Raw genomic sequence first — 108697 nt, forward strand, 5'->3', positions numbered from 1 at the left:
GTCAACGGCACCCTCGTCCCCGAAGCCGGCGCCCTCCTGCAGAACCTCCTCTCCGCCCACACCAACCCCGCCCGCCATGTCACCTTCACCGAAACCGGCGACCGCGACGACGACGGCGGCGCGGACGCGGATGGCGGGGGCGGGTTCTTCGACGGGATCGACACCGAGACCCGCAACGACACGGACCCGTGGGGACCGGACGAGATCATCCACGACCCCCGCACCCCCGGACAGAAACGCCACGACGCGTTCTTCGCGATGATCCAGGCCGCCGCACGCGCCGCGGAGACCCCCACCCTCGGCGGCGCCGCCCCCACCGTCATGATCCACATCACCGCCGACGACCTCACCACCACCAACACCGGCGACGGCGTGCATGACACCGCGGCGCACGGCACGGGTTCCGCGTTCGCCCGCCCGCGGCACGGCATCGCGCACCTCGACGGGGTCGACGCGCCCGTCCCCGCGACCGTGGCCCGCCGGATCGGATGCACCGGCGACATCCTCCGCGCCGTGTTCAGTCCCGAAGGACGCATCCTCGAGCTGCGCAGCATCCAACGCTGCTTCACCCCCACCCAGCGCAAAGCGATCGTCGCCCGCGACGGAGGCTGCATCATCCCCGGCTGCACCATCCCCGCCGCCTGGTGCGAGATCCACCACGTCCAAGACCACGCCCGAGGCGGACCCACCGAAACCGACAACGGCGTCCTGCTCTGCTGGTGGCACCACCACCACCTCGACACCTCCGGCTGGAACATCCACATGCACCACGGCGTGCCCTACATCGCCGCCCCCAACTGGATCGACCGACACCACCGCCACCGACCAGCACCCACCTCCCGCACCAGACTCCACGCCAAACTCACCCAACACCTCAGATGCTGACAACCGCGGGTTCCGCAGTGAACCGCGCACCATGACCACTGCTCGACCGCGCCGCCATCTACTCGCAGAGCCACAGAGGCAGGCGCACCATGAAGAGCTCCGACAGTCGAGTCACCATCCGGCTGTTCGGATCGACCGTCTGGGCCGCGGACAGGTACGCCATCGCGAGCGGTCGCTGCCCGCCCGCCCAGTGCAACCAGGCGAGCACGCAGAAGATCGGCACAACGAACAGAGCTGGCGCCAATGCTGCGGTCAGGCGCAGCACCTGGATGCCTCGGCGCACGCGAGCGATGTCGATGGCGCGCCGAACCTCACCGCGAAGCGCCCTTGCGAGTGGCGCGAACGTCGGCGGCGGCTGGGGCAGGACGACGTCGCCGTCAGCGTCGAGTCCTACTCGCTCGAGGCACGCCGTCAGCTCGGCGAAGCGCGGAACGTTCGCGTCCGCCATCGCCATGCCGAAGGCGACCTGCAGAGCAACCGCGAACGTGACGCCCGGAACGAGAGTGAGAAACAGCAGCTGCCCGTGCTGCTCCGGACCGATCTCGGGGCCATCCTCATCGAGCATCGTCTCGACGAGCGCCACGAGAGCCGCGAAGACGCGCTCATTCGTCGGCACGTCGAGCTGATCCTCCCGGATGTGCTTCTGCGCCACCGTGAGACAGAGGGTCGGAAGATCGTCGAACAGGCCAGTGATCTCCTCGAGCACGATGTCGCGCTCCTCCTCGTCGACGTCCGGAAGATGGAGGGGAGGTCGGTCGGGCAGGAACCCGGAGGTGCTGAGCGCGCTCATCCCCTCATCGTGAAGCGGCGAACGACCCCGTCACCGCGCCGAGGGACGGTCCGAGGACGACGCGCGGGCGGACAAGACCCTGTGCACGCGGCGAGAGGATTGTCACATGAGCTACGAGGTCGACGAGACGGTCTTCGAGTACACGGCCCGCCGAGTTCGACTCGCCGCGAACGCGCAGTTCGATGCGCTCGTCGACGCGTTCGAGGCCGCGGTGCCTTCCCTGTCCGAGGCGGATGCCCGTGCGCACCTCTCCGGCGACTGGTCGGCATTCATCCGCGGGCTGGAGTGGGAGTCGCCGAGCGGCTTCGTGCGTCTTGCGACGTCTCGCCCGAGCGATCTCCTGCAGCACGCGGGAAGCACGACGCGGAGCGTCGTCTGGACGATCGCGCACCACGGCATCGCCGCGCGACTGCACCGTCTCGACCCCGGCGCGATCCTCTCCGCGCACGTGCGCGTCGAGGCGCACACGACCGCGCAGCCCGGCACCATCCTGACCTTCGATGTGCCGAGCGCGCGCCTGCGCTCCTTCGAGATCAACAAGGTGACGCAGGGCGGAGCCGAGCTCGACCGCGCACTCGGCGACCTCATCGAGGACCTCGGCTTCCCGCGACCGGCGGCCCTGCGGCGCTGACCGCCGCCCCGGGATAGCCTGGGCGGCGATGTTCAACAGCCCGCTCTCCGCGTCGCCGTACGAGGTGCTCGGCGTTCTCCGCACGGCCGACGACGAGGAGCTCCGCCGGGCGTATCGCCTGCAGCTGCGGCGCACCCATCCCGATACCGGCGGCGACGCCGCCGCGTTCATCCAGGTGCAGCGCGCGTGGGAGCTCGTCGGCACACCTGAGGCCCGCGCCGCGTACGACGGCGATGACGGCGCCCACCTGCAGTGGGCCGGACGCCGCGCGACGGGCCGACGGGACACGCGACCCCGGACACGCTCGCACGGAGCCGCGGGAGCCTGGCGGCGCAGGCGCTACCTCGCGATGGCAGCCGAGTGGGCCGGAGAGGTCGCCGACCCGTACGCGCCCGCCTTCGTCCGCTCGGCGCCGTGGGAGCTGCGGCGGATGCTCGCCGACGCCCTCGCCGAGGAGGACACCGCGGCGATGATCGATGAGCTCGGCATGGGCTTCACGGCCTGGCACGACGTCGCGACGACGGCGGACGCGGACGACAAGCTCGACCATGTCGTCCTCAGCCCGACCGGCCTCTACGGCCTGACGAGCGAGGACTTCGGCCGCCCTGTCGCGTTCCGCGGCGGCGAGGTCATCGGCGAGGCGACCCCGGTCGCCGACCTGCTCTCGCGCATTCGCTCGGTCTCGCGCGCCGCGCGCGTCCGCTTCGGCGGCGCCGTGTTCGTCCTCCCCGACGACGACCTCGCCGACCCGGTCGTCGTGCTCGGCTCCGTGAAGGGACTGCCTGTCGCCGCCGTCCGCCGCAGCGCGCTGCGTGCGGTACTCCGCGCCGGCATCCCCGGCGCGCAGATCGTCGGGGGCAACGTGCTGTTCGACGTCCGTACGCGCCTCGAGAGTGCCATCCGGTTCGTCTGACCGCGGACCGCGGCGCCTCGCGCCGGGCATGCTCGAGCGCGGATGGGCCGTCGCGCGCTCAGTAGGATGGCGCTGTGTCCGGCGGATCGCGTTCGCGGAGGCTCCTCATCGAGCTCGACGTCGACCGCGCGCGGGCGCTGGACGCCCTCGCGGAGCTGTACCACACGACGCCGGAGCGGATGATCGTCTCCTGGGCCGAGTACCACATCGACCGTCTGAGCGCGGGGCAGACGCCCGACAGCATCCCCTCCGGATGGCGGCCGGACGCCGGCACCTGACATGACCGACGAGGAGCGGTCGGCCGCTGATTCGCGGGAGGCGCGGCGACGGATCCGGGCTGCCCGACCTGACCGAGGACGACCTCGCCGACGACGTCAGACCCTCGGCTAAGCGGGGCTTACCTCGGACCGGAGGCGTCGCCTCAGTCGCCGCCGCCGAACTCGCTCACGGGCGCCATGTCGGCGAAGCGCGAGTAGTGGCCCTGGAACGCGACCTCGATGTTGGCGGTCGGGCCGTTGCGGTGCTTCGCGACGATGATCTCGGCGCCGCCCGGGTTGTCGTTCTTGTCGTACACCGACGGGCGGTGCAGCAGCATGACCATGTCGGCGTCCTGCTCGATCGAACCCGACTCGCGCAGGTCGCTCACCTGAGGCCGCTTGTCCTGGCGCTGCTCGGGCCCTCGGTTCAGCTGCGACAGCGCGATGACCGGCACCTGGATCTCCTTCGCGAGCAGCTTGAGCGCACGCGAGAACTCCGACACTTCCTGCTGACGCGACTCGACCTTCTTGCCGCTCGTCATGAGCTGGAGGTAGTCGATGATGACCATCTTGAGCCCGGCACGCTGCTTGAGCCGCCGGCACTTCGCGCGGATCTCGACGAGCGTCATGTTCGGGCTGTCGTCGATGTACAGCGGCGCGTCGTTGATGCGTCCGCGCGTCGCGGCGACGGTCGTCCAGTCGCGCGAGTCGAGCGTGCCCTTTCGCATCGACTGCAGAGGGATGGCGCCTTCCGCGCTGAGCAGGCGCATCGCGATCTCGCTGCGCCCCATCTCGAGCGAGAAGAAGATCGTCGGCATGTCGTTCTTGATCGCCGCCGCGCGCGCGAAGTCGAGCGCGAGGGTCGACTTTCCCATCGCGGGTCGCGCCGCGATGATGATCATCTGCCCGCCGTGGAGGCCGTTCGTGAGCTGATCGAGCTCGCTGAACCCGGTCGGGATGCCGGTCATCTGGCCGTCGCGACCGCGCGCGGCCTCGATCTCGTCGACGGCCGCGTCGACCGCGACCGTGAGCGGCACGTAGTCCTCGGTCTGCTCGGTGCCCGTGACGTTGTAGATCTCGGCCTGGGCCGCGTTGACGAGCTCGACGGCCTCGCCCTGGCCCTGATAGCCCATCTGCGCGATCTTCGTGCCCGCGTCGACGAGTCGACGCAGCAGGGCGCGCTCCGAAACGATGCCCGCGTAGTAGCCCGCGTTCGCCGCCGTCGGCACGATCGACGTCAGCGAATGCAGATAGTCGGCCCCGCCCGCGCGCTGGAGGTCGCCCGTCTTGATGAGCTCGTCGGTCACGGCAACGACATCGGTCGGCTCGCCGTGCGAGTAGAGCGAGAGGATGGCCTCGAAGATCACCTCGTGCTTCGGCACGTAGAAGTCGGGGCCGCGCAGGGTCTCGATGACATCGGCCACCGCGTCCTTCGACAGGAGCATGCCGCCCAGCGTGCTCTGCTCCGCGATGACGTCGTGCGGCGGGGTCCTGTCGCGTTCCCGAGGCCCCCCGAGACGGTCCTCCCCGATTTCAGCGATCGACACGCGCCCTCCTCTTCCGTTCCCCCGCGGGGGTGATCTGCTTCATGACACCAGCGACCACCGACACCGCCCCGACGAGGCTATGGGCAGCCACCGGCACCTTCAACGCGGCCTGTGGATAACTCTGTGGAGGGCCTGCGCAAAACGCCGTGGAGGGTGTGGAATCGCCCTGTGGAGAGAAAAGACTCGCCCGGGAGATCTCTCCACCGAAACGCCGCCTGACCTGGTCATCCTGTTTCACACACCCTGTGGATGGATGTGTGATTAAAGGAGCACTTGAAGGTTTGTGGTAGGCCGTTCGCACTGTGTACAACCACGCCTCCGAGAGTCCGATATGACGGCCAGGAGACCCATCGCGAACACGACGAAGCGGCGCGGAGCCGATGGCTCCGCGCCGCTTCCGGCGTTCGCGAGAACTTACTTCTTGAGCGCGACGACCTGCAGCGAGATGACCGCGGTCACCTCGTCGTGCAGACGCACGAGCGCCTCGTGGTCGCCGACGGCCTTGATGGGCGACGGCACCGTGATGGTGCGCTTGTCCAGCTGGCCGAGACCGGCCTCCGCCACCGCGTTCGCGATGTCGGCCGGCTTGACCGAGCCGAACAGACGGCCCTCGGCGCCGGCCTTGACCGACAGGCGCACGCGGGCGTTCTCGAGGGTGTTCTTCAGGGCGACGGCGTCGTCGTGCGTCGCGATGGCACGAGCCTCGCGGGCCGCGCGGATGTCCGCGACCTGCTTCTCGCCACCGCGGCTCCACGCCACCGCGAAGCCCTGGGGGATGAGGTAGTTACGGGCGTAGCCGTCCTTGACCTCGACCACGTCTCCGGCGCTGCCCAGGCCGTCGACCTCGTTCGTGAGAATCAGCTTCGACATGGGTGCTCCTTAGCGGCCAGCGCCTGCGTAGGGCAGGAGCGCCATCTCGCGCGCGTTCTTGATCGCGCGGGCGATCAGACGCTGCTCCTGCACCGAGACACCGGTGATACGACGGGCGCGGATCTTGCCGCGCTCCGAGATGAACTTGCGAAGGGTCGCGACGTCCTTGTAGTCAATGACGCCGACCCGGATCGACTTCGCGGGAGCGGCGTTCTTCGCGCCCTTCCGCGGCTTGCGGCGGTCGCCGCTCGACTTTCCAGCCATGTTGGGTCCTTTGAAAGTGTGAGTTCTGAATCAGAACGGGGTGTCGTCCGAGAACGACCCCGGGGTGCTCCATGCATCGGCGCCGGACTGGCCGGGTGTCGCCCAGGGCTCCTCCGAGACCTGCTGCTGCGGGCGCTGCTGCTGGCCGTAGCCGCCGCCAGCGCTGCCGCCGCCGTAGTTCCCGCCGACGGCGTTGTTCCCGCCGCCGTAGTTGCCGCCGCCGCTCGATGCGGCGCGGGTCACCTGTGCCGTCGCGTAGCGCAGCGAGGGGCCGATCTCGTCGACCTCGAGCTCGATGGAGGTGCGGCGTTCGCCCTCCTTCGTCTCGTAGGAGCGCTGACGCAGACGGCCCTGCGCGATGACGCGCATGCCCTTCGTCAGCGATCCGGCGACGTGCTCGGCGAACTCGCGCCACACGCTGGCACGGAGGAACAGGGCTTCGCCGTCCTTCCACTCGCCGGACGCGCGATCGAAGTTGCGCGGCGTCGAGGCGATCGTGAAGTTCGCCACGGGCAGGCCGTTCTGCGTGTAGCGCAGCTCGGGGTCAGCCGTGAGGTTCCCCACGACGGTGATGACGGTTTCGCCAGCCATGGTGCGTTAGGCCTTCGCCGCCGTCTTGCGAGCCGCCTTCTCCTCGGCGCGCTTCGCCTCGGCAGCCACCAGGGCGATGGCCTCCTCGGCGCGCAGCACCTTGGTGCGCATGATCAGCTCGTTGAGCTTGAGCTGGCGGTCGAGCTCGACCGTCGCCTCGCTCGTCGCGGTGAAGTTGACGACGGCGTAGATGCCCTCGTTCTTCTTCTGGATCTCGTATGCCAGACGGCGCTTGCCCCAGATGTCGACGTTCTCGATCGATCCACCGCGCTCGGTGATGACCGACAGGAACTTGTCGAGGTGTGCGGGGACCTGGCGCTCGTCGACCTCAGGCTGGATGATCACCATGAGTTCGTACTGGTGCGTCACTTACCCACCTCCTTCGGACTTGAACGGATGCCGGGCATTTCCCGGCACCAGGAGGGTGTGTTGCACGTTGTGCGGACGTGATCGCAGACAGGGCTGCCGTCGCACAACCTTCATAGCGTACCCGATCCGAGGGCGAAGACCCAAGCCCCCTTCCTGCACCGGCGCGCTCCCCGGGCACTTCCTCCCGCGAACTCCCGCCTCTTCGCCCCGGGGAAGGAGCTCGATACACCGCTGGATGCCACGGCATCCGTTGACGCCGCGCGAGGCCCGTCGCTAGACCGGAGGCAGAACGCCCGTCCGGGATCGTCTCGCTCGGGCCGACGAAGGGGGAGGTACAGACCATGGACTGGTCCGGAATCACCGCAGGGATCGGCGACATGCTCGCCGGTGTCGGGAGCTTCATCCTGCAGCTCATCGTTTTCCTGGTCATCCTGCTGATCGGATGGCTCATCGCGAAGAGCATCGCCAAGGCGCTCGAGTACCTCTTCAAGAGGATCGGATTCCAGCGGCTGCTCGACAAGGCCGGCATCACGAAGCTGCTCGCGCCGACGGGCATCGACCCGCTGACGCTCGTCGTCAAGCTCGTGTACTACTTCGTGCTCCTCATCGCGCTGCTGCTCGCGCTGGGCGCTTTCGGCCCTGACAACCCCGTGTCCGGGATCGTCACCGAGATCATCAGCTGGCTGCCTCGCGTGCTCGTCGCGGTCGTGATCGTCATCGTCGTCGCCGCGATCGCGAATTTCGTCGGCGACCTCATGCGGCCCGCGCTCGCGAGGTTCCGCTTCGGGTCGATCCTCACGAAGATCGTCGTCATCTCGATCATCGCCATGGGCGTCATCGCCGCGCTCAACCAGATCGGCATCGCCGTCACGGTGACCATGCCCATCCTCGTCGCCGTGCTCGCCGCCATCGTCGGCATCGCGATCGTCGGCATCGGCGGAGGGCTCATCGGACCGATGCGCTCGCGCTGGGAGAAGTGGCTCGGCGCCGTCGAGGGCGAGCTGGGCAAGGCCGACACGACGGCCGCGACGTCGGTGCCCGGACCGTCGAGCACCGCGCCGGCGACCCGTCGCGAGGCGACGACCCTTCCGCCCGAGCCGGGCGCGCAGCTGCCGCCGCAGCCGCCCGCCGTCTGAGCGGACCCGCCGGCGCGCTCGGTCGCGTCGGCACGGATGCCGCGGCTCGATCTTCGGGGGACGATCGGGTCGCGGCATTCGCATGCGAGCGAGACACCCGGCGCACGCACCGCGAGAAGCGGCCGTTCCGGCGCTCGCATCGCGGGCGCCACGGCGATCCCGGCGGATGTCCGCGGGCGGCTACGCGCGGAGGCGGCGGCGCAGCGCGGCGACGGTCTCGGGGGTGCCGCCCGCCGCGAGGAACCACGCCTCGGCGCCGCCCCGCGAGGCGAGGTCGTCGAGGAACCCCTCCATCGCCGCCGCCGGCGCCGACAGGATCTCCTTCGGGATGTCGAGCGCGAGCTGCACGCCGACGGTCCGCGCCGCGACCGTGCGCCGCGCGCGGGCGTGCACGTGCGGCATGTTCTCGGCCGTGCGGACATAGTCCGCGACGATCTCGTCGCCCGGCACGCCGACGAGGGCGAGAGCGAGCGCGACCGTGACGCCCGTCCGGTCCTTCCCTGCCGTGCAGTGGACGAGGACGGGCCCATCCGCCCGCGCGATCTCCTCGATCGCGCGCACGAGCAGCGCCGCGGCCTCGCCCTCGAGCATCGAGGCGTACATCCCGCCGAGCCCCGCGCGCAGGAACGCCGCGACGTCCTCCTCGTCGGCGTCCATGGTGGCGCGGCCGCCCAGGAGCGGCAGGTCCACGACCCGGCACACGCCGAGCAGCGGATGGTCCTCGCTCTTCTCGGCGTCGTCGCGGAGGTCGACGACGACGGCGGGGGGCCACTCCCCCACCTCGGGGGCGTCGTCGCCCGAGTGCGGGGCATCGCTGCGCAGGAGCACGCCCGGCCGCACGCGCGCGGTCGACGATGCGACGTCGCGGAGGTTCACCAGGCCTCGGGGGATCTCGCGGATGCTCATTCGTCCTCCTCGTGGGCGGCGTCGGCGGCCGGAGGGTCTGCGGCCATCCCCCGCCAGGCTACGCGGACGGCGTTCTCGCAGCGCGCGACGGCGGCGGGATCGTCGAAGTTCACACCCCGCACGACGAACTGATAGTAGAAGACGCCGTTGATGAGGTCGATGCACGCGTCGATGTCGAGATCGTCGCGCAGCTCGCCCCGGCGGACGCCCTCCGCGAGGAGCGCGGCGACACCGCCGCGCCGTCGCGCGACGTGCGAGCGCCAGTACGCCTGCGCGAGCTTGCGGTCCGTCATCGCGAGGCGCAGGCGCAGCCGGAAGCGCTCCTCCGTGTAGCCCGGCCCCGCCGATCCGGTCGTGTACGCCGCGAGGAGCGCCGCGAGCAGGTCGTCGCCCAGCGGGATGCGCGGCGCCTCGCGCCCGACGTCGAGGGCCGCCGCGAGCAGATCGGTCATGCTCGGCCACCGCCGGTAGAGCGCGGCGCGGCTGACGCCGCTCAGCTCGACGACCCTGCTCACGGTCACCTCCTCGCCGCGCTCGAGCAGCTCGACCGCGGCGGCGAGGATCCGCGCGTCGTGTCCCTCGGCACGCGGGCGTCCGGGCCGTCGAGCAGGTGTCCCGCCGCCCTCGGCCGCGACCCCGCTCCGCTCAGCACGACGAGCGGATGGCGCGGCGCCGGCCTGCACGGAGGCTGCGGTCGCGCTCATGCGGCGAGCGCGCGCTCGCGCAGGCGGCCGATGAGCGCGTCGGTGAGGCCGGCAGCGCGGAGCGGAGCGAGCGGATCCCCGTGGCGCGTCGCGAGCGCGCGGAGCAGGTCGCGCATGGGCGCCGGCGAGAACTCGGCGCGAGCGGCCGCGCGGGCCGCGTCATCGAGATCGAATCCGTATCGCGCCATGAGCGGCTGCATGACCGGCGCGATCCGCCGCATGATCGCTGCGGCGTTCTCGCCCGTGCGGGCGTAGTCCGCGACGATGTCGTCCGGCTCGGCGCCGAGCGTCAGCAGGATGGCCGCCGCGAGCACCCCCGTGCGGTCCTGCCCGGCGGCGCAGTGGAACGCGACCGTTCCGGGGGTGTGCGCGACGATCGCGAGCGCCGTGACGATCTGCGCGGCGGCGCCCTCGACCATCCGTACGTACATGCCCGCGAACGACGACTGGTCGAGCTCGATGTCGTCGATGCCGTCGCCGATCGACGCGAGGAACGGCACGTGGTGGTAGTTCACGTCGGCGAGCGCTCCGAACGGCCCGCGGCCCGTGAGCGCCACCTCGTCGGAGGAGCGCAGGTCGACCACCGCCCGCAGGCCGGCGGCGACGAGGCGGGCGGCGTCCTCCTCGGTGACGATCGAGAGGTCGTCGGCGCGGATCGCGAAGCCCTCGCGCACCGCTCCCCCGGCGACGGGGATTCCGCCGAGGTCGCGGAGGTTGACGGGCGCGGAGAGCGCAATGGCCGGGGCGTCGACGACGGTCATGTGATCTTCCTTCGGATGACGGCGCTCGCCTGGTCGATGACCGTGACGAGCACGATGATGCAGACGACGATCGCGGAGAGGTGGCCGTAGTCGTACATCTTCATGGCGGTGGTGAGCTCGAGGCCGATGCCGCCCGCCCCGACCATGCCGAGGATCGTGGCGCCGCGGACGTTGCCCTCGAACAGGAGCAGCGTGTAGGACACGAGGAGCGGCGCCGCCTGCGGCAGGACGCCGTACTGCACGACCTGGCGCGGCGAGGCGCCGACCGCCTGCATCGCGGTGACCGGTCCGCGGTCGACCGACTCCATGGCCTCCGCGAACACCTTGCCGATCGACCCGATCGAGCCGATCGTCATCGCCAGGATGCCCGCGAAGGGGCCGAGGCCGACGGCCGAGACGAACATGAGCGCGAACACGAGGTCGGGCAGCGATCGGATGACGTTCATGACCCAGCGCGTGGGGTAGTACAGCCAGCGCGGGGCGATGTTCGACGCGGCGCCGAACGCGACGACGAGCGACAGCACGGCGCCGAGCACGGTCCCGACGATCGCCATCTGCAGGGTCTCCACGAGGAGCCCCGCGATCGTGCCGAACTTGTCCCACGTGGGCGGGAAGAGGCGCGAGAGGAAGGCGCCCATGTTGACGGCGCCCTCGCCGAGCTTGCCGACGTCGAAGCCCGCACCCGTGAACGACCACACGAGGAGGAGGGCCGCAACGGGCAGCCCGAGCAGGAACCGGGCGCGCGGCACGCGGAAGGCCCGCTCCATCCGCTCCCGGTCCCGCGGTTCCAGCTGCGGGCTCCGCGGGGCGCGGTCGCTGGCGGCCCTCGCGGAGCCCGAGGCCCGCGCCGTGCGCTCAGGCGATGCCGTCGACATCCTGCTCCTCCTCGTCGTGCGCGTAGATCGGCTCGAGCGCGGTCGCGTCGAGCTGGGCGGTCGGCGCCGACACGAGCATCTCGCCGTGCCGGAGTCCGACGATGCGGTCGGAGTGCGCGAGCGCGAGCGGCATGACGTGCAGGCTCACGAGCACCGGGATGCCGTCCTCGCGGGCGATCTCATGCAGCAGCTCGAGCACCTGGTGCGACATGCGCGGGTCGAGGGATGCCACCGGCTCGTCGGCGAGGATGACCTTGGGCGCCTGCATGAGGGCGCGCGCGATCGCGACCCGCTGCTGCTGGCCGCCCGAGAGCGATCGCGCCTCATCCTGCGCCTTGTGCGCGATGCCGACGCGGTCGAGCAGCTCGAGCGCGCGACGCCGGTGCGCGCTCGAGAAGCCGCCCACGAGGTTGAGCGGCCCGGCGTCGTGGAGCGCGCCGGTCAGGACGTTCGTGAGCACGCTGAGCCGGCCGACGAGGTTGAACTGCTGGAACACCTGGCCGACGGACGCGCGCACCTGCCGCAGCTGCCCGCGACGCAGGTTCGCCATGTCGTACCCGCCGACGCGCACCGCGCCATCCGTGATGGGCGCGAAGCCCGTCAGGCTCTTCATGAGCGTCGACTTCCCCGAGCCCGACGAGCCGAGCAGCGCGACCATCTCGCCGGGGAAGAGGTCGAGGTCGACGCCGTCGAGAACCAGCGGGCCGTCTCCGTACGCGACCTTCAGCCCGCGCACCGAGACGAGCGGCAGCCGCTGGCGCAGCTCGGCCGTGGTCGGCTCGACGGCCGTGTCCGCGGGGCTCATCCGAGGTCCGAGATGTCGACGTCGGCGATCGCGGCGATGTCCACGAACGGCTCGAAGAGCCCGTCCTCGGGCTCGAGGATCGGCTCGGTGCCCTGCATCGCCTCGAACATCGCGCCGAGGGCCTCGGCGTTCTCCTCGACGAAGACCTTCGGAAGCGCCTCGAGCAGGAGCTCCCGCTTGTCGTCGGCGATGCCCTGGTCGGCGAGCACGGTCACCGCGACGGGCATCGAGTCGCTCTCGCCGATCGAGCGCGTCTCTCCCTCGGCGAACGGGAACATGTCGGTCCCCGTCATCGTGGGGAAGATCGTCGACGTGCACGCCACGTCGACTTGGCCCTCCTTGAGGGCGATGAAGCTCATGTCGTGGCCGCCCGAGAACATCGCCGTGTAGTCGGCGTCCTTCTCGAGGCCGGCGGCGTCGAGCATCGCGACGGGCATGAAGTACCCCGAGCTCGATGCGGGGTCGGCGAACGCCACGACCGTCTCGGGCGTGATGTCCTCGAGCGACTGGAGGGGCGAGTCGTCGAGCACGAGGCACGTCGACACGGGCTCGTCGCTGCCCGGCCACGCGACGAGCGCGTCGACCTCGCCCGTGTTGACCGCGAGCGCCGACGGGAAGCCGCTCATGAACCCGATGTCGACGTGGTGGTTGCGGATCGCCTCGACGACGGCCGTGTAGTCGGGCACGTCGACGATCTCGACCGCGCGGCCGGTCTCCTCCTCGACGAGACCGGCGAACGCCTCGATGGGGTTCTCGGCGGTCGGGTCGTCGCCGAGGGGCGTCGTGGCGAAGGTGATGGGCGCGTCGGACGCGGCGGCCGCGGCATCGTCGGATGACGAGCTCGAGCACGCGGAGAGGGCGACGGCTCCGAGGGCGAGGAGGCCGAGGGCGGGGAGGGCGCGGGCGCGCATGGCGGGTGTCCTTTCGGGAGGAGATATCGCGACGGGCGATATCGAAAGGCAACCCGGTCGAGGTGACGCAGAATTACGAGACCGCCGTACCCGGAAGGGAATCCGAGGTGAACATCCCGTGACGGCGCGCCCGCCCCCCTCACACCCCGTCGCGCTCGCTCGCGAGCCGCTGCGAGATCCACACGGGGATGAACGACAGCACGATGATGACCGTCGCGACGACGTTGACCACGCTCGCCTCGTTCGGCCGGGCCATCTGGTTCATGATCCACAGGGGCAGGGTGTCGACGCCCGCGGGCGCCGTGAAGATCGTCACGACGACCTCGTCGAAGCTGAGCGCGAAGGCGAGGATGCCGCCCGCGGCGAACGCGCTGCGGAACTGCGGGAACGTGACCATGCGGAACGTCTGCCACGGCGTCGCACCGAGGTCGGCGGAGGCCTCCTCGACGTTGGGGCTCAGCCTCCGCAGCCGCGCGAGCACGTTGTTGAACACCATGACGATGCAGAAGGTGCCGTGCGCGATGATCATGCCGAAGTAGCCGACGTGGATGCCGATCGGCTCGAGCAGCTGGTTGTAGGTGTTGTTGAGCGCGACACCCGTGACGACGCCGGGAAGGGCGATCGGCAGCACGACGAGCAGGTTCACGGTCTGCTTGCCGAAGAAGGCGTGGCGCTGCAGCGCGAAGGCGACGAGGGTCCCCAGCACGAGGGCGATCGCGGTCGCGCCGAGCCCGACCGCGACCGAGTTGCCCACGGCGGCGCGCACCGGCTCGCTCGCGAGCGCGGCTCCCCACCACTGCAGCGAGAAGCCGCGGATGGGCCAGCTCGCGATGCGCGCCTCGTTGAACGAGTTGAGCACGACGAGCAGGAGCGGCACGTACATGAACGCGAGGACGACCGCGACGATGGCGCCGAGCGCGATCCGCGCGCCGAGGGAGAGTCTGAGCATGACGGCCTCACATCCGCTGCAGCGCGCCGGTGCGCTGCACGCTGATCAGGTAGATGACGACGAAGGCGATCGGCACGACCGAGAAGGCCGCGGCGATCGGAGGGTTGAGGTTGATGTTCGAGGCGATGACGCTGCCGATCATCTGCGTGGATCCGCCGACGAACTTGGCCGCGATGTAGTCGCCGAGGCTCAGCGAGAACGTGAAGATCGAGCCGGCGATGATCGCGGGCTTCACGAGCGGGATCACGACCGTGCGGATGGTGCGGCCCGCGCCCGCGCCGAGGTCGGCGGACGCGTCGAAGAGATTCGGAGGCAGCTGGCGGATGGCCGTGTAGACGGGCACGGCCATGTACGGCAGCCACAGGTAGGTGAGCGTGAGCACGACCGTGATCACGCTGAACCCGGGCCCCGTGATCCCGAGCGGCGCCATCACGGCGTTGAAGAAGCCGTCCTCCGTGAACGTGATGCGCATCGCGAGGATCTTCACGAGGTAGCCCGCCCACAGCGGGAGCGTGATCGCGACCGCGAGCACGGCGCGCAGCCACGTCGGCGCGATCTTCGCCATGAAGATGCCCAGCGGCACCGAGATGAGGATGCAGAGCACGGTGACCGCGAGGGCGATCGCGAGGGTGCGCAGCGCAGTCGAGAGGTAGGCGGGATTCGCGACGAGCTGCTCGAAGTTGCGCAGGGTGAACCCGGGCTCGACCTTCGAGGTGAAGGGGTCGGTCACCCAGAACGCTGTCACGAGCAGCATGACGAGCGAGAAGATGTAGATGCCGATGAGCCAGGCCATCGGGAGCGCGAGCAGGCCCGCGAGCTGGAGTCGCCGTTTCATGGTCGTCCTGTCATGAAGAGGAGACGGCGGGGCGGCTGGGGTCCGCCCCGCCGGGCTGGTCAGCTCTTGACGGAGAGCCAGGCGTCCGTCCACTGCTGGAAGTTGGTGCACGTCACATCCGTGCGGCCGTCGACGCACTGCTCGATCGGCGTGGTCCAGAACCACACCTTGTCGAAGTACTCCTCGTCGGTCGCGTGGTAGTACTCGCAGTGCTCCTTCGCCTCGTCGCTCGTCTCGCAGAAGGCGGCGTTGGCGGGGGCCATGCCGAAGTTCATCGCGATCGCGCCGTTCACCTCGGGCGACGAGGTGTAGTCCATCCACGCGTAGGCGCAGTTGGGGTTCTCGGCCTCGGCCGCGAGCATCCAGGCGTCCGACCATCCGGTCGAGCCCTCCTCGGGCAGCACGCTCTTGAACTTCTCGTCCTCGGTGAGCTTGCGCAGCACCTCCCACGACGTGCCGAGCACGGTCGTCCCGCCGACGAAGGACGTGATCTGCGCGGCCGGATCGGCCCAGTACTCCGACACGATCTCGTTCTGCTGCTGGAGCAGCTCGATCGCGGCGTCGAGCTGGGTCTGGTCGAGCGCGTACGGGTTGGTGATGCCGAGCTCGGGCTCGTGCGCCATGAGGTACACCGCCGCGTCGGCGATGTAGATGGGCGCGTCGTACGCGATCACCTTGCCGGCGTAGGGGCTGTCGGCCTCCCATGCGACGTCCCAGCTCGTGGGCTCCTCGGTGACGACCTCGCTGTTGTACTGCAGGATGTTCGCACCGCGCCCGATCGGCACGCCGTACGACTTCCCGTTGATGGTGTCGTAGACCTGCCCCTTCATGCCCTCGACGATGTCGTCTCCGAAGTTCGGGATGAGATCGAGGTTGAGGGGCGCCACGTCGCCGCCGGCGATGAGGCGCAGGCTCGCGTCGCCCGACGCCGACACGAGGTCGTAGTCGCCGGTGCGCATGAGCTGGACCATCTCATCGCTCGTACCCGCCACGCGGCGGTTCACGACGCAGCCGGTCTCCTCCGTGAACGCGTCGCTCCATGCGGGCTCGACGAACCCGCTCCACGCGACGATGTTCACCTCGCCCTCGTAGTCGCCGAGCTCCTCCTGCATCGGCACGTCGGGGACGTCGATCTGGAGCCCGCCGGCGGCCTCCTCGCCGCCCGCGGCCTCCGACGTGCTGCTGCAGCCGGTCACGGCCAGCAGCGAGACGGCGACGAGCGCCGCTGGGGTCATCATCCTGGATCGCATGTGATCGCTCCTCGTTCGGTTCTTCTGTGATGGGTGGATGGCGGATGGCCGCGGTCAGGGAAGACGCGCGGCGTGGTCGGCGAGCCAGCCGACGCGCACGGCAGCGCCGCGCTCGACGGCCTCGGCCGCGGACGGATGGTGGGCGTTGGGGCGCTCGGCGATGAGCTGCAGGCCGCCGTCGACATCGACGAGGTACCGGGTCGACGGCCCCGTGTAGACGACCTCCGCCACGACGCCCGCGACCGTCACCTCGCCGGGGCGCGCGTGCTCGTCCGGCCCGAGCACCCGCACGCGCTCGGGCCGGATGCTGAGCGCCTCGCGGCGGCCGGCGATGCGCTCGGCCGCGTCTGCGGGCAGCAGATTCGAGAGGCCGAGGAACCGCGCGACGAACTCGGTCTGCGGGTACTCGTACACCTCGCGCGGCGTGCCGATCTGCTCGATCCGACCGCCGTTGAAGACCGCCACGCGGTCGCTCAGGGTGAGCGCCTCCTCCTGGTCGTGCGTCACGAAGATGAACGTGATGCCGACCTCGCGCTGGATCTGCTTGAGCTCGATCTGCATCTGCTCGCGCAGTTGCTTGTCGAGCGCGCCGAGCGGCTCGTCGAGCAGGAGCACCTGCGGACGCAGGATGAGCGCACGGGCGAGGGCGATGCGCTGACGCTGGCCGCCCGACAGCTGGTGCGGGAGGCGCTGCGCGACGTGGGCCAGCCGGACCTGCTCGAGTGCGGAGCCCACGCGCTCGCGGCGCGCGGCCCTCCCCTCGCCCCGCACTCGCAGGCCGTACCCCACGTTCTCCTCGATCGTGAGATGGGGGAACAGGGCGTAGTCCTGGAAGACCGTGTTGACCTGCCGTCGGTGCGGCGGCACCCGGGTCACGTCGACGCCGTTCAGCGAGATGGCGCCCGACGTCGCGTCCTCGAAGCCGGCGATCATGCGCAGGACCGTCGTCTTGCCGGAGCCGGACGGCCCGAGCATCGAGAGGAACTCGCCCGGGCGGACGTCGAGGTCGAGATCCTTCACGGCGTCGAACTCGCCGAACGTCTTCGTGACACCGCGGAGCGAGACAGCACCCACGTGCGGGTCGCCGGACTGCGGGCGGGCGGGTGCGGCAGCGGGCGATGAGCTCATCGCTCCTCCTCGGATCATCGTCGAACACGGAAGCTGAGGTTTAACATATGAACCCATAGTTCATATTTCAAGTCTCGAAGGCATAACGTTGGGACGACCGCTCTCGAGGGAGGACCGCTCATGGCCGCACAGGCGCCGCCGCACGCCGTCGCCTCCTCGGGTCCGCGCCGCCTGCAGGGCGCGCTGTTCCAGCCGATCGGCGACGAGGGGCGCGCCGCGCTCGTCGAGCGCCGCCTCGATGAGGCGATCACCGGCGGGCACCTGCGCGCGGGCGAGCGCCTGCCGAGCGAGACCGATCTCGCGAAGAGCTTCGGGGTCGCCCCGGTCACCGTCCGCGAAGCGCTCCTCTCGCTGCGCTCGCGCGGCCTCGTCGTGACGCGGCGCGGCCGCGGCGGCGGCAGCTTCGTCGCGGAGGATGCCGACCCGCTCGCCCACGCGCGCGACGCCGTCCGTCGCGCGACGCGGACCGCGCTGCGCGACATGGGCGTCCACTACGCCGCGATCACGGGCGCTGCCGTCCGTCTCGCCGCACGGCGCGCCGACCCCAGCGAGGCGCGCCTCGTCGCGCGCCACCTCGAGCGGCTCGATCCGGCCGACATCGAGGCCTGGCGCCGCATCCTCGACGACGCTCAGCTCGAGCTGGTCGCGCTCAGCCAGTCGGCGCGGCTGACCCGCGTGCAGATGCAGCTGCAGGCCGAGCTCTCCCCGTACCTGCGGCTCATCGACGCCGACGCGTCCGGGCGCGATGCCTACCGCGCTGGCCTCGAGCGCGTCGTCGCGGCGATCGAGGCCGGCGACGACGTCGGCGCCGGCCGCGAGGTCGAGGAGATGACGGCGGCCGTGATCGACACCCTCATCGAGCTGCGCTCGCGACCCGCCGCGAGCGCAGACGACGCCCCGTGAACCTCAAGGAGGAGGTCAGCATGCACCAGGACACCGACACCGCCGTCGACCGTGCCGCGTCGATCGTCGAGAGCTACTTCCGCGCGCCCGTGGACAGCCTCGTCGAGACCGCCGCCGCCGTCTCGCGGGATCTCGACGCCGTGCGCGCGGCAGCGCCGCTCACGGTGTCCGAGCTCGACGCTCTCGTCCAGCCGCACGCGATGACGCTGCTGGCACTGCCCGACCTCGCCGTGTACGGCGCGGGCTACGTGGCGGCGATCGACCTGCTCGACGATGCGCGCAGCCACCTCGCCTGGTGGCAGGGCAGCGACCGGTCGCGCCTCGTGCTCGCGGCGCAGTCGCTCGGCAAGGAGCGCATCGACTACAGCGAGATGGAGTGGTTCCGCGTACCGCACGCGACGGGCCGCCCGCACGTCGCCGGCCCCTACGTCGACTACCTCTGCAGCGACGAGTACACGGTCACCATCGCGGCGCCCGTCGCCTCCCGCGGCGCGTTCGCCGGCGTGGCCGCGCTCGACCTGCTCGTCGACTCGATCGAGCGCGACCTCACGCCGCGCCTCGAGGACGTGGGGCTCCCGGTGACCCTCGTCAACGGCGTCGGCCGGGTCGTCGTGTCGACCGACCATCGCTCGGGGGCCGGCGACTCGGTGCGCGGGAGCCGCCTCGCGACGCTGCCTCGCGTGTCCTGCGGCGAGGTCGCGCTCGACGTCATCGTGGGGTGATCCGCGCGCTCTTGTAGCGTGAAGGCCATGTCCGGAACGACGCAGCAGAGCGTGCCGTTCGACGCGCGCCCCCTCACCGAGCCCGTCGACCGCGCTGACGTGAAGCGGTTCTCCGACGAGCTCTCGCGACGCTTCCCGAGCGGCACCGGAGCCGGCGCGGTCGTCGCGGTGATCGCGATCGTCTTCGTCGGCGTCATGATCCTCGGGTTCGGCGGCCTCATCCTGTCGATCCTGCTCATGGTCGCGGACGCCGACGGCGCCTCGGGCGCCGGATTCTGGGTCTCGCTCGGCATCGCGGCCCTCGTCATCGGCGCGGTCGTCTGGGGCGTCCGGGCGTTCCAGGGGCAGCGCCGCGAGCGCCAGTACCGGCTCGACCGCTTCGCGCGCGCGAACGGCATGAGCTACCTCCCGTCGCTCGGCGACCCCGCCCTCCCCGGCATGATCTTCGGGCTCGGTCGCGCCCGCCGCTCGAACGACCTCGTGCGCGGCGAGGCGCCGCGGTTCGCGGAGTTCGCGAACTACCAGTACACGACCGGATCGGGGAAGAACCAGACCACGCATCGCTGGGGCTACGTGGCCATCCGACTCGACGCACCGCTGCCCCACATCGTGCTCGATGCCGTGGGCAACAACACGATCTTCGGCTCGAACCTCCCGGTCGGCTTCGACAAGGACCAGCGGCTGTCGCTCGAGGGCGACTTCGACCGGCACTTCGCGCTCTACTGCCCGCAGGGCTACGAGGCCGACGCCCTCTACCTCTTCACGCCCGACATCATGGCGCGCTTCCTCGACCACGCCGGGCAGCTCGACGTCGAGATCGTCGACGACTGGCTGTTCCTCTACACGCGGCGCGAGGTCTCGACGCTCGATCCCGCGACCTGGGCGTGGCTCTTCTCGGTCGTCGCCGCCCTCATCCACAAGCTCGATCAGTGGGGGCGCTGGCGTGACGAGCGGCTCGCAGCGGGCACGGGGGTGCCGCGTCCGATCGCCTCGGGGCACCACGAGGCGCCCGCCTTCTCGGCGGCCGCGCCCCTCACGCCTCCGCCGCGCGGAGTGGCCGAGCCGGGTCGGCGCCTCAAGCGCCGGTTCTCGTGGTTCGGCATCGTCATCATCGCCTTCGTGATCCTGCAGTTCGTGCTGCAGGTGATGGGCGTGCTCGACTGAACGGATCGGCCGCGCCGATCGCGACGCGGCGCCCGCTCTCGCGATACCAGCGGGCGCAGAGGAGCACGACGAGCCCGAGCTCGACGACCCCGCCCGCGTAGTACATCGTGAGCGCGCCGAGCCGCTCGTCGGCGACGGAGGTCGCACCCGGGGGATGCGCGTAGAGGAGCTTCGCGAGAACCGCGTGCGATGCCATCGCGAGGACGAGCACGATCGCGCGCGTCGTCCATCGGCTCGGGTGCGGGTTCGGGTCGACGCCGACCAGCGCGGCCGTGAAGAGATAGCCGGCCGCGACGGTGTGCGCGTGCACGACGAGGTGCACGAACGGGCTCGCCTGCACCGCCTCGTGCAGCGGCGTGAGATGGATGAGCCACAGGCCGCCCGAGGAGAGGAGCGCCGCGGTCACGGGGTGCGCGAGCACGCGCACGGGCGCGCTGCGCAGCAGGCGCGACAGCCGCCGCGCCGGCGTGACGGCGAGCGTGCGGAGAGCGAGGGCGACGGGCGCGGCGAGCACGAGCAGGATCGGCGCCAGCATGCCGCCAACGACATGGCCCCACGCGTGTCCGACGAAACTGCCGTGAACGGTCGAGGCGAGCGGCTCGACGACCGGCGCGGTCGCGGCCGCGATGCCGACGCACCAGAGGACCATCCGGTGCATGGGCCACGGCCGCCCGCCGCGCCGCGAGGCGATCGCTCCTGCCGCGTACGACGCGACCGCGAGCGCGGCCACTGCGAGGACGACGACGTCGAGCGGGACTCCCGCTCCGTGGGCGTGCGCGTGGCCGCCGGACATCGGCGTCATCGCTCTACGTGCGCCCACGCGGCGGCCGGGCGCGTGCGGACGACGAGGACGAGGCCCGCCGCGAGCAGCAGCACGGCGATCGCGTTCCACGCGATGTCGTAGGGCAGGACGTCGTCCACGTACCGGATCTGGTGGAGCCCGAGCACCTTGTGCTGGATCGTGCCGTCGTACAGCTGGAAGGCGCCGGCGCCCAGCAGGGCTCCGCCGACCCAGCGCGGCGTCCAGAGCGCCCCGCGCCGCGCGACATCCGCGAGGAGGAACAGCCCGGCCACGGTGCCGAACCAGCTGAACGCGTGGAAGAGCCCATCCGACACGAGGCCGGCCGCGGGGGTGCCGCGGTCGTAGAAGTGGTGCCAGTGCAGGATCTGGTGGAACACGGCCTCGTCGACGAACGCGACGAGGCCCATGCCGAAGAGCGCACCGGCCCACGCGGTGCGCGTCGCGTACGTGCCGCGCGCGGCCCACAGGGTCCGGGGGTCAGGAGATCCGGCGATGCTCCGACGCTCTCGCGTGCGCCGTCGCCATCCAAGCCATGGACATCCGCCGACCCGTCGTGCTACGCGCTGCGTCGCACAGCGCCGAGCCATCCGCAACCCCCTCGCGCCATCCGAGCGCCCTGCGCAGACTCGACGCGACGAGGAGGACACATGAAGGCGCTGACGTACCGAGGTCCGTACAAGCTCCAGGTGACGGAGAAGCCCGACCCCCGCATCGAGCATCCGAACGATGCCATCGTCCGCGTGACGCGGGCCGCGATCTGCGGGTCGGACCTGCACCTGCTGCACGGGATGCTCCCGGACACGCGCATCGGGCACACGTTCGGCCACGAGTTCATCGGCGTCGTCGAGGAGGTCGGCGGCTCGGTGCAGCGCCTCGCGGTCGGCGACAAGGTCATGGTGCCGTTCAACATCTTCTGCGGGTCGTGCGCGTTCTGCCGGCAGGGCCTCTTCTCGAACTGCCACAGCGTGAACGCGAACGCGACCGCGGTGGGCGGCATCTACGGCTACTCGCACACGGCGGGCGGCTACGACGGCGGTCAGGCGGAGCGCGTGCGCGTGCCGTTCGCGGACGTCGGGCCCATGGTCATCCCCGAGTGGCTGAGCGACGAGGACGCGCTCATGCTCACCGACGCGTTCACGACCGGCTACTTCGGCGCCCGGCTCGGGCACATCGAGGAGGGCGACACCGTCGCGGTCTTCGGTGCGGGCCCGGTGGGGCTCGCCGCGGCGCGCTCGGCCTGGCTCATGGGCGCGGGCCGCGTGCTCGTGCTCGACCACCTCGACTACCGGCTGGAGAAGGCGCGCTCGTTCGCGTACGCCGAGACGCACGCGCTGTCGGAGATCGGCGATCCCGTGCTGCACCTCAAGCGCGAGACCGACCACCTCGGGGCCGACGTCGTGATCGACGCCGTGGGCGCCGAGGCCGACGGCGGATGGCTGCAGCACGTGACCGCCTCGAAGCTCAAGCTCCAGGGCGGCTCTCCGGTCGCGCTGAACTGGGCGATCGACGGTGTGCGCAAGGGCGGCAACGTCGCCGTGATCGGAGCGTACGGCCCGCTGCACAGCGCCGTCCGGTTCGGCGACGCGATGAACAAGGGGCTCACGATCCGCGCCAACCAGACGCCCGTGCGCGCGATGTGGCCCGCCCTGCTCGACCACGTGCGCGCCGGCCGGCTGGCGCCGCGCGAGCTCGTGACGCACCGGCTGCCGCTCGACGACATCGTCGACGGCTACCACATGGTCTCGGCGAAGCTCGACGACTGCATCAAGACCGTCGTCGAGGTCTCGGACGACTGAGGAGGATGGACATGACGCAGCCCGTCGACGCGCTCCGCCCGCGCATCCCCGGCTGGGGGATCGAGCTCGAGGACGGATGGCGCGAGGAGCACGAGCTCGATCCGCAGGAACTCGCCGCGCCCTGGGCGCTCGAGGATCGGATGTCCGACCCCGCGCGCGAGCACTCGATCGAGCATCCGCAGCTGCCGCCCGTGTTCGGCACCGCGCAGCCGCTGCACGGGCTCTCGGGCAGGATCCGCCGGATCGCCTACGCCCGGTACAGCGAGGGCAAGCTGCGGCACTGGCTGCTGCTCGTGCTCGGCGACCGCGTGGAGTCGATCGGCGCGCACGTGCGCTCGCTCGCGTCGCGCCATCCCGACAACCCGATCACGCAGACGGGCGTGCGGGGAGAGCGGAGCCGGCGCCCCGTCGGGTCGCGCATCGGCCGCGGCCGCATCGACCTCCGCCACGCGTGGATGGACCCGATCATCGTCGTCGGGCCGTGGGTGCTCGCAGGCGTCCTCGCGGTGCGCGCCCTCGGCTCCCTCACGCGGCGCCGGTAACGGCAGCCCAGATCTGCATGTCTCACTCGCCGTGGGTTCGGCGCCCCGATACCCGCCGCGAGCGAGACATGCATGCAGGGGGCGGGGCGTGCACCGGGACGCGCATGCGGGCGGCGTGAGCGGGGCCGCACTCCCGGCGTGCGGCTACGCCCGCGGCGTCAGGCCGAAGTGCTCCAGCTCGGGCTCCGTGAGCATGCGCGACCGGATGAGGAACCGCATGCCCGTGGGCGACTCGACGCTGAACCCTCCCCCGCGCCCCGGCACGACGTCGATCGTGAGGTGCGTGTACTTCCAGTACTCGAACTGCGACTCCGACATGTAGACCTCGATCGGGTCGTCGAGACCCGCGTCGATCGTCCCGAGCAGCACATCGCCCGTGCCGGTCAGGTACATCCCGACCGGATAGCACATGGGCGACGAGCCGTCGCAGCACCCGCCCGACTGGTGGAACATGAGCGGCCCGTGCTGGGCCGTGAGCGTGCGCAGAAGAGCAGCCGCCGCCTCGGTCACCGCGACCCTGCTGAGCTCCTCGGACATCCCTCCTCCTTCCCTGTGCACCCGCGACGTCGTCGTCGCGGGGATCCGACGCCCGGGCGGGGATTCGGGTCATCCCGCCCGGGCGGATCCGATCGGATCAGAAGAAGCCCATGGGCCCCTCCGCATAGGAGACGAGAAGGTTCTTCGTCTGCTGGTAGTGATCGAGCATACGCAGGTGGTTCTCCCGCCCGATACCCGACTGCTTGTAGCCGCCGAAGGCGGCGTGCGCCGGGTACTGGTGGTAGGTGTTCGTCCACACCCGCCCTGCTTCGATCGCGCGACCAGCACGGTAGCAGAGGTCGGCACTCCGACTCCATACCCCCGCGCCCAGACCGTAGAGGGTGTCGTTGGCGGTCGCGATGGCGTCGTCGTACGTGTCGAAGCCGGTGACCGAGACGACGGGGCCGAAGATCTCCTCCTGGAAGATCCGCATGCTGTTCTGCCCCTCGAACACGGTCGGAGCCACGTAGTACCCGTCCGTGAGGTCGCCGCCGAGGTCGACGCGCTCGCCGCCCGCGAGGACCTTCGCGCCCTCGTCCTTGCCGATCTGGATGTACGACAGGATCTTCTCGAGCTGGTCGTTCGACGCCTGCGCGCCGATCATCGTCTCGGGGTCGAGCGGGTTGCCCTGCCGGATCCTCGAGACGCGGTCGAGCCCATCCGACAGGAACGTGTCGTAGATCGACCGCTGGATGAGCGCGCGCGACGGACACGTGCAGACCTCGCCCTGGTTCAGGGCGAACATCGCGAAGCCCTCCTTCGCCTTCTCGTAGTACGCGTCCTGCGCCGACGCGACGTCCTCGAAGAAGATGTTCGGGCTCTTGCCTCCCAGCTCGAGCGTCACGGGGATGAGGTTCTGCGACGCGTACTGCATGATGAGGCGCCCTGTGGTCGTCTCGCCCGTGAACGCGACCTTGCGGATGCGCTTGTGCGACGCGAGCGGAGCGCCCGCCTCGATGCCGAAGCCGTTGACGATGTTCACGACGCCCGCCGGCAGGAGGTCGCCGATGAGGTCGAAGAGGAACAGGATCGACGCGGGCGTCTGCTCGGCGGGCTTGAGGACGACGCAGTTGCCCGCGGCGAGCGCGGGCGCGAGCTTCCACGTCGCCATGAGGATGGGGAAGTTCCACGGGATGATCTGGCCCACGACGCCGAGCGGCTCGTGGAAGTGGTACGCGACGGTGTTCTCGTCGAGCTGGCTGATCCCGCCCTCCTGCGCACGCAGCACGCCCGCGAAGTAGCGGAAGTGGTCGACCGCGAGCGGGATGTCGGCCGCGAGCGTCTCGCGCACGGGCTTGCCGTTCTCCCACGTCTCGGCGACGGCGATCGCCTCGAGGTTCTGCTCGATGCGGTCGGCGATCCGGTTGAGGATGACGCTGCGCTCGGCGGGGCTCGTGTGCCGCCACGACGCGAACGCCTTCCACGCCGTCTCGACGGCGCGGTCGATGTCCTCGGCGGTGCCGCGGCCGACTTCGCAGAACGGCTTGCCGTTGACGGGCGAGATGTCCTCGAAGTACTCGCCCTTGACCGGGGCGACGAACTCCCCGCCGATGTAGTGGCCGTAGCGAGCGCGGTACTGGGCGACGGAGCCCTTCTCGCCCGGGGCGGCGTAGACGCTCGAGACGCCCTCTTCCACGATGGTCATTGCTGTCTCCTTCGACTGCGCGACGTCGCGGGGATGCCCCCGCGTGGCTGTGCCGTCACGCTACGTCGCCGGAGGTTGCATCGGATTGCGCGCGGGAGGGCTACTCGAGCGCCACGAGCCGCGCGACGACGCCGGCGCGCCGCGGCGACCGGGCCGGGAGCATCCGCAGCACCTGCCGCAGCGCCTCGACGTCGTCGGCGCCCGCCGCGGTGTCGGTGTACGCGAGGAGCACGTCGACGCCGGCCTCCGCGAGGAGCGCCTCCCGCAGGGACGAGCGGATGGTCTCGCGCAGCTCCTCGACGCCCGGTGCGGCCGAGTCGGGCAGGACGTCGCCCCGGTAGGCCGCGAGCGCGACGCGGTGGGCGCCGCGGTCGAGGAGCGAGAGCACCTGCTGCGCGTCGGTCTCGATCTCGCCGGCCATCCGATACGGGCGGGACTCGGGGACGAGCGCCGGCGCCATCCGCTCGAGCAGCTTGCGCAGCCGCACCATCTCGGGCCGCAGCGTGCCGATCGCGGCGGGGTCGCCGTACACGAGCTCGGCGAGCCGCTCGGCCGTGAGCCCCTGACGATGGGTCGCGAGCATGAGCACGAGCTCGGCGTGGCGCATGCCGAGCTCGACGACGCGCTCGCCGCCGTCTCCGGCGAGGGTGAGCAGCGCGCGATCACGGCCGAGCACGCTGAGCGTCGCCCGCTGCGCCGTCTCGACGCGTCGACGCGGCTTCCGCGACGGCTCCCTCTCCGCGCGCAGCCGCGCGACCAGGAGCTCGCCCTCGACCGCGCGCGCCGTGGCGTCGACGAGCAGCTGCGCCTGCGGGGTCGCGGCCTCGTCGCCGCCGGTCACGTCGATGACCCCGATGAGGCGGCCGTTCTCGGGGTCTCTGACCGGGGCGGCCGTGCACGACCACGGCTGCACGAAGCGGTTGAAGTGCTCGGCGCCGCGCACCTGCACCGACCTCCCGAGGGCGAGCGCCGTGCCGGGTGCCGCGGTGCCGACCCGGTCCTCGGCCCAGTTCGCGCCCTCGACGAAGCCCATGTCTCCCGTGAGCGCGCGCACGCGGCGGTCGCCCTCGACCCAGAGGAGGCGGCCGGCGGCATCGCCGACCGCGACGACGACGCCCGCCTCGTCGGCCTCGCCGGGGAGGAGGAGCCCGCGGATGAGCGCGAGCGCGCCCGCGAGCGGATGGGCACGCCGGTACTCCTCGAGGGCGGCTCCGGTCAGCTCGAGAGCGGGCAGCGCCTCGGCTCCCACCGCGCTGCCGACGGACCTCCGCCACGACTCCCGCACGAGGGGCCGCACCTGCGCGAGGCGCGGATCCGCGCTGTTGCCGGCGAGGAGCTCATCGTGCGCGCGCTCGACGAGGAGCCGCGAGGCGCGGACGCCCTCGCTGCGCAGCCACGGCGACGACATGGGGCTCCTTCCTCGTCGAGGGAGCGGATGGCCACCAGTGTAGGTCGCCGCGCTGCTGTCGGGGAGGCCCGGTCAGCGCTCGGGCGTCTGCACCGTGAGGAACTCCGACGTGCGGCGCAGCGCGAACCCGAGCTTCTCGTAGGCGCGGATCGCGCCGACGTTGTCGGCCGCCGCATGCAGGAGGGCCCGGTCGCCGCGCTCGCGGATGTGGAAGGCGACATCGAGCACGAGCCGCGACGCGAGGCCCTGCCGGCGGTAGGCCTCGTCGGTCGACACGGCGCTGATCTCGGTCCAGCCGGCCGGGTGCAGGCGCTCCCCCGCCATCGCGACGAGGCGGCCATCCCGCCGCACGCCGACATAGCGGCCGAGCTCGTGCGTGCGGGGCAGGAACGGGCCGGGCTGGTTGCGCTCGACGAGCGCGAGCATGTCGGCGACGTCGCCCGCGCCGAGCTCGACGGCCTCGTCGAAGGGCACGGGCGCGAGCCGCTCCGTCTCGACGAGCTGGACGCCCGAGCCGCGGCCGAGCTCGGCCCATCCGCTCGGGAGCTCGGGGTCGGCGTTCGAGATCGTGACGGGCGCGCCGGGCCCGAACACGTCGATGAGCGCGTCCCACACGTCGGGGTCGCTCCACGAGCGCACGCCGACGAACGGCGAGACGTCGGCCGGGTAGTGCTTCACAAGCTCGTTGCCGATCGCGAAGTGCGCGTGCGGGCCGGTGAGGGATGACCAGGCCGGGTTGTCGAGGACCGCGTCGTCGACCGCGGGGTCAGCGGGCAGCGGGATGGCCGAGGTCATGGGAGTCCTCCTGTCGAGCGGATGGCGGCACGAGCGGCAACGCGCGATGGCCGCGGACGCTTCCCGACACGCCCGCGGGTGAGGCGGGGTGAATGCGCGGGCGAAAAAGCGGGGCGAACCTGCAGATCCGCTGTGTGCGGACGGCAGCTGGGCAGAAGTCCCCATAGGGTCGAAGGCGGGGTTGGGGAATCTCGGCGTGCTCGCACGCCCATGCGATCGTTCGGTCTGGGGCCGACGGTCATCTCGGCTTGGCGCCGTGCGCTCTGGAGCGCGCCGTGTCTCCTGCCCTCTCGAAAAAGAGGCTGTCTGGGGAGGCACCGGTGAAAACGGAGACACCGACGTTCGGCGTGCGCGGAAGGCGCCGTGACGGACGACGACGCAGGACGCGACGCGGCGCGATGGCCGTCATCACGACGCTCGTCGCAGGGCTTGTCGGAGCGACGGGCGCGCTCGTCGTCGCGGAGCCCGCTGCGGCGACGTATGCGGAGGGCGGATCGGGCCGGCACATCGGCGCGATCGACTGGATCGAATGGGGCGCGAGCGGCGCTCCGATCACGAACGGGACGACCGCGACGAGCACGCGCGACATCGCGGGTCAGGAGCTCACGACGACGTGCACGATCACGGATGTCGTCGGCAGCGTCGCGGCGTACCGCTCGGGCGACTACAGCGGCGACTCGCTCGACGACCTGTACAACATCGGCGGCGCGGGCTCCGCGAACCAGATGGTGTACGGCCTCGTGAACCGCGACAACGGCGCGACGGTGAGCTTCCACTTCTCGTGCGAGACGCGCCTGAACGGCGCCCTCGTGCCGCTCGGCGGCCTCGTCGTCGCCGATGCGGAGTCGAGCAACCGGAGCCAGGGCGAGTACGTCCAGGCCAAGCCCGACGAGGCCGCCACGACCTGGCGCGTGATCGAGCGGGCGCGCAGCTGCGACACGAACGTGCTGGCGACCCTCGGATCAGACAAGACCCTGCGCCTGCACCCGGATGCCGAGCAGTGCTCCTCGCGACAGCGGGGCGGCAGCGGCCCGATGGCGATCGGCTACATGGACGGCGCGACCGGCGCCGCTGTGACGGTCAAGGGCGGCGGCAAGAGCGCCGTCGCGCTCGGCGTCGTCCTCGAGGCCGACTTCGGCGACGCCCCCGAGAGCTACGGCGCTGCCGGCGCCCTCTTCGAGCGCGCCTGGACCGGCGGCGAGGTGCCAGTGGGCGAGACGAACGTCTCCTCGTCGTCGTTCGCGCTGGCCACCCAGAGCCAGCCCCGCACGCGCCTCGGGGCGATCGTCGACTCGGACAACGGCCACCAGTTCAGCGCGGCCGCCGACGCGGACGACCGCACCGCCCAGGCCGATGAGGACGCGGTGGGCGCGATCGGATCGATCGACGTGACGCCCGGGGAGCGCTACGTGCTCGAGGACGTGGCCTGCACGGGGCCCGGGTTCGTCGCGGCCTGGATCGACTGGAACCGCAACGGCGCCTTCGACGACGGCGAGCGCTCGGGAGCGGTCGAGTGCGTCGGCTCGTCCGTCGACCTGGCATGGACCGTGCCGATGGACGCGCAGGACGGCGCGAGCTTCGCACGCATCCGCATCGCCCAGACGGCGGATGGCGTCGCCTCGCCCGTGGGGATGACGACGACGGGCGAGGTCGAGGACCACGCGCTCTCGATCGCCCTGCCCCACCTCGCGATCGAGAAGATCTCGGACGCGACCGCGGACACGCGCCCTGGCGACACGGTCACCTACACTGTCCGCGCGCGGAACACGGGAGCCACCGCGTACACCGACGCGTACCCGGCCGTCGTCTTCGACGACCTCTTGGGCGTGCTGGACGACGCCGCGTACAGCGACGACGCGCGGGCCGACCGCGAGGGCGACCTCGCGTACGCCGAGCCGCTGCTGTCGTGGACCGGGCCCCTCGCCGCGGGCGACGCCGTCGAGATCACCTACACGACCACGGTGAAGGCCGGCGGAGACGGCACCGCGCGCAACGTCGCGTGGGAGCCGAACGATCCCGAGAACCCGGCGACCCCGAGCTGCGACCCCGCCGACGGCGTCGACCCGACGACGGGCGAGCCCTGCGCGGAGGCCGTGCACCTGCTCCCGAAGCTGAAGGTCGTGAAGACCGCGGTCACCGAGGAGCTCCCCGCTGTCGGCGAGACCGCGACATTCCGCATCGAGCTCACGAACGTGGGCCCCGGCGCCTTCACGGCCGAGGAGCCCGCGCGCGTCGAGGACGACCTCGTCGACGTGCTCGACGACGCGGTCTTCGGCACCGCGACGTCCGATGTCGACCCGCAGCCGGTCTTCGACGGCGAGCGCTATCTCACGTGGCAGGGCGCTCTCGCGTCGGGCCGGACGGTGACGATCGAGTACACGGTCGACTTCCGAGGCACGGGCGACAACGTCCTGCGCAACACCGCGTGCGTGCCCGAGGCCGACACCGCGTCCGGCGCACCGAGCTGCGACTTCGCGCAGATCCCGGCGGCGAACCTCACGTGGTGGAAGACCGTCAAGACGGACGACGACCCCGTCGTCGCCGGCTCGACGCTCGAGTACACGCTGTGGTTCGCGAACGACGGCGAGGCCGATGCGACCGTCGACGCGGTCGACCACCTCGTGCACGTGCTCGACGACGCCGACGTCACCGTCGAGCCGTCGTCCGACACGCTCACAGTCGTGCGCGACGGCGACCGCATCGCCATCACGGGCACGGTCGCTCCCGGCGCCACGGTGCCGGTGCGGTACACCGTGACCGTGAAGCCGGATGGGCAGCGCGTCGACGACATCGCGGCGAACTTCCTCCTGCCCGCGGGCGAGGAGCCGCCGACCGAGCCCGTGTGCGAGCCCGACGCCGCGCGCTTCCCCGACTGCACGACGACGCCCATCGCGGCCGTCAAGTACGCGAAGTCGGTGACCGCGTCGACCGATCCGGTCGCCGAGGGCACGGTGCTCACCTACGAGATCACCGTCACGGGCACGGGCGAGACGACCGCGCCCGTCGCCCGTGAGGACGACCTCTCGAGCGTGCTCGACGACGCCGATCTGACGACCCAGCCGTCGTCCGACACGGAGTCGGTCACGGTGACCGAGGTGCAGGATGGCCGCTTCGCGATCGGCGGCACGATCGGCGCGGGCAGGACCGCGACGATCACCTACACGGTCACGGTCAAGGCCGCGGCCGATCGGGGCGACCACCGCGCCGACAACTTCCTCGTGGCGCCGGGTGAGACCCCGAGCACCTCGTGCGAGAGCGGCGACGACTGCACGTCGACCCCGATGCCCGCGATCTCGGCCGCCAAGTCGGCCGACCCGGCGACGAGCGAGACGGTCGTCGCGGGCCAGCGCGTGACCTACACGCTCGAATTCCGCAACGACGGCACGGCGGCCGGCGGCGTCGAGTACGTCGACGACCTGTCCGGTGTGCTCGATGACGCGGCCCTCGTCGACGACCCGTCCTCCGCCGTGCTCGACGCGGTGATCGACGGCGACGCCCTGCGCGTGTCGGGCACGCTCGAGCCGGGCCAGGTCACGACCGTCGAGTACACGGTCGAGGTCGGGCAGGATGGCGCGCGCGGCGACAGCCGCCTCGCCAACGTCCTCGCGCCGAGCGACCTCGGCGAGCCGTCCTGCGACGACGCCCTCGTGTCGTGCACCGAGCACCCTGTTCCCGAGCTCGCCTCGTGGAAGTCGGTCGAGGCATCCGCGACGCCGGTCGCCGCGGGAACCGAGCTGACCTACACGCTCCACTTCGAGAACACGGGCGAGGCGCCCGCGAGCGTCGACGAGGTCGACCACCTCGTCCACGTGCTCGACGACGCCGACGTGACCGTCGAGCCGACCGCGGGAGCCCTCACGGCCATCCGCGACGGCGACACGATCGCGATCACGGGCGAGGTGGCACCCCGCTCGGTCGAGACCGTGATGTACACGGTGACCGTGAAGGCCGACGGCGAGCGCGGCGACGACATCGCCGCGAACTTCCTGCTGCCGGCGGGCGAGGAGCCGCCGACCGAGCCGACGTGCCGGCCGGCCGACGGCGAGCGCCCCGACTGCACGGTGACGCCCATCGGGCGCCTGCTCACCGGCAAGGCGGTCGAGGCGTCGTCCGACCCGATCGTGACGGGCACGGAGCTCACCTACACCCTGACGTTCGACAACCAGGGCGAGGGCCCCGCGACCGTCGCGCACATCGACCGCCTGGCCGACGTGCTCGACGACGCCACGCTCAGCGAGGCCCCGGTGGCCTCCGATGACGCGCTGCAGGTGACCGAGGTGCTGAACGGCGCCTTCGCGATCACCGGCGAGCTCGTGGCCGGCCAGGTCGTGACCGTGCGCTACACGGTCGTCGTCAACGCCGAGGGCGAGCGCGGGAATGACGTCGCGGCGAACTTCCTCGTTCCCTCGGGCGAGGAGCCGCCCGCGACGTGCGATGGGGCCGACTGCACCGTGACGCCGATCGGCCGCATCACGGCCGAGAAGTCGGCGGACCCGGCATCGGGCACGGCCGTCGACGCCGGCGACCGCGTGACGTACACGCTGTCGTTCGCGAACGACGGCCAGGCCGCGACCGCGGTGGACTGGACCGACTCCCTCGCCGACGTGGTGGACGACGCCGAGCTCGTCGAGGGCCCGACGGCGGATGGCCTCACGGTCGTCCTCGACGGAGACGTGCTGCACGTCACGGGAACGCTGGACACGGAGGCCACCGCCGCGGTGACCTACACGGTCGAGGTGCGCCCGTATGACGAGCAGGGCGATCACACACTGGCGAACCACCTCACCCGGACGGGCGAGGAGCCGCCGACCGCGTGCGACCCCGACTCGCGCCTGTGCACGGAGCACCCGACGGTGACGCCGACGCCCGAGCCGACCCCGGAGCCCACTCCGACGGACCCGGCCCCCGAGCCCACGCCCGAGCCGACCCCCACGGACCCGGCACCCGAGCCCACCCCGGAGCCCACTCCGACCGACCCGGCACCCGAGCCCACGCCCGAGCCCACTCCGACGGACCCGGCACCCGAGCCGACCCCGGAGCCGACGCCGACCGACCCGGCACCCGAGCCGACGCCCGAGCCGAGCGAACCGGCGGAGCCCGAGCCGACCGACCCGGCGCCTCAGCCGAGCGAGCCCGCGGAGCCGGAGCCGAGCGAGCCCGCGGAGCCGGAGCCGAGCGAGCCCGCGGAGCCCGCGCCATCCGACCCCGCCGACCCCGCGCCGAGTGCGCCGGCGGACCCGACACCGGCCCCGCAGCCGGAGGAGGACGGCTCGCTGTCACCCACGGGCGTGTCGATCACGGTGGGCGCGCTCCTGGCGGCGCTCATCGCTGCGGCCGGCGGTGCGGCCCTGATGGTCGTCCGCCGTCGTCGCGAGCGCAACGCGGCCTGACCCGATGAGAGACGGCCGGTCATCCGCAAGGATGGCCGGCCGTCTCTCTGTCTGCCACGGTGGCCCGCCTCATTCCTGGGGCAGCGCCAGCCGCCACGCGGTCGCCGACACCCCCGGCTCAGCCGACACGGCGTAGTGCTCCCCCTCCGCGGGATACGCACGCAGGGTGACGGATGCGCGTCCCCGCGGGTGCACCTCGACGATCGACGCGTCGATGAGAATGCGCACGTCATCGCCCCCGAGCTCGCCCCGCCACACGACCTGCTCGCCCAGGCGCAGGTCGGCCGTCCCCTCCCCCGAGAGCCGGATCTCGGCCTGATCCGGGAGCGCCGCGGGGTCGACCTCCTGGGCCCGGAGCGCGTCGAGCTCGCGTGCGGGTGCGAGCTCGACGTCGTCGCCGCGCACGCTCAGCTCGCGCGGGAACGTGAGCAGCCCCGACCATCCCTGCGCGTCGCTGTCCTCCTGGGTGCGCGCGCGGGCGCCGTCCTCCGCGACCTCCTGCGCCCATCCCCACAGGAGCACGCGGTCGCCGCGCTCATCCTGCACGGCTTGCGGCGCATAGAACGCCGCCCCCTCGTCGAGGATCCCCGAAGCGCGCCCGCGGAACGCGGGCAGGCCCGAGGCGGAATCGATGTCGAGCGCGCCGATGATGTAGCCGACACCGAGATGAGGCTGGCCGTCGCGCCACAGCGACACGAGCACGACCCAGTCGTCGCCGCTGCGCACGAGCTGGGGGCACTCCCAGCCTTCGCATGCCGGCAGCTGCGCCGCCACCTCGTCGTCCGAGGTGAGCAGGAAGCCATGCTCCTCCCACGCGTCGAGGTCGTCGGCGGCATAGAGCAGCAGCGCGCCGCGATCCCCCGCGAGACCCGATCCCTGCAAGGCCCAGCGGCGGCCGCCGAGCTCGAAGAGGAACGGATCCCGCACCATCGTGATCGCGGGGTCGGCCGGCATCCGTGCCGCGACGTGTCCGGTCTGCTCCCACGTCTCGGCGTCGGAAGATCCGCGCGCGATCACGACCTCCGAGCGACCGTCGAAGCCGACGACGCCCGAGTAGATCGCGGTCGGGACGCCGTCGTCGAGCGCGCCGACGCCGCTGAAGCAGCCGGCGGCATCGGGCCCGCCCTCCTGCGGGCGCAGGGCGATCGGATGCTCGTCCCACCGCAGCAGGTCGGGCGAGCTGACGTGGCCCCAGCAGATGCGCTCGTGCCGCGCCGAATCGGGGTTGTACTGGAAGAACAGGTGCCACCGCCCCTCCGTGAAGAGGATGCCGTTGGGGTCGTTCACCCAACCGCGCGCGGGGCGGGGGTGAAGCCGCGGGAAGCTCCGATCGGGGTGGTCGACGGCCGGGGCGAGGATGTCCGACATGGGGTCCTTTCGTGAGGGGGGTGACGCGCGGCTTCCCGCAGGACGCGGGACGACCGTGCGGAGCTGCTACTTGCCCGCGCCGGCCGTGAGGCCCTCGCGAAGCGGCTTCTGGCCGAAGATGAACACGAGCAGCGCGGGGATCATCGAGAGCACGACGCCTGCGAGGACGGTCGCGATCGAGCCGGTGCCGAGGTTGCCCTGGAGAGTGACGAGCCCGAGCGGGAGCGTGAAGTTCTGCTCGCTGATCGTGAGGATGAGCGGGCGGAAGAACTCGTTCCAGTGGTAGTTGAACGCGAGGATCCCGACGATCGCGAGACCCGGTGCCGCGAGCGGCAGGTAGACCCCGAAGAAGACGCGCCACGGCCCGGCGCCGTCGATCTCGGCGGCCTCCGCGAGCTCGGGCGGGAGCCCCATGAAGTACTGCCGCATGAGGAACGTCCCGAACGCGGTCGGCAGCATCGGCACGATCAGCGCGAGGAGCGTGTCGGCCAGGCCCATGCCGCGGATCAGCATGAACACGGGCACGATCGTGACCTGCATCGGCACCATCATCGTGGCGAGGATGAGCGCGAAGAGGACCTTCTTGCTGCGGAACTCGAACCGCGCGAACACGTAGCCCGCCATCGCGGCGGTGAGCATCTGCCCGGCCGCGATGAGCAGCGTGACGAGCGCGCTGTTCCAGGTGTAGAGCCAGACGGGGATCTGCGCGAAGACGTCGGCGAAGGCGCCGAGGCCGAACTCGGTCTCGTTCGTCTCCGGGTTCGACGGCGTGAGCGCCGTGATGAGCGTCCAGACGACCGGGGCGAGCGTGAAGAACGCGGCGATGACGAGCACCGCGTACTTTCCGACCTGGGCGAGGGCCTGCCGCGGGGAGCGGGCTTCAACTGCGTGGATGGACATCGTCGTTCCTCATCCGTAGAAGACGTAGCGCTTGCTGAGCTGGAACTGCACGAGCGTCACCAGCATGATCAGGACGGTCAGCACGATGCCGATCGCGGAGGCGAGCCCGAACTCGAGCTGCTGGAAGGCGGATTCGTAGATCACCATGACTGCCGTGCGGGTCTCGTCGCCCGGGCCGCCGCGCGTGAGCACGTACGGCTGGTCGAAGATCTGCAGCGCGTTGATGATCGCCATGACCGAGGCGACGAGCATCGTCGGGCTCACGAGCGGAAGCGTGATCTGGCGGAACTGCGTCCACCCGGTCGCGCCGTCGAGCGAGGACGCCTCGTAGACCTCCTTCGGAATGGCCGAGACGCCGCCGAGGAAGAGCAGGAACGTGAAGCCGAAGTTCTGCCAGACGTAGACGAGCAGGACGACGATCTTCGCGCCGAATCCCGTCGTGAGCCATCCGATGTTGGCGACCCCGAACCATCCGAGCACCTGGTTCACGAGTCCGAACTCCTGGTTGAACAGGTAGGCCATGACGAGCGAGACGGACGCCGCGGAGAGGATGAGCGGGAAGAAGAGGGATGAGCGGAAGAACGTCCGCAACCAGCTCGGCATCTTCGACTGGACGAGCACGGCGAGGAAGAGGGCGACCGCGAGCTGGAGCAGCACGGCGACCACGACGAAGCCGATCGTGTTGAGGAACGACACGCGCACGGTCGGGTCGGCGGCGAGCTCGACGAAGTTGTCCACGCCGACGAACTCGGGGGCCGTGATGACGTCCCAGCGGAAGAAGGCGAGAAGGAACGACCCGACGATCGGGATGAAGCTGAACAGGCCCAGCCCGATGACGGTGGGCGCGAGGAAGACCCAGATGAGCAGGCGACTGCCCTTCTTGGCCGTGGCCTCGGGGCGAACGCCCTTCACGCCCCGAGGGAGGACGGCCGCGCGCGTGCTCGGCGGCGGAGTGACGACGGTGGACATCAGCGTCCCTTCAGTGCGAGTTCGAGGTCGCGCTGCATCGTCTCGAGCCCGCGGCGCACGCCGCCGGGCCCGTTTGTGATCGTCGAGACGACGTTCTTGATGAGCGCGGATTCCACAGCGGCCTGCTGCGGCGGGGCGGGCATGGGCCCGGTGTCGGGATGGCGGTCGAGGGTGTCGTAGAACACCTCCCAGTGCTTCGGTCCGATCTCGCCGCCGTACAGCTCGGCGTTCAGGGTGCGGCGCGGCAGCGACGAGTCGGGCTTCTGGTGGGCGAGCGCCATGCCCTCGGTCGAGATGCAGTACTTGAGCCACTCCCACGCCTCGTCCTTGCGGGGCGAGGTCTGCATGATCGCGTAGCCGCCCGCGCCGAACTGGTGGCGCTGGCTCCGCATCCGGGGGAAGTACGTGACGTCGTACTCGTCGTTCGCGAAGCCCGCGTCATGCAGACCCTGTACCCAGAACCCCCCGGCCGGCGTCATCCCGACCGAGCCGCGGGCGAAGAGCGAGACGAGCTCGTTGCCGCCGCCCTGCGCGGGGTTCGCCGCTATGCCCTCGCCGACCATCCGCTGCAGCACCTCGAAGCTCTCGATCGTACGCTCGTTCAGCGCGTCGGCGTTCTGCCACAGATAGCCGCCGCCGCGCGGCGCCTCGCCGGGGTAGAACCGCGACCAGAGCCAGTCGCCGCCCGGCGCCTTCTCCTCGGTGAGGAAGCTCGCGTCGTTGACGTACAGCCACGGCACGACGCCGCCCCACAGGCGGTTGTTCCAGAAGTACGGGAGGAAGCTCCCCTCGGCCGAGTCCTTCATCGTGCGCGCGACGGTGAAGAAGTCGTCGACCGTCCAGTCGTCGCGGGGCCGGTCGAGGCCCGCCCGCTCGAACGCGGCCGTGTTGTAGTACACGTTCGCGGCGTTGAAGTTGTCGGGCAGCTGGAAGAGGCTCCCCTTGTACATGAACGACTCGATGAGCGAGGGATGGACGTCGTCGAAGTACTCCTGGAGGTCGGCGGCGTCACGCTGGACGTAGTCGTCGATCGGGTGGGCAAGCCGCTCGGCGAAGAGCTGCGTGCCTTCGGTCGCGACCGACACGACGTCGGGCGGGTTGCCCGCGGCGACCATCGTGAGGATCTTCGCGAAGAAGTTGCTCCAGTCCTGGCCCTGGACCGCGACGATGCGGACGGTGATGCCGGGATGGAGACGCTGGAAGCCCTCGACGAGCGACTGCCGGGCGGCCGCGTCCTGGGCGGTCCCGAAGAGGGCGACGGTGAGCGCGTCGTCGCCGCGACCAGGGATGTCGGCACCGGTCAGGCGCGGCCAGGAGATCGCCGTGCCGGCGATCCCGAGGCCGAGCAGGGCGAGCGCAGCCCTGCGACTCAGTTCAACCACGTTGTTGCTCCTGCGGATGGGGCCACGATCGGCTCGCGCGAGCCGATCGTGTGCCATGAAATGGAGTGCTGAATGCGTTCAGCAGATGCACCGTAGCATGGTCGGGAACCGTGTGCGAGGGATATGCTGAAACAATTCAGCAACCGGGCGTCGGTGAGGACGCAGCGAGGAGTGCCATGCCGAAGCAGGGCCGCCGCGCCACGCTCGCGGACGTCGCCGAGCGCGCGGGCATGTCGAAGGCCGCCGTGAGCATGATCCTCAACGACCGGCCGGGCTCGAGGCTCTCCGCCGCCGCGGCGGATCGCGTGCGGGCGGCCGCAGCCGAGCTCGATTACCGCCCGAATCCGGCTGCCCGCGTGCTCCGCCGCGGCAGGACCCAGACGATCGGATTCATCTCGGATCAGGTCACGCTGACGCGTCAGGCCTCGGGGCTCATCGGCGGAGCGCTCGAGGTCGCCAAGGCGCACGAGCACACCGTGCTCATCGCCGAGACCGGCGGTGGCGACGGCGCCCTCGCCGACGCGTTCGAGACGATGATCGACCACCGCGTCGACGGCATCCTCATCGGGCTCATGGGTGCGCGCATGATCGACCTGCCGGAGACCTCGACGAACGTGCCCGTGGCGATCGTGAACGGGCGATCGTCCTCGGGTCATCCGAGCGTTCTGCCCGACGAGCGCGCAGCGGGGTACGCCGTGGCGCGTCACCTGCTGGACGCGGGGCACCGGAGGATCGGCCTCGTCGGCGACCTGCCCGATGAGATCGTGTCGGACCTCCGGCGAAGCGCGACCATCGCGCTGCGCTTCGACGGCATCCAGCGCGCGTTCGACGAGGCGGGGGTCGTCCCGGCGCGCGTGGACATCGCCGACTGGCAGCCGGCGCTCGGCTACGACGCCGCGGCGGCGCTTCTCTCGCGGGAACCCGACCTGACGGCGATCCTCGCATCGAACGACGCGGTGGCACTCGGGGTCTACCAGGTGCTCCTCGAGCGCGGTCGGCGGATCCCCGACGACGTCTCGGTGATCTCGTTCGACGACGAGGTGCTCGCGGGCTACCAGCGACCAGGGCTCACCACCGCGCGTCTCCCCTACCCCGAGATCGGCGCCCTCGGCGCGTCGATGATCCTCGGCGAGCGCGAGCTCGGCCACGAGCTCGTGCCCATGCCGCTCATCGAGCGGGAGTCGGTGGGGCCGCCGCGGCCCTGAGGTCTCCCCTGCTACCGTCCCCTCATGTCGCGGACCGTGATCCTCGTCGAGGGCGAGAGCGATCGCGCCGCCCTACAGGCGGCGGCCGTGACCTTGCGGCGCCCGCTCTCGGCCGAGATCGCCGTCATGTACGGCATCACGAACCTCCTGCGCCACCTTGAGGAGCACGCGGCCGACCGCATCGTCGTCCTCTACGACGCACCCGAGCACCACCGTGTCGAGCGCGCGCTCGCGCATTCGTCGGCGCAGCCATCCGCTCTCTTCGCGTGCGAGCGCGATCTCGAGGAGGAGCTGATCCGCGCGGCGGGAGCCGACCGCGTGCTCGACGTCATCGAGGCGGAGGGCGACCTGCCCGCGTGGCGCGCGCTGCGCGGTCAGCCCTTCCACCGCGAGCACCCTGTCGAGGAGGTGCTTCACCGCTTCATGGGATCGATCGGCGGGCGCAAGCTCCGCTACGCCTCCGCTCTCGTCGCGATCCTCCGCCCTGACGAGTTACCCCGGCCGCTCGTGGAGGTCATCCACGCGGCGGCTGAATCACGGTGATTCAGCCGCCGAGCGCGATCAGGTCGTCATCGCTCAGCTCGACGCTCGAGGCCGCGATGTTCTCCTCCAGATGGCGGATGGATGTGGTCCCGGGGATCGGGACGACATTCGCAGAGCGACGGAGGAGCCAGGCGATCGCCACCTGACCCGGCAGCACGCCGTTCCTGCGCGCGACCTCGTCGAGCATTCCGGACGCGCGCGTGTGGGCGCCGACCGCGAGCGGGAAGAACGGCACGAACGCGATGCCGCGCGCAGCCGTGTAGTCCACCACGGGGTCGTGATCGCGCGCGCCCACGTTGTAGAGGTTCTGAACGGCGGCGATCGGCGCGACCGCGAGGGCCTCGTCGATCTCGGCCACCGACACCTCGGACAGACCGATGTGCCGGATCTTGCCCTCGGCGCGCAGCTCGGCGAGAGCCCCGACCTGGTCGCTGACGGGGTACGCCGGGTCGAGGCGGTGGAGGCTGACGAGATCGATCCGGTCGAGACGGAGCCGTCGGAGCGAGAGCTCGACCTGCTGACGGAGGTAGGCAGGGTGCCCCAGGGGGACCCACTCCTCCGGCGAGGGCCTGAGGTTGCCGACCTTGGTTCCGATCACGAGATCCTCACCGTAGGGGTGCAGGGCCCGGGCGATCAGCTCCTCGTTCTCGCCCAGGGCATAGGAATCGGCCGTGTCGATGAACTGCACCCCGAGCTCGACGGCCCGGCGAAGCACAGCGATGGCAGCAGCCGGATCAGCGGGTGCCTGCCAGATCCGCGCTCCGGCCTGGGTGCCATCACCGGTCGCGTCGGTGAGCCTCATCGCGCCGAACCCGATCCGGTGGATGGCGAGGTCGCCTCCGAGCGGGAAGGTTTGCGTCAGGGCAGCGGTTGCGTCGTGTGTCGTGGTCATGGGGCGACCGTAGGACCTGACATCAGTGTCAGATGCAAGAGGAGATCGACATGGAGCGTCTCGATGCGATCGCGATCGGCGAGCTCGCGGAGCGCACGCGCTCAAGCGTCCGCTCGATCCGCTACTACGAGCAGCAGGGCCTGATCACCTCGGTTCGCACCGCGGCGGGGCACCGCCGCTTCGATCGCGCCTCCGTCGAGACGGTGCTCCGCATCCGGCGTCTGCTCGACGCCGGGCTGCCGCTCGCGATCGTCGCGAACATCCTGCCCTGCTTCATCGGCGATGGCGTCAGACTCGACGCGTGCGTCGCCGACTACCTCCGTGAGCATCTCGAGTCCATCGACGAGCGCATCGAGACGCTCGACCATCAGCGCGAGACGGTCGAGGGGCTGCGACGACTCGTCGCAGTGTGACGTCCGCGAGCGGCGCGTGAGTCACGGTGACTCAGCCGCTGAGCGCGATCGTCTCGGAATGCTCGGCACGTCAGAAGCCCCGAGTAGCGTGCCGCTATGACGACAATCTCGATCGATTTCAGCGAACACCTGGCTGACGGGTATGCACGCAACAACCGACGAGTCGACGTCACTGGAACTCCGGACGAGCCTTTTGCTCCCCGCGCAAAGCAAGAGCTCGGAGTCGACGCGCTCCACTTCATCGTCGTCGGCGAATACGGCTCAGTCGTCGCCGCGGTGGGAGATCATGCCACGTTCGGCGAGGTGGCCGACTTCGCCGGCGGCCTCGCGCTGCCGCTCGACGATGCTCGCCGCGGGGGTCCCTCTTCCATGACCTGTGGACTCTTATCAACAACGGCCTCACCTTGTACGCAATCTACGGCATGTATCGGGACGGCACCCGAAAAATCGAACGCCTGAAGTTCCGCAAACATCGAGAAGAGCTCGATCGATGGGTGTTGGGTGGCATGAGCAACCCGCCACGGCCCGAGCTTGCTCGTCTGATAAAGGCAGAACCCGGCTGGGATCGGAAGACGGTCGAGGAAGGCCTCGGGCTTTCGCGGCACGAGGCCGCCGAGCTCTTTCGACACCTCGGGTATCGATACGGGTCGGGGTGGGACTACTGGTACGAGGACGCGTCAGAGTAGAAGTCGCTCGCCTGAGTCACCGTGACTCACGCGACCACGGACATCCCGATCACCGCCGCGCCCAGCAGCGCGTCGAGAGCGCAGCAGAACTCGGCCATGGATGGCGCGACGACGCGTCGGGCGCGCAGGTGCCGCGCATCCCACACCGCGTGCCCGAGCAGCCCGAGCCCGACGAGCACTCCCGCCCACGGCTGACCGAGCGCCGCGACGACAAGCGCGATCCCGATGATCGCCGCCATCGCAGCGGCCTGCAGCGGAAGCCCCCACGGGGGCCGGATGGCCCCGCGCACGACGCCGACGACGGCGAGCGCGATCGCGAGGACGACCAGGGCCCAGAACGCGTTGAACCCGTCGACGAGGGCCCCAACGCCGATGAGCACGAAGGTGACGCCGAAGAGCGGCCACGCGAGGCTGGGCCGGCCGAGCGCCGCGGCGCCGAGGTAGACGAACCCGGCCGCCGTGAGCACCTGAGCGACCTCGGCGGAGTCCGAGAAGCCGCGCGCGAAGGCGAGGGCGAGCGCCCCTCCGAACACGATCCCGGCGAGGGCGGCCCAGCGGCGCAGCAGCCAGGGTGTCCTCCGCCCGGCGACGACGGTCATGACCACTCCTCGAGAGAGGGCACCGGATGGCCCGGCGGGGTGAATGCCGCGAGCGCGGTCGCGACGATGGCGGAAGGCGCCTGCGCGGCCGCGAGACGACCGGCGTCGATGTCCTCGGCTGCGCCGTGCATGACGCGGTGGAGAGTGCTCACGAGCCAGGTGGTCGGGAGATCCGACCGGAAGGCGCCGGCCTCCTGTCCGCGCCGCACGAGAGCCTCGACGCGCGACACGGGGCGCGAGTGCAGTTCGAGCATCCGCTCCGGCGTCAGTGTGGCCGCCCCCGCGCTCATCAGCGCGCCGATCTGCACGATGGCCGACCAGCTCTGACGGACGAGGCGCACGAGAGCCGTCCGCGGGTCGCCACCGAGGTCGATCGCGGCGAGCGCTGCGTCGCCCTCGTCGATGGCGCGCGCGATGGCCGCGTCGATGAGCTCGGCGCGGTTCGCGAAGTGCCCGTACAGGGTCACGCGCCCCACCCCTGCCGCCTGGGCGATCTCGGCCACGCTCGCGGCGGCGTCCTTGCTGAGGCAGACGGCGGCCGCGTCGAGGATGGCCTGGATGTTCCGCTGCGCGTCGGCGCGCTTGGCGGTCGGCGCCGCTGTCACCGGATGACCCGGTAGTGCAGGTGCGTCGCAGTCGACGAGGGGATGACGTCCACTCGCTCGAGCTCATGCTGCCCACCCACGTGCTCGAAGAGCCGCACCCCTTCTCCGAGCAGGAGCGGTGCGAGATGGATCCAGATCTCGTCGAGGATGCCCGCGGCGAGGCACTGCTGCGTCGCGCTCGCCCCGTGCACGGCGACAGCCCGCTCCCCCGCGACCTCGCGAGCCTGCGCGACGGCGCTCCCGAGGCCATCCGTCACGAAAGTGAATACGTCACGTGCGCGCACGGTCTCCAGATCCGGGGCCTCGTGGGTCAGCACGAAGCAGGGCACCGCCCCGACCGGCCCGCCGTCACCCCACCCGCCGTCGCCCTCGGCGAGGTCGTACGACGTGCGGCCCATGAGAACCGCGCCCGCGGCGCCGGCCATCCGGCCGAGCAGCTCCACGTCGTGCTCGTCGGGCGCGTGCACCCATCGGTGCAGCGCCATCCCGCCTGTGCCGAGCTGCTGCTCGCGCGAGACGTCGGGACCGGTCACGAATCCGTCGAGCGACATCGAGATCGCCGCGATCACCTTCGACATGATGACTCCTCTCGAGAGCCCTCCCCGCTTCTCGAACAGCACTGTACGACTTAGCCGAACGGCTCACAAGGGCCCTGGCCCAACGTTGGGCCGCGGCCTGTCCGTACGATCGACCCATGGAACCGGACGAGCGCCTCTACCTCCGCGTCACCCTGCGCGACGTCGAGCCGGAGATCTGGCGCGAGTTCGAGATCGACGGCCAGATGACCATCCGCCAGCTGCATATGGCGATCCAGGTGATGCTGGGCTGGCGCGAGACCCACCGACACGAGACCTTCGAGGGCCTGCCCCTCACCGAGGACCTCACCCCGCGCCCGCCCCTGCGGTGGGGGCAGCCGTCGTCCGACGATCCGGAGATCCTCGATGAGGACGAGTGGACCATCCTCGGCGCCCTCGAGGAGTCACCGCTCGCCTACATCTACGACTTCGGCGACACGTGGCACCACCTCGTGGAGATCAACCACGAGATGACGCCGATCGCCGAGGCCCCGCCCGTGCTTCTGCGCACGGGGCGCAATCGCGGGCCGTGGGAGGACTCCGGCGGCGCGGAGGGGTATCAGGAGAAGTGCGCGATCTGGGCCGACCCCGACCACCCGGAGCACGACGAGATCCGGCAGTGGGTCGCCGACACCGTCGGGCCCTGGGCGCCCGCGGACCCCACGTTCTTCGACCCGCCGTCGATCCAGGCCGAGCTCAATCTGCTGTTCAACCCCAGCGGCTCGGGCGTCCACCCTTACGACATGTCGGGCCTCGTCAAGGCGGACGAGCTGCGCCCGCCGGGCGATGTCGACCTCGAGTCGCCTATCGTCGCGTTCGCGGGGACGCTGCCTCCGGCCATCCGCTCTGAGCTCCGCCAGCATCTCTATCGCACCGGCGTGCTCGCGCCCACCGACCTCGACGATGCGACGGCCGAGCGGCTGATCCGCCCCTTCGCATGGCTCGTGGATGCCGTCGGCGCGGGCGGCATCGACCTCACCTCGGCGGGCTGGCTGCCGCCCGACGTCGTGCTCGACGGCATGACCGCGCTCGGCTGGATCGAGGACTGGATCGGCAAGGGCAACCGCGAGGACCTCACGCCGCCGATCGCGAACCTGCGCGAGACGGCGCAGCGCCTCGGGCTCGTGCGGGTGCAGAAGGGGCGCCTGCTGCTGGGCGCAGAGGCGAGGAAGGCGCTCGGCCACCCGCGGCGGCTGCTGCGACTCGTCGCGCGCGGGCTCTACCGCAAGCTGCAGGACGCCGAGGTCGACGCGGCCGTGCTCCTGTTCCTCTCGCTCGCCGACGGCACCCCGGCGGATGAGCGGTGGCGCGCGATCGCCTTCGGGCTCACGATGGCGGGATGGCAGCACCCGAGCGGCGAGTTCGACCGCGACGACATCGCGAGCGTCGCCGGGCGGACGGAGGACCTGCTCGGGGTGCTCTTCGGATGGCGCGAGCGGCTCACGCGCGAGGGAAGCGCCGACATCGCCCTCTTCGCGCGCGAGGCGCTGCGGTAGAACCCGACCGGATCGGTCCGGAACGGTCGGGCGGAGCAGCGGTCGTGCGAACGAGACTCGATGCGGAAGGAGGGGCCATGATCGCCGCACTCAACGACCTGATCGACGCCGTCGAGCGCACGCCCGACGACGAGATCGACGTGACCGTCGTCGCGCACGCCCACGGCACGACGGAGCACCACCTGCGGCGGATGTTCTCGTCGCTCGCGGGCATGCCGGTCTCGGAATACGTCCGGAGGCGGCGCATGACCCTGGCCGCGGCGGATGTCGCGGAGTCGTCGAGCGACCTGCTCGCGATCGCGGTGCGGTACGGCTACGGATCCGCCGAGGCGTTCGCGCGGGCGTTCCGCAGCGTGCACGGCGTCGGCCCGAGCGAGGCCCGTCGCGACGGCGGCCCCTTCCGCAGTCAACAGCAGCTCAGGTTCCGCCTGACCGTCGAAGGGAGCACCCCCATGCACGTCCGCCTCATCGAACGCCCCGCACTCCGGCTGGTCGGCCATGCCACGCGCGTTCCGCTCATTCACGAGGGGGTCAACCCGCACATCCAGGAGCACATCGCCCGCATCCCGATGGAAGAGCACGTGCGTCTCAAGGCGCTCGGCGACACCGAGCCGGCGGGCATCCTCCAGGTGACCGACGACATCGAGCAGGACAGCGCGGAGGGCAGCGAGTTGACGTACCTGCACGGTGTCGCGATCTCGGATGACGTCGACGCTCCCGACGACCTCGATGCGATCGCGGTGCCCGCCGGCAGCTGGGCCGTCTTCACGAGCGACGGCCCGCATCCGAAGGCCCTGCAGGACATGTGGGCCGCGACCGCCGCGGAGTGGTTCCCGTCGAACCCCTGGCGCCTGCGTCCGGGGCCATCCATCGTGGCCGTTCTCGAGCACGACGCCGCGTTCACGCAGGCCCGCTGCGAGCTCTGGCTCCCGGTCGAGCGCGCCTGACGCGCACCGGGCCATCCGCCGCTCGCGAGACGTGGCGGATGGCCCGCCGTCAGGCGGCCGACGCGCGGCCGACCTGACGCAGCCACCCGAATCGATCGGGCACGGTGCCGAACTGCATGCCGGTCAGCTCGTCGCGCAGCCGGGCGGCGATCGGGCCGAAGCCCGCGGTCGGCGTCTCGATGACGCGCTCGGGCGAGACGAGACGGGCGATGGGCGTCACGACCGCGGCGGTTCCCGTCGCTAACACCTCGGCGAGGGTTCCGTCCGCGGCCGCCCTGGCCCACTCGTCGACGCTCACGGGGCGCTCCTCGACCCGGTGGCCGAGGTCGGCCGCGAGCGCGAGCGCACTGTCGCGCGTGACGCCCTCGAGGATGGTCCCCTCGGCAGGGGGCGTGACGATCGACCCGTCGGCGAAGGCGAAGAAGATGTTCATGCTGCCTGCTTCCTCGACCCAGGTGTGCGTCTCGGCGTCGGTGAAGAGCACCTGCGCGCAGCCGTGCGCCTCGGCCTCGCGCTGGGCGGCGAGCGACGCCGCGTAGTTCCCTCCGCACTTCGCGGCTCCCGTGCCGCCGCGCCCCGCGCGCGAGAAGTCCGTCGAGAGCCAGAGCGAGACGCCCTCGCTCGCGCCCGAGAAATAGGCGCCCGCGGGCGAGGCGATCACCCCGAAGAGCGCCTGCTTCGCCGGCCGCACACCGAGGAACGCCTCCGACGCGATGACGAACGGACGCAGGTAGAGGCTCGCGCCGGGCCGCGCGGGAACCCATTCCGCGTCCTGCGCGAGGAGCGCGTCGACCGCCGAGAGGAACAGCGATTCCGGCGGGACCGGCAGGGCGAGCCGCTCCGCCGAGCGCGCCATCCGCCGCGCATTCATCTCCGGGCGGAACGTGACGAGCCGGCCATCCGGATGGCGATAGACCTTGAGGCCTTCGAAGATCTCCTGGCCGTAGTGCAGGACGGCGCTTGCAGGATGGAGCGGAAGCGGCCCCATGGGCTCCACGCGCAGGTCGTGCCAGCCGCTGTCTGCACTCCATTCCGCGATCGCCATATGATCGGTGAAGCGCTGGCCGAACACCGGGTCCTCGAGGATGCGCTCGCGCTCGCCGACCGAGGTCGGGGCGGCATTCCGCCGCACCGTGAAGTCGCCTGCCGTGTATCCGGTCGCCGTCGTCGTCATCTCGTTCCCTTCCCGCGTGTGCATGGCACGCCCATCCGAGCAGGCTCGCAGAGGAGTGGGCCCTCCGTCTCGGGCCAATCGCGAGGTCGTGGCGTGCGCGCGGCCTGCCGCGATCGGGCCGCATCCGCTATGGTTGCGCAAACATGGTCTGTCGCAGCGGACGGCTCAGCCGGGTGCCGCGCGACGCTTTCGACGACGAAAGGGGCAGTGTCGATGCCGACATCGCACACGCTGCGGCGCGCCGCGGCGCTCACGACGGGCGCCGCGCTCGTGGGAGGGGCGCTGATCGCCTCACCCGCCGCGAGCGCGGCCGAGGCGGCGGAGCGATCCGTCACGATCACGCCGAACCCCGCCTCCGCGGGCGAGGCGTTCCAGGGGTGGGGCACAAGCCTCGTCTGGTTCGCGAATGCGACCGGCGACTACCCCGAGGAACTCCGCGAGGAGCTCTACCAGGCCGTCTTCGCGCGAGGACGGGCTCGACCTCAACATCGCCCGCTACAACATCGGCGGCGGCAACGCCTCGGACGTGGCCGACTACCTGCGCGCAGGCGGCGCCGTCGAGGGCTGGTGGGCGCCGGATCCCGACGGCTCCGAGGGGCTCTACGGCGGAGCGGCGACGACCTACGCCGATCGCGACGCGGTTCTCGCGGCGTTCGACGCGGATGACCCCGCGCACTATGACTGGGACGCGGACGAGACGCAGCGCTGGTGGGTCGACCGGCTGGTCGCCGACGGGCAGATCACGCACTGGGAGACCTTCGCGAACTCGGCGCCCTACTTCATGACCGAGAGCGGCTACGTCTCGGGCGGGTTCGACGCGGCTGCCGAGCAGCTCAAGCCCGAGGCGGACGAGGCGTTCGCCCAGTACCTCGTCAACGTCACGGAGCACCTCGAAGCCGAGCACGGGATCGAGGTCGACACGATCGACCCGTTCAACGAGCCGAACACGAACTACTGGGGGACGCGGCTCGAGAACGGCGTTCCGGTCGGCGGCCGCCAGGAGGGCATGCACGTCGGGCCGCAGCGCCAGGTCGAGGTCGTCGAGGCGCTCGCCGCCGTGCTCGACGGGGCCGAGACGGATGCGCGCATCTCGGCCATGGACGAGACGAACCCGGGGATCTTCGCGCGGAACTGGGCGGCATACCCCGCGGAGACGCGCGAGGACGTCAGCCGCATGAACGTGCACACGTATGGCACGAGCGGACGCCTCGTCGTGCGCGACCTCGCGAAGCAGGCCGACACCCCGCTCTGGATGAGCGAGATCGAGGGCAGCTGGGTCGACGGCTACGACCCCGTCGACATCGAGAACGGTCTCGGCATCGCGGGTCGGATCATGGACGACCTGCGCGAGCTCGAGCCGAGCGCGTGGGTGCTCTGGCAGCCCGTCGAAGACCTCTACAACATGCAGCCGCAGGGCGAGGACCTCAACTGGGGCTCGGTCTTCATCGACCTCGACTGCGAGCCCTACGAGGAGGATGGCCGCACCGTGTGGAAGTCGGCGCGACGCGTCGCGGACGCGGGCGGCGACTCGACCGCCGTCGAGCCGTGCGGCGTCGAGGTCAACTCGAAGTTCAACACCATCCGCAACTTCACGAAGTTCATCCACGAGGGCGATCGCCTCGTGCCCGTCGACGACACCTCGAGCACCGCGGCCATCCGCGGTGACGGAACGGGCGCGACCGTCGTCCACCGCAACACGAGCGCGGATGCGGCTTCGGTCACGCTCGATCTCTCCGCCTTCGGCGAGATCGCGGACGGCGCTACCGTGACGCCGTACGTCACGACGGAGGCCCCGTCGCCCGATGAGCCGACCGCGAACGCGCTCGTCGAGGGAGCACCCGTCCTCGTCGACGACGCGTCGGCCACGCTCACGGTGCCCGCGAAGTCGGTCACGACGTTCGTGATCGACGGCGTCTCCGGCGTCTCGGCCGATGCTCCCGCCATCGAGGATGGGCACAGCTACCAGCTCGTCGGTGCGCAGAGCGGAAAGGCGCTCACCGCCGGCGGCTCGGGTGCGGCGACGAGCATCACGACGCTCGCCGACGACACGGCGACCGCAGCGGCGCAGAAGTGGACGGCCCACACGGTCGCCGTCGGCGAGAGGACCGCGACCCAGCGCGTCGTGCTCGAGAACGGCGACGGACGCGTCCTCGGCGCGACGAGCGCGGGCACCGACCTGCGCGACATCGACCCGACGGCCGCGGCCCAGAGCCCCGAGACGCGGTGGATCGTCAACACCACCGACGGGAAGAGCTTCTCGTTCGTGAACGAGGCGCTCGCGCTCGCGCTCGAAGTGGGCGGGCAGTCCTCGGCCGAGGGCGCCTCGGTTGGCGTGTACGGCTCCAACGGAGGAGCGAACCAGGCCTGGGAGGCGCGCGACCTGACCCCCGTCAATGGGACGGCGATCCCTGCGCGCACGACGGCCGGCGTCGCTCCTCTGCTGCCCGAGACCGTCCTCTCCGCGTACGCGTGGGGCACGGGCGCGGCGGTTCCGGTCGAGTGGGACCTTCCGGATGACGCGACCTGGGAGAACGAGGGCCGCGTGGAGGTGCCGGGCACGGCCGTCGACCTGTTCGGGCAGACGTTCACCGTCGTCGCGCACGTCGATGTCGGCGGCCTCACCGCGACGGATCCGGTATCGGTCACGGTCGCGGCGGGCACCACGGCGGACGCTGTGCGTGCCGCGGCGCCGGACACCGTCCCGGCCCGCGTGGGGGCGTCGGAGCACGCCTTCGAGGTGCCGGTCGAGTGGGACTGGACGACGCTGGATGAGAGCGCGCTGACCGAGCCCGGTGCGATCTCGATCGCCGGGACGGCGCAGGCCGACGGCGCGGAGCTCGAGGCGCGGCTCGCCGTGCTCGTCACGGAGGGCACGCAGCGCAGCTTCGCGGCAGACGGCGGCGTCGCGGTCGAGGCCAGCTACACGGAGCCCGGCTACCCGGCGGAGCGCACCCTGAACGGCGTCCTCGACGACAAGGGATGGTCGAACTGGTCCGGCAGCGCTCAGCAGCAGACGAGCACCCTCACGTACACGTTCGAGGCGCGCGACCTCGACGGAGCCGCGATCCGCTTCTGGCGCGACGGCCGCCCGAGCTGGGCCGAGACGATGACGATCGAGGTGCGCGACGCCGACGGCACCTGGGCGCCCGCGCCCGGCTGGGAGTCTCCGCAGGCCGTGGAGTCTCCGTCCACCGGCGCTCCGATCGTGACGGCCGAGTTCGCCACCCGGACGGCGACCGGGGTGCGCTTCACCCTGCACGCCGCCGAGGGGATGCACATGATCGTCTCGGAGGTCGAGCTGTTCGAGAGCGTGGCCTCGCCGGCCGCAGTCGCGACCCTCGCGGACCTCCGCGTGGCCGGCGAGACGGTGGAGGGCTTCTCGCCCGAGGCCAGTGCCTACGAGGTGACCGCCGATCCGTCCATTCCGCCCGTCGTGCAGGCCTTCGCGCTCGACGATGAGGCATCGGTCGAGGTCGAGCAGGCCGACGCCTCGAATGGCTGGACCGCGCGCATCGTCGTGACATCGGCCGACGGATCCGTCTCGAGCGAGACGACCGTCGCGATCTCGAGGACGGCGGTGATCACGCGGCTCGAGCTCAGCGAGGCGCCCGCGATCGGCGAGCCCGTCGAAGCGATCGCGGAGTTCGCCCCCGCCGACGGCGACGTCTCGTGGCAGTGGCTGCGCAACGGGCGGCCGATCGCGGGTGCGACGGATTCGAGCTACACGCCGGTCCGCGGCGACGCCGGCAAGCACCTGAGCGTCGAGCTCACCGTGTCGGCTCCCGGTGTCGAGAGCGCGACCCTCGTCAGCGAGGAGGAGCGGATGCTGCCCGCGCCGGCACGCCGCTGAGAAGCGGATACCGCACACGCTGCGGCGGACGGGGATGCACCCCTGTCCGCCGCAGCTCTGTCTCCGCTCAACCCGCGGGCAGGATGCGGCGAAGCGCCTCGACGTCGCCCTCGATCGCGACACCCGCGGCCGCGGCGCGCTCGAGCGGCAGCGCACCCTGGACCAGTCCGACAAGAGCTGCCCCTGGACCCTTCACGACGGCGTCCGGAGTCCGCCCGCCATCGCACGGACCGACGCGGACCGTGCCGTCACCGACGAGCACGTCGAACCCGTCCGCCGGATCGCCGAATCGCACGCACCCAGCACCTCGCTTCGGCTGACTGTCGCGCAGCAGGTGCGCCGCCGGCATGCTCAGCCAGTGCATCTGGAAGATCGCGTCGGCGGGCGCATCGCGCACGGTCGGCGCTCCCCATTTCAGCAGCTCGCGCACGACCCCCTCGAGCGCCCGTCCGCGTTCGGTGAGGATGTAGTCGCTCCGCGGCATACCCCGCTCGCGTCGCAGCACACCTTCCCCCTCCAGGTCGCGCAGGCGCTGGGTGAGCAGATTCGGTGCGAGACCGGGCAGGCCCGCCTGCAGGTCGCGGAATCGGGCACGACCCCGGATGAGCAGCTCGCGCACGATCAGCAGCGTCCAGCGATCGCCGACCACATCCAGAGCACGCGCAACCGCACACAGCTGGCCGTATGACTTCACGGAACCCTCTTGACTTCGAGAAAGATCACTTGAGAATTTATAGTAACTCGACTCGGGAGGTTCCCCATGATCGTCTCCAGCGACGCGCCGCGTGTCCTGCAGGAGTACTACGTCGTGCTCACGTCCGGCGCCGATGCCTATGACCATGGCGACGCGCTCCGCCCGCTCCTCTCCGACCATCTCGACTTCACGGGATCACTCGCCGGCCACATCCCCGATGCCACGGAGGGCTTCCTCCAGGGCGCCCTGGGCTTCGTCGCGACGGTGCAGGGAATCGAGCTCGTCCAGGAGGTGCATGGCACGGGCGGCTCCGCCGTCCTCTACGACGCGACGATGCCGGGCGGCGTGGTGCGCATCGCCGAGTTCTTCACGCTTCGCGACGGCGTCATCGATCGGCTGCAGCTGCACTACGACGGCCAGGACTACCTCGCAAAGGGCGGGCGCTGACAGTGGCTGCCGCCGAGCGACCGGCGCGAGATGCGCTCGCGGCGCGCATCCGCGAGCTCCTCGACGGGCGCGTGGTCCGCGAAGTGTCGATGTTCGGCAGCCGCGCGTTCATGGTCGACGAGCGGATGGCGGTGACGGCCGGCAAGGACGGGGAGCTGCTGGTTCACGTCGCACCGAGCCGTCATGCGGAGCTGATCGAGAGCACCGCCGCCGAGCAGGCCTTCATGGGCGAGCGGACGATGGGACCCGGATGGCTGCACGTCGCGCCGGAGCACGTGCAGGCGGAGGACGCCTTGCAGTTCTGGGTGGACGTGAGCCTGGAACGAGCGGGCTGACGTCCACGCGACAGCGTGGCGGGGCCTCGCGCGCAACGCGGACGAGGCCCCTGCGCTCTGCGAGGCGCGGTTCAGCTCGCGGATTCGCGACGGTGAACTCGTGGATTCGCGACACTTAACTCGCGGATTCGCGGCACCCAGTTCGTAGCCTTGCGGGTTGTCCTCGACGCGACAGGCGGCGGGCGGGGATCTCCCCCGCCCGCCGCCACGTCAGCGCGCGTCGACCAGTGTGAGCACACCGCCCTCGACCCGCAGCTCTGGCTGGTAGCCCTCCGGCAGCCCCGTGACCTCGAGCGCCGGAAGCGCGCCCGGGAACTTCGCGGCCTCGATGAGCGGCAGCTCTGCCGGCACCTCGGCCAGCGCCGACACGTCGACCGCGAGCGTGCCGCGCAGCTTCGCCTTGCCATCGACCGAGAGGGCGGGAGCGGACGCGTCCTCGATCGTGAGCGCGAGCGTCGCGCCCTTCTTCTGCGTGAGCTCCCCGCCGACCTCGAGCGTGCCATCCGCCTGCTCGCGGACGACGCCGCTCTGCAGCTCGACGTCGGCCGTGCCGAGCGCGGTCGCGGTCGTCGCGACGAGCTCGCCGCCCTTCACGCGCACGCCGCCCGTGAAGGAGTTCTCGCCCGCGAGGATGAGCGTGCCCGTGCCGTCGAGCGTGAGCGACCCCGCGCCGTCGATGTCGTTCCGCCACACGTCCACCGCACCGTAGCCATCCGCCGTCGCGTCGAGCGAGACGGCGACGTCGCGGTCGAACGCGCCGAAGCCGTTCGCGGCGGCGAAGAGGTTGAGCCGGCCCCAGCCCTCGGCGTCATCCGCGACGGGGAGACCCGACTCGAGCGCGGTCGAGTAGAGCACCCAGCGCAGCTGCGCGTCGTCGAGGTAGGGATAGCGCGTGCGGATGAGCTCCTCGGCGCCTTCCGGCACGACCGGCGCGACGCCCGCCTCGCCGACGGGGTCGAGGCCGAACGTGGTGTTCGCGAGGTACTCCGCGAGGCGCGCCTGGTACGCGTCGCGGTCGGTGTCGAGATCGAGCTCGGCGTCGAGCGCGGTGTCGGCGTCCGCCGTGGCCTCGGCGATCAGCCCGGCGTTCTCGTCGTCGGCGAGGGTCGCCGCGGCGAGGCCCGTCGCGAGGATGCGGCCGCCGATGATGTCGAGCGCCGAGTGCATCCCGGCCTCGGCACGGCTGTAGCCGAGGTCGGACGCCTGCAGCAGGAGGTCGTCGTAGTGCTCGGGCACGGCCGTGGCGAGCGCGATGCCCGCGAGGAAGGCGGCATTCGTATGCCCGCTCGGGAATCCGCCGTCCGAAGCGGCCTCCGCCTCGGGCTTCTTGACCGGCTCGAGCTCGGGCACGAGCACGACGTCGTCGCTCCAGCGGAACGGGCGCATGTACTGGTAGTACTCCTTGGCGCGGTTCGAGGTCGCCCACGGCCCGCGCACGGTGTTCACGAGCTGCACGACGCTGCCGAGCTCGGAGTCGACATCGGCCCAGGCGCCGTTGTCGTTGCCGCGGTCGTCGTACTTGGTCGTGAGCGCGTCGGCGGGGATCTCGTCGGGGATGGTCGTGCCCGCGTTCGCGAGGTCGCGGAACTCCTGCGCGTCCTCCTCGAGGCCCTCGATCATCGAGTAGCTCTGGTGGCGGCGGTCGGCGAGGTAGGCGGCATCGGCTTCCTCGCCGGTGCGGTTCTGCGTGATCCGCTCGATCGCGGCGATGTTCTGCTCATGCACCCGGGCGTTCAGGACCGAGCCGTCGTTCCAGGTGGTGCCGGGCGTCCAGTACTCGAGCATCTCGGAGAGCACGCCGATCGCCGGGTTCGTCTCGGGCGTCGTGAAGTCGGTCGTGTTCTGGCGGTACGTGTCGACGAACGCGCCGTACGCCGCCGCGCGCGGCTCGATGGCCGACGCGTCGACGAGGTCGTCGTCCTTCGCGGCGAAGGCCGGCTGCGCGAAGGCCGGGCCGACGAGGAGCGGGAGGAGCACAGCGCAGGCGACGGCCTTGCGACGAGGGAATGCGGATGGCACGGATCTTCCTTCCTGAGTCCGTCGGGTCGGACTCGCGGCGGGCGCGGTCGGATGGCCGCGGAGGGGATGCCGGAAGGCTCGCGGATGGCGGTGAACGGTCGGGAAACGCCTTCCCCGGTCTCGGGCCGACACTCTCACCCATGAGCGGGCCTCCCGACCCAACCGCCACGACCGGGGCAGAGCTACCCTGGCCCGCATGAGCAGGAGCACGCTGTGACCATCGACGAGTTGGCTGAGACCGTGCTCGACGACGAGAGCCGCGCCCGGTGGCGCGAGGTCAGCGGCGAACTCGCGGAGCTCGGCCCGGAGGCGTTCGGCGAGAAGTACCCCGATCTCGACGATCCGTTCGAGGATGACGGACCGACCGCCATCCAGCTGCTCCTCAGCGTGGGGCAGGAGGCCGGCACGATCGTATGGCTCGACTGGTCCGGCGAGGAGTATCTCGGCGCGACCCGCGCTGCTCTGACACGCGCGTGCGCTCGCCTCGGGTTGGCGGCGCCCGCGTGGGACGACGAGACCGAGAGTCGGATCCTCCATCATCTCGGCGACCGGCTCGAACGCGGCGGCTTGCTGCCGCCGCTTCTGGTGTCGATCGACGAGCAGCTCGCGGCGCGGGGCATGCGTCTGCTGCTCATCGACATCGACTCCGACAGTCACCAGCTCGTGCCCGTTACCGCCGACCTGTTCGCCCGCGTGGTCGGAGGCGAGGGAGACGGGTTCACGCTGCGATCAGCGGGCGGGACCTGACGGCTTTGGCTGCCAGTGGTGCACCAGGCTCGCTGGAGGTACACTTCCGTCATGCCGACCTCGCTCCCACGCATCCAGGTGACCGTCACCGATGCGGTCGCGCACGCCCTTGAGACAGCTCGACGGAACTGGCCCACCGCGTCTCGCAGTGAGCTGATCGCGCGGCTCGCCGTCGAGCGCGCACAGGAGATCGAGTCGCAGCGGGAGACGTCGCGTCAACGACGCCGCCAGGCGCTCGCGCGACTTCGCGGCACGTTCGACGAGGCGTATCCAGCCGGCCATCTCGATGATCTGCGCGAGGACTGGCGCGAATGATCGTCCTGGACGCGAGTGTCGTGATCGCATACGCGGCGAAACACGACGCTGCGCACGAGCGCGCCCGGAGAGTCGTCGAAGAGAGCGACGACACCTTCGCCATGCACGCCGTGACGATCACCGAGTGCCTCGTCGGCCCAGCCCGAATCGGTCGAGCTGAGGACATGCTCGCCCTCCTCGAAGCCATGGAGATCTCTCGCGTCGACCTCGATGAGAACGCGCCGCTTCGAGTGGCCCCGCTGCGCGTGGAGACAGGTTTGAAGCTGCCTGACGCCTTCGTGCTCGACGCCGCGGCTCAGCTGGGCGCGGCGCTGGCGACGTTCGACGACAGGCTCGCCGCTGCCGCAGAGGCACAACAGGTCCGCCTCGTGCGAGGATCCGCCACCCCGTGAAACGGCACGCGGCATCCCCGACCGGATGCTCCTACCCCGCGAGGTCCTTCCGCCACTCCGCCGCGAGGTACTCCAGGTCGCCCCAGCCCGTCGGATGCCGCGTGACGGTCTCGAGCGCATAGCCCGACTCCGCGAGCGCCCGCGCCTGGGGGTCGCGCGGAGCCGCCTCGCCGCCATCCGCCGCCGGGATGACGTCGCCCTCCGTATCGCGGCGATGCAGGCTCACCGCGCGGACCGCCGCGAACCAGTGCGCCCGCGCCTGCTCCTCAACGGCCTTGATGAGCATCGCCTCGAGGATGCCGGCGTCGCGACGCGGCACGAACACGCTGATGCTCGCGAGCGCTCCCCCGTCGGCCGGCGCCATGAACTGCGCGGCGCCCGCGGCCCGCCCGGCGATGCGCGCGAGCAGCGGGACGCACGTCGCGCCGCGCAGCCGGTCGAGCGCGTCGGCAGGCTTCTGCGCGCCGACACCGGCGCCGCTCTGCTCCCGCATGACGGTCGCGGCGACCTCGAGGTAGTCGAGGAAATCCCGCGCGTCGCGCGCGTCGACGGTGTCCGGCAGCGTCACGGGTGCGATCTCGACGGCGATCATCCGGGTCATCCTGCCAGGAGAGAAGCGGATGGCACGGCGCACGCGCGCGGGACGCCGAACGTCAGGCCCGGCCGTCCCACTCCCACGGGTCGAGCACTATTCGGCGACGCGCGGTTCCGGCGATGGCCGGAAGAGCTCGGAGACGACGTTCGTGTCGAGGATGATCACTCGAAGTCCACCGCTCGCGCGAGGTCGTCCCGCGTGGGAATACGCAGATCGTCGACGCCGAGCTCTGAGCTGCGCCGTCCTCGCCGCCGCGGCGTCGAGGTGCTGACGCCGTCGACGACAGCCCGGCGACGGCTTCATTCAGTCATCGAGCAGGACAAGTCCTGGCGCCCCCGCGAAATGCTTGCGGTTTCCGGTCAGGAGCGGGAGTTCCTTCGCAATCGCACACGCAGCGATCCAGCGGTCGCCGACATGCCGGCTCTTATCTCCCAGCGGATGTCCCATGCGCTTAGCCGCGCTAAGCAGTTCTGCGTATGACTCCACGACGTCCCTGTCGATGTCGACTGTCGGCGTTGCGTCCAGCTCACGGCGGACCATGCCGAGTCGGGCTTCTCCCCAGCCGACGAGAAGCGCTCCGCTCAGCACCTCCGCGCGAGTCTGGAACGCGATCAGCGGCCTGCGTCCTGTGAGGGCGGTCCGCCATCGTTCCACGGGATGCGCTTGCTTCGCCACGATCCGCGAAGGCGTGATGTAGAGCGCGCTGAAGACATCCGTGTCCAGCAATGCCGCCCGCACCCCCACCGGTCAGCGCCCGATCGCCTCGAAGAACGAACGGACCTCATCGTCGGTCAGGTCCGTTATCCCCCCCATCACCGGGCCGGCTGCGCTCGACAGAATCTCTTCCAGGGGCACTGCATCGCGAACACCCGCGTCGGCGGGCAGCGGCTGCGCTGGTTCGATCTTCGGGAGGTAGATCCGCGAAAGACGGCCTTTCGCATCGAGTTCCGGATAGCCGGTGACCGAAACGTACTCATTGAGCAGCCGCCCGACCTTGGCATCATCCTCGACGTCGATGAGCGCGATCTTGTGCTCCAGATCGTCTGTGACCTGCAGCCGATGGCTGTCGAGATTCACAGCGCGGAGGCGACCGACGAATGTGACCACGTCGGCCTCGATGTCCGCTACCTGCCAGGTCTCCCTGTGCGTGGATGCTGTCGAGAATATCGTCCGGACGTCGCCGTCGACCGCGAACTCCACCTCCTCTGCCGCGCCTTCGAGCGCCGCCCGGAGCTTTCCCGTGGCGATAGCGAGCGTGGTGGGCATCCACGCTGGGCGCTCGTCCCGCGCGATGGATTTGACCAGGGCTTCGAACTTCTCGTCGAACGCACGCTCTTCGTCGAGATCGAAATCGAGAGCACCCGCTCTGCCAGTCAATCTGTGAACAAGCACGCGCGTACTGCCTGAAGCAAGTCCGATGGCGAGACTGGCGATCTCCCTGGTGCGCTTCCCGGGTCGGCCGATCGGCTCAGCCTGCATCTCGCGACGGCTCAGTTTGGTCGCGACCTCCTTGAGGCTCTGCGCAAGCGCGATGAGGTCATCGGCCTCGAGTTCACCGCTGGGAGCCGTTCCGCCGATCAGTCGGAACTCGAACTCTGCTGCCAAGGGGATCACCTCCGAAGGTCAACCCTGGTCTTCAGATCAGGTTAGATCCACCCGCAGACATTTCTCATCGCGCCGGAGACGACAAAGGCAGGAAGCTCGAACGCCTCCTGCCACCTTCAGGATATCGGCGGCCCAGGGGCTTGCCGCAAGGCCCCCGGCGCGGAGCAGAATGGTCCGCCGCGCCGGAGATTCCGGCGCGGGAGGGGGCGGCACATGTACGACGTGATCATCATCGGCGGCGGCCCGACGGGCATGATGCTCGCAAGCGAGCTGCGCCTCCACGACGTCAGCGTGCTTGTCCTCGAGCGCGACGCGGAGCCAACCCGCCTCGTGCGATCACTCGGGCTCCACGCGCGCAGCATCGAGATCCTCGATCAGCGCGGGCTGCTCGAGCGCTTCCTCGAGCACGGCACGAGGTACCCCGGAGTCGGGCGCTTCGCGGGAATCGACAAGCCGCAGCCTGCCGACCTCGACACCGCGCACGGGTATATCCTCGGCATCCCCCAGCCGATCACCGACCGCCTGCTCGCCGAACGCGCCGCTGAGCTCGGCGCCGACATCCGCCGCGGCATCGAGGTCGTCGGCTTCACACAGGGTGAGGATGGCGTCACGGTCGAGCTCGCGGATGGCACGAGGGTGCGCTCCCGGTGGATGGTCGGCTGCGACGGCGGTCGCAGCCTCGTGCGCCGTGCGCTCGGCATCGGGTTCCCCGGTGAGGCCGCGACGACGGAGTGGCTGCTCGGCGAGATCGAGATCACGGCGCCGGCGGATGAGGTGGCCGTGATCTCGGACGAGGTGCGCCAGACGCATCGCGGGTTCGGCATCGGCCCAACACCGGATGGCCACTTCCGCGCGGTCGTGCCGCGGCATCCGTCTCGGACGACCGCACCGTGCCCCCGACGCTCGACGAGTTCCGATCACAGCTCCGCGCCTTCGCCGGGACGGACTTCGGCGCCCACTCCCCCATCTCGGGAGATGGGGGTCCTCGCCCTCGTCGATGCGTTCGACATTTAGGACGAGGGCTCACGAAAGGGTTGGCACTCGGGGACCGGGTCATGCTCGCCGTCAACGACGCCCACGCCGCGTTCACCCACACCAAAGTCGTCGAAGGCCTTATCCGACGGGCGGGGCTCCATTACCCCAACGCGGACCTCCGCCGGGTCGACATGCTCGAACGGCGCGGCCTCGACAGGGCTGTGATCGCCCAACTTGCCACCCACCAGTTCATCACCCGGCACATGAGGGTCGTGTTCCAAGGGTTCACCGGCTCCGGGGAAGTCCTACCTCGGCTCGGCGCTGGCGAAGCAGGCGTGTCAGCAGCGCTACCGGGCGCACTACGTCCGCATGCCCGGCCTCGAATAAGCCTGAGCCGCGGCCGGTATTGACCGGAGACGTGCACTAGAAGCCGTAGAGATGTTGGCGAGCGTTGAATGCGGCTGGCCCTCCTTCGAGTACGTTCTCGACGTGCGAACGAATGGCCACGTCGTCCAATGATCCAACCCCGTCCACTGCAGTTCGGCCGTTCTGACCATCGCCTTCGAGCGCGACGATCAACTCGGCGTCACCGAGCACTGGAACGTTCGCGTTATGGGTGCTCGCGATGATCTGACGCTTCCCCTTGAGGCCGCGGAGGTTGCTAACGATGCCGTCGTAGACGAACCGGTTGTCGAGGTCGTCTTCAGGCTGGTCAATGATCAGCGGCGCGCTAGACGCCCCGAGCAGGAGCAGAAGTAGCGCCGTCGCCCGCTGACCCTTGGAAAGGTCGTCCATCCGCTTGAACTCGCGAGTTCCAGAACCGGCCTGGACATCGAGCTGCACCTCGACGGCTTGCCCGACGGACAGCTCCTCGAGCTGTCGAAGGAGTGGTTCTCCCGCTGCGAGCAGTGCTCTCCCCTGTGCCCCACTGATCGAGAACCGCGCGCTCAGCTCCGCCTCTCCCTTTCGAGCAGCCTCCACGAGGGCTCGGGTCGAGAACCCATCCTGATCGATCGCCGCCATGATGCGTGTGCGTTGGCCAGCTATCGACTGCTCAATGAGTGCCTTGATATGGCCACGGTCCTTCGCAGCAATGGGCTTCACGATTACAACCCCGCCCGTCGCGGCGTTTGCCGCGCGGACTGCTTCTGTCAGAGCCTTTGCTCGCGCGTTTTCGTGATCGGCGAGCGCTTGGAGGAGACCCTTCCGTTCCGAGGTAAGACTCTCAATCGTCTTTGCAATGCCGGCACGACGCGACTCCTTCGCCTTCAGGTCGTCCAGTGCCTTCTTCGTCACAAGGTACTTGGTTGGATCGAGGCCCTCTTCCACGAGCTTCCGAAGAACTTCAGCGTGCTCATCTCGCTGTTCGCGAACCGCGTCAGTCCAAACAGTTTCCGCACTGCTGATCGCGGCCTCGGCGTCCCGAAACGCCTGGCGAGCTTCGAACGCGAGGTCGCCCAGCTTCTTCGCTAGTGCGCCAGATGCCTCCTCCGCACGCTTCAGGATCTCAGCTTGCGGAGAATCATCGATGTTCTCGAATGCCGCCCCCACCTTCGCAATCAACTGATCGTCCGTAAGTGTGGTGAGTGCGTCCTGCGCGGAGACAACCCGGGCTTTGGCCTCCTTGAAGACGGCCTCGTCTTGGTTCAGACGCGTCACTTCCGTGAGCCGCGTAGGTACGTCGGTGTCCGTATAATGCTGGACTTGCTCCTTGAGCCGAGGAATATCAGACAGCTCGTCCTCAAGCTGAGCTCGGCTATCCTCTGCGCGACTCAGCTTCTCGCGGTTCTCTTTGAGCTTGGAAAGGGTGTCGATGTGCTCTGCACTAAAGTCGCCGTTTCCCTGGAAACGCTGTAACATGCTCGCAACCTTCGAGCTATCGGTCGTCAATTCCGCGAGTTCATGTTGCCCAAAGATTTCAACGTTCGCGATCACGTCAACCGGCTGAAGATTTGTGACGGTACCGCTCTCATCCTTCACGACCGGCAAGTTGTTGACGGATCGCTCGACGGTGAATGTGCGCACCGACGGTGACGTGGTTTCGACGAGCAGCTTCACGACGGTGCCCGACTTGAGGACACCGCTGATGATGCCATCATGATCACGTTTCGCCTCTGCTCCGATGGGCGTGAGACCAAGGACGAACCGAAGGCTCTCAATGGCGGTCGACTTTCCGGTTCCTCGTCCGCCGATGAGCGTGGTGAGGTCGGTCGAAAGCGGGATTGTCACACCGTCGAGGAAGCCACCGGTCCATGATATTTCCTTCAGGGTGGGGCGCGCTTCAGTCGCTGGGTCGACAAGTGAGACTCGGGTCTCAGGAGTTCGAACGGCAAGCTTGAGGCTGTCCACCGATAGGCGGCTGACCTTGAACCAGCAGCTTGCGCCCTGACTCTGGAGGGCCGAGGGCTTCGTTACGTCATCGGCATAGATTGCAGCGAGCGGGTGAGCTCTGTCATAAGGCCTGGTGCCGTTGAGGATCGCGTCCTGATCCGTACCGTCAGCCTGGCTTGGGGTGATGCCGAGAGCATGTAGATCGGGATGCTTGATCTTGGTAACGAGAGGCTGTCCACCGCGGCCAGTCAGAAGGCCACTGTTCGGGACGTTGACGTGAGCAGGAATCACGAGCGCGCCCTGCGTGGTCATCTTCTCGAGGATGTCGGCGAACGACGCGCCGGTTGTCCCATTGGCACAGCCAGGCGCCGCGCCACACATGCCGATCGCGGCGTTTATCGTCGACGCGCTGGTCCCCGCCTCAAAGATCACTAGGACATGGATGCCCTCGTCGGAGTTTGCTTCGAAGCCGGGAAGGCCGACGATGCCTCGATCAGATGCGTCGCGGATGAGCTGAAGCGCGGAGTCGACCTTCCAGTGATCCGTGACCGCGAACAGCTCGATGCCCTGTGCTTCGCATTCGTCAAGCAGCGCTTCGTTGTATTCGGCCTCCGAGTTGTACGTCGCCGAAGGCGCGTTCTTACCCTCGTACGCATATGGGTTTACCTGAAGCGCTGCTCGCACCCATCGCGCACCTACCCTGCTGACACTAGTCACAGCTTCCAGCTCCCCGGCACCGACACCGCGTAGTCCGGCACACCGATCGCTTGGAAGTGCTGCTTCGCGGACTTGATCTTCGCGTTCTCCGTCGGTCGGCGCTTGATCTCGTCTTCGGTACTCTTCGTCTCTCGGATCATGTAGACGCGCTCCTCGCCGTCCTCGTGCTTCACGATCGCCCAGTCCGGGTTGTAAGGTCCGACCGGGGTGTCGATCTTGAACTTGTCGGGCAGCTTCATGAAGAACTTGATGTCCTCTCGACCGTCGAGCAACTCAGCGAACTGCCGCTCCGGATCCGAGTCGTAGATGACGTAGTCGAATGTCGACTTGTCGGCGTTCTCGAGCTCGTACATCTGGTCGAGGAAGCGCTCCTTCTCCTCCTCGCCGTCCCTACGAAGCTCACGCAGCTCGTAGACCGATCCTGCGATCTTCTCGTACTGCACCCCGTCCACTACGAGCTTGGCGAGCTCGGTCTGCATGATGCGCTTCGCCATGGCGATGAAATCGTTCGGGTTCGAGATGAACTCACCCAGCCGACCACTGCCGATGAGGATATCCACGATGGTCTTGCGAGTGAGGGAAGTAGCCTCCTGCAACTCCCCGATGATGTCGGGCAGGTCGTAGCTGCCTCGGAGCTCCTGCTGGCGAGGTGAGCGGATCTCGGACCCCCTTGCGCCACCACGCAACACCTTGATTCCTGCGCGAGTGACCTCGATGCGCAGCGGATCGATCTTCGGTGCGGCCTTGATCGCCTTGACCGAGTTCTCGATGATCTTGTCGCGCTCCACCTCGACGCGGTACGTCGTGCGGCGGCTGATCGTCTCCCAGAAATGCTCGAACTCCGGGTTCGCGAACAGTTCCTTGTTAAGCGTGCGGGAGTGGCGCTTGGTCTTCGACTTGACGTACTTCCCGATGTTGGCGCGCCCGATCAACTCGATGACGAACGACTCAGCCCACGCGAGATCGACGGGCAGGTTGAGGGTGAAGTCGAGCGTGTTGGGCTGGAACTTCGGCTGCACGACGCCGTCCTTGTCGATGAGCTTCTGTGAGAGCAGGTGCTCCCAGATCGACACGGATCCCTCGTAGCCGAGGTTCTCATCGGTGAGCGATCCGTCCGCGTTCTGCAGCGGGATCTTCGAGAACTCCGCCTTGCGCACACGCCCGATCTCGACGCCCGCGTCCTTGTACTCCTTCTGGAGCGCTTCAGCGAACTGCTTATACGACTCGTTTGCCACCACGGTCAGCGTCGCGATGCCGCGGTCAGCCACACGCTCGTAGCCGCCCTCGCTCCTTGCGACAGGCAGGCGCAGTCCACGCCCGAGGGTCTGACGGCGCTCCGTCTCAGCGCCCATCTCCCGCAGCGTGCAGATTTGGAAAACGTTCGGGTTGTCCCAGCCTTCACGCAGGGCGGAATGGCTGAAGATGAACCGCACGGGTTCTTTCTCGTCGAGCAGGCGCTCCTTGTCCTGCATGATCAGCTCGTAGGCGTCGTCATCGGCCTTCGTGGTGCCGGACGTGTCCTGGAACTTGTCGACCGCACCCTTCTTCCCTTTAAGCACAGAGAAGTAGCCACGTCGCAACTCGGCCGGATCCTGCGGGAGCAGTTCCTGCCACTGTGGCGACTCGGCACGCTCTTCACGGAATAGCTCGTCGAACCACTGCACGAACTGACCGTTCGCGTCGTTGTTGTTCGAGCCGTCGCCGAGGAAGCTCTCCACCTTGTCGATGAAGAACAGGCTGAGCACCTTGATGCCTCTAGGGCGCAGCTGCTTCTCTTTCCGGAGGTGCTCCTTGATCGTCTCGCGGATCATCGCCTTATAGATCGCGCCCGACGATCCGCCGATGCTCTCGCCCTGGTGTAGGTAGCCGTGAAATGTCAGATCGACATAGGCGGGTTCGATGCTCATCTCGTTGATACGCCAGCCGTCATACGCTGCGTTGTCCGTCAGGCGAGGATCAGACAGCTCCTGGTTCTGCTTGACGTTCACCACCCGGCGCTCAAGTGAGCCGTCCGCCTTGCGGCAGGACAGCTCCAGCCGAGCAACCCAGCCCTTGTCGTTCTTGACCTCGACCAGCTTGATGTACGGCGTCGCATCGGCACCCTGCTGCTGCACGTCGGCCACCACGATCTGCTTCACCAGACCGAGGTCGTGCGCGTCGACCGGATCGAGTCGGTAGACGACGTTGCGGAGCTTCTTGTGCGTCGCGCTGTAGCGCAACGTGAACACCGGGTCGAGCTCACTCACGGCCGACTGAGAGAGCAGGGACTCCATGTTCTGCGGCTCGTCCATGATGACGACCGGATGCGTCGCCTTCAGGTAGTCGATCGGCTTGAGACCGTTCAGCTTGTCGCGCGTCTGGTGGATGATGCGCGTATTCGCATTGCCACGGATCGAGTCGATCGTCATAACCATGATCTGCACGTTGGTAGACGTCGCGAACGACTGCACCTCCTCAGCCGTCTTACCGCTGTAGACCGACGAGTCGAAGGTGATGTTGCGCTTCTTGTACAGGTCCTCGAAGTGCGAGCGCATGAGGCGAATGCTCGTGTTCACGCCCTCGCGGATCGCGACGCTCGGCACCAGGATGACGAACTTCGTGAAGTTGTACTGTGCGGCCAGCTCGAAGATGGTGCGGAGGTACACGTACGTCTTGCCCGTACCCGTCTCCATCTCGATATCAAAGTCCAGGCCAGAGTCATCGAACAGCTTCGAGGCAACCTCGAGGCCGTTCTTGTCCTGCACGCGTTGCAGGTTGGCCAGCACTGTGTCGCGGTCGAGCACCAGGCGGTTACCGACTGCGCCGACCTCCTGAGTCAGATCGAGGTCGAGCGCCGCGTTGTCGGTCTCGTCGAGCGCAGCCACCTGGCCGCGCAGCGTTGTCTCCAGCTTCTCGACGTCCTTCGGCTGGCCGTCGAACAGGTCGACCACAGACTTGATCGCGTCGAGCTGATACGGCTGGCTGGCGTCGAACTTGAATCCGCTACTCGCTGTGCTATCGCCCATGATCAGGCCGTCCAGAGCTCGATACCCTTGCTCTTGCAGAGCTGGGCAAGGTTGGTCTTGAGCTGATCATCACCCTGAAAGGCATCCTCGAGGAGGATCAGGCGCGTGGGGTCTTCATCTACAACGGCGCGCAGCTGCTCAAGTGTCGGCTTGACGTGTTCGTTTAGGTAGGCGAGCACGATGCCATCACCCACCGAACGCAGGTTGAGGCCGGCGACGTCGACCGAAGCGGTTCGTTCGGTCAGCGAGTAGCCCTGCTTGAGGAGGAGCTCCGTGAGCAGGTCATCGGCCGAAGCGCCGTCGGCACTACTCGACTCTCGAAGATCGAAGAGGTGCTGCTCAAGTTGGTTGCGGTCAACGTCGCTCGAGATCTTCCACTTCGAGAAGTTCGTCTCCGTGAGCACGAACGCTCTGAACCCTGAATCGAGCACCTGCCCTGGAGCCAGATCGGCGGAAACTGCTTCTCCCGCACGTCGTAGCCGCTCGCGGGAAATCTCTGCGATCGTCTCGAATCCGGCATCGCGTGCCACGGAGCCAGCGGGCGTCGGCTCGGGAAGTTGTACCGCAATCCATCGACGAGCAGCTCCATCTCGGAGCTGCGCCAGCCATGCCGCATGAGCTGCACTTCCGGACCCGGCGAAGAAATCGAGCACGATGTCACCATCCCCGCTGCCGGCTTGAATGAAGTCGGCAAGCAGGAAGGGCGACTTTGGCGCCTGAAAAATCTTCCCTGTGCCACCGAACAAGTCGTTGAACGCACGCTGTCCGGAATCAGTCGTATGTTCCTTCTCGGCGAGAAGCGACTTCAGCTTTCGCCGTGCACCCTCGGCATACTCCTTAACGAAAATCTGCATGCGACCACCCGCCACACGCCCGATGAGGGCCTCCGACTCAGCGGCAGCTTTCGGTCGCCCCCACGTCCAACAGCCCTCGAAACCATCGTTCCAGACAGGAAAGACCTCGGTACGATCAGCAGATTCTTCGGTGTACACCGCGCCGGTCGAGTCGACATAGAGCGGATAGTAGAGATTCGGCCTATTGAAGCGTCCAAACTCGCGATGCGAGTTGCGCAGGCCGAGCGTTCGATACATTCCGCGCTCGTCTTCATACGGATACTCAGCTTCCAACTGCTCGCGTGGCTTCGCTATCGACAATGCGCCGCTCGGGAGCTCCCGCTTTGAGTAAACCAGTACGTACTCGTGATTTGTCGCAAAGTGCTTATCCTGCGCCCTGCCGCGCGGATTGTTCAAGACCGCCAGCTGCGCGATGAAGTTCGATTCCCCGAATACTTCATCAAGCATCTGACGCAGATGTCCGACTTCGTTTTCGTCTATTGACAGGAAGATGACGCCGTCCTCAGTCAACAAGTTCCGCGCGAGCTTCAGTCGCGGGTACATCATATTGAGCCAATTGGAGTGATAGCGCCCCTCAGTGTCAGCGTTGGTTGAAAGCTTTTTGCCCTCTTCGTTGACCTGGCGCGTCCACTGGAGGTAGGTGTCGAGACCCTCCTTGTAATTGTCCGGATAGACGAAGTCCTTCCCGGTGTTGTACGGCGGATCGATGTAGATCATCTTGATTTTGGCGTGGTAGTGCTTCTGCAGGATCTTGAGCACTTCCAGGTTGTCGCCCTCAATAAACACGTTCTTGGTTGTGTCCCAGTCCTTCGAGTTCTCGAAGTCCGGGCGCAGCGTGGCGGTCGTAGGCTCTTGAGCCGCACGCAGGGCGCGCTTTTTACCCGGCCAGAACAGCCCGAAGCGCTCGCTGGCGTCGGCCGCGTCGCCGTCCAGCAGCTCCTTGAGCTTCTCCACGTCCACCTTGCCGTCGGCGATGACCTCCGGCATCAGTTCTGCAAGCTGGGCCGCCAGCTCGGTCTGGAAGTTCGGGGTGGTGGATGGTGTTTCGTGGATCTCTTCGCTCATCAGGTATTTCTCTTTCCTCAGTTGACCAATTTCGATGTCTCTTATGAACACCGACCGTCATGCGACGATGCGCCAACGGATCGCGAACAGATGCTCGGTGTCCTGGGTGCCTTGCAGGGATTGCTCGATCATGTCGAGTTTCTCGTCGATCTCGGCCTGCAGCTTGCGGCGGGCATCGCGGAAGTCATCATCCGCTTCGTCAGCCCGGCGCTCCCACTTGCGGGCCTCGCGCTTGAGCTTGAGCTGCTCCATCGGATCATCCGCCTGTTTCGCCGCCTTGCGGGCTTCCTTCTCCTTGGTGCGGTACTCGCGGATCTTGCCCTCGTGCTCGGCCTTGCGATCCTGCTGGTTCCGATACAGCAGCTCCTCCTGTTGGTCGTAATAGCGGGAGTTGCGGCCCTGGACTTCTTTCTCCAGTTCACCGAGCCGCGCCTTGAGCTGCGGTTCGACCTTCGCGACATCGACCGTCACCGACTGATCGCCAACGTCGAGGCAGGCGAGTTCGAGAATGTCGGCGACATATTCCTCGTCCAGATACTGGCCGTCGTCGGTCATGCCGCCGGAGAGCATGTATGACTCGGAGATGTCCTCGTCGCGAGCCCGCATCGTGAAGGTCAGCAGGTTGACAGTCAGTTCGCCACTCTTACCCTCGAGCGCCTTGACGGAGTTGCTGGCACGCTTCGACTGGCCGAGCGAGAACGTCAGCTCGCGCTGCGGCGTCTCGTGCGCCTTCGCAGTGTCTGCGACGTGCTGCGCGAGCGGGCTGGCGTAGCGATACTGGTGCGCGTTCGGGAGCGGCTTCGACTTGAAGAAGTAGCGGCCCGTCGGCGCATCCTTGGTCGGCGCTTGGTTCAGCACGAACGTGCGGCCGTCGCCCTCGAAGGTCGCGACATCGCGAAGTTCGTGTTGGGTGATCGCAAGCAGGAGACGCTCGAACTTATTGAGCACGTCACCCGACTGCTCGTCGTACGCCTTGAGGCGATCCTGCACGTGCGGGTCGAGGTGATCGAAGACCTTCGCCTTAGCGTTGGCCATCTCGTTCGAGATCTCCCCCGCAAACTGATCCTCGAGCTGCTTGAACGCCACGTCAATCTCGTCGGCCGTCTTGCAGCGGGTGAGGATATCGCTGATCCGCTTCTCGAAGTCGAGGCCGTCCTCCACCGCGCCGAGCACCTCGTCGCTGGCACCGAACACACTCGAGAAGAGCTGGAACTTGTTCGTCAGCAGCTCGAGGATGCGCTGCTCGGCGATGTTGCCTTTGTTACTGAAGTTCACGACGACGACGTTGTGCTTCTGGCCGAAGCGGTGCACGCGGCCGATGCGCTGCTCGACGCGCTGCGGGTTCCACGGCAGGTCGTAGTTGACGAGCATCGAGCAGAACTGCAGGTTGATACCTTCAGCCGCCGCCTCCGTCGCGATCATGATCGTGCCCTGCTCGCGGAAATAGTCCACGAGCGCCTTGCGGCGATCGACTGCAGGGATGCCCGTGATCAGATCGCTGTCCTTGTTTGCCGTCAGCCACGCCTGATAGATCGCCGTCTGCTCGGGCGACGTGTTCGAGCCGTTGAACAGTACGACGCCCTCGCCGCGACCAGCGTCGGCCAGCGTGCGGGCGATGTACTCCTGCGTCTTCGTCGAGTCAGTGAAGATAATCGCCTTCTCGGCGGCACCCAACTCGCGGAGTCGCTCGAAGCCCATGTCGAGCGCTTCACCCAGCTTGACGGCCTTTTGATTGACGGTGATCGACCGTGCCAGCGCTGCGTACTCGCGAAGCTCATCAACCTCGGCGTGCATGCGCTTGAGGGTCTTTTCGTCGAGCTGCGCACTCCATGCCGGAGCCGTCGTCTCCTCGGCTTCCTCGACGATCTCTTCCTCGAGTTCGTCACCGGCCTCGAAGTCGGCGAGGAACAGCCCGCCGCGGTTGTCACGGCGCTTCCCAGCCGCTACCTCGCCCGCGAGACGGTTCGCGATGTTCTCGAGCGTGCTCGCAACCGCATACGTCGAGGAGCCAAGACGCTTTCGGATGATCAGCGCCGAGAGGTGCCGCTGCGATCCCGCGAACGCGAACAGCTCGTCGCGCTGCAGATAATCGTTGACCAGGTCGTACAGGCGCACCTCGTCCGGCGACGGCGTGAACTCGACCGTAAGGGGCAGGCGTGTGGTGAAGCGGATGTACTTGTTGGCGTCTTTGCGGAGCGTGCGTTTCGAGATCGCCGCCACGCGCTCGACGAGGTCGTCGTCTGCGGTCAGGTCGCGGTTCTTGATATAGCGCTCGCGGAACGCATCGAGAGAGTAGAAGTAGTCGGGGTCGAAGACCGACACCAACCCGTACAGTTCCTCGAGCTTGTTCTGCAGCGGCGTCGCCGTCAGGAGAACTGTCTTGTGCGCGGCGCGAGCGATGTGCGAAACAGCCTCGGCCATCTTCGCCTTGCCGTTCCAATGGCTGCGCAGGCGGTGCGCTTCGTCAGCCACGACCAGGTCCCACGACTTCAGCAGTGAGGTCTCGTGGCGGAGGACGAACTCGTACGAGCAGATGAGCACCTCACCGGCACGTGCGTCGGCCTTTGCGAGCACCGAGCCCTTCGTCTTGGCGTCAAGGATCGTGGAAGGGATGAGGAACTTCTCGTATAGCTCCTGCTTCCACTGCTGACGCAGGCTCGACGGCGCGATGATCAGGACACGGCGCTTGCGCTCTGCCCAGTACTGCGAGATGACGATCCCCGCCTCGATCGTCTTCCCGAGGCCCACCTCGTCAGCAAGGATCACGCCCGGCAGGAACGGCGTCTGCAACGCAAACAGGGCCGCATCGATCTGGTGCGGCTTCGGCTCCACCTGCGCATCGAAGAGCAGACCGGCAAGCTTGCCAACGTGGTCGTTCGCGTAACTGCGCTGCAGCTCGTGCGCGTAGTACTTCGCCTGGTAGTCCGTCAGGGGGTGACTCACGTCACCACTCCACCCGACATCGCACGGCCCCACCTCGTGTCCCGCATTACGTCCTCTGTTTCTGGGTACCCACCCACGCCCCGCCCGCCACGTCCAGGCCGCACGAACGGCGCCAATGACCGTACGCTACCCGGGCAGACCGACATTCTGGGGGAACGGCGGATCGACGCCATCGCGCGCGTCCGGTGGGCCGCTTCGGAGGAGGGAAGCCACGCCTCGCCCGGTAGACTCTCCTCGTCCGCTCCCCCTCGCCCCTCAGGAGCTTCCGCGTGACCACGCCCGCATCATCCGCTGCCCCGCACGCCCACGTCGCCGACACCGTCGAGAACGCCGTGGCCACTCCCGAGAAGGAGCAGCCGTACGACGCGCTGGGCCTGAAGCCCGACGAGTACGAGCAGATCAAGGCCATCCTCGGCCGCCGCCCCACGTCGGGCGAGCTGGCGATGTACTCCGTGATGTGGAGCGAGCACTGCTCCTACAAGAGCTCGAAGATCTACCTGCGCCGCTTCGGCCAGAAGGTCAGCGACGAGATGCGCGAGCGCCTCATGGTCGGCATGGGCCAGAACGCGGGCGTCGTCGACGTCGGCGAGGGCTGGGCCGTGACCTTCAAGGTCGAGTCGCACAATCATCCGTCGTACATCGAGCCGTTCCAGGGCGCCGCGACCGGCGTCGGCGGCATCGTCCGCGACATCATCTCGATGGGCGCGCGCCCCGTCGCCGTCATGGACCAGCTGCGCTTCGGCGCGATCGACCACCCCGACACCGCGCGCGTCGTGCACGGCGTCGTCTCGGGCATCTCGTCGTACGGCAACTGCCTCGGCCTGCCGAACATCGGCGGCGAGACGGTCTTCGACTCGGTCTACCAGGCGAACCCCCTCGTCAACGCGCTCGCGGTCGGCGTCATGCGCCATGAGGACATCCGCCTCGCGAACGCGACCGGGGCCGGCAATAAGGTCGTGCTCTTCGGCGCCCGCACGGGTGGCGACGGCATCGGCGGCGCCTCGATCCTCGCGTCGGACACCTTCGCCGATGGCGGCCCGACCAAGCGCCCCGCGGTGCAGGTCGGCGACCCCTTCGCCGAGAAGGTGCTCATCGAGTGCTGCCTCGAGCTCTACAAGGGCGATCTCGTCGAGGCCATCCAGGACCTCGGCGCCGCGGGCATCTCGTGCGCCACGAGCGAGCTCGCCGCGAACGGCGGCTCGGGCATGAAGGTCGAGCTCACGAACGTGCTCCTCCGCGACCCCTCGCTCACGCCCGAGGAGATCCTCATGAGCGAGTCGCAGGAGCGCATGATGGCGATCGTCGCTCCCGAGAAGCTCGACGCCTTCCTCGCGGTCACGTCGAAGTGGGATGTCGAGACGAGCGTTCTCGGCGAGGTCACCGGGGATGGCCGCCTGGTCATCACATGGGACGGCGAGACGATCGTCGACGTCGACCCCTCGACCGTCGCGGTCGACGGCCCCGTCTACGAGCGCCCCGTCGCCTACCCGACGTGGATCGACGCCCTCCAGGAGGACTCGGCGTCGGCCCTGGCCCGCCCGACCGAGCCCGAGGCCATCCGCGAGCAGTTCACCCGGCTCGTCGCGAGCCCGAACCTCGCCGACACCTCGTGGATCACGAACCAGTACGACTACTACGTGCTCGGCAACACGGCCCTGTCGTTCCCTGACGACGCCGGCATGATCCGCGTCGACGAGGAGTCGGGCCTCGGCTTCTCGATCGCGACCGACGCCAACGGCCGCTACTGCCAGCTCGACCCGTACGCGGGCGCGCAGCTCGCCCTCGCCGAGGCGTACCGCAACGTCGCCGTCACGGGCGCGACGCCGACGGCCGTCACCGACTGCCTGAACTTCGGCTCGCCCGAGAACCCCGAGGTCATGTGGCAGTTCTCGCAGGCCGTCGACGGCCTGTCCGACGCGTGCCTCGCGCTCGGCGTGCCGGTCACGGGCGGAAACGTCTCGTTCTACAACCAGACCGGCGACACCCCGATCCACCCGACCCCGGTCGTCGGCGTGCTGGGCATCATCGACGACGTCGCGCGGCGCATCCCGAGCGGATGGCAGGACGCGGGCGAGAACATCTACCTCCTCGGCATCACGCGCGAGGAGCTCGACGGCTCGGCCTGGGCCGACGTCGTGCACGGCCACCTCGGCGGACGCCCGCCGGCCGTCGACCTCGAAGGCGAGAAGCGCCTCGCGGGCCTCATCGCCGCCGCGCGCGACGAGTGGCTCATCTCGTCGGCGCACGACCTCTCGGAGGGCGGCCTCGGCCAGGCCCTCGCCGAGGGCGTGCTGCGCTTCGGCGTGGGCGCGCGCGTCTGGCTCACCGAGATCATGGAGCGCGACGGCGTCGACGCCGCGACCGCCCTGTTCAGCGAGTCGACGGGCCGCGCCATCGTGACGGTGCCCCGCGAGGAGGACGTGAAGTTCCGCGGACTCTGCGAGGGCCGCGGCTACCCCGTGCTCCGCATCGGCGTCACCGACACCGTCGCCGACCTCGAGGTGCAGGACGTCTTCACCGTCTCGGCCGCCGAGCTCCGCGAGCTGTCGACCTCGACACTGCCGAAGCACTTCGGCCCGACCGTGGTCGAGCCCACCGCCTGATGACGACTCCGGAAGAGGACGACGAGTTCGCCGCGTACTCCACGCAGCGCACGCGCCGCATCCGCATCACGGCGTGGATCGCCATCGTCGCGCTCATCGCGACGGGCGGCGGCTCCGCGCTGTTCGCGCTGCTCTTCCCGTAAGCCATCGTCTTCGACGCGCAGCGGCCATCCGGATCTCCTCGGATGGCCGCTGTCGCGTTGCTGGGGCGGCTCCCTCCGGCATGTCTCACTCGTTCAGGCTTCCGGGGTGGTTTGGCCTGCATAAGCGAGACATGCGAGGGGCGGGGAGTCGCTCACACCGCGCGCATAAGGTCGGCGGATAGCTTCGGTCGCACAGAGGGAGTACTTCCACCGCGGTCGACCCGTCAGTACGGACTCGCCATCGAGTCCCGGGCGGCCGGCTCCGCATGCGGAGCGAAGGAGACTTTGGCAGACGTCGGCTGCGCCGACCCTTCCGGAAGGACCCTATGAGCAAGCTCAACCAGTTCATCAAGCTCGCGAAGAAGGCCATGGACGCGAGCTCCTCCTCTTCGTCGTCGCAGCGCGGCTCGTCGAGCACCGACTGGATGGCCAAGGCGCGCGGCGCCGTCGACTCGCTCCTCGGGGACGAGCGCTCGGCGAGCCCTCAGCCGACCCACCGCCAGGACCCCGCGCCTGATACGCGGCGCGGGACCGGGCTCACCCCTCCTCCGTACCCCGCCTCGCATCCGTCGGCGTCGCGCTCGGCGCGCACCGCGCCATCCGGATCCGCGCAGGACCGCGCCGCGATCGCCCGCTACGACTACCTGCTGCAGACCGCGCGCCCCGATCAGATCGAGCAGGTGCACCGCGAGGCCTTCGCGCGGCTCACGCCCGAGCAGCGCGCGCAGGTCGCCGAGCGGATGCGGTCGGAGCTGCCCCCGTACGAGCACCCGCGCTCGTACGATGCTCCCGAGCTCGCCCGGGTCGCCGCCCGTGCGGAGGCGTCGCAGCCGGGCAGGCTCCGCGGGCTCCTCGCCCGCACGCGGACGGTCGGCATCGCCGGCGGCGCCGTCGCGGGCGGCCTCGCGGTCGGCGGAATCCTCTCGGCGGTCGCGGGCGGGGCCATCCTCACGAGCATCGGCTCGGAGATCATCGGCCACGCTCTCGGAGCCGGCGTCGACTTCGACGCCCTCGCGGAGGGTGTCGACGTGTCGGCCATCGCCGAGGGCGCCGGCGGCTTCGTCTCGGAGGCCGGCGAGTTCACGCAGGGTCTCGGCGACCAGGTGTCGGAGGCCGGCAGCGGCCTGGGCGACCTCGCGTCGGAGTTCGGGCTCGGCGACCTCTTCGGGCGCTGACCCCCGGGGCGGACTGGAGCCCTCGCTGCTCTGAGGGGGACGGATGGCCGACAGCCGACTCGCACACGAGGGCGCAGGCTCATGCTCCGCGGACTCGGGCGGCGGCTTCGCGGACTCCGGAGGCTCTGGGGACTCGGGCGGCTCGAGCGGCGGTTCGAGCGACTGATCCCCGCGCTGGCGTCAGCCCGCCTGAGCCGCGCGCCACTCGCGCGCGAGCACGGCGTAGATCTCGGTGTCGGCCCATCCGCCGCGGAACCACAGGTCCTCGACGAAGTGCGCCTCGCAGCGCATTCCGAGCCGGCGGCAGAGCGCCGCCGACGCACGGTTCCGCGGGTCGATCTCGGCCATGATCCGATGCAGCCCCAGGGTCTCGAAGCTCAGCCGGATGATCGCGGCTGCCGCCTCCGCCGCGTAGCCCCGGCCCTGGTAGTCCGGATGCACGGCCCAGCCGAGTTCGACGCACCGGTTCTCGACCGACTTCAGGTGCACGTAGAGGTCGCCGATCACCCGCCCCTCGGCGAGGTGCTCGATCCCGAGCACGAGGTAGTCGTCGTCCTCGGCGAGCGTGGTGAGCTGCGACCACTTCGCCATCTTCGCCACGATCGTGTCGCGGTCCCGCGCCTCGTAGAGCAGGTACTCGCAGACGTCGTCGCGCGACTGGTACGCGTGCACGTCGTCGATGTCTCCGTCGTCCATGAGGCGCAGTCGCAGGCGCTCCGTCACGATGTCGTCGAATCGGTACGGGAGGCACAGCTCCGGGACCTCGCTCATGTCGCCGAGTCTAGGAGCGGTCGCCGACGCGCGCCCGACCCGGCCCCGCCGGGTCCGGCCCCGCCCCGCCGGGCCCGGCCCGCCGGGCCCGGCCCCGCCTGCCCTGTCGCCGCCCCCGCCTGCATGTCTCACTTCTTCACGCCAAACGGCGGCGGAAGGCTGCATGAGCGAGACATGCCGTGAGGGCCTACTCCGCGAAGCGCACGCCGGTCAGCTGCTCCGACACCTCCCACACGCGGCGGGCGTCCTCGGTGCTGCGCAGCGGACGGTACAGCGCGTGCTCGGCGGGAGCTCCCCCGAGGTGGCCGGGCCCACTCGGGCCGTAGAGCGCTCCGGGCTTCGCCGTCGCATCCGTCGCCGCCATGAGCGCCGGGAGCCCCGCGCTCTCCAGCGTGCCGAGAAGGATGCCCCGGGCCGACAGCCAGCGGATGATCCGCACGCCCGTCGTGTCGCCACTCCGGCCGATCTCGGGTCGCGCGGCGAGCAGACTCGTCGGAGCCACCCCCGGATGCGACAGGTTGCTCGTGATGCCCCACCCGTGCGCACGACTGCGGCGCTCGAGCTCGAGGCCGAACAGCCCGAAGGCGATCTTCGACTGGCTGTACGCGCGCTGCCCGTCGTAGCGGCGCTCCCACTGCAGGTCGTCCCAGTTGATCCGTCCGCGCCGCGCCGCGATGCTCACCTGCGACGTGACCCGCGCCCGTCCCGCGCGCAGCAGCGGCAGGATCCGCCCGACGAGCGCGACGTGCCCGAGGTGATTCGTCCCGAACTGCAGCTCGAAGCCATCCGCCGTCGTCTGCCTCGATGGCGGCGTCATCACCCCGGCGTTGTTCACGAGGAGGTGCACGGGGCGGCCCTCCTCGAGGAGCGTGTCGCCGAGCGCCGCGACGGAGTCGAGCGACGACAGGTCGAGCGCGCGCAGCACGAGCCGCGCGTCGGGGCGGCGCGAGCGGATGGCCGCCGCAGCGGCCTCGCCCTTCGCCGCGTTGCGGACGGGCATCACGACCTCTGCACCAGCCGCCGCGAGGCGCTCGGCGATGACGAGGCCCATGCCGTCGCTCGCGCCCGTGACGATCGCGCGCTTGCCGCGCAGGTCGGGGATGGTGATGTCGATCGGATGGCGTGGCATCGGCGTGCTCCTCGGCTCGGATGGCTGTCGCATCGATGCTCGTCGGGTGCGGCGGGCGCATCCAGGGACTGCCGATCCGCCCCTCGCGAGAGGGGGATCCGCGATCCGTGGCACGCGGGGCCCGGGTCGTGTGAGATGGGGACGTGACCACGATCGACCGACCCGCGCTCGCGGAGTTCCTGCGGCGGCGCCGCGAGGCGCTCCAGCCCGAGGACGTGGGCCTCGCCCGCGGAAGCCGACGCCGCACGGCCGGGCTGCGTCGCGAGGAGGTCGCTGCGCTCTGCCACATGTCGACCGACTACTACGCGCGTCTCGAACGCGAGCGCGGGCCGCAGCCATCCGCTCAGATGCTCGCCGCGATCGCGCAGGGCCTGCGCCTCTCGCTCGCGGAGCGCGACCACCTGTTCCGGCTCGCGGGTCAGCAGCCGCCCGATCGCGGGTCGTCCGAGCACGTCAGCCCGGGGCTCATCCGCATCCTCGATCGCCTGACGGACACCCCCGCCGAGATCGTCACGGAGCTCGGCGAGACCCTGCGGCAGACGCCCGCCGGCGTCGCGCTCACGGGAGATCTCACGGCGCACGAAGGCCCGTTCCGGAGCATCGGGTACCGGTGGTTCGCGGATCCCGATGCTCGGCGGCTCTACGCTCCCGAGGAGCACGCGTTCCTGTCGCGGATGTACGTGTCGGGGCTGCGCGAGCTCGCCACGCTGCGCGGTCCGTCGTCGCGGGCGGCGCGGTACGCCGAGCTGCTCCTGGCCGAGAGTGCGGAGTTCCGCGAGCTGTGGGAGCGCCACGAGATCGGCATCCGGCCGCGCGACGTGAAGCACTTCGTCCATCCGGAGGTCGGCGCCCTCGAGCTGCAGTGCCAGCGGCTCATCGACCCGGAGCAGTCGCACTGCCTGCTCGTGTACACCGCGACGCCGGGCTCGGAGAGCGCCGAGAAGCTGCGCCTGCTGTCGGTGATCGGTGCGCAGCCCCTGGCGTGAGCCGGGGGGTGACGCCGACCCTGGGAGACTGAGGACGTGACCCGCGCGCAGACCGTTCTCGATCGCATCGTCCGCGGCGCCGAGGAGCAGGGCTTCGTCGCCCACGGTGTGCACGTCCGCATCGGCGACGACTCGGCCGCGCACCTCTGGGCCGAGGACATCCGCCGCGACATCCACTCCGCCGCGAAGGGCGTGTGCGTGATCGCGGCGGGCATCGCCTCCGACGAGGGCCTGTTCGATCTCGACGCGCCTGTCGCGACGTACCTCCCTGGCATCGCGCTCGGTGAGGGCGTCGATGCCGTCACAACGCGGCACCTGCTGACGATGACGAGCGGGATCGACTTCCCGTGGTCGGAGACGATGATGACCGACTGGCCCGATCTGGCGCGGGAGTTCCTCGGGCGTCCGTCGCAGGGCCGGGTCTTCCAGTACTCGAATGCGAGCACGTACACGGCCATGCGGGCGCTGGGCGCGGTCGTCGGTGACGTGCACGGATGGCTCGAGCCGCGGCTGTTCGCGCCGCTCGGCATCGTCGGCTCGGCGTGGGAGCGCTGCCCGAACGGGTGCATCGTCGCGGGCGGCGGCCTCTCGCTCACGCTCGACGAGTTCGCCCGGATCGGTCGCCTCATCCGAGATGGCGGGCGGTGGGATGGCCGACAGCTCGTCTCGCGCGGATGGATCGACGCGATGCACGGCGACTGGATCGAGCGCGACGCGAATCCGGGGTACGAGCGCTACGCCCTCGCCGGCTGGGGAGGGCCCGGGGAGGCATGGCGGCTTCACGGGGCATATGGTCAGCTGCTCGTCTTCCTCGACGATGCCGTCGTGACGATCACGGCCGACGATCACTTCGGCGCCGACGAGATGGCAGCGAAGGCGGTCGCGGCGCTTTTGCGGTGACCCTCCTGTGGGTGTCTCGCTCCTGCGTCTCCGCCGCTGCGGTCGACGGACGGCGGTCGACGGACGACCCATGTCTCACCCGCCGCTGCTTTCCGCCCCGCTTACCCGCGGCAACTGAGACATGCAGAACCGGGCGTCGGAAGCCTGGCAGACTGACCGCGTGACCGCGGCACAGACAGCCCTCGACCGCTTCGTCCGCGCCGTCGATGCAGAAGGGCTCGGCGCGTACGGCGCGCACGTCCTCATCGGCGACAGCACGGCCGAGCACCGGTGGCGCAGCGACGACCGCGAGAACGTCTACTCCGTCTCGAAGGGCGTCTCGGCGCTGGCGATCGGCATCGCGATCGACGAGGGCCTCGTGACGCTCGACGAGCCCATCCGCTCGTACCTCCCTGAGCTGGAGTTCGGCGCGGGTGCCGAGGAGGTCACCCTCCGGCACCTCCTCACGATGACGAGCGGCATCGACTTCGCGTGGTTCGGCGACGAGCCGGTCCGCTGGGACAACCTCGCTCAGGAGATGCTGCGTCGGCCATCCCGCGGGCGCGTCTTCCAGTACTCCGACGCGAGCACGTATGTCGCGATGCGGGTTCTCGGCGCCCGCGTCGGCGACGTCCGCGACTGGCTGCTGCCGCGGCTGTTCGATCCGCTCGGCATCCACAATCCGCAGTGGCATCGGTGCCCGCTCGGATGGATCGTCGGCGGCTCGGGACTCGAGCTCCGCACATCTGAACTCGCCCGAATCGGGAGACTCCTTCGCGACCGCGGAGCGTGGGATGGCCGGCAGCTCGTCTCCGCCGAGTGGATCGACGCGATGCACGGCACCTGGGTCGACGTCGGACAGCCCCCATATGCCCGCTACGGCATAGCCGTGTGGGAGGGCCCCGGTGACGCCTGGCGCCTCGACGGACGCTACGGCCAGTACGTCATCGTGCACGAGCGACGCGACGCCGTCCTGACGATCACCGCGCACGAGGAGTCCCGCGACCACCGTCTGGCCGAGCTGGCCGTCGAGGCGCTCGACGGGTCCATCCCCTGACCCATGTCTCACTCGCCGCGGGTTTCCACCCCGCTTACCCGCGGCAATCGAGACATGCAGACCTGCCACAGCGCGGGACAGAGCGCCGCGCGGGCCCTCGACGGAACCCCGCAGGTGCCTGGCAGACTGAACCGATGACCTCGGCACAGGCCATTCTCGACCGATACGTCCGAGCCGTCGATGCAGAGAACCTCGGTGCCTACGGCGCGCACGTGCTCATCGACGACGACGACGCCGAGCACCGGTGGCGCAGCGACGACCGCGAGAACGTCTACTCGATCTCCAAGGGCGTCTCGGCCCTCGCGGTCGGCGTCGCGATCGACGAAGGCCTCGTGAGCCTGGATGAGCCCATCCACTCTTATCTCCCCGGCATGCGCCTCGGCGAGGGCGTCGAGGAGGTGACCCTCCGACACCTCCTCACCATGACGAGCGGCATCGACTTCGAGTGGTTCGCGCTCGACCCCGTGCCCTGGCCCGACCTCGCGCAGGAGATGCTGCGCCGGCCATCCCGCGGCCGCGTCTTCCAGTACTCCACCGTCAGCACGTACGTCGCGATGCGCGTGCTCGGCGCGGTCGTCGGCGATGTGCGCGACTGGCTCCTGCCGCGCCTGTTCGATCCGCTCGGCATCCACAACCCGCAGTGGCATCGCTGCCCTGCCGGATGGATCATCGGCGGCAGCGGCCTCCAGCTCCGCACCGAGGAGATCGCGCGCATCGGGCGGCTCCTCCGAGACCGCGGAGCGTGGGATGGCCGGCAGCTCGTCTCCGCGGAGTGGATCGACGCGATGCACTCCGACTGGGTCGACACCGGAGCGCCAGAGCCATCCGCGCGGTACGGACTCGCGGCCTGGGGCGGGCCGGATGGCACCTGGCGACTCGACGGACGCTACGGCCAGTACGCGATCATCGACCCGACGCGGAACGCGGTCTTCACGATCACCGCGCACGAGGAGACGCGCGATGCCCGCCTCGGCGAGCTCGCCGTGGAGGCGCTGCGCGGGTGACCGGCGATCGAAAAGTACAGAACGACGTCGATTGAGCCCCTGCCCGATCGTCATCTTGTCGAACGGCCGCACCGGCCCCGAACAGACAGGATCCCTCATGCGATACACCCTTCTCCTTCACTATCCCGAGCTTTCCCCCGATGAACTCGGCGAAGAGCGGATGGTCGAGGCCCAGCGCGCCTTCGCGAGCTATGCCGCGACCCTGCACGACGCGGGCGTGCTCGTCTCCGCCGAGGTGCTCCAGCCCTCGGTCGCGAGCACGACCATCCGGCTCCGCGACGGCGCCCTGCAGGTGCAGGACGGGCCCTTCGCCGACACCAAGGAGCAGCTCGGCGGCACGTTCGTGATCGACGTCGCCGACCTGGATGCCGCGATCGCGTGCGCCCGCGAGATCCCCTCGCTGCAGTGGGGCGCCGTCGAGATCCGCCCTGGCGCTGTCCACACCGTGGACGGTGCTTGGACGCCGAACTCATGAGCCGTGCGGAGGCGCGGGCGGCGGCTGAGCACGCTGCCCGCGCCTCCTACGGGCGGCTCCTCGCCCTTCTCGCCGCGTCGAACGGCGACATCGCGACCGCGGAGGACGCGCTCGCCGGCGCGTTCGAAGAGGCTCTCCGCCGGTGGCCCGACGCCGGCGTCCCCGACAACGCCGAAGGGTGGCTGCTCACGGTGGCCAGGAATCGCCAGCGCGACGTCTGGAAGTCGGCGGCCGCGCGCACATCCGCTCTCGACGAGGCGCACGCCGCGTCGGTGGACCCGCTCGCTGACCACGATCCCCTCGCGATCGGGGACAAGCGACTCGAGCTGCTCTTCGCGTGCGCCCACCCTGCGATCGATCGCAGCGCCCGGACCCCGCTGATGCTCCAGGCCGCCCTCGGATTCGAGGCGGCCGAGATCGCGCGGGCGTTCGCGGTGCCGACGTCGACGATGGCGCAGCGCCTCGTCCGCGCGAAGCGCCGGATCAAGGACGCGCGGATCCCCTTTCACATTCCGGATCGAACGGCCATGGCAGAGCGTCTTCCCCCGGTGCTCGAGGCGATCTACGGGTGCGCCGCGATCACCTGGCGCGACTCAGGCGATTCCCTCGCGGGAGAGGCCCAGTACCTCGCCGTCACCCTCGCCCGACTGCTCGGGTCGGAAGCAGAGGCCTGGGGGCTCGCGTCCCTCACGACCCTGCTCCTCGCGCGCCGCGGCGCCGCGGCGGGCCTCCCGCTCGACGCGCAGGACCCTCGCGACTGGGACGCCGACCTCGTCGCCGAAGGCGAGCTGTACCTGCGGCGCGCTCACCCGGACGGCCCGCCGGGGCGATTCCAACTGGAGGCGGCCATCCAGGCGGTTCACTGCGACCGGCGCCGTACGGGCGTGACCGACTGGGCAGCGCTTCGCACGCTCTATGCGGCACTCGTCGCGATCGCGCCGAGCCTCGGTGCTCGAGTCGCCGCCGCCGCGGTCATCGGACGCACCGAGGGAGCGGAGGCCGGGCTGGCCGCACTTCCCGACGACGCGGAGTCGTTCCAGCCGTACTGGGCCGTGCGCGCCGAGCTTCTGACGCGCGCGGGACTCGACGCGACCGAGGCCTACGCGCGAGCGATCGACCTGGCCGACGAGCCGACGACGAAGGCGTTCCTCCGCCGCCGCGCGGGGATCATCCCTCCCGGGTGATCCGCGATCCAGCCCCGCGTCACGGGGCCGCGAGGCGACGCGCGGCCTCGACGACCGCCGCGCGATAGCGCTCGTCGTCGGTCCCGACGCCCGTGATCATCCGGACCACCTGCGGCACCAGCGCGCCGTATCCCGCGAGCGCGAGCAGGAGCACGTGCAGCATGTCGGCATCGAGCGAGGTCGTGAGCGCGCCTGCTTCCTGCGCCACCCGGATCTCATCGGTGCGGCGCGCATACCGCTCGACGCGCTTCTCCTCATCGGGCACGGCGTCGGTGTAGGCCAGCGCCTCCCACGCGAGCAGGCGGATGAGCTCGGGATGCGCCTGATTGAAGTCGACCAGCCGCGACTCGAATCCGCCGACATCGTCGATGCCCGTGGCGACGTACGGAACCGACACCGCCCCCTCCGCGACCTTCTCGCGAAGCACGAGAGCGAACAGCTCGGGCTTGCCGCCGAAGTAGTTGTAGACCCGCTCCTTGTTCACGCCCGCGCGCTTCGCGATCCGCTCGATCGTCGTGCCGTGCTGGCCGTGCGCGACGAACTCCTCCGTCGCCGCCTCGATGATCTTGCGCTTCGTGCCCTCGACGTCCCAGGCCATCCGCTTCCCCATTTCCAACGCCAGCGTTGCTTATTGCCCTCCACGGTACTACAGTGACTTCCAACGTGAACGTTGGATTTAGTGAAGAAGGCACCATGACCGAGTCAGCCAGCCCCCGAGGGATGTCCGCGGGCGCGACGCTCCTGTTCGCCGTCGCGGCGGGCGCCGCCGTCGGCAACCTCTACTGGGCGCAGCCGATCCTCGACGTGATCGGCGCGGACGTCGGCGTCTCGGCGAGCACCGCGGGCCTCATCATCACGGTGACGCAGCTCGGCTACGCCGTCGGCGTGTTCTTCCTCGTCCCGCTCGGCGACGTCGTCGACCGCCGGCGCGCCATCCCGCTCTTCATGCTGCTCGCCGCCGCGATGCTCGGCTTGAGCGCCCTCGCGCCGACCTTCCCGATCCTGCTCGCGACGCTCGGGCTCGTGGGCGTGAGCACGGTGTCGGGGCAGTTCCTCGCGCCGCTCGCAGGCGACCTCGCGACCGACGCGCAGCGCGGGCGCGTGCTCGGCACCGTCGCCTCGGGGCTGCTGCTCGGCATCATGATCGCGCGCGCCGTGAGCGGCATCGCGACCGACCTCATCGGATGGCGCGCGCTCTACGCCCTCATCGCACTCGTCATGGTCGTGCTCGCGTTCGTCATGTGGCGCACGCTGCCCCGGCTCGAGCCGCGAGCGCGGGTGTCGTACCCCGCGCTCCTGGCATCGGTGCTGCGCACGCACCTCGTGAGCGCGACCGCGCGGGCGGTGGGGCTCATCGGCGCGGCGGCGATGGCGAGCTTCACGCTCTTCTGGACCGCACTCACCCTCCTCCTCTCGGCCGAGCCCTTCGGCTTCTCCGCGACCCAGATCGGCCTCGTCAACCTCGTCGGGATCGGCGGCGCGGTCGCGGCGCAGCTCGTGGGGCGCCTCTACGACCGCGGACTCGCCGTGCCGGCGATCGGCGCGGGTCTCGTGCTGGCCATCCTCGCGTTCGCCGTGTCGGGAGTCGCGCCGCACTCGCTCGTCGCGGTGATGGCGTCGATCGCCCTGTACTCGATCGGCGTGCAGTCGGTCATGGTCCTCACCCAGACCCGCATGCTCGCCATCGACCCGTCGGCGCGCAGCCGGCTGAACACGGTGTTCGTGGTGGGCAACTTCCTCGGCGGCTCGGTCGGCTCGACCCTCGCGGTCGCACTGTGGGATCTCGGCGGGTGGCCGCTCGTCATGGTCGCCGCCGCGGCCATCCTCGCGTTCGCCCTGGTCGTCTGGACCATCCAGCGCCGACGCTCGCTCGCCCTCTGGCCCGACGCCTCTTGGGCATGTCTCGGTTGCCCCAGGGCTCGAGGGCCGCTCCCCACGAGGGAGCTCCGCGCCTAGCATGGACGCGTGCAACCCCTCCTCGACTTCCTCGGCGACTACTGGTGGCTCGTCTTCCCGTTCATGGGCGTCGCCAGCGGCTTCGGCGGATGGTGGTCGAAGCAGTCGAAGGAGCGTCACAAGCGCCGCCTCGAGCTGATCAAGGCGAAGAGCGAAGCCCGCGCGGTCGAGATGCAGGCGCGGGCGCAGCTCAAGGCGTCGAAGGCGCAGGATGGCCCCGCCGAGGACATCGAGGCCGACGACGCGGCGAGCCGGCAGGCCAGGCTCGCGCGCCTCATGGCGACGCACGACGAGGTCATGCACCGCTGGCTCGACTACGAGCTCGACGTCGCGAAGCTCATCGCGTTCCCGACGATGAGCGACGGCCGTCAGCCCCTGACGGCCGCGTTCCTCCGGGCGAAGAAGGTGGCGGATGGCCTCCGCCCGGCGTCCGCGGACGTCAAGATCGATGCGGCGACGCTCGCGGAGTACCGCGACGCCGTGCACGACTTCGAGGTCGCGTTCGACATCGCCGAGCAGGATGCCCGACGTGTGCGCGACAGCGGCTTCACCGAGGACGAGCGCCGACGCCTCGACCGCGCACAGCAGCTCCTCCGCACCGCGGTCGATCAGTCGGCCACAGCGGCCGAGCGTCAGGTCGCGTACAAGCGGGTACGCGAGGAGCTCGACGGGCTCATCGTCCTGTCCGATGACGCCGTGGAGGTGCTCGAGAAGCAGGTCGCTCCCGAACTCGAGGCCGGGCGCCCCGCCGCGACCCCGAAGTCCCGGGAGACCCCGGAGGACCGAGCGACCCCGGAGCCCCCGGCGCAGCCCGAGCGGACGCCCCTGCGCCCGCCGGCGCCAGAGGCCTGAGCCCTCCTGCGGCACCACCTCGACGACGACCGCGAGCCCGCGCACGTCGAGATCGCGGTCGCCGTGCTGTGGCATTGAGCGGACGCGCGCTCGCGACCCTTTGGCTGCGGCCCGCGCGACGCTACGTTGAGGCTCATGGCGGCGATCGAGACGAAGGCGCTCCACAAGCGGTACGGGCAGCGCACGGCCCTGCACTCCCTCGACCTGCGGGTCGAGCCGGGCACCGTGTTCGGGCTCATCGGCCCGAACGGCGCCGGCAAGACGACGACGCTGCGCATCCTGCTCGACGTCATCCGACCATCCGGAGGCGAGGTCCGCGTGCTCGGCGAGGACCCGCAGCACGGCGGCCCCGCGCTGCGCCGCCGCATCGGCTACGTCCCCGGCGAACTGCGGCTGGATGGCCGCACGACCGGGCGCGGGATGCTCGACTTCTACGCGAAGGTCTCCGGCCCCGTGCCGGACGGGCGGATCGACGAGCTCGCCGAACGGCTCGGGCTCGACCTCGAGCGCCGGGTGCGCACCCTCTCGAAGGGCAACAAGCAGAAGCTCGGGCTCGTGCAGGCGTTCATGCACGAGCCGGAGCTGCTCATCCTCGACGAGCCGACGAGCGGCCTCGACCCGCTCGTGCAGCGGGCTTTCCTGCAGCTCGTGCGCGAAGCGCGCGACCGCGGGCAGACGATCCTGCTGAGCTCGCACGTGCTGAGCGAGATCCAGCAGGCGGCCGATGAGGTCGCCGTCCTGAGTGCCGGCCGCGTCGTCGCGGCGGGCGACGTCGCCTCGCTGCGCCTCGGCGCCGTGCGCCGCATGCGCGCGGGCATCGCAGACGCCTCGGTCGCATCGGTGCGCGACGCGCTCGGCCGGACCGGCGCGGAGACGACCCTGCATGACCTCGAGGTGACGGATGGCACGGGCCATGTCCGCGTGGCGGTCACGATCGAGGGTGACGTCGACCCGATCGTGAAGGCGCTCGCCCGGTTCCGCGTCGTCGACCTCACGCTCGAGGAGCCCGACCTCGAGGAATCCGTGCTGCGGCTGTACGGCGAGGGAGCGGGCGCAGAAGCCGCCCCGTCCCGCCGACCGGCGACGCCGCCCTCATCCGCGCCCGCGGACCCGCCGCCATCCGCACCCGCACCCGCACCCGCACCCGCACCCGCACCATCCGATCCGCCGCGCCTCCGACGCGACCGCCGGCGGCAGCCATCCGGAGCCGCCTCATCCGGAGACCTACCGTCCGCCGGGCCGGTCCAGCACGAGGGAGGCGCGCGATGATCCCCGTGTTCATCCGCACGCTCGCCGAGTCGTGGCGCGGCCTCCTCGTCTGGACGCTCGCACTCACCGCCGTGATGATGCTCTACCTCTCGCTCTACCCGAGCATCGGCATCGACGGGCAGATGATGCAGATGCTCGAGACCCTGCCGCCGTCGCTGGTCAACACCCTCGGCTTCGACCAGATCACATCGGGCGCGGGCTACGCGCAGGCGACCTTCTACGGCATCCTCGGATTCGTCCTGCCGACGGTCGCCGCGATCGGCTGGGGCTCCGCCGCGGTCGCGGGCGCCGAGGAGCAGGGCCGGCTCGAGCTCGACCTCGCCCACGGCATCTCGCGCACGGGCTACGTCGCCGGGCAGGTGCTCGCCCTCGTCGCACGGCTCGCGTGGCTCGGCGTCTACTCGGGGTGCCTGCTGCTCGCCGTGAACACGCCGTTTGAGCTCGACCTCGCGCGCGAGAACGTCATGCCGCAGACGCTCGCCGCGATCGGGCTGTGGCTCTTCAGCGGCGGGGTCGCGCTGCTCGTCGGCTCCCTCTTCGGCCGCCGCGCGTGGGCGACGGGCGCGGGTGCGCTCGTCGCGGCGGCGGCGTTCCTCTTCAACGGCGTGGCCAACCAGAACGAGGACTTCGACGCGCTCCGCACCCTCTCCCCGTACTCGTGGGCCTATCACGAGAGCCCGCTCCGCGAGGGATGGACGGATGGCCTCTGGCCGCTGTGGATCGGCGTCGTGCTGCTCCTCGCGGGGAGCGTGGTCGCGCTCACGCGCCGCGACCTGCGCGGCTGATCCCGCGGGAAGCGAGACACGCACGGCCGACCCCGCCGGAAGCGGGACACGCACAGCCGACCCCGCTGGAAGCGGGACACAACGCAGGAGAAACCGGGCCGCCCGCGCCCGGACCTCGCGTAATCTCGCGGCTCCCCTCAGCGCGCGCTCGCAGATCTCCTGCACTGTGTCCCGCACCCGCCCCAATCCGCTCGACCTCCCGCCACGAAGAGGAGTCAGCGGAGAAGGGAAGCGCACATGTCACTGGCCATCATCGGGTTCCTCGGCGGACTGATCACGGGGATCTCACCGTGCATCCTCCCCGTGCTGCCCGTCATCTTCCTCACGGGCGGGGCGCAGTCCGCCCGGAGCGGCGCCGACGACGGCAGCGTCTCCCGCTGGCGCCCCTACCTCGTCGTCCTCGGCCTCATGACGAGCTTCACGCTCGTGACGCTGCTCGGATCCCTCGCGCTCGGCGCGCTCGGCCTGCCCCAGGGCGTCATCCGCTGGGTCGGCATCGCGCTCCTCGCACTGATCGGCCTCGGGCTGCTCGTGCCCGCGTTCGAGCGGCTCCTCGAGAAGCCGTTCACGTGGCTGCCCCAGCGCGAGGTCTCGAACCGCCGCAACGGGTTCGCCGTCGGGCTCGCGCTCGGCACAGTCTTCGTGCCCTGCGCGGGTCCGGTGCTCGCGGCGATCATCGTCGCGGGGTCGACCGGACGCATCGGCCCCGAGACCGTCGTCCTGACGATCGCGTTCGCGGTGGGCGTGGCCATCCCGCTCCTGCTCTTCGCTCTCGCGGGGCGCGGCGTCATCGAGCGCATCCGCGCCTTCCGCCGCCGCGAGCGCGGACTGCGGATCGCAGCCGGCGTCGCGATGCTCGCCCTCGCGGTGGGCCTCGTGCTCGATGTCCCGGCCGCGCTCCAGCGGCTCGTGCCCGACTACACCTCGACGCTGCAGCAGCAGCTCGCCGAGGATGAGGGCGTTCAGGACGCGCTCGACCTCGGCGGCATCGTCACCGACGAGAACCGCGATCTCGATCAGTGCACCAACGGAGCCGACGAGCTCGAGTCCTGCGGCACGGCGCCCTCGATCCGCGGGATCGAGCAGTGGCTGAACACCCCGGGCGGCGCTCCCGTCGACCTCGAGAGCCTCCGCGGCGAGGTCGTGCTCATCGACTTCTGGGCCTACTCGTGCATCAACTGCCAGCGCAGCATCCCCCACGTCGTCGCGTGGGACGCGGCGTACCGCGACGCCGGACTGCGGGTCATCGGCGTGCACTCGCCCGAGTACGCATTCGAGAAGGACGCGGCCAACGTGCAGGCGGGCGCCGACGCCTTCGGCATCTCCTACCCGGTCGCCCTCGACAACGACCTCGCGACGTGGACGAACTACCGCAATCGGTACTGGCCCGCCCACTACCTCATCGACGCCGACGGGACGGTCCGGCACATCTCGTTCGGCGAGGGCAACTACGCCGCGACCGAGCGGATGATCCGCGAGCTCCTCGTCGATGCCGACCCCGCGGTCGCGCTCCCCGACCCGACCGCCGTCGACGACCGCACCCCCGTCGATCCCGATCGCACGCCCGAGACGTTCCTCGGCTGGACGAAGGACGTCAACTACGCGGGCGCCACACCGTACACGGGCGGCACGGCCCGCTTCGCCCTCCCCGACGAGCAGCCTCGCGACACGTTCGCGCTCGAGGGCACCTGGACCATCGAGACCCAGTTCGCGACCCCGGCCGAGGCGCCCGCGACCATCCGCCTCGCCTACTCCGCGAGCGAGGTGCGCATCGTCCTCGCGGGAGAGGGGAGCATCACCGCGCGCGTCGACGGCGGAGCCCCCGAGGAGATCGCGGTCTCCGGCACGCCGCGCTCCCACGAGCTGCGCAGCGGCGACGCGGGCGAGGGCGAGATCGAGGTGACGGTCGATCCGGGCGTGGAGGTCTACTCCTTCACGTTCGGCTGAGCCGTGGGCACGGGAGCGGCGGATGGCCCCTGGCCGTCCGCCGCTCCCGTCGCGTCGCTCAATCGGTCGGCATCACGGCGATCGGCTCGGTCGTCGGGACGCCGGTCGGCGACCCGCCCTCCTGCTCGATCGTCACGGCGACGACGTCGCCGGGCGCCAGCTCTCCGTCGAGCAGGAGCGGCTCGTCGACCCCGCCATCGAACACCCCTGCCGGGATCGGCTCGTCTCCGCGCACGAGCCAGAGCTCGTACTGGCGGCCCTCGTCGAGCGCCGGCGCCTCGTCGGCGAGCACCACGACCTCGCCGACCGAGTGCGACCAGTGCATCTCGATCGCGCCGCCGCCCGGCAACTCGCCCTCGAGCACCTGCCCGTCGTCGGCCTGCGCGATCTGCTCGAGCGCCACGACGGCGTCGGGCCGGTCGAGCAGGCGCCCGATCGTGAGCGCCGAGAGGCCGACCGCCGCGACGACCGCGACGGAGGCCGCGAGCGCGAACCAGCGGCGACGGCCCGGGCGCGCAGGCGCGGATGGCGCGGGCTCCGCCGGCTCGGATGGCGCGGGCCCCGCAGGCTCGGATGCGGCAGGCGCGGATGCCGCGGGCTCGGCAGGCGCATCGGGGCTCTCCTCGCGAGCCACGTCTGCGGGAGCCGCGGCTCCGGCGATCCGCGCGAGCAGCTGGTCCCGGATGGCGGCGGGCGGCGCGACCTCGGGCGTCGCATCGGCGAGCAGCGCGGCGGTCTCCTCGTCGCGCTGCGCACGGGCGCGCAGCGCGGGATCTGCGGCGAGCGCCTGCTCGAGCCGGGCGGCGTCCTCGGGCGACAGCGCGTGGAGGGCGCGGCCGGCGAGCAGCTCGTCGAGGTCCTTCTCGGTCATGCCGGCACCCCCATCCAGGTCCTCAGGCGCGACAGCCCGTCGCGCATCCTCGTCTTCACCGTTCCCAGCGGCGTCGCGGTCATGGCCGCGATCTCGCTCTGCGAGTATCCCCCGTAGTACGCGAGGGTGAGCGCCTCGCGCTGCGCCTCCGGCAGGCTCTGGAGCGCCTCGACGACGCGTCGTCCCTCCATCCGGAGCTCCACATCCTCGGCGACCCCGTCGAACGGCACTCCGAGGTCCCGGAAGCCCACGCGAACATCCCGGTCAGTGCTCGCCTGCGCGGATCGCACGCGGTCGACCGCTCGGCCGTGCGCGATGGTGAGGACCCATGTCCTCCCCTGACCTCTGTTCGGAGAGAAGCGCGCGGCGGATTGCCAGATCTCCAGGAAGACCTCCTGCAGCACCTCCTCGCTCTGCGCGCGGTCGACGAGCACCCGCAGGATGAGGCCGAAGACGCGACCCGAGAGCATGTCGTAGAGCGACGCGAAGGCGCCCTGATCGCCGTCCGCGATGCGCACGAGGAGGTCCGCGACGTGGTCGACGGGTCCGTCGGCGTGCTCGCCCACCTCGACGCCGTCGATCACCATGCCCACAAGCATGCCGCATCCCCGTCACGGGGCGGTCCGCGGGCCATCCCGACGCGATTTCGAGATCGACCCATCCGATTCGCCGACCACCCCGAATACGTCGTGAAAGCCGAGAGGCACCGCCCCTCGGGGCACCCACCGTTGAAGAGGAGAACGCCATGTCCACGAAGAAGTTCACGTTCGCCGGCGCTGCCGTCCTGTCGCTCGTCGCCGTCTTCGGCCTCGCCGCCTGCAGCAGCGGCGCCACCACCGCCGAGGAGGAGCCGACGTCGGGCGATTCCGGCATGGTCGAGGAGTCGGCCGCGCCCGAGGAGACGACGCCCGAGGAGAGCCCCGAGACGATGGCCGACCCGGCCGCGAACCTCGTCGGGCCCGGCTGCGCCGACTACGCCGAGGCGGTGCCGGATGGCGCGGGCTCGATCGAGGGCATGTCCGCCGACCCCGTCGCGGTCGCCGCGTCGAACAACCCGCTGCTGACGACGCTCGTCTCGGCCGTGTCGGGAGAGCTGAACCCCGACGTGAACCTCGTCGACACGCTCAACGGCGACGAGTTCACGGTCTTCGCTCCCGTCGACGACGCGTTCGCGCAGATCGACGAGGCCACGATCGAGACGCTCAGCACCGACGCCGACCTGCTGACGTCGATCCTCACCTACCACGTGGTCCCCGGCCAGATCGCTCCCGACGCGATCGCCGGCACCCACACGACCGTTCAGGGCTCCGACCTCGAGGTGACCGGATCGGGCGACGCCCTCATGGTGAACGACGCGACCGTCATCTGCGGCGGGGTCCAGACTGCCAACGCGACGGTCTACCTCGTCGACACGGTGCTCATGCCCGCGCAGTGACGTCCGCGGGGGGAGGGACGGCGGGCGGTCGGGCACGAGCCCGACCGCCCGCCGTGCACCCAGGAGCCTCTGCGTCTGCGCCCGAGTGCGCCGAGTATCCTCCGACCATGAAGGTCGCACGCGCAGCCGCCGCTCTCGCTCTCGCCGCCGCGATCGCGGGCTGCGCGGCGCAGACGCCGCCCGACGAGACGGCGTCCGAGGAGACCGCCGCGCCCTCGCCGACGGCGGAGACCGCACCGGCCACGGTGACGCCGACGCCCACACCAAGCGGATGGACCGCACCCGACTCTTGCGCGGGGATCGAGGCGGGCGCGACCGTCGACGGCGCGGACCTCGGGGCCTGCGTGCAGGACGTCCTCGTCGCGCAGGGGTCCGGGCGGATCGGCCTCAGCGGCCCGATGCTCCGCGGGACGGTGGACTTCACCTTCGAGCCCGACTATGCATTCCACCTCGACGGCACGGGAGGCACCGACATCCCGTTCGACCTCTGGTTCGTCGACGGCGCGCACTGGCTCGACCGCGGCAACGGCGCCGTCGAGGCCGACGCGTCATCCGACGACGGCGACCAGCAGATCGCCGTCGAGGCCGCCGAGTACGCCGCCCCGTTCTCGGATCCGCGGGCGATCGCCGAGCTCATCGCGGCGAGCCCTGCGTGGGAGGTGGCCGCGGAACCGGCCGCCGCGGGCGTCTACCGCATCGCGAGCACCGCGCCGTTCCACTGGAATGAGGTCGACGTCGACACGTTCGTCCTCCGTCTCGCGTCCGATGCGACGCCGCTGAGCGCCGAGATCGCCCTCACCGTGCACGGCTTCGCCGGAACCGTGACGCAGACCTTCGAGCGGCTCGGCCAGCCCGTCGAGATCACGGCCCCGACGGGCTGAGCCGAGATCGGCTTGCGACGTTTCGACTCGCTCCGCTCGCTCAACGACCGAGAAAGAGCTCGCTCAACGACCGAGAAAGAGCTCGCTCAACGACCGAGAAAGGCGAATTCGCGCTCAACGACCGCGTCGAAACATCGCTCACCGACGGGGAAGGAGCACCTCGGCGCGCCAGCGCTCGAGGACCTCGCGCACCGCGTCATCCTTCTCGTCGACGAGCGCGGCCTCGTACGCCTCCTCGATCACCGTCGCGATGCGCACGCGGCGGCCCGTCGAGGCCGAGCGCACCGCCGCCTCCACCATGGCGAGGCTCGCGACGTTCGACCGGGCGTCGGTCGAGGGCGTCTCCCCCGCGCGCACGGCGGCCACGAACTCGGCGAGCGAGCCCTCGATCTGCTCGGGAGCCGTGTCGAGCTCCTGCTCCACCGACCCGACGCCGATCTCCGCGCGCGGCGCGCCGTCGCCATCCCATTCGGCCGATCCGGCCTCGCCGCTGATGCGCCACCGGCCGTTCCAGGAGGTCTCGAGGCCCGGCGCGCACCAGCTCCCGCTGTAGGTGTAGCGCGCCCCGCCCTCGAACTCGAAGACCGCGACGGCATTCGCGTCGCCGCGGTACCAGCTCCAGCTCGGGTTGTACTCCTCGGCGTACACCGCGACCGGGTCGCGGCCGATGAGATACCGCGCGGCGTCGAACTGGTGGATGGCCATGTCGACGAGGAGCACGTGCTCCATCTCCTCGCGGAAGCCGCCGAAGTGCGGTGCCCGGAAGAAGTCGGTCGTCACGGCGCCGATCTCGCCGAGCCGCTCGGTCTGCCGCTTGAGGGCGCGCAGCCCGTCGAAGTACCGGCGCGACTGGCTGATCATGAGCAGGCGGCCGTGCACCTCGGCGGCGGCCGCCTGGCGGAGGGCGTCCGAGACGGTCGGCGCCGCCGGCTTCTCGCACAGCACGGGGTAGCCCGCGGCGAGCGCCTCGACGTTCACGGGCAGGTGGGCGACAGGCACCGTGACGTTCACGACGACGTCGGCGCCGACCGCGCGCGCGACCTCGGCCGCCGACGTGCCCACCGCGACGTCGGTCAGGCCCGCGTCGGCGAGCGCGTCGTGCGCGGTCGTCATGTTGAGGTCGACGAGGCCGACGAGCTCCGTCTCATCCGAGGCGGTGATCGCCCCGATCCAGGCGCGGCCCATCCCGCCGGCCCCGACCTGCACGACGCGCAGGCGGCCATCCGATTGTCCGGTCAATTGTGCATCGCCCCTTCGTAGCCGCGTCCGTTGTAGAAGTCCTCGGTCTCGTACCGCAGGAGCGTCGGCACCGAGCGCTCCGGACGAAGAGTCTGCGCCCATGCGACGCCGTTCGCGATGACCTTGCGCACCTCGGCCTGGTGGTACACGGGGTAGTCCTGGTCGCCCGGGCTGAAGTAGAAGATCTTGCCGTAGCCGCGGCGGTACGTCATGCCGCTGCGGAACACCTCGCCGCCCGAGAACGTCGAGAGGAACACGAGCTCGTCGGGGGCCGGCACGTCGAAGAACTCCCCGTACATCTCCTGCGCGGGGATGATGAACGGATGCGGCACGCCCTGCGCGATCGGGTGGGTCGGGTCGACCGTCCACACGATCTCGCGGTCGTCCTTCGACCGCCACCGCAGCGTGCACGTCGTGCCCATGAGCTTCCCGAAGATCTTCGACCAGTGCCCCGAGTGAAGCACGAGCAGGCCCATCCCCGCCAGGACGTGCTGATGCACGCGCTCGACGACCTCGTCCGCCACCTCGCCGTGGGCCGCGTGCCCCCACCACACGAGCACGTCGGTCTCGGCGAGCACCTCCTCGGTGAGGCCGTGCTCGGGGTCGTCGAGGGTCACCGTGCGCACCGACACGCGGTCGCCGAGGTTCTCCTCGATGCCCTCCTTGATCGTCGTGTGCATGCCGTCGGGGTAGATGTCGCGCACGTTCTGCTGCACCTGCTCGTGGCGGTTCTCGCCCCAGACGATCACGCGGATCGGGTTGTTCGTCATCGATGTGTCCTTTCAGAGATTCCGGAGGCTTACTTGACCGCGCCGCCCATCGCCCCAGCGGCGATGTAGCGCTGCGCGAGCAGCAGGAGGAGGATCGCGGGCAGCGACGACAGCACGGCCGTCGCCATCACGGCGCTCCAGTTCGACACCTGCGTGCCGAGGTACTGGTAGATGCCGAGCGTGACCGGGCGGATGTCGGGCGTCGTCGTGAGCGTCAGGGCGAAGAGGAAGTCGCTCCACGCGAAGAGGAACGCGAACAGGCCCGCCGTGATGAGCGCGTTCTTCGACACCGGCAGCACGATCGACCAGAACGCGCGGAACTGGCCAGCGCCATCCACGCGCGCGGCCTCGATGATCGAGGGGTGCACGTTCATCATGAACGCGCGCAGCACCAGGATCGCGAACGGGATCGCGTGCGAGGCGTCGGCGAGGATGAGCCCCGCGACGGTGTTGAGCAGCCCGAGGTCGTTGTACGCCGCATAGAGCGCGTTGGCGATGACGATGCCGGGGATCATCTGCGCGATGAGGATGACGAGCAGCGCGATGTTGATCCAGCGGTACCGGAACTGCGCGAGCGCGTACGCCGCCGGTGCCGCGATGCCGAGACTCACGACGACCGCGCCGACCGACACGATGAGGCTCGTGAGGAGGTTGCGGCCCTGGTCGGCGATCGCGCGCTCGTAGCCCGCGAAGCTCGGCTCGAGCGGGATGAGCGCGGCGTTGAGCGTGTTGCCGGACGGCTGCAGCGACGCGTTCACCATCCAGTAGACGGGGAACAGCATGATGCCGAGGAACAGCAGCCCGAGCGCGGTGTAGACGAGCGGACGCCGGCCGCCGGCCCGTCGAGCGGCACGGGGGTCGACCGTGATGAGTGCGGTGGTCATGGTCGTCTCCTTACTCGTCCACGGCCTTGCGGGTGCCGCGCAGGTACACGAACGCGAACACGAGCGAGATGAGGATGAGGATGTTGCTGAAGGCCGCGCCCACGCCGAACTCGAAGTCGATGAACGAGGTCTGGTACGAGCGGATGGCGATCGTCTGCGTCGCGTTCGCCGGCCCGCCGCCCGTGAGGCCGAGGATCACGTCGAGCACCTTGAGCGTGTAGACGACGCCGAGCACGAGCACGACGCCGATGACGGCGCGCAGGTTCGGCAGCGTGATGTGCCAGAACGCCTTCCACCCCGTGGCGCCGTCGAGCGACGCGGCCTCGTAGAGCTCGCCCGGGATGTCCTGCAGCCCGCCGTAGAGCAGCGTCACGTTGAACGGGATGCCGACCCAGATGTTCACGAGGATGACCGCGATGAGCGCGACGTCGGGGCTCGTGAGCCAGGGCACGGCGTTCAGCCCGATCGCCGTGAGGAACTGGTTGAGGATGCCGCTGTCCTGATCGAGGATCGAGCGCCACGTCGCGCTCGCGACGATGAGCGGGAGCAGCCAGGGCAGCAGGAGCATCGCGCGCATGAAGCCGCTCAGCGGGAAGCGCTTCTGGAAGAACACGGCGAGCGCGAGGCCGATCACGAACTGGCCCGCGAGCGATCCGAGCGTGAACAGCAGGGTGTTGACGATGGCCGGCCAGAAGAGGTTGCTCGTGACCGCCGTGACGTAGTTCTGGAGGCCGACCCAGGGCGCCTCGCCCGTGAAGAAGGTCTTGGTCGTGTACTCCTGGAAGCTCATCATCAGGTTCTTGACGATGGGGTAGCCGAAGTACAGCAGGATGTAGACCCCCGCGGGGATCACGAAGAGCGCCTTGACGAAGTCGTCGCGCTGCAGCCGTCGGCGCGGACGTCGCGCGGTGGACGGGATCGAGGTCATCAGCGTCCTCTTCCTCGGGCCGGCCGGGCGCTCGCGCGCCCGGCCGGACGACGGGTGGTGGATCAGCCCTGCGAGGCCTGCTCGAAGGCCTCGGCCGGCGTGGCCTTGCCGGTGATCGCGAGCTGGATCGCGTCGTAGATCACGGTGGCGGCCTCCGGCCAGTCCTCGCCGAGCTTGCCCGTGCGGGCGCGGGCGTCCTTGATCTGCTCCGCGAAGGCCGCCATCTCGGGCACCTGCTCGACGTACTCGTCGATGAGGTCGGTGCGCGTCGGCACGAGGTAGCGGCTCTCGGCGAGCGACATCGAGATGTCGGGGCTCGACATGCACTCGACGAACTCGGCCGCCTTGGCCTGCTTCGCCTCGTCGCCGGTCTGCGGGACGGTCCACACCTCGCCGCCGAGCGGCGCCACGGGCGTCTGGCCCTCCTCGTTCACGGGCACCTGCACCGAGTCCCACTCGACGTCGGTCTCGGCGAGCGCGGGGATCTGCCATGGGCCGTTGATCATCATCGCCGCCTTGCCCGCGACGAACTGGTCCTTGACGTCGCCCTGCTTCCAGTTGACGACGCTCGGCGAGGCGGATCCCGACTCGACGAGGTCGACCCAGAGCTGCAGCGCCTCGGCGACCTCGGGGCTCGTGAGGTCGGTCTCGTCGCCGCCGTTCGTCCACATGAACGGCAGGAACTGCCAGCTGCCCTCGTAGTTCGCGATGGCCGAGAACGCGATGCCGTACTGGTCGCCCTGCGTGAGCTTGGCGGCGGCATCCTTGAGCTCGTCCCACGTCTTCGGCGGCTCGATGCCGGCCTCCTCGAGCGCGGTCACGTTGTAGAACAGGCCGAGCGTGTTGACGGCCGGCCCGATGCCGTAGACCTCGCCCTCGTACGTCGCGGCGTCGAGGATCCCCTGCGCGAAGCCCGAGGTGTCGACGTCGAAGTCGCTGAGCGGCGCGAGGCCGCCGGTCGCGGCGATCTCCTGCACGTCGGGGTTGTCGAGCATGAGCACATCGGGCAGCGTGCGCGACGACGAGCGCTGGAGCACGGTCTGGATGAGGTCGGCGCCGGGGACGGTCTCGCGGTCCAGCTCGACGCCGACCTCGGCGGCGCACGTGTCGAGGGCCTCCTGCACGAGGGTCTTGTCGGGCTCGTTGTTGTAGTAGTCGAGCACGGTGAGCGTGCTGGCGTCGCCGGCGCCCTGGCCGCCGCCGCCGCCGCTGCACGCGGCAAGAGCGAGGGGGACGGCGGCGAGGGCCGCGGTGGCGGTGAGAGCGCGGGTCCTGGTGCGCATGGCGATACTCCTTCGTACGCGGTGGCGGGTGCGGATCCAGCGCTTCCCCTTCGGGCGGTTAAGCGCTTAGATGCTGTGTGAAAGAGTATGGGTTCGGGAGCGGTAAGTTGTCAACCCCACGGTTTGTCACGGCTCGATCTCGGGGAGAGGAGGATGATCGGATGGCCACGATGCAGCAGGTCGCGGAGCGCGCGGGGGTGTCGATCGCGACGGTCTCCTTCGTCGTGAACGGCTCGAAGAAGGTGCTCCCCCACACCCGCGAGCGCGTCGAGGCGGCCATGCGCGAGCTCGGCTACTCGCGCAACCACGCCGGCAGCGCCCTCGCCCGCGGGCGGACCGACATCATCGCGCTCCTCTACCCGGCCTTCGAGCGCAACCTCAGCGGAACCGCCATGACGTTCTTCACGAGCGCGGCTGACCGCGCGCGCGAGCGCGGGTACACGCTCGTGCTCTGGCCCGCCCACAACGAGGCCGCGGAGATCACCGAGCTCACCGCGAGCGGCCTCGTCGACGGCGTGCTCCTCATGGAGGTCCAGCTCGAGGACGGGCGCGTCGACCGCCTCAAGGAGGGACGGACGCCCTTCGCCCTCATCGGGCGCACGCAGGATCCGGAGGGGATGGCCTGGGTCGACGTCGACTTCGCCTCCTCGGTCGAGACCGCAATCGAGGAGCTCGTCGCGCTCGGCCACACGTCGATCCTCTACATCTCCGGCGCGACCGAGAAGCGCTTCGTGGCGCACGGAGGCGTGGCCCGCGCCCGCGAGTCGTATCTCCAGACCATGGCGCAGTCGGGGCTCACGGCGACGACGCTGACCTGCGGGGAGAACTCGGCGGCCGGTCGCCTCCTCGCCGCCGAGCTCGTGGAGCACCACCCCGACGCGACCGCGATCATCCTCATGAACGAGCATGCCGCGCCCGGGCTCGCGATCGGGCTCGCGCAGCACGGCGTGAGGGTGCCCGACGACCTGTCGATCATCTCGATCGGCACATCCGCGCACATGGCCTCGATGGCCGAGCCCGTCCTCACCCACATGGACTCCCCCGCCGCCGAGCTCGGCCGACTCGGTGTCGACGCGATCATCGAGCGCATCAACGAGCCCGACCGCCCGCTGCCGCAGACGCTCATCCCCTGCACGCCCGGCGAGGGCGCCTCCGTCGCGCGCGCTCCCGGCCGCTGACCGCAGCCATCCGAGATCCCTCTCGAAGAGGAGGTTGACGCGCGCCCGCTTCCATGGTTCATTAGTCGAGTAACTAACCGCTCAACCGGAGGTCGCCGTGATCGAAGAAGGCAAGCCCCTGTTCGTGCAGATCGCCGAGCAGGTCGAGGACTCGATCGTCGACGGGAGCCTCGCCGAAGAGGCGCAGGCCCCGTCCACGAACGAGCTCGCCGCCTTCTACCGGATCAACCCGGCGACCGCCGCGAAGGGAGTGAACATGCTCGTCGACAAGGGAGTTCTCTACAAGCGCCGCGGGATCGGCATGTTCGTCTCCCCGGGGGCGCGCGAGCTGCTGCTCGGCGAGCGGCGCAGCGCGTTCGCCGACCGCTACGTGCAGCCCCTGCTCGTCGAAGCCCGCAAGCTCGGGCTCGGGCCCGACGACGTCGCCGACCTCGTGCGCGAGCACGCCGCCCAGACCGCCTCTTCGTGATCGAGAAGGACACCATGAACCCCGTCATCGAGGTCCGGAACCTCACCAAGCGCTACAAGGACAAGCTCGCCCTCGACGATGTCAGCTTCGACATCGAGAAGGACACGATCTACGGCTTCCTCGGCCGCAACGGCGCCGGCAAGACGACCGCCATGTCGATCCTCACGGCCCAGAACTTCGCCACGAGCGGAGAGGTGCGCGTCTTCGGCGAGCGCCCCTACGAGAACGCGCACGTGCTCAGCCGCATGTGCTTCGTGCGGGAGAGCCAGAAGTACCCCGACGACGCGACCCCGCGTCACGCGCTGGCCGCCGCGCGGCTGTTCTTCCCGCACTGGGATCAGGACTTCGCCGACGCCCTCGTCGACGACTTCCAGCTGCCCCTCAAGCGCACGATCAAGAAGCTCTCCCGCGGTCAGCTCTCTGCCGTCGGCGTCATCATCGGGCTCGCTTCGCGCGCCGAGATCACGTTCTTCGACGAGCCCTATCTCGGGCTCGACGCGGTCGCACGGCAGATCTTCTACGACCGGCTGATCGCCGACTACGCCGAGCACCCGCGGACGATCCTCCTCTCGAGCCACCTCATCGACGAGGTCGCGAACCTCATCGAGCGCGTGCTCGTGATCGACGACGGCCGCATCATCATGGATGAGTCGACCGACGACGCCCGCGCGCAGGCCACCAACGTGGTCGGCGACGCCGCCGCCGTGGAGGCGGCCATCCGCGGCCGGGAGGTCATCCACCGAGAGAGCCTCGGTCGCGTGACCTCGGTCACCTTCCTCGGCCCGATCGACGACGCCGAGCGGGCCGAGCTCGCGGCGGCGGGCCTCGACCTCGCCCCCGTCTCCCTGCAGCAGCTCATCGTCCGGCGCACGCAGCGCATCTCCGCGCACACCGGCGCCGGCACCCAGGAAGGAGCACTCCGATGACCGCCCTCTCGACCCCCGAGCACGTCACGCCGCACGGCCGCACGCTCAAGGTCGTGCGCCTGCAGTTCATCAACACGCAGACCTTCATCTGGGTGCCGCTGATCGTGCTCGGCGGCGCGTGGCTCGTGACCCTGCTCGTGTACCTGATCCTCGCGGGCGCCGGCGTCGACGGCCCCAAGTACGGCGGCGGATCGCAGGCCCCGATGTGGTACTTCGCCGTGGTGGGCGCGTACGCCATGACGCTCACCTTCCCGTTCTCGCAGGCGATGAGCCTCACGCGGCGCGAGTTCTTCCTCGGCTCGATGATCGCCGCGGCCGTGAGCGCGCTCGGCCTCTCGGCGGTGTTCGTCGCCATCGGCCTCTTCGAGCAGGCGACCGGCGGATACGGGATCAACGGCTACTTCGCGTACCTCGACTGGGTGTGGGAGGCGGGTGCCCTCGGCGCCGGATTCACGTTCTTCGTCCTGACGATGCTGTTCTTCACGGTCGGCTTCTGGTTCGCGACGATCTACAAGCGGTTCGGGCCCGCCATGCTGACGGCCGCGATCCTCGCCTCGGTGCTCCTGCTCGTGGGCATCGCCGCGCTCATCACGTGGCAGCAGGCCTGGCCCGAGGTCGGGGCCTGGATCGTCGAGAGCGGCGCCGTCGGGCTGTCGCTGTGGGGCCTGCTGCTCGGTGCGGTGCTCGCGGCGGGGTCGTACGCGACGCTGCGGCGGATGCCCGCCTGACCGCGGATGGCGATGGCCGCTTCCCGAGGGAGGCGGCCATCGCCGCGTCCTGTCACACATCCGCCTCGGCCGGCGTCTCCATGTCGAAGGCTCGACAGAGGAGGCATCATGGGGAACGTGACGGGACGCAGTACCGAGGTCGTCGTCATCGGCGGCGGCTACGCGGGAGTGCTGGCGGCGAACCGCCTCACGCTCCGCGACGACGTGGCGGTGACGCTCGTGAACGCGCGCGATCGCTTCGTCGAGCGGGTGCGCCTCCACCAGCTCGTGGGCGGATCGGATGACGCCGTCGTCGACTTCGGCGACCTGCTCGCGAAGCGGGTCCGCCTCGTCGTCGACACCGTGACCGAGATCGACGCGCCCCGCCGGCGGCTCGTGCTCGAGAAGGGCGAGCCGCTCGCGTACGACTACCTCGACTACGCCGTGGGCAGCACGAGCGGACCGCTCGAGGTGCCCGGCGCCGCGGAGCACGCGCTCCCGCTCGCGACGCTCGAGGAGGCCGAGCGGGTGCGCGCGGCACTCGGGAGCGCTCCCGTCGACGCGCCCCTCGTCGTCGTGGGCTCGGGTCCGCTCGGCATCGAGACCGCCGCGGAGCTCGCCGAGCTCGGCCGCCGCGTGACGCTCGTGTGCGGGCGCGTTCTCAGCCCGTACAGCCACGAGAGCGCGCGCCGGACCATCCGCCGCCGTCTCGAGAGCCTCGGGGTGCAGCTGCTCGAGGGGACGACCGCCGTGCGCGTCACGCGCGCATCCGTCGAGCTCGCCGACGGGCGCTCGACGCCGAGCGCCGTCACGATCTGGACCGCGGGCTTCGCCGCCGCGGATCTCGCGCGCCGCAGCGGCCTCTCGACCGACGCGGACGGCCGACTGCTCGCCGACGAGACGCTCACGAGCATCGACGACGACCGCATCGTCGCGACCGGCGACGCGGCCTCGCCGCAGGGCGTGCCGCTGCGGATGAGCTGCCAGGCCGCGCTGCCGCTCGGGTCGCACGCCGCCGACACGGTGCTGCAGCGGATCGCGGGAGGCGCACCCGCCGGCTTCGACCGCGGCATCGCGGCGATGTGCGTGAGCCTCGGGCGCCGCTTCGGCGTGTTCCAGTTCGCGCGCTTCGACGACACAGCCATCCGGCTGCACGTGCCCGGCCGACTCGGCGCGCTCCTCAAGGAGGAGGCGTGCAAGAGCCCGATCTCGCAGATCAGGGCCGAGGCGCGCCGCCCCGGCACGCACCGCTGGCCGGTCAAGGACGGCCGGCGCGCCGAGCGCGTGCGCGCGGCATCGGATGGCGCGCGCCGGCTCGGCGAGAGCGGCGAGCGCCCGGCGGCGAGCGCGGCATGAGCGCCCCCGCGACCGAGGCGTTCGTCCGCCACCGCAACCTGCTCTTCACCGTGGCGTACGAGATGCTCGGGTCGGCCGCCGACGCCGAGGACGTGCTGCAGGAGGCCTGGCTGCGCTGGTCGGGTGTGGACCAGGACGAGGTTCGCGACGAGCGCGCGTACCTCGTGCGGATCGTCACGCGCCTGTCTCTCGATCAGATCCGGACGCTGAGCCGCCGCAAGGAGACGTACGTCGGCGAGTGGCTGCCCGAGCCGCTGCGGACGACCCCCGACGTGGCCGAGGACGTCGAGCTCGCCGAGAGCGTGTCGATGGCGCTCATGGTCGTGCTCGAGACGCTCGCACCCACCGAGCGGGCCGTGTTCGTGCTGAGGGAGGCGTTCGGGTTCGACTACGCCGAGATCGCCGAGTCGCTCGACAAGTCGCCCGCGGCCATCCGCCAGATCGCGCATCGCGCGCGGGCGCACGTGGAGGCCCGCCGCCCCCGGCAGACCGTGTCGATGCGCGAGGCGCGCGTCGCCGTCGCGGCGATGCAGCGGGCGATCGGGGCCGGCGACTTCCAGGCGCTGCTTGACGTGCTCGCGCCCGACGTCGTCATGATCGCCGACGGCGGCGGCCGGAAGCAGGCCGCGGTGCGCCCGATCGTGGGCGCCGACCGCGTCGTCCGCCTGCTCACGGGCGGCATGGCGAAGCACGGCGGGGTGCTGACCTCGGCGCCCGCCGACCTCAACGGCACGCCGGCGCTGCTGCTGTCGGTCGACGGGGAGGTCGACGGAGCCCTGGCACTGCGCGTCGAGGACGGCCTCGTCACGGGGCTCTACTACGTGCGGAACCCCGAGAAGCTCTCGCGCATCGCGACCGAGACGGCGCTCTCGCGCTAGCTCTGGCGCTGCTCGGCCGCGGCCTCGTGGTGGCGGATGACCTCGGCGACGACGAAGTTGAACCACTTCTCGGCGAACTCGGGGTCGAGGTGCGCGGCCTCGGCGAGCGCGCGCAGCCGCGCGACCTGCTGCTCCTCGCGCTTCGGGTCGGACGCCGGGAGGGCGTGCTCGGCCTTGAGGCGGCCGACCTGCTGCGTGCAGCGGAAGCGCTCGGCGAGCATGTAGACGAGCGCGGCGTCGATGTTGTCGATGCTGGCGCGCAGGCGCAGCAGCTCGGCGCGGGCTTCCTCGTCGTTCAGGCTCATGCCATCGAGGGTACCGGCCCTCAGCGCGTGGGCAGGAGGTGCGTCGGCGTCGCCAGCGGCAGGCGGTGCCGCGGTCGGGAGGGCACGCCCGTGCGCGTGTCGAGCGGGAGCGAGACGATCTCGCTCGACCCCTGGCCCGCGACGAGCAGGGCGTCGCGCCCGACGAAGTGGTGCCGCGGCGTCACGACGCCCGCCTCGACGAGCGCGACCTGATCGAGAGAGCCGCCGTCGCCTCGCACCCTCAGCACGGCGATCGTGTCGCTGCCGCGCAGGCCCGCGTAGAGGAACTCGCCGTCGCGCGAGCGGGCCAGCTCGGCGCCGGTGTCGCCGGCGAGCGATGCGCCCGACGCGGGCGATCCGCCGCGCAGCGCCCAGTGGCCATCCCGATCGCGCCCGAGCACGAAGACCTCGCCCGAGAACTCGGTGAGCACGTAGAGGTACCCGCTCGGGTGCAGCACCATGTGCCGCGGCCCGGTGCCGAACGGGAGCACGACCTCGTGGTGCGGCGCGAGCCCGCGCGCCGAGTGCCGCCAGAAGCGCACGAGGTCGTAGCCGAGGTCGGTCGTCGCGACGAGCCCGCCGGGCAGGAAGAGCGCCGAATGCGCGCGGGACGGCCGGGGCTCGGATGGCGCGCGGACGCCCGCCTCCGGGTCGCCATCCGCGACGCGCGCGTCTCGGAGGAGCGTCTCGAGGCCGCCGTCGTCGTCGCGCTTCGCGAGGAGGTCGCGCACGGCGGGATCGTCGAACGGGTCGGACGCGCCCTGGCCGAGCGCGGCGAGGAGGCCTGCCAGACCGTCGTCCTCCGTGTTCCCCGCGAGCATCGAGGCGATCCGGCTCGGGTCGGCGTCGCCCTCGACGAGGGCGCGCAGGTCCATCGCGCCCTCCCATGACGGCTGCGCGCTCTGCTCGCCCGCGAGGAGGGCCGCGATGTCGGTCGGCTCAGCGCCCTGCGCCAGGAGGTCCTTCACGTCCACCGTGCCCTCGCCCTCGAGCGCGGCGCCGAGGTCGGGCTCGGGTGCCACGGCATACGGGTCGGCGGCCGCTGCGCCGAGCGTCGGCGCAGCGAGCGTTCCGTCCGCACGCAGCGGGACGTGCACGACCCGTCCATCGCCCCAGCACGACGCGATGAGGTGCGAGCCGTCGGCGGCGACCGCGAGATGGCACACCGCGGCTCCCGCCTCGACGGCGTCGCCGTGCGGTGCGAGCGCGACCTCCCCCGTCCGCGCGAACGCGGCGATCCGGCCGTCCGCCTCGAGCGCGGCGTAGACGACGTCGCGGGTCGGGTGAGCGGCGAGCCACGACGCCGATTCGGCCCGCGCGGCGAGGCCGCGGTCGGCGAGCATGCCTCCGGCGAGCGGCGACTCCGCCTCCCCCGCCGTGATGAGCGAGATGCCCTCGGACTCCCCGCCCTGCGCAGGGCCCCATCCGCCGATCCAGAACTTCATGTGGCCATCCTCTCGCGCCGGGGCGCACCGTCAGTCCAGATACGGCCGCACCGCTTGGGCGAAGTCCGGCACGCCGGCCCGCGCGAGCACGACCAGCAGGTCGTCGATCGACAGCTCGGGGCGCCGATAGTCCGCGACGAGCTCCGTCAGCGCTCCGACGGTAGGGCCCGGATAGAGCGACTCGTAGCCGACGACGATCGCATCGGGGAAGTGCGTGCGCATGGTCGTGATTCTGCGCTCGACCAGGTCAGCATCCTGTCCATTCAGGATGAGGTTCCGCTCGAGCTCCTCGAGGATCGTCTCCGACCACAATGGACGAAAGAGCCCACGCTCCGCGAGCGTCAAGAACACGTCGTTGAGGTACGACCCGTAGAGATCGTTCGTGTCGAGGAGCGCCGGGAATCTGGTCATCTACCCGTCCAGCTCGGACTTCCGCTTCAGCTCGGGCACGTCAGGGCCGATGCGGGTGCGCGCCGCCGTCTCGCGCGCGAGGTCGGCGAGCGCTGCCCTCCGCTCGATCCGTGAACGCTCCTGATACGCCGCCACGTCGCGCAGCGTCACTCGGCGGTGTCTCCCGACCTTCTCATGAGCGATCGCACCCGTCTCGAGGAGCTTCACGAGCGTCGGTCGCGACACTCCGAGGAAGTCCGCGGCCTCCTGCGTCGTGAGCTTGGTGGCGTAGGGCATCACGGTCACCCCGTCACCGAGCGCGAGCACATTCGCCACCTGCTCGAGCACCTGAAAGAGCTCCGCAGGGATCCTGCGCTCGCTCCCGTCAGGAGCGACGAGCTTCGCCTCGCCATCGCCCGCAGCGTTCGCGTCGATCCCGTTGAGAACCTGCGCGAACGAGAGCAGCTCTTCCAACTCCTCGCGCTCGGGAAAATACGTGCGCGAACGCCGCGCACGCGTCGACCCCGCTTCGACGTTCATGAAAACATGATATTCGAAATATTCGCAATTCGCAGCACGGTGCGGGCTATGCCGCCCGGGGCTGGCCGTGCGGGCTACGCCGCCCCGCGGGTCGCCGTGCGGATGCGGTAGAGGCTCGTCGTCGCCGTGATGAAGAGCTCGTCGCCGTCGGCGCCGCCGAAGCACACATTCGACACGACCTCAGGCACGGCGATGAAGGCCGCCTCGCGGCCGTCGCGCTCGTACACGTGCACGCCGTCGCCCGCCGACGACCACACGCGGCCGTCGACGTCGACCGCGATGCCGTCGGAGTGGCCCACGGCCGGTGCCGCGAAGCGACGGCCGCTCCCCACCGCGACGCCCTGCACGTCGTAGGCGTGGATCGCCGGAGCGGCACCCGTGTCGGTCACGTAGAGGACCGCGCCGTCGGGCGAGAACGCGATGCCATTGGGGCGGTCGAGGTCGCGGACGATGGGCGCGAGCGTGCCGTCGGGACCGAGCCGGAACACCCAGCACGCCCCGTACTCGCGCTCGCCCGGGTGCCCCTCGAGCGGCTGCGTGATGCCGTAGTCGGGGTCCGTGAACCAGTACGCGCCGTCCGCGGCGATGGCGACGTCGTTCGGGGAGTTGAGCCGCACGCCGCCGTACCCGTCCGCGAGAGCCGACACCGTGCCATCCGCCCACTCCCGCTCGAGCCGCCGACGGCCGTGCGAGCACTGCACGACGCTGCCGTCCCGATCGAGCGCGCGCCCGTTCGTGAACTCGACGCCCGTGCGGTGCTCGGTCGCGTCGCCGGTCGCCGCATCCCACCGGAGGATGCGGTCGCCCGGGATGTCGCTCCAGCGCACGCAGCCCTCGGCGGGAATCCACAGCGGCCCCTCGCACCAGGTTCCGCCCGTCCAGAGCCGCTCGAGCGCGGCGCCCGCGGCGATCACGCGCTCAGATGAGGTCGTGGCGCACGATCACCTGGTCGCGGCCGGGGCCGACGCCGATGACCGAGATGCGCGTGCCGCTCATCTCCTCGAGCGCGAGCACGTAGTCCTGCGCGGTCTGCGGCAGGTCCTCGAACGTGCGCGCCGAGGAGATGTCCTCGCTCCAGCCCGCGTAGTGCTCGAGGATCGGCGTCGCGTGGTGGAAGTCGCTCTGGTTGACCGGCACCTCGTCGAAGCGCTCGCCGTTCACGTCGTACGCGACGCACACGGGGATCTTCTCGAGTCCGGTGAGGATGTCGAGCTTCGTGAGGACGAGGTCGGTGATGCCGTTGATGCGGGTCGCGTAGCGCGTGATGGGGGCGTCGTACCAGCCCACCCGGCGCGGGCGCCCGGTCGTCGTGCCGAACTCGAAGCCCGCCGCACGCAGCCAGTCGCCCTGCTCGTCGAAGAGCTCGGTCGGGAACGGGCCCGACCCGACGCGCGTCGTGTAGGCCTTGACGATGCCGACGATGCGGTCGAGGCGGCCGGGGCCGACGCCCGATCCGGTCGCGGCTCCGCCCGCGGTCGCCGACGACGACGTCACGAACGGGTAGGTGCCGTGGTCGATGTCGAGCATGGTGGCCTGGCCGCCCTCGAACACCACGACCTCGCCGGCGTCGAGCGCCTGGTTGAGGAGGAGGCCGGTGTCGCACACCATCGGGCGGAGGCGCTCGGCGTACGACAGGAGGTCCTCGACGATCTCGTCGCACGTGATGCCGCGCCGGTTGAAGACCTTCACGAGCAGGTGGTTCTTCTGCTCGAGCGCGCCCTCGACCTTCTGGCGGAGGATGCTCTCGTCGAACAGGTCCTGCACGCGGATGCCGACGCGGTTGATCTTGTCGGCGTAGGCGGGGCCGATGCCGCGCCCGGTCGTGCCGATCTGGCGCTTGCCGAGGAAGCGCTCGGTGACCTTGTCGAGCGTGCGGTGGTACTGGGTGATGATGTGCGCGTTCGCGCTCACGCGGAGCTTCGAGACGTCGATGCCGCGCGCCGAGAGCGCGTCGAGCTCGGCGAAGAGCACCTCGAGGTCGATGACGACGCCGTTGCCGATGACGGGGTTCACGCCGGGGCTCAGGATGCCGGAGGGCAGGAGGTGCAGAGCGTACTTCTCGTCGCCGATGACGACGGTGTGCCCGGCGTTGTTGCCGCCATTGAACTTGACGACCCAGTCGGTCCGCTCGCCGAGCAGATCGGTCGCCTTGCCCTTGCCCTCGTCGCCCCACTGGACGCCCACGATCACGATGCCCGGCATGGAATACCCCCTGATGGGTCGTTGTGCCCGGATGCCCGGAACGGCTCCCGGCGGAGGCGTGCGTGTGCCGCGGCGCTCTCCCTGGCCATCCTATCGGGGGCGGTCCGCGGCGCCCGCTGAGCTGCCACGGGGCGTCATCGGCCTCGGGATTGCCAGCGTTCTCCGATACCGTCGAGGGGATGCGCATGTGGAACCTCCCTCTCCAGCCCGCGCGGATGGCGGCGGCGCGATGAGCGCGCGCCTCGGGCTGCAGACGGCTCAGCTTCTGCAGGAGATGATCCGCAACGCGGCGGTGAACGACGGCCGTCCGGACTCCGGCCACGAGATCCGCCAGGTGCGTACCCTGCAGAGCTTCTTCGAGGGATCCGGGCTCGACGGCGTCGTCGTCGAGCCGCACCCGGGCCGCGGGAGCCTCATCATCCGCATCCCGGGCACCGACCCGCACGCGCCGTCCCTCGCCCTGCTCGGGCACACCGACGTCGTGCCCGTCGAGGAGGCCGGCTGGGAGCGCGATCCGTTCGGCGGCGAGATCGTCGACGGCGTGCTGTGGGGCCGCGGCGCGATCGACATGCTCAACCTCACGGCGGCCTACGCCGTCGTGACGCGGGAGATCGCACGGCAGCGGTTCCGCCCGCGCGGCGACCTCGTCTTCGCCGCCGTCGCCGACGAGGAGAACGGCGGCCACTACGGCGCAGGCTGGCTCACCGAGCACCGGCTCGACCTCATCGACGCCGACTACGTGCTGACCGAGTCGGGCGGCGCCCCCGCGGGCGGCAAGCCCGCGATCGGCATCATGATCGGCGAGAAGGGCCAGGCGCCGCGCACGCTGCGCGTCACGGGCGTCCCGGGCCACGGATCGGCCCCGTGGGGATCGCGCAACGCCGCCGTCATCGCGGCCGAGGCCGTCGCGCGCATCGCGCGGTTCCGCACGCCGACCGTGATCACGCCGCAGTGGCACGCGTACGCCGACGCGCTCGAGCTCGACGCGGAGACGACCGCGAAGCTGCAGGACCCCGAGCGCCTCTACGAGGGACTGCCCGCGACCGGCCTGCTGCAGGGGTTCGCGCACGCGTCGACGCACACGACCATCTCGCCGAACGTCGTGCACGCGGGCGACAAGCTCAACGTGATCCCCGGCGAGGCGACCGTGCGCCTCGACATCCGCGTCCTCCCCGACGTCGACGCGGCGGATGTCGACGGCTATCTGCGCGAGGCGCTCGGCGACCTGCTCGAGAACGTGCGCATCGAGGGCGACGAGTTCGTGCAGTCGACCGTCTCGCCCACCGACACTCCTCTCTTCGACGTGCTGCGCGGGGCGGTCCGGCGCGCGCGCCCCGACGCCGACCTGCTGCCGATGCTCGCCGCGGGCGGCACGGACGGGCGCTTCTATCGCCTGCGCGGCGTGCCGGCCTACGGCTTCGGCGTGCTCAGCGACCGCTGGGACTACGGCAAGTTCCGCACCCTCTTCCACGGGCACAACGAGCGCATCGATCTCGAGTCGCTCGACCTCACGGTGGACGCGATCGACCACGTCGTGCGCGAGTTCCTCGGGCGCGATCACGGCGTGCGCGTGAAGCGCTGAGCGCACCCGCGTCTCCGTTCGGTCGCGCCTGCGCGCGGAGGTGCGCTGTCGTCTGGTGTGCTGTCGTCTGGTGTGCGGGGTGGATGTCGGTGGTGTGTGCTAGCGCTCGTCGCAGAAACATCCCGATCAGGGGAAGAAAAGTGTTGCGTTTGTCGTATCGATGTTCTATGCTGGATGCATGGCGAAGGAGCCAGGATTCGAACCTCTCTTCCCGGGCGCGGCGGTCCGGGACGCACTCGCGCGACTGGACGGCCTGGCCGAGGGCGTGCGTGAGGTGACGGACGCGGACCTGATCGCGTTCGCGGGGGAGGTCGAGCACCTCGGGCGCACGCTCGATGCGCTGCGCACCCGGGTCGCGGGAGAGGTCGATGCCCGCTCCCGTCGCGGTGACGACGACCCGCTCGCGGGCCGGTACGGGTGCCGCACCGGGCTCGAGCTGCTCGAACGGCTCACCGGGGCGTCGAACCGGGAGCTGCGCGGGCGGGTGCG

At 70.1% G+C, this 108697-nt stretch carries 105 protein-coding genes; 49 read left to right on the top strand and 56 right to left on the bottom strand.

Annotated elements, in window-relative coordinates:
* The coding region (locus ACWXWW_RS08955) for a DUF222 domain-containing protein (protein ID WP_455969661.1) at window positions 1-885 on the top strand (885 nt) is incomplete at its 5' end.
* Between the two features lie 58 nt (window positions 886-943).
* Here the strand turns inward: ACWXWW_RS08955 and ACWXWW_RS08960 are convergent.
* Window positions 944-1675, bottom strand: a complete 732-nt coding sequence (locus ACWXWW_RS08960) for a hypothetical protein (protein ID WP_455969662.1) — start codon at window positions 1673-1675, stop codon at window positions 944-946.
* Between the two features lie 106 nt (window positions 1676-1781).
* Here ACWXWW_RS08960 and ACWXWW_RS08965 point away from each other — a divergent pair, with 106 nt between their 5' ends.
* The 3 genes from ACWXWW_RS08965 to ACWXWW_RS08975 all read left to right on the top strand — a co-directional run bounded on the left by ACWXWW_RS08965 (window position 1782) and on the right by ACWXWW_RS08975 (window position 3497).
* A complete protein-coding gene (locus tag ACWXWW_RS08965) occupies window positions 1782-2306 on the top strand; it encodes a hypothetical protein (protein WP_455969663.1) in 525 nt (174 codons plus the stop codon).
* A gap of 28 nt (window positions 2307-2334) precedes the next feature.
* Window positions 2335-3219, top strand: a complete 885-nt coding sequence (locus ACWXWW_RS08970; RefSeq protein WP_455969664.1) for a J domain-containing protein — start codon at window positions 2335-2337, stop codon at window positions 3217-3219.
* A gap of 74 nt (window positions 3220-3293) precedes the next feature.
* The gene (locus ACWXWW_RS08975; protein ID WP_455969665.1) at window positions 3294-3497 is read left to right on the top strand and encodes a hypothetical protein; all 204 of its coding nucleotides are present in this window, start codon (window positions 3294-3296) and stop codon (window positions 3495-3497) included.
* Between the two features lie 143 nt (window positions 3498-3640).
* Here ACWXWW_RS08975 and dnaB read toward each other — a convergent pair whose 3' ends face one another.
* From dnaB to rpsF, 5 genes are all read right to left on the bottom strand, one after another.
* A complete protein-coding gene (dnaB, locus tag ACWXWW_RS08980) occupies window positions 3641-5023 on the bottom strand; it encodes a replicative DNA helicase (protein ID WP_271174088.1) in 1383 nt (460 codons plus the stop codon).
* 414 nt (window positions 5024-5437) lie between these two features.
* Window positions 5438-5893 carry a 50S ribosomal protein L9 gene (gene rplI, locus ACWXWW_RS08985; protein ID WP_271174089.1) on the bottom strand — a complete coding sequence of 152 codons (456 nt, stop codon included), beginning with the start codon at window positions 5891-5893 and terminating at the stop codon, window positions 5438-5440.
* 9 nt (window positions 5894-5902) lie between these two features.
* Complete coding sequence (rpsR, locus tag ACWXWW_RS08990; RefSeq protein WP_029146075.1) at window positions 5903-6157, bottom strand: 30S ribosomal protein S18; 255 nt, start codon at window positions 6155-6157, stop codon at window positions 5903-5905.
* Window positions 6158-6187: 30 nt separating this feature from the next.
* Window positions 6188-6748, bottom strand: a complete 561-nt coding sequence (locus ACWXWW_RS08995; protein ID WP_271174090.1) for a single-stranded DNA-binding protein — start codon at window positions 6746-6748, stop codon at window positions 6188-6190.
* A 6-nt stretch (window positions 6749-6754) separates the two neighbouring features.
* Window positions 6755-7117: a 30S ribosomal protein S6 gene (gene rpsF, locus ACWXWW_RS09000; protein ID WP_271174091.1), complete on the bottom strand. Its 363-nt coding sequence runs from the start codon at window positions 7115-7117 to the stop codon at window positions 6755-6757.
* A 341-nt stretch (window positions 7118-7458) separates the two neighbouring features.
* Between rpsF and ACWXWW_RS09005 the strand changes: the two genes are divergently transcribed.
* A complete protein-coding gene (locus tag ACWXWW_RS09005; RefSeq protein WP_455969666.1) occupies window positions 7459-8253 on the top strand; it encodes a membrane protein in 795 nt (264 codons plus the stop codon).
* Between the two features lie 180 nt (window positions 8254-8433).
* On the opposite strand, the gene ACWXWW_RS09010 is transcribed toward ACWXWW_RS09005, so the two are convergent.
* From ACWXWW_RS09010 to ACWXWW_RS09055, 10 genes are all read right to left on the bottom strand, one after another.
* The gene (locus tag ACWXWW_RS09010) at window positions 8434-9159 is read right to left on the bottom strand and encodes a tyrosine-protein phosphatase (protein WP_455969667.1); all 726 of its coding nucleotides are present in this window, start codon (window positions 9157-9159) and stop codon (window positions 8434-8436) included.
* Window positions 9156-9863 carry a TetR/AcrR family transcriptional regulator gene (locus ACWXWW_RS09015; RefSeq protein WP_455969668.1) on the bottom strand — a complete coding sequence of 236 codons (708 nt, stop codon included), beginning with the start codon at window positions 9861-9863 and terminating at the stop codon, window positions 9156-9158. Before ACWXWW_RS09015 ends, ACWXWW_RS09010 begins: the two co-directional genes overlap by 4 nt.
* Complete coding sequence (locus tag ACWXWW_RS09020; protein ID WP_455969669.1) at window positions 9860-10624, bottom strand: tyrosine-protein phosphatase; 765 nt, start codon at window positions 10622-10624, stop codon at window positions 9860-9862. Before ACWXWW_RS09020 ends, ACWXWW_RS09015 begins: the two co-directional genes overlap by 4 nt.
* Window positions 10621-11499, bottom strand: coding sequence for a phosphonate ABC transporter, permease protein PhnE (gene phnE, locus ACWXWW_RS09025; RefSeq protein ID WP_455969670.1), 879 nt, complete (start codon window positions 11497-11499; stop codon window positions 10621-10623). The genes ACWXWW_RS09020 and phnE overlap by 4 nt, the downstream gene beginning before the upstream one ends.
* Window positions 11480-12304, bottom strand: coding sequence for a phosphonate ABC transporter ATP-binding protein (phnC, locus tag ACWXWW_RS09030; RefSeq protein ID WP_324013554.1), 825 nt, complete (start codon window positions 12302-12304; stop codon window positions 11480-11482). Before phnC ends, phnE begins: the two co-directional genes overlap by 20 nt.
* The gene (gene phnD, locus ACWXWW_RS09035) at window positions 12301-13215 is read right to left on the bottom strand and encodes a phosphate/phosphite/phosphonate ABC transporter substrate-binding protein (protein WP_455969671.1); all 915 of its coding nucleotides are present in this window, start codon (window positions 13213-13215) and stop codon (window positions 12301-12303) included. Before phnD ends, phnC begins: the two co-directional genes overlap by 4 nt.
* A 139-nt stretch (window positions 13216-13354) precedes the next feature.
* Complete coding sequence (locus ACWXWW_RS09040; RefSeq protein ID WP_421075903.1) at window positions 13355-14164, bottom strand: ABC transporter permease; 810 nt, start codon at window positions 14162-14164, stop codon at window positions 13355-13357.
* A gap of 7 nt (window positions 14165-14171) precedes the next feature.
* Window positions 14172-14999 carry an ABC transporter permease gene (locus ACWXWW_RS09045; protein ID WP_271174100.1) on the bottom strand — a complete coding sequence of 276 codons (828 nt, stop codon included), beginning with the start codon at window positions 14997-14999 and terminating at the stop codon, window positions 14172-14174.
* Window positions 15000-15058: 59 nt separating this feature from the next.
* A complete protein-coding gene (locus tag ACWXWW_RS09050) occupies window positions 15059-16249 on the bottom strand; it encodes an extracellular solute-binding protein (protein ID WP_455969672.1) in 1191 nt (396 codons plus the stop codon).
* A gap of 54 nt (window positions 16250-16303) precedes the next feature.
* Window positions 16304-17377: an ABC transporter ATP-binding protein gene (locus tag ACWXWW_RS09055; RefSeq protein WP_455969673.1), complete on the bottom strand. Its 1074-nt coding sequence runs from the start codon at window positions 17375-17377 to the stop codon at window positions 16304-16306.
* A gap of 120 nt (window positions 17378-17497) precedes the next feature.
* Here ACWXWW_RS09055 and ACWXWW_RS09060 point away from each other — a divergent pair, with 120 nt between their 5' ends.
* From ACWXWW_RS09060 to ACWXWW_RS09070, 3 genes are read left to right on the top strand one after another with little or no spacing between them, the layout of a single operon-like run.
* Window positions 17498-18280: a FadR/GntR family transcriptional regulator gene (locus ACWXWW_RS09060; RefSeq protein ID WP_455969675.1), complete on the top strand. Its 783-nt coding sequence runs from the start codon at window positions 17498-17500 to the stop codon at window positions 18278-18280.
* A 20-nt stretch (window positions 18281-18300) separates the two neighbouring features.
* Window positions 18301-19002 (top strand): cache domain-containing protein, encoded by a 702-nt coding sequence (locus ACWXWW_RS09065; RefSeq protein ID WP_455969676.1) that lies wholly within the window; start codon window positions 18301-18303, stop codon window positions 19000-19002.
* A 27-nt stretch (window positions 19003-19029) separates the two neighbouring features.
* Complete coding sequence (locus tag ACWXWW_RS09070; RefSeq protein WP_455969677.1) at window positions 19030-20166, top strand: hypothetical protein; 1137 nt, start codon at window positions 19030-19032, stop codon at window positions 20164-20166.
* Here ACWXWW_RS09070 and ACWXWW_RS09075 read toward each other — a convergent pair.
* Window positions 20111-20959: a cytochrome c oxidase assembly protein gene (locus tag ACWXWW_RS09075; RefSeq protein WP_455969678.1), complete on the bottom strand. Its 849-nt coding sequence runs from the start codon at window positions 20957-20959 to the stop codon at window positions 20111-20113. The genes ACWXWW_RS09070 and ACWXWW_RS09075 overlap by 56 nt on opposite strands.
* A gap of 5 nt (window positions 20960-20964) precedes the next feature.
* Window positions 20965-21462 (bottom strand): DUF2243 domain-containing protein, encoded by a 498-nt coding sequence (locus tag ACWXWW_RS09080; RefSeq protein WP_455969741.1) that lies wholly within the window; start codon window positions 21460-21462, stop codon window positions 20965-20967.
* Between the two features lie 153 nt (window positions 21463-21615).
* Here ACWXWW_RS09080 and ACWXWW_RS09085 point away from each other — a divergent pair, with 153 nt between their 5' ends.
* Both ACWXWW_RS09085 and ACWXWW_RS09090 read left to right on the top strand, forming a co-directional pair.
* Window positions 21616-22764 (top strand): zinc-dependent alcohol dehydrogenase, encoded by a 1149-nt coding sequence (locus ACWXWW_RS09085; protein ID WP_324013541.1) that lies wholly within the window; start codon window positions 21616-21618, stop codon window positions 22762-22764.
* Window positions 22765-22775: 11 nt separating this feature from the next.
* Entirely contained in the window at window positions 22776-23306 is a 531-nt protein-coding gene (locus ACWXWW_RS09090) for a hypothetical protein (RefSeq protein WP_455969679.1), read from the top strand.
* A 144-nt stretch (window positions 23307-23450) separates the two neighbouring features.
* Here the strand turns inward: ACWXWW_RS09090 and ACWXWW_RS09095 are convergent, their stop codons facing one another.
* The 4 genes from ACWXWW_RS09095 to ACWXWW_RS09110 all read right to left on the bottom strand — a co-directional run bounded on the left by ACWXWW_RS09095 (window position 23451) and on the right by ACWXWW_RS09110 (window position 27691).
* On the bottom strand, window positions 23451-23843 hold the full coding sequence (locus ACWXWW_RS09095) for a DUF779 domain-containing protein (protein ID WP_271174110.1): 393 nt from the start codon (window positions 23841-23843) through the stop codon (window positions 23451-23453).
* 97 nt (window positions 23844-23940) lie between these two features.
* Window positions 23941-25488, bottom strand: coding sequence for an acetaldehyde dehydrogenase ExaC (gene exaC / locus ACWXWW_RS09100; RefSeq protein WP_271174111.1), 1548 nt, complete (start codon window positions 25486-25488; stop codon window positions 23941-23943).
* Window positions 25489-25588: 100 nt separating this feature from the next.
* A complete protein-coding gene (locus ACWXWW_RS09105) occupies window positions 25589-26896 on the bottom strand; it encodes a GAF domain-containing protein (protein ID WP_271174112.1) in 1308 nt (435 codons plus the stop codon).
* A 72-nt stretch (window positions 26897-26968) separates the two neighbouring features.
* The gene (locus ACWXWW_RS09110; protein WP_455969681.1) at window positions 26969-27691 is read right to left on the bottom strand and encodes a GNAT family N-acetyltransferase; all 723 of its coding nucleotides are present in this window, start codon (window positions 27689-27691) and stop codon (window positions 26969-26971) included.
* Between the two features lie 398 nt (window positions 27692-28089).
* Between ACWXWW_RS09110 and ACWXWW_RS09115 the strand changes: the two genes are divergently transcribed.
* Window positions 28090-33081 carry a CshA/CshB family fibrillar adhesin-related protein gene (locus tag ACWXWW_RS09115; RefSeq protein WP_455969682.1) on the top strand — a complete coding sequence of 1664 codons (4992 nt, stop codon included), beginning with the start codon at window positions 28090-28092 and terminating at the stop codon, window positions 33079-33081.
* Window positions 33082-33150: 69 nt separating this feature from the next.
* On the opposite strand, the gene ACWXWW_RS09120 is transcribed toward ACWXWW_RS09115, so the two are convergent.
* From ACWXWW_RS09120 to ACWXWW_RS09135, 4 genes are all read right to left on the bottom strand, one after another.
* Window positions 33151-34449 (bottom strand): glycoside hydrolase family 32 protein, encoded by a 1299-nt coding sequence (locus ACWXWW_RS09120; protein ID WP_455969683.1) that lies wholly within the window; start codon window positions 34447-34449, stop codon window positions 33151-33153.
* 66 nt (window positions 34450-34515) lie between these two features.
* Window positions 34516-35349, bottom strand: coding sequence for a carbohydrate ABC transporter permease (locus ACWXWW_RS09125; protein ID WP_421075914.1), 834 nt, complete (start codon window positions 35347-35349; stop codon window positions 34516-34518).
* A 9-nt stretch (window positions 35350-35358) separates the two neighbouring features.
* Window positions 35359-36318, bottom strand: a complete 960-nt coding sequence (locus ACWXWW_RS09130) for a carbohydrate ABC transporter permease (RefSeq protein ID WP_271174117.1) — start codon at window positions 36316-36318, stop codon at window positions 35359-35361.
* Window positions 36318-37700, bottom strand: a complete 1383-nt coding sequence (locus ACWXWW_RS09135) for an ABC transporter substrate-binding protein (protein WP_455969684.1) — start codon at window positions 37698-37700, stop codon at window positions 36318-36320. Before ACWXWW_RS09135 ends, ACWXWW_RS09130 begins: the two co-directional genes overlap by 1 nt.
* Before the next feature lie 176 nt (window positions 37701-37876).
* Here ACWXWW_RS09135 and ACWXWW_RS09140 point away from each other — a divergent pair, with 176 nt between their 5' ends.
* Both ACWXWW_RS09140 and ACWXWW_RS09145 read left to right on the top strand, forming a co-directional pair.
* Window positions 37877-38905, top strand: a complete 1029-nt coding sequence (locus ACWXWW_RS09140) for a LacI family DNA-binding transcriptional regulator (protein WP_282979891.1) — start codon at window positions 37877-37879, stop codon at window positions 38903-38905.
* Between the two features lie 24 nt (window positions 38906-38929).
* Window positions 38930-39448: an ATP-dependent endonuclease gene (locus ACWXWW_RS09145; protein WP_455969685.1), complete on the top strand. Its 519-nt coding sequence runs from the start codon at window positions 38930-38932 to the stop codon at window positions 39446-39448.
* A 1-nt stretch (window position 39449) separates the two neighbouring features.
* Here the strand turns inward: ACWXWW_RS09145 and ACWXWW_RS09150 are convergent, their stop codons facing one another.
* Window positions 39450-40340, bottom strand: coding sequence for an aldo/keto reductase (locus ACWXWW_RS09150; protein WP_455969686.1), 891 nt, complete (start codon window positions 40338-40340; stop codon window positions 39450-39452).
* Window positions 40341-40390: 50 nt separating this feature from the next.
* Here ACWXWW_RS09150 and ACWXWW_RS09155 point away from each other — a divergent pair, with 50 nt between their 5' ends.
* Together ACWXWW_RS09155 and ACWXWW_RS09160 are read left to right on the top strand one after the other, a co-directional pair.
* Window positions 40391-40753 (top strand): MerR family transcriptional regulator, encoded by a 363-nt coding sequence (locus ACWXWW_RS09155; protein ID WP_455969687.1) that lies wholly within the window; start codon window positions 40391-40393, stop codon window positions 40751-40753.
* A 96-nt stretch (window positions 40754-40849) separates the two neighbouring features.
* On the top strand, window positions 40850-41212 hold the full coding sequence (locus ACWXWW_RS09160) for a hypothetical protein (protein WP_455969688.1): 363 nt from the start codon (window positions 40850-40852) through the stop codon (window positions 41210-41212).
* A 253-nt stretch (window positions 41213-41465) separates the two neighbouring features.
* On the opposite strand, the gene ACWXWW_RS09165 is transcribed toward ACWXWW_RS09160, so the two are convergent.
* Genes ACWXWW_RS09165 through ACWXWW_RS09175 form a run of 3 tightly spaced genes read right to left on the bottom strand, consistent with a single transcriptional unit; the run spans window position 41466 to window position 43221 of the window.
* Entirely contained in the window at window positions 41466-42038 is a 573-nt protein-coding gene (locus ACWXWW_RS09165; RefSeq protein WP_282979897.1) for a hypothetical protein, read from the bottom strand.
* On the bottom strand, window positions 42035-42643 hold the full coding sequence (locus ACWXWW_RS09170) for a TetR/AcrR family transcriptional regulator (protein WP_455969690.1): 609 nt from the start codon (window positions 42641-42643) through the stop codon (window positions 42035-42037). Before ACWXWW_RS09170 ends, ACWXWW_RS09165 begins: the two co-directional genes overlap by 4 nt.
* On the bottom strand, window positions 42640-43221 hold the full coding sequence (locus ACWXWW_RS09175; protein ID WP_282979900.1) for a dihydrofolate reductase family protein: 582 nt from the start codon (window positions 43219-43221) through the stop codon (window positions 42640-42642). The genes ACWXWW_RS09170 and ACWXWW_RS09175 overlap by 4 nt, the downstream gene beginning before the upstream one ends.
* 116 nt (window positions 43222-43337) lie before the next feature.
* On the opposite strand from ACWXWW_RS09175, the gene ACWXWW_RS09180 reads away from it, so the two are divergent.
* Window positions 43338-44714: a plasmid pRiA4b ORF-3 family protein gene (locus tag ACWXWW_RS09180; protein ID WP_282979902.1), complete on the top strand. Its 1377-nt coding sequence runs from the start codon at window positions 43338-43340 to the stop codon at window positions 44712-44714.
* A gap of 77 nt (window positions 44715-44791) precedes the next feature.
* On the top strand, window positions 44792-45661 hold the full coding sequence (locus ACWXWW_RS09185; protein ID WP_282979903.1) for an AraC family transcriptional regulator: 870 nt from the start codon (window positions 44792-44794) through the stop codon (window positions 45659-45661).
* A gap of 49 nt (window positions 45662-45710) precedes the next feature.
* On the opposite strand, the gene ACWXWW_RS09190 is transcribed toward ACWXWW_RS09185, so the two are convergent.
* Window positions 45711-46835, bottom strand: a complete 1125-nt coding sequence (locus ACWXWW_RS09190) for a branched-chain amino acid aminotransferase (protein WP_455969742.1) — start codon at window positions 46833-46835, stop codon at window positions 45711-45713.
* A 406-nt stretch (window positions 46836-47241) separates the two neighbouring features.
* Here ACWXWW_RS09190 and ACWXWW_RS09195 point away from each other — a divergent pair, with 406 nt between their 5' ends.
* Window positions 47242-50685, top strand: coding sequence for a glycoside hydrolase (locus tag ACWXWW_RS09195; RefSeq protein ID WP_455969691.1), 3444 nt, complete (start codon window positions 47242-47244; stop codon window positions 50683-50685).
* A gap of 67 nt (window positions 50686-50752) precedes the next feature.
* Here ACWXWW_RS09195 and ACWXWW_RS09200 read toward each other — a convergent pair whose 3' ends face one another.
* Window positions 50753-51379 (bottom strand): winged helix-turn-helix transcriptional regulator, encoded by a 627-nt coding sequence (locus ACWXWW_RS09200; protein ID WP_455969692.1) that lies wholly within the window; start codon window positions 51377-51379, stop codon window positions 50753-50755.
* Between the two features lie 66 nt (window positions 51380-51445).
* Here ACWXWW_RS09200 and ACWXWW_RS09205 point away from each other — a divergent pair, with 66 nt between their 5' ends.
* Window positions 51446-51826 (top strand): hypothetical protein, encoded by a 381-nt coding sequence (locus ACWXWW_RS09205; protein ID WP_455969693.1) that lies wholly within the window; start codon window positions 51446-51448, stop codon window positions 51824-51826.
* Between the two features lie 2 nt (window positions 51827-51828).
* Window positions 51829-52161 (top strand): TfoX/Sxy family protein, encoded by a 333-nt coding sequence (locus ACWXWW_RS09210; protein WP_271174138.1) that lies wholly within the window; start codon window positions 51829-51831, stop codon window positions 52159-52161.
* Window positions 52162-52371: 210 nt separating this feature from the next.
* Here the strand turns inward: ACWXWW_RS09210 and ACWXWW_RS09215 are convergent, their stop codons facing one another.
* On the bottom strand, window positions 52372-54180 hold the full coding sequence (locus tag ACWXWW_RS09215; RefSeq protein ID WP_455969694.1) for a phosphatase PAP2 family protein: 1809 nt from the start codon (window positions 54178-54180) through the stop codon (window positions 52372-52374).
* A gap of 213 nt (window positions 54181-54393) precedes the next feature.
* On the opposite strand from ACWXWW_RS09215, the gene ACWXWW_RS09220 reads away from it, so the two are divergent.
* Genes ACWXWW_RS09220 through ACWXWW_RS09230 form a run of 3 tightly spaced genes read left to right on the top strand, consistent with a single transcriptional unit; the run spans window position 54394 to window position 55634 of the window.
* Window positions 54394-54927, top strand: a complete 534-nt coding sequence (locus ACWXWW_RS09220; protein WP_455969695.1) for a DUF6630 family protein — start codon at window positions 54394-54396, stop codon at window positions 54925-54927.
* Window positions 54928-54978: 51 nt separating this feature from the next.
* Window positions 54979-55242 carry a hypothetical protein gene (locus ACWXWW_RS09225; RefSeq protein WP_282979909.1) on the top strand — a complete coding sequence of 88 codons (264 nt, stop codon included), beginning with the start codon at window positions 54979-54981 and terminating at the stop codon, window positions 55240-55242.
* The gene (locus tag ACWXWW_RS09230) at window positions 55239-55634 is read left to right on the top strand and encodes a type II toxin-antitoxin system VapC family toxin (RefSeq protein WP_455969696.1); all 396 of its coding nucleotides are present in this window, start codon (window positions 55239-55241) and stop codon (window positions 55632-55634) included. Before ACWXWW_RS09225 ends, ACWXWW_RS09230 begins: the two co-directional genes overlap by 4 nt.
* A 31-nt stretch (window positions 55635-55665) precedes the next feature.
* On the opposite strand, the gene ACWXWW_RS09235 is transcribed toward ACWXWW_RS09230, so the two are convergent.
* The 3 genes from ACWXWW_RS09235 to ACWXWW_RS09245 all read right to left on the bottom strand — a co-directional run bounded on the left by ACWXWW_RS09235 (window position 55666) and on the right by ACWXWW_RS09245 (window position 57834).
* Window positions 55666-56226, bottom strand: a complete 561-nt coding sequence (locus ACWXWW_RS09235; RefSeq protein ID WP_455969698.1) for a hypothetical protein — start codon at window positions 56224-56226, stop codon at window positions 55666-55668.
* A gap of 306 nt (window positions 56227-56532) precedes the next feature.
* Window positions 56533-56955 (bottom strand): PIN domain-containing protein, encoded by a 423-nt coding sequence (locus ACWXWW_RS09240; RefSeq protein WP_455969699.1) that lies wholly within the window; start codon window positions 56953-56955, stop codon window positions 56533-56535.
* Between the two features lie 21 nt (window positions 56956-56976).
* Window positions 56977-57834, bottom strand: coding sequence for a hypothetical protein (locus ACWXWW_RS09245; RefSeq protein WP_455969700.1), 858 nt, complete (start codon window positions 57832-57834; stop codon window positions 56977-56979).
* A 213-nt stretch (window positions 57835-58047) separates the two neighbouring features.
* Between ACWXWW_RS09245 and ACWXWW_RS09250 the strand changes: the two genes are divergently transcribed.
* Window positions 58048-58848, top strand: coding sequence for an FAD-dependent monooxygenase (locus tag ACWXWW_RS09250; RefSeq protein WP_455969702.1), 801 nt, complete (start codon window positions 58048-58050; stop codon window positions 58846-58848).
* A 41-nt stretch (window positions 58849-58889) separates the two neighbouring features.
* Window positions 58890-59219 carry a hypothetical protein gene (locus ACWXWW_RS09255; RefSeq protein ID WP_455969703.1) on the top strand — a complete coding sequence of 110 codons (330 nt, stop codon included), beginning with the start codon at window positions 58890-58892 and terminating at the stop codon, window positions 59217-59219.
* Window positions 59220-59232: 13 nt separating this feature from the next.
* On the opposite strand, the gene ACWXWW_RS09260 is transcribed toward ACWXWW_RS09255, so the two are convergent.
* Genes ACWXWW_RS09260 through ACWXWW_RS09275 form a run of 4 tightly spaced genes read right to left on the bottom strand, consistent with a single transcriptional unit; the run spans window position 59233 to window position 69724 of the window.
* A complete protein-coding gene (locus tag ACWXWW_RS09260) occupies window positions 59233-61824 on the bottom strand; it encodes a TrlF family AAA-like ATPase (protein WP_455969704.1) in 2592 nt (863 codons plus the stop codon).
* A gap of 29 nt (window positions 61825-61853) precedes the next feature.
* Window positions 61854-64862: a restriction endonuclease gene (locus ACWXWW_RS09265; RefSeq protein ID WP_455969705.1), complete on the bottom strand. Its 3009-nt coding sequence runs from the start codon at window positions 64860-64862 to the stop codon at window positions 61854-61856.
* A gap of 2 nt (window positions 64863-64864) precedes the next feature.
* Complete coding sequence (locus ACWXWW_RS09270; RefSeq protein ID WP_455969706.1) at window positions 64865-66781, bottom strand: site-specific DNA-methyltransferase; 1917 nt, start codon at window positions 66779-66781, stop codon at window positions 64865-64867.
* Between the two features lie 57 nt (window positions 66782-66838).
* Window positions 66839-69724 carry an SNF2-related protein gene (locus ACWXWW_RS09275; protein WP_455969707.1) on the bottom strand — a complete coding sequence of 962 codons (2886 nt, stop codon included), beginning with the start codon at window positions 69722-69724 and terminating at the stop codon, window positions 66839-66841.
* Window positions 69725-69993: 269 nt separating this feature from the next.
* Here ACWXWW_RS09275 and purL point away from each other — a divergent pair, with 269 nt between their 5' ends.
* From purL to ACWXWW_RS09290, 3 genes are all read left to right on the top strand, one after another.
* Window positions 69994-72327, top strand: a complete 2334-nt coding sequence (purL, locus tag ACWXWW_RS09280; RefSeq protein WP_455969708.1) for a phosphoribosylformylglycinamidine synthase subunit PurL — start codon at window positions 69994-69996, stop codon at window positions 72325-72327.
* Window positions 72327-72470: a hypothetical protein gene (locus tag ACWXWW_RS09285; RefSeq protein WP_282979923.1), complete on the top strand. Its 144-nt coding sequence runs from the start codon at window positions 72327-72329 to the stop codon at window positions 72468-72470. Before purL ends, ACWXWW_RS09285 begins: the two co-directional genes overlap by 1 nt.
* 326 nt (window positions 72471-72796) lie before the next feature.
* A complete protein-coding gene (locus ACWXWW_RS09290; protein ID WP_455969709.1) occupies window positions 72797-73645 on the top strand; it encodes a cation-transporting ATPase in 849 nt (282 codons plus the stop codon).
* Between the two features lie 180 nt (window positions 73646-73825).
* On the opposite strand, the gene ACWXWW_RS09295 is transcribed toward ACWXWW_RS09290, so the two are convergent.
* Both ACWXWW_RS09295 and ACWXWW_RS09300 read right to left on the bottom strand, forming a co-directional pair.
* Window positions 73826-74416, bottom strand: coding sequence for a GNAT family N-acetyltransferase (locus ACWXWW_RS09295; RefSeq protein WP_455969710.1), 591 nt, complete (start codon window positions 74414-74416; stop codon window positions 73826-73828).
* A gap of 187 nt (window positions 74417-74603) precedes the next feature.
* Window positions 74604-75545: an SDR family oxidoreductase gene (locus ACWXWW_RS09300; RefSeq protein WP_455969711.1), complete on the bottom strand. Its 942-nt coding sequence runs from the start codon at window positions 75543-75545 to the stop codon at window positions 74604-74606.
* Between the two features lie 143 nt (window positions 75546-75688).
* On the opposite strand from ACWXWW_RS09300, the gene ACWXWW_RS09305 reads away from it, so the two are divergent.
* From ACWXWW_RS09305 to ACWXWW_RS09330, 6 genes are all read left to right on the top strand, one after another.
* On the top strand, window positions 75689-76531 hold the full coding sequence (locus ACWXWW_RS09305; protein WP_455969712.1) for a helix-turn-helix transcriptional regulator: 843 nt from the start codon (window positions 75689-75691) through the stop codon (window positions 76529-76531).
* 36 nt (window positions 76532-76567) lie between these two features.
* Window positions 76568-77431 carry a serine hydrolase domain-containing protein gene (locus ACWXWW_RS09310; protein WP_455969713.1) on the top strand — a complete coding sequence of 288 codons (864 nt, stop codon included), beginning with the start codon at window positions 76568-76570 and terminating at the stop codon, window positions 77429-77431.
* A 160-nt stretch (window positions 77432-77591) separates the two neighbouring features.
* Window positions 77592-78467: a serine hydrolase domain-containing protein gene (locus ACWXWW_RS09315; RefSeq protein ID WP_455969714.1), complete on the top strand. Its 876-nt coding sequence runs from the start codon at window positions 77592-77594 to the stop codon at window positions 78465-78467.
* A gap of 134 nt (window positions 78468-78601) precedes the next feature.
* Entirely contained in the window at window positions 78602-79471 is an 870-nt protein-coding gene (locus ACWXWW_RS09320; protein ID WP_455969715.1) for a serine hydrolase domain-containing protein, read from the top strand.
* 97 nt (window positions 79472-79568) lie between these two features.
* Complete coding sequence (locus ACWXWW_RS09325; protein ID WP_455969716.1) at window positions 79569-79946, top strand: YciI family protein; 378 nt, start codon at window positions 79569-79571, stop codon at window positions 79944-79946.
* Entirely contained in the window at window positions 79943-81130 is a 1188-nt protein-coding gene (locus ACWXWW_RS09330; RefSeq protein WP_455969717.1) for an RNA polymerase sigma factor, read from the top strand. The genes ACWXWW_RS09325 and ACWXWW_RS09330 overlap by 4 nt, the downstream gene beginning before the upstream one ends.
* Before the next feature lie 19 nt (window positions 81131-81149).
* On the opposite strand, the gene ACWXWW_RS09335 is transcribed toward ACWXWW_RS09330, so the two are convergent.
* Window positions 81150-81728: a TetR family transcriptional regulator gene (locus tag ACWXWW_RS09335; RefSeq protein ID WP_455969718.1), complete on the bottom strand. Its 579-nt coding sequence runs from the start codon at window positions 81726-81728 to the stop codon at window positions 81150-81152.
* Between the two features lie 95 nt (window positions 81729-81823).
* Between ACWXWW_RS09335 and ACWXWW_RS09340 the strand changes: the two genes are divergently transcribed.
* The 5 genes from ACWXWW_RS09340 to ACWXWW_RS09360 all read left to right on the top strand — a co-directional run bounded on the left by ACWXWW_RS09340 (window position 81824) and on the right by ACWXWW_RS09360 (window position 87939).
* Window positions 81824-83086 (top strand): MFS transporter, encoded by a 1263-nt coding sequence (locus tag ACWXWW_RS09340; protein ID WP_455969719.1) that lies wholly within the window; start codon window positions 81824-81826, stop codon window positions 83084-83086.
* A 9-nt stretch (window positions 83087-83095) separates the two neighbouring features.
* The gene (locus ACWXWW_RS09345) at window positions 83096-83938 is read left to right on the top strand and encodes a hypothetical protein (protein WP_455969720.1); all 843 of its coding nucleotides are present in this window, start codon (window positions 83096-83098) and stop codon (window positions 83936-83938) included.
* 135 nt (window positions 83939-84073) lie between these two features.
* Window positions 84074-85207 carry an ABC transporter ATP-binding protein gene (locus ACWXWW_RS09350; RefSeq protein WP_455969721.1) on the top strand — a complete coding sequence of 378 codons (1134 nt, stop codon included), beginning with the start codon at window positions 84074-84076 and terminating at the stop codon, window positions 85205-85207.
* Complete coding sequence (locus ACWXWW_RS09355) at window positions 85204-85992, top strand: ABC transporter permease subunit (protein WP_455969722.1); 789 nt, start codon at window positions 85204-85206, stop codon at window positions 85990-85992. Before ACWXWW_RS09350 ends, ACWXWW_RS09355 begins: the two co-directional genes overlap by 4 nt.
* Before the next feature lie 237 nt (window positions 85993-86229).
* A complete protein-coding gene (locus ACWXWW_RS09360; protein ID WP_455969723.1) occupies window positions 86230-87939 on the top strand; it encodes a cytochrome c biogenesis protein CcdA in 1710 nt (569 codons plus the stop codon).
* Between the two features lie 58 nt (window positions 87940-87997).
* Here the strand turns inward: ACWXWW_RS09360 and ACWXWW_RS09365 are convergent, their stop codons facing one another.
* Both ACWXWW_RS09365 and sigK read right to left on the bottom strand, forming a co-directional pair.
* Window positions 87998-88810, bottom strand: coding sequence for an anti-sigma factor (locus ACWXWW_RS09365; protein ID WP_455969724.1), 813 nt, complete (start codon window positions 88808-88810; stop codon window positions 87998-88000).
* A complete protein-coding gene (gene sigK, locus ACWXWW_RS09370) occupies window positions 88807-89409 on the bottom strand; it encodes an ECF RNA polymerase sigma factor SigK (protein ID WP_271174179.1) in 603 nt (200 codons plus the stop codon). Before sigK ends, ACWXWW_RS09365 begins: the two co-directional genes overlap by 4 nt.
* A 146-nt stretch (window positions 89410-89555) precedes the next feature.
* On the opposite strand from sigK, the gene ACWXWW_RS09375 reads away from it, so the two are divergent.
* Both ACWXWW_RS09375 and ACWXWW_RS09380 read left to right on the top strand, forming a co-directional pair.
* Entirely contained in the window at window positions 89556-90245 is a 690-nt protein-coding gene (locus ACWXWW_RS09375; RefSeq protein WP_455969726.1) for a fasciclin domain-containing protein, read from the top strand.
* A gap of 107 nt (window positions 90246-90352) precedes the next feature.
* Window positions 90353-91126 (top strand): hypothetical protein, encoded by a 774-nt coding sequence (locus ACWXWW_RS09380; RefSeq protein ID WP_455969728.1) that lies wholly within the window; start codon window positions 90353-90355, stop codon window positions 91124-91126.
* 138 nt (window positions 91127-91264) lie between these two features.
* Here ACWXWW_RS09380 and ACWXWW_RS09385 read toward each other — a convergent pair whose 3' ends face one another.
* The 5 genes from ACWXWW_RS09385 to ACWXWW_RS09405 all read right to left on the bottom strand — a co-directional run bounded on the left by ACWXWW_RS09385 (window position 91265) and on the right by ACWXWW_RS09405 (window position 96230).
* Window positions 91265-92365: a Gfo/Idh/MocA family protein gene (locus ACWXWW_RS09385; protein ID WP_282979949.1), complete on the bottom strand. Its 1101-nt coding sequence runs from the start codon at window positions 92363-92365 to the stop codon at window positions 91265-91267.
* A complete protein-coding gene (locus ACWXWW_RS09390; protein ID WP_271174183.1) occupies window positions 92362-93135 on the bottom strand; it encodes a ThuA domain-containing protein in 774 nt (257 codons plus the stop codon). The genes ACWXWW_RS09385 and ACWXWW_RS09390 overlap by 4 nt, the downstream gene beginning before the upstream one ends.
* Before the next feature lie 29 nt (window positions 93136-93164).
* Window positions 93165-94019, bottom strand: a complete 855-nt coding sequence (locus ACWXWW_RS09395; protein WP_324013441.1) for a carbohydrate ABC transporter permease — start codon at window positions 94017-94019, stop codon at window positions 93165-93167.
* 10 nt (window positions 94020-94029) lie between these two features.
* On the bottom strand, window positions 94030-94947 hold the full coding sequence (locus ACWXWW_RS09400; protein ID WP_271174185.1) for a carbohydrate ABC transporter permease: 918 nt from the start codon (window positions 94945-94947) through the stop codon (window positions 94030-94032).
* 62 nt (window positions 94948-95009) lie between these two features.
* Window positions 95010-96230 (bottom strand): sugar ABC transporter substrate-binding protein, encoded by a 1221-nt coding sequence (locus ACWXWW_RS09405; protein WP_455969729.1) that lies wholly within the window; start codon window positions 96228-96230, stop codon window positions 95010-95012.
* Between the two features lie 161 nt (window positions 96231-96391).
* Between ACWXWW_RS09405 and ACWXWW_RS09410 the strand changes: the two genes are divergently transcribed.
* The 6 genes from ACWXWW_RS09410 to ACWXWW_RS09435 all read left to right on the top strand — a co-directional run bounded on the left by ACWXWW_RS09410 (window position 96392) and on the right by ACWXWW_RS09435 (window position 101744).
* Window positions 96392-97408: a LacI family DNA-binding transcriptional regulator gene (locus ACWXWW_RS09410; RefSeq protein WP_455969730.1), complete on the top strand. Its 1017-nt coding sequence runs from the start codon at window positions 96392-96394 to the stop codon at window positions 97406-97408.
* Between the two features lie 97 nt (window positions 97409-97505).
* Window positions 97506-97877, top strand: a complete 372-nt coding sequence (locus tag ACWXWW_RS09415; protein ID WP_271174188.1) for a GntR family transcriptional regulator — start codon at window positions 97506-97508, stop codon at window positions 97875-97877.
* Window positions 97878-97891: 14 nt separating this feature from the next.
* The gene (locus ACWXWW_RS09420) at window positions 97892-98803 is read left to right on the top strand and encodes an ABC transporter ATP-binding protein (RefSeq protein WP_455969731.1); all 912 of its coding nucleotides are present in this window, start codon (window positions 97892-97894) and stop codon (window positions 98801-98803) included.
* Window positions 98800-99531 (top strand): hypothetical protein, encoded by a 732-nt coding sequence (locus ACWXWW_RS09425; RefSeq protein ID WP_455969732.1) that lies wholly within the window; start codon window positions 98800-98802, stop codon window positions 99529-99531. Before ACWXWW_RS09420 ends, ACWXWW_RS09425 begins: the two co-directional genes overlap by 4 nt.
* Window positions 99532-99648: 117 nt before the next feature.
* Entirely contained in the window at window positions 99649-100866 is a 1218-nt protein-coding gene (locus ACWXWW_RS09430; RefSeq protein WP_455969733.1) for an NAD(P)/FAD-dependent oxidoreductase, read from the top strand.
* Entirely contained in the window at window positions 100863-101744 is an 882-nt protein-coding gene (locus ACWXWW_RS09435) for an RNA polymerase sigma-70 factor (protein ID WP_455969734.1), read from the top strand. The genes ACWXWW_RS09430 and ACWXWW_RS09435 overlap by 4 nt, the downstream gene beginning before the upstream one ends.
* Here the strand turns inward: ACWXWW_RS09435 and ACWXWW_RS09440 are convergent.
* From ACWXWW_RS09440 to ACWXWW_RS09465, 6 genes are all read right to left on the bottom strand, one after another.
* Complete coding sequence (locus ACWXWW_RS09440; protein WP_455969735.1) at window positions 101741-102049, bottom strand: chorismate mutase; 309 nt, start codon at window positions 102047-102049, stop codon at window positions 101741-101743. The two genes, ACWXWW_RS09435 and ACWXWW_RS09440, sit on opposite strands and share 4 nt — an antisense overlap.
* Before the next feature lie 20 nt (window positions 102050-102069).
* Entirely contained in the window at window positions 102070-103494 is a 1425-nt protein-coding gene (locus tag ACWXWW_RS09445; protein ID WP_455969736.1) for a lactonase family protein, read from the bottom strand.
* A 30-nt stretch (window positions 103495-103524) separates the two neighbouring features.
* Window positions 103525-103905 carry a hypothetical protein gene (locus tag ACWXWW_RS09450; RefSeq protein WP_455969737.1) on the bottom strand — a complete coding sequence of 127 codons (381 nt, stop codon included), beginning with the start codon at window positions 103903-103905 and terminating at the stop codon, window positions 103525-103527.
* Entirely contained in the window at window positions 103906-104424 is a 519-nt protein-coding gene (locus ACWXWW_RS09455) for a helix-turn-helix domain-containing protein (RefSeq protein WP_455969738.1), read from the bottom strand.
* 74 nt (window positions 104425-104498) lie between these two features.
* On the bottom strand, window positions 104499-105338 hold the full coding sequence (locus ACWXWW_RS09460; RefSeq protein WP_455969739.1) for an SMP-30/gluconolactonase/LRE family protein: 840 nt from the start codon (window positions 105336-105338) through the stop codon (window positions 104499-104501).
* Window positions 105339-105342: 4 nt separating this feature from the next.
* Complete coding sequence (locus ACWXWW_RS09465) at window positions 105343-106626, bottom strand: adenylosuccinate synthase (RefSeq protein ID WP_282980546.1); 1284 nt, start codon at window positions 106624-106626, stop codon at window positions 105343-105345.
* Window positions 106627-106855: 229 nt separating this feature from the next.
* On the opposite strand from ACWXWW_RS09465, the gene ACWXWW_RS09470 reads away from it, so the two are divergent.
* Together ACWXWW_RS09470 and ACWXWW_RS09475 are read left to right on the top strand one after the other, a co-directional pair.
* A complete protein-coding gene (locus tag ACWXWW_RS09470) occupies window positions 106856-108208 on the top strand; it encodes a M20/M25/M40 family metallo-hydrolase (RefSeq protein ID WP_271174774.1) in 1353 nt (450 codons plus the stop codon).
* Window positions 108209-108386: 178 nt separating this feature from the next.
* Window positions 108387-108697, top strand: a 311-nt coding sequence (locus ACWXWW_RS09475) for a hypothetical protein (RefSeq protein ID WP_455969740.1), incomplete at its 3' end; no start/stop codon positions are given.

The sequence above is a fragment of the Microbacterium sp. KNMS genome, assembly GCF_053851835.1.

Excerpts from the sequence above, each read along its gene's own strand:
- ACWXWW_RS09070 (WP_455969677.1), top strand. The coding sequence starts at position 19,030 with ATGTCCGGAACGACGCAGCAGAGCGTGCCGTTCGACGCGCGCCCCCTC.
- ACWXWW_RS08995 (WP_271174090.1), bottom strand. The coding sequence starts at position 6,748 with ATGGCTGGCGAAACCGTCATCACCGTCGTGGGGAACCTCACGGCTGAC.
- ACWXWW_RS08960 (WP_455969662.1), bottom strand. The coding sequence starts at position 1,675 with ATGAGCGCGCTCAGCACCTCCGGGTTCCTGCCCGACCGACCTCCCCTC.
- ACWXWW_RS09020 (WP_455969669.1), bottom strand. The coding sequence starts at position 10,624 with ATGACCGTCGTCGACGCCCCGGCCATTGCGCTCTCCGCGCCCGTCAAC.
- ACWXWW_RS09450 (WP_455969737.1), bottom strand. The coding sequence starts at position 103,905 with ATGACCAGATTCCCGGCGCTCCTCGACACGAACGATCTCTACGGGTCG.
- ACWXWW_RS09160 (WP_455969688.1), top strand. The coding sequence starts at position 40,850 with ATGACGACAATCTCGATCGATTTCAGCGAACACCTGGCTGACGGGTAT.
- ACWXWW_RS09465 (WP_282980546.1), bottom strand. The coding sequence starts at position 106,626 with ATGCCGGGCATCGTGATCGTGGGCGTCCAGTGGGGCGACGAGGGCAAG.
- ACWXWW_RS09435 (WP_455969734.1), top strand. The coding sequence starts at position 100,863 with ATGAGCGCCCCCGCGACCGAGGCGTTCGTCCGCCACCGCAACCTGCTC.
- ACWXWW_RS09045 (WP_271174100.1), bottom strand. The coding sequence starts at position 14,999 with ATGAAACGGCGACTCCAGCTCGCGGGCCTGCTCGCGCTCCCGATGGCC.
- phnE (WP_455969670.1), bottom strand. The coding sequence starts at position 11,499 with ATGTCGACGGCATCGCCTGAGCGCACGGCGCGGGCCTCGGGCTCCGCG.
- ACWXWW_RS08965 (WP_455969663.1), top strand. The coding sequence starts at position 1,782 with ATGAGCTACGAGGTCGACGAGACGGTCTTCGAGTACACGGCCCGCCGA.
- ACWXWW_RS09235 (WP_455969698.1), bottom strand. The coding sequence starts at position 56,226 with ATGATCGCCGTCGAGATCGCACCCGTGACGCTGCCGGACACCGTCGAC.
- ACWXWW_RS09325 (WP_455969716.1), top strand. The coding sequence starts at position 79,569 with ATGCGATACACCCTTCTCCTTCACTATCCCGAGCTTTCCCCCGATGAA.
- ACWXWW_RS09125 (WP_421075914.1), bottom strand. The coding sequence starts at position 35,349 with ATGTCCATCCACGCAGTTGAAGCCCGCTCCCCGCGGCAGGCCCTCGCC.
- ACWXWW_RS09360 (WP_455969723.1), top strand. The coding sequence starts at position 86,230 with ATGTCACTGGCCATCATCGGGTTCCTCGGCGGACTGATCACGGGGATC.
- phnD (WP_455969671.1), bottom strand. The coding sequence starts at position 13,215 with ATGCGCGCCCGCGCCCTCCCCGCCCTCGGCCTCCTCGCCCTCGGAGCC.
- ACWXWW_RS09060 (WP_455969675.1), top strand. The coding sequence starts at position 17,498 with ATGGCCGCACAGGCGCCGCCGCACGCCGTCGCCTCCTCGGGTCCGCGC.
- rplI (WP_271174089.1), bottom strand. The coding sequence starts at position 5,893 with ATGTCGAAGCTGATTCTCACGAACGAGGTCGACGGCCTGGGCAGCGCC.
- ACWXWW_RS09185 (WP_282979903.1), top strand. The coding sequence starts at position 44,792 with ATGATCGCCGCACTCAACGACCTGATCGACGCCGTCGAGCGCACGCCC.
- ACWXWW_RS09165 (WP_282979897.1), bottom strand. The coding sequence starts at position 42,038 with ATGACCGTCGTCGCCGGGCGGAGGACACCCTGGCTGCTGCGCCGCTGG.
- ACWXWW_RS09265 (WP_455969705.1), bottom strand. The coding sequence starts at position 64,862 with ATGGGCGATAGCACAGCGAGTAGCGGATTCAAGTTCGACGCCAGCCAG.
- ACWXWW_RS09230 (WP_455969696.1), top strand. The coding sequence starts at position 55,239 with ATGATCGTCCTGGACGCGAGTGTCGTGATCGCATACGCGGCGAAACAC.
- ACWXWW_RS09290 (WP_455969709.1), top strand. The coding sequence starts at position 72,797 with ATGAGCAAGCTCAACCAGTTCATCAAGCTCGCGAAGAAGGCCATGGAC.
- ACWXWW_RS09375 (WP_455969726.1), top strand. The coding sequence starts at position 89,556 with ATGTCCACGAAGAAGTTCACGTTCGCCGGCGCTGCCGTCCTGTCGCTC.
- ACWXWW_RS09155 (WP_455969687.1), top strand. The coding sequence starts at position 40,391 with ATGGAGCGTCTCGATGCGATCGCGATCGGCGAGCTCGCGGAGCGCACG.
- ACWXWW_RS09015 (WP_455969668.1), bottom strand. The coding sequence starts at position 9,863 with ATGAGCGCGACCGCAGCCTCCGTGCAGGCCGGCGCCGCGCCATCCGCT.
- ACWXWW_RS09190 (WP_455969742.1), bottom strand. The coding sequence starts at position 46,835 with ATGACGACGACGGCGACCGGATACACGGCAGGCGACTTCACGGTGCGG.
- ACWXWW_RS09420 (WP_455969731.1), top strand. The coding sequence starts at position 97,892 with ATGAACCCCGTCATCGAGGTCCGGAACCTCACCAAGCGCTACAAGGAC.
- ACWXWW_RS09390 (WP_271174183.1), bottom strand. The coding sequence starts at position 93,135 with ATGACGAACAACCCGATCCGCGTGATCGTCTGGGGCGAGAACCGCCAC.
- ACWXWW_RS09050 (WP_455969672.1), bottom strand. The coding sequence starts at position 16,249 with ATGCGATCCAGGATGATGACCCCAGCGGCGCTCGTCGCCGTCTCGCTG.
- ACWXWW_RS09010 (WP_455969667.1), bottom strand. The coding sequence starts at position 9,159 with ATGAGCATCCGCGAGATCCCCCGAGGCCTGGTGAACCTCCGCGACGTC.
- ACWXWW_RS09330 (WP_455969717.1), top strand. The coding sequence starts at position 79,943 with ATGAGCCGTGCGGAGGCGCGGGCGGCGGCTGAGCACGCTGCCCGCGCC.
- ACWXWW_RS09180 (WP_282979902.1), top strand. The coding sequence starts at position 43,338 with ATGGAACCGGACGAGCGCCTCTACCTCCGCGTCACCCTGCGCGACGTC.
- ACWXWW_RS09445 (WP_455969736.1), bottom strand. The coding sequence starts at position 103,494 with ATGAAGTTCTGGATCGGCGGATGGGGCCCTGCGCAGGGCGGGGAGTCC.
- ACWXWW_RS09140 (WP_282979891.1), top strand. The coding sequence starts at position 37,877 with ATGCCGAAGCAGGGCCGCCGCGCCACGCTCGCGGACGTCGCCGAGCGC.
- ACWXWW_RS09105 (WP_271174112.1), bottom strand. The coding sequence starts at position 26,896 with ATGTCGTCGCCGTGGCTGCGCAGCGAGGGCGTCCGCGCCTCGCGGCTC.
- ACWXWW_RS09295 (WP_455969710.1), bottom strand. The coding sequence starts at position 74,416 with ATGAGCGAGGTCCCGGAGCTGTGCCTCCCGTACCGATTCGACGACATC.
- ACWXWW_RS09470 (WP_271174774.1), top strand. The coding sequence starts at position 106,856 with ATGAGCGCGCGCCTCGGGCTGCAGACGGCTCAGCTTCTGCAGGAGATG.
- ACWXWW_RS09255 (WP_455969703.1), top strand. The coding sequence starts at position 58,890 with ATGCTCGCCGTCAACGACGCCCACGCCGCGTTCACCCACACCAAAGTC.
- ACWXWW_RS09380 (WP_455969728.1), top strand. The coding sequence starts at position 90,353 with ATGAAGGTCGCACGCGCAGCCGCCGCTCTCGCTCTCGCCGCCGCGATC.
- ACWXWW_RS09350 (WP_455969721.1), top strand. The coding sequence starts at position 84,074 with ATGGCGGCGATCGAGACGAAGGCGCTCCACAAGCGGTACGGGCAGCGC.
- ACWXWW_RS09270 (WP_455969706.1), bottom strand. The coding sequence starts at position 66,781 with ATGAGCGAAGAGATCCACGAAACACCATCCACCACCCCGAACTTCCAG.
- ACWXWW_RS09285 (WP_282979923.1), top strand. The coding sequence starts at position 72,327 with ATGACGACTCCGGAAGAGGACGACGAGTTCGCCGCGTACTCCACGCAG.
- ACWXWW_RS09395 (WP_324013441.1), bottom strand. The coding sequence starts at position 94,019 with ATGACCACCGCACTCATCACGGTCGACCCCCGTGCCGCTCGACGGGCC.
- ACWXWW_RS09090 (WP_455969679.1), top strand. The coding sequence starts at position 22,776 with ATGACGCAGCCCGTCGACGCGCTCCGCCCGCGCATCCCCGGCTGGGGG.
- ACWXWW_RS09195 (WP_455969691.1), top strand. The coding sequence starts at position 47,242 with ATGCGACCGGCGACTACCCCGAGGAACTCCGCGAGGAGCTCTACCAGG.
- ACWXWW_RS09115 (WP_455969682.1), top strand. The coding sequence starts at position 28,090 with ATGGCCGTCATCACGACGCTCGTCGCAGGGCTTGTCGGAGCGACGGGC.
- ACWXWW_RS09225 (WP_282979909.1), top strand. The coding sequence starts at position 54,979 with ATGCCGACCTCGCTCCCACGCATCCAGGTGACCGTCACCGATGCGGTC.
- ACWXWW_RS09410 (WP_455969730.1), top strand. The coding sequence starts at position 96,392 with ATGGCCACGATGCAGCAGGTCGCGGAGCGCGCGGGGGTGTCGATCGCG.
- ACWXWW_RS09335 (WP_455969718.1), bottom strand. The coding sequence starts at position 81,728 with ATGGCCTGGGACGTCGAGGGCACGAAGCGCAAGATCATCGAGGCGGCG.
- ACWXWW_RS09320 (WP_455969715.1), top strand. The coding sequence starts at position 78,602 with ATGACCTCGGCACAGGCCATTCTCGACCGATACGTCCGAGCCGTCGAT.
- phnC (WP_324013554.1), bottom strand. The coding sequence starts at position 12,304 with ATGAGCCCCGCGGACACGGCCGTCGAGCCGACCACGGCCGAGCTGCGC.
- ACWXWW_RS09400 (WP_271174185.1), bottom strand. The coding sequence starts at position 94,947 with ATGACCTCGATCCCGTCCACCGCGCGACGTCCGCGCCGACGGCTGCAG.
- ACWXWW_RS09300 (WP_455969711.1), bottom strand. The coding sequence starts at position 75,545 with ATGCCACGCCATCCGATCGACATCACCATCCCCGACCTGCGCGGCAAG.
- ACWXWW_RS09005 (WP_455969666.1), top strand. The coding sequence starts at position 7,459 with ATGGACTGGTCCGGAATCACCGCAGGGATCGGCGACATGCTCGCCGGT.
- ACWXWW_RS09175 (WP_282979900.1), bottom strand. The coding sequence starts at position 43,221 with ATGTCGAAGGTGATCGCGGCGATCTCGATGTCGCTCGACGGATTCGTG.
- ACWXWW_RS09040 (WP_421075903.1), bottom strand. The coding sequence starts at position 14,164 with ATGCTCAGACTCTCCCTCGGCGCGCGGATCGCGCTCGGCGCCATCGTC.
- ACWXWW_RS09075 (WP_455969678.1), bottom strand. The coding sequence starts at position 20,959 with ATGTCCGGCGGCCACGCGCACGCCCACGGAGCGGGAGTCCCGCTCGAC.
- ACWXWW_RS08970 (WP_455969664.1), top strand. The coding sequence starts at position 2,335 with ATGTTCAACAGCCCGCTCTCCGCGTCGCCGTACGAGGTGCTCGGCGTT.
- ACWXWW_RS09365 (WP_455969724.1), bottom strand. The coding sequence starts at position 88,810 with ATGACCGAGAAGGACCTCGACGAGCTGCTCGCCGGCCGCGCCCTCCAC.
- ACWXWW_RS09205 (WP_455969693.1), top strand. The coding sequence starts at position 51,446 with ATGATCGTCTCCAGCGACGCGCCGCGTGTCCTGCAGGAGTACTACGTC.
- ACWXWW_RS09340 (WP_455969719.1), top strand. The coding sequence starts at position 81,824 with ATGACCGAGTCAGCCAGCCCCCGAGGGATGTCCGCGGGCGCGACGCTC.
- ACWXWW_RS09110 (WP_455969681.1), bottom strand. The coding sequence starts at position 27,691 with ATGACCTCGGCCATCCCGCTGCCCGCTGACCCCGCGGTCGACGACGCG.
- rpsR (WP_029146075.1), bottom strand. The coding sequence starts at position 6,157 with ATGGCTGGAAAGTCGAGCGGCGACCGCCGCAAGCCGCGGAAGGGCGCG.
- ACWXWW_RS09440 (WP_455969735.1), bottom strand. The coding sequence starts at position 102,049 with ATGAGCCTGAACGACGAGGAAGCCCGCGCCGAGCTGCTGCGCCTGCGC.
- ACWXWW_RS09095 (WP_271174110.1), bottom strand. The coding sequence starts at position 23,843 with ATGTCCGAGGAGCTCAGCAGGGTCGCGGTGACCGAGGCGGCGGCTGCT.
- ACWXWW_RS09065 (WP_455969676.1), top strand. The coding sequence starts at position 18,301 with ATGCACCAGGACACCGACACCGCCGTCGACCGTGCCGCGTCGATCGTC.
- ACWXWW_RS09120 (WP_455969683.1), bottom strand. The coding sequence starts at position 34,449 with ATGTCGGACATCCTCGCCCCGGCCGTCGACCACCCCGATCGGAGCTTC.
- exaC (WP_271174111.1), bottom strand. The coding sequence starts at position 25,488 with ATGACCATCGTGGAAGAGGGCGTCTCGAGCGTCTACGCCGCCCCGGGC.
- ACWXWW_RS09055 (WP_455969673.1), bottom strand. The coding sequence starts at position 17,377 with ATGAGCTCATCGCCCGCTGCCGCACCCGCCCGCCCGCAGTCCGGCGAC.
- ACWXWW_RS09250 (WP_455969702.1), top strand. The coding sequence starts at position 58,048 with ATGTACGACGTGATCATCATCGGCGGCGGCCCGACGGGCATGATGCTC.
- ACWXWW_RS09425 (WP_455969732.1), top strand. The coding sequence starts at position 98,800 with ATGACCGCCCTCTCGACCCCCGAGCACGTCACGCCGCACGGCCGCACG.
- ACWXWW_RS09455 (WP_455969738.1), bottom strand. The coding sequence starts at position 104,424 with ATGAACGTCGAAGCGGGGTCGACGCGTGCGCGGCGTTCGCGCACGTAT.
- sigK (WP_271174179.1), bottom strand. The coding sequence starts at position 89,409 with ATGCTTGTGGGCATGGTGATCGACGGCGTCGAGGTGGGCGAGCACGCC.
- ACWXWW_RS09085 (WP_324013541.1), top strand. The coding sequence starts at position 21,616 with ATGAAGGCGCTGACGTACCGAGGTCCGTACAAGCTCCAGGTGACGGAG.
- ACWXWW_RS09405 (WP_455969729.1), bottom strand. The coding sequence starts at position 96,230 with ATGCGCACCAGGACCCGCGCTCTCACCGCCACCGCGGCCCTCGCCGCC.
- ACWXWW_RS09145 (WP_455969685.1), top strand. The coding sequence starts at position 38,930 with ATGTCGCGGACCGTGATCCTCGTCGAGGGCGAGAGCGATCGCGCCGCC.
- ACWXWW_RS09130 (WP_271174117.1), bottom strand. The coding sequence starts at position 36,318 with ATGTCCACCGTCGTCACTCCGCCGCCGAGCACGCGCGCGGCCGTCCTC.
- ACWXWW_RS09150 (WP_455969686.1), bottom strand. The coding sequence starts at position 40,340 with ATGACCACGACACACGACGCAACCGCTGCCCTGACGCAAACCTTCCCG.
- ACWXWW_RS09355 (WP_455969722.1), top strand. The coding sequence starts at position 85,204 with ATGATCCCCGTGTTCATCCGCACGCTCGCCGAGTCGTGGCGCGGCCTC.